This window comes from Vibrio sp. B1FLJ16, from assembly GCF_905175385.1.
Taxonomy (GTDB): Bacteria; Pseudomonadota; Gammaproteobacteria; order Enterobacterales; family Vibrionaceae; genus Vibrio.
On sequence record NZ_HG992750.1, the window covers coordinates 1,210,804 to 1,326,146 of the forward strand.

The window sequence follows — 115,343 nt, forward strand, 5'->3', positions numbered from 1 at the left end:
CTTTTTGCATCATAGATTCCCTTCTACTTTTATTATCGTTTCATTTCAGAGTCTCGCTTACTTAAGAAGACGACTCCCCTCCACCTGAGTAAACGCTCATAAAGACATACTGAGTATGTTAAAAATTAGATAAAACCCATAATGATGAATAAATATGATATACATAGCCTATCGCTATGGGTGACTATTTAAGGAGAGAGAAGCTCATGCTCAACCCGAAAGACCGCTTACTGCGTAATCTCGACTGGAACTTGCTGTATACGTTTTTGACCATCGTTAACGAAGGCGGTATCAGTGCTGCCGCACGTAAGTTGTCGCTGAGCCAGCCAAGCGTCAGTAATGCGCTGAAGCGACTTGAGGAACACGTAGATAAGCGGCTTATACTGCGCAAGAAAGGCGTGTTTTCTCTGACTCTGCACGGAATGCGGGTCTATGAATATGCCTCTTCTGTAAGTCGTATTATTGGTAACATGGCAGATCAGTTCGTTGATCAAGCGGATAATATTCAGGGTGAGTTAAAGATTGAAATAGCCAGTCACCTCCAGTGCCCCGCATTCGATGCCACATTGACTAACTATCATGCTCTCTATCCCAATGTTATTTTTAACCTCAACACCCACCCTAGCGCTGACATTGTCAGCCACGTGGCGGACGGATTATTACATATAGGACTGAGTAACAAAAAAATCGCCAAAACAGGCATTCGCTGTGATTTTCTGGGCTATGAACAGATGGGCTTTTACTGCGGACGAACTCATCCTTGTTTTGGACGTGACGACCTTACAATCGAAGAGATTAGAGGCCTGCCATACATTTCATTTGAAAGTGATCAGCCAGGAGAAGGGCTAGACGCGATTGCTCACTTTCGTGAACAGCAGCAGTTTTGGGGTAAGCTGGTTGCAGTTTCATCCAATGTCGAGGAAGTCCGCCGCATGATCATGGCTGGTATTGGTTTCGGTGCACTGACCGTAGAAAGCGCCAAGCCGTATGTGGCACAAGGGCTACTCTGGCCTCTTCCTCCGTACGAATCGTTACCAGTAACAGAGATGTACCTTGTAACGCCAGAAACCGTCGCGTTAAATGAGATTGAAGTTCAGTTTGTTCGTTTACTGAAGCAACAAACCCAAGAACTGGTACGCGATAGGCTCAACGAAATTCAAAGTGCTCATCATCAGCCCAGTGCAGATACCTCATCCACTGGCTGACAATATCGCACGGCATTAATAGCTTGTTATAAGTTCAGAAAACAAAAAGCCCTGATTAAGTAATCAGGGCTTTTTGTATTAATTCGCTAGCTTTTTCATCATGCGAGAGAGAACAGATGCTTTCTTCTTCTTCGCTTTACCGTGAAGTGCTTTGTGCATTGCGTCTTTAGCAATCATTTGGCCAATGTAAGCGCCACCAAGTTCGTTAGTCATGACCTTCTCCTGAATTTGTCCATTTCGGCTATGTGGTAATATTACACCACAAAAAGATAAAAACAAGATCTAAATCACATGAAACTGTAATTTTATTTCAGAAAGACAGTCAGGTTACTATCAGACCTATCTTTTTGGTTGCTGATACGTTTTACCAGCTGCAACGTAAGTATCTTTCTGCTTGATTTCAAAGAAAGTTTCAAAGAACCAAGCTGCAAACTTGATAAGGTTATCACCTTCATTCATTACATGTTCAACGTATTCTTGTTCTTCACCTGACTCGTCTTCTTGAACAGTAATGTGGTAAATACGTTTTTCACCATCTACTTCTGCAAGGCCAAACTGTCCCGTCAGTGATTGCGCGGCTTGTGCTACTTCCTCTTCTTCACAAGCTTTAAGTAACTCAAGAGCCTTAGGCATGTTCTCTTGCTGGATAATTTCTTTTAACAGCGTTTCAAATTCGTTTTGTTGCATTCTTTCACCTAACGATATTAATACCAATCGTAGTCAGTAACTGAGACTGGAATAAGACAGATAGTCGATTCGACTCGTTTTGCTGCGCATTTTAGGAAGGCACCACTCCCCTTGCAAGCGAATCCAACGATAAACTGAATCTCCGGAGCCAAGTTAGCTCCGTTTCTTAAATGGCAGAGATGAAATGAAGGTGACTAACCAGGCATCAACGAAAACTAAAAAGGCCAGGCAATGCCTGGCCTTTGTTATTCTCAATTTCACACTAAGTGATTGCTTGATTAAAGAACAGTTTGCTCTTTATCCTTCAATAGCTTATCCATTGCATCACGGTTAGCTATGAACGTTGGCATCTCTTTCTTAGGTACAGAGCTCGCCATCGGAATGTTTGCACGCATTGCGTTAACCGGACGCCCATATTCAATCAACTCGTAATGAAGGTGCGGCCCTGTTACACGACCTGTTTTACCTGACAAACCAATACGCTGACCACGAGATACTTTTTGACCTTTCTTAACCAGGATCTTGCTAAGGTGTAAGTATCGCGTCTTGTATTTGCTACCGTGCTCAACCACCACGTAATTACCTGCATATGGGTGTTTACGCGTCATAATGACAGTCCCGTCACCTGTAGAAACGATTGGTGTTCCAATTGGCGTCGCAAAGTCTGTACCATTGTGAGGCGAAACACGCCCTGTAACCGGGTGAAGTCGACGCGGATTAAAGTTAGAGCTAATACGCCACTTAGTACTCACCGGATTACGCTGGAATGCGCGTTGCAGACTTTCACCTTTGGCACTGTAGAACTGACCATCAGTATGCAGGTATGCAGTGATTTCGCGACCACGATTAAATATTTTAATCGCTTCAATTTCGTTCTTACCTGTCGAGATGCCATTGATAGTTTGTGCACGTCGTACGACTTCGAATTTATCACCTGCACGCAGATCACGGCTAAAGTTCAGCTGTTCTTTAAGCAGAGTCACGACCTGACTGATTTCTGCAGACGTTAAACCAAGACGACTCGCTGACGATGAAAAGCTACCCTGGATGACACCGACTAAAGGCTCCTGACGCCAATCACCCGGAATAGAAATATCAGTAAAGTCATACCCGCCGTCTGCGTTCAGTTCATAAACCACTTTATCTGCGATAGAAAACTGCAGTTCCATCTTCTGCAGTTCACCTGCCATATCATCACGCCAGAAGCGCAGTGTGTTACCCGGCTTTAATGTATCCAGCGCTAGGTAGTTCAAATCCGTTTCCATTACTTTCATGAGAGAACTGTAACCGAAACCGAGTTGGCTAAATATGGTGCTAAGATTATCACCAGCTTGAATTTGATATTCAAAATTTGGCGGAGTGACTACTTCTGCAGTTGTCACTTTCGCATCAAGAATTCTTTCTACTACCTGAGATTCCGGCAGATTTAACGCAATGGTTTTCGTTAGTGGTGACTCGTTAAACGACTGAGAAACACCAATAGCGACTAAAACAGGCAAGGAGTACAACAGTAGCGCTCTACGACCTGTCAGATTCGACAAACGTCTTGTAGTTTCATTTGTAGACACGGGAATTACTATCTCCTTTTAATCAAGGGCCATAGCTTAATGCATTCCTGAATAGAAAATCACTACGAAATTTCGAGATCTCGCTCAGAATTCACCCATTTAAAAATGCCATTATCTCTATTGCATATGTAAGAAATGCCCTACACGCGTAAGCATTGCATTATGCAATTGATTTGGCGTGTCAGCCATAGACTGGTTAACACCATGTATTAGATAAGAAATCTCAATATTTGTATCATCTCGCCACTGTAATTGGTTAAGTTCTACACGATCACCAATAAAAACACTGTCCAGTAGTATCACTCTGCTGGGAACCGCATCAAATTTGAACAGACCAACATAATAAAATGATCCTGTGCCCTGCGTAGTCACGATCATTGGAGCGACAATCCAATACTCTTGGTTAATCTCGCGCTGCGCAATGAACTTTGTAGGCAGTAAAATCTTACCTTTGGTCGCACCCGCATCGTAATTACCGACCAAATAACCAAGCTCTTTATCCCATTCATCCAGAAAACTTACTGCGTTTTGCTCTGGCACTTGAATGGTCCAGGGGTTAGAAGACTGAATATTCAAAACCTGTGCAACAATAGAATCAGACTGCACTTCACTGCGAGGAAATTTGGCCATTATTTCATCATCGGAGAGGCTGAACCGGTAAATACCGGCAACAATCACGACCACTAACAGTACGACAGGGATTAGGAGGATAAGTGGAATAGGCAAAATCCGATTACGGGCCATGAAGACTTCCTTGTTATTATGTTCTCTATATTGCGCACGGAGTATATCCCCAAATAACCGTTATCCCAAATAACCTCAAGATACTGGACTCAGTCAAAATGACTTAAGTTTAGAGACAGGCCAATGTTCGAAGCCCCGCAGATATCTGCTATAGGGTATAGCAAGTAGAAATGTCCTAAACTGATTTTTGGGAAATTGAAAAGAAATGACGATGCCGAAGACAAACATAATCCATTCATGCGAATGTGCTTGCGGTTTGGTGCAACTTCGCTGTAAAAGTGAGCCAATACGTACATCCATTTGCCACTGCTTCGAATGTCAAAAACGAACTGGCAGTGTGTTTGGTGTACAAGCACGCTTTATCAAACAAGATGTCATCTTAGATGGTGACGTGGTCAGCTACACAAGAATCAGTGATGACGGAAATGAAGTCAGATACGAATTCTGCCCTGCCTGTGGGACGACCATGCGTTTAGCACTGGCTGCTGCACCTGAAATCATAGTGATACCAATCGGACTATTTGGTGACAAAGAGTTTCACAATCCTACCGTTTCAGTTTACGAGGAAAGAAAGCATGGCTGGGTGAGTTTCGAATGCACTATGGAGCATATTAATTAATTTCTATATTTTTATTTGGCTCATAATGACGTATCAAAAAAATTGTACTGGTCGTCAAATGTATTTCGACTCTAATATCTAGAACCACATACCGGAGATATAAGATAACTACACGACTTATTTGGCTTTTCTTTGAGAATGATCAACCCAGTTTTATAGTAAAGGGTTTCGTATATCTGTCTGGGCGCTATAATCTGCTGCTGAAATTAATTGAGGTTTTATTGTGATTTCCAGACTTCCTCGCTGGGTGGAGTATGGCGCATTTCTACTGGCTCTTCTCGCTGGTTGCGTCAATGCCGTCGGTCTTCTCGGCTTTCAACACCAGGCAATATCACACATTTCCGGAACCGTAACTCAGCTAGGGAACAGCTTACTAACGGGTGTCGATAATTCGATTCACCTGCTTTTGATCGTATTCAGCTTTTTGATTGGCGCTGCGTTCAGCGGTTTCTTTATTGAAAGCAGTGCACTGAAGCTTGGACGCCGCTACGGTGTCGCACTCTGTATTGAAGGTAGCTTACTTCTGTTGAGTCTGGGCTTTTTGGTACAGGGTAATGTCTACGGACAATATCTGGCTTCGGCGGCTTGTGGTCTACAGAACGCCATGATCACGACATTCAGCGGCGCTGTAATAAGAACAACCCACATGACCGGCATCATCACCGATCTCGGAATTATGATTGGCGAAAGCTTAAGAGGCCGTCAGTTTGACCGACGTAAGGCCAAGCTATTTTTATTTATCTTTTGCGGCTTTTTGTTAGGCGGTGTCGGAGGTACGGCACTCTTTACTGTGTACGGGCTGCACACGTTAATATTCCCGGCACTGCTAGCCTTTGGTACTGCTTTTATTTATTGGATATACCTGTTCAAAATTAACCAGAAATAAACATACTAAACAAAAAGTTATAATAACAACTCTAATATTAACCAGCATAACGAAGGCTAAGCAAGGTATCACCCGTCTTCGGTGAATACATTGCTTAGCTCTTTTTTTCATCAATCTAGGTGAATAAAAGTTCTCTTCCGGCTTTATGTACAACGTGCTTTCCGGATAACAACCTACCATAGGTAAGTGATATACCCCTACTCTATGAGAGTGTAATGTTGAAAAAACCACCAATCATCACGAGATGTAAGTCACACTTTTTTGAGTTTTTACTATTCTAATCACACTGCTTCCCATATTTGTCTTCATAGTTTTCATTTAATGATACAATTCTCTAACACGAGCAACATATTCGTATACAGAATTACTTTATTCGGACCATTTGCCGACAAATAGACTGAATATTTAAATGTATTTAATGAATAGTATTGCAACGGATGTAGTTTGCGGGTAATCTCGCAATCTGCGATTAAATACGGATGTTTAGTGAATATTTATGTCATGAAATATGACGTATATTGACTAGTAGTAACACGAGACAACTATGCACAATAATACTAATGCTACCGAAGCACCTAAAGGCAACTTCTGGATGTTCTTGATTCCATCCCTGATTGGCCTTTTGCTTTTCATGGCGCCTATCTCATACGATGGCGACCTTACTATTCCGGTTGCGGTAATGGCTAAAGTCATTCCTGCGGTATTGGGCGACGCACTCATTGCCATTATTACCGGTATCATCGCTTTCATGGCTGTCGCTTCTGTTCTTTGCAAAATTTTTAAGCCTGCTGCGATCCTTCGAAATGGTTTCCTTAACGGTCTGTTCAATCCTTCTCCGCTATGGTTGATCGTTCGCCTGATCGGCGCAGCTGCGGTTGTAATGACTTTCTTCGAGATTGGTCCAAAAGCAATATGGGAAGAGAACACAGGTGGCCTGGTTTTAACAGGGCTACTTCCGACACTATTTGCAGTTTTCATCTTTGCTGGCCTACTGCTTCCACTATTACTTAACTTTGGTCTGTTAGAGCTGTTTGGTGCACTTCTAAGTAAAGTTATGCGCCCAGTATTCAATCTACCAGGACGTAGTGCGATTGACTGTATGGCATCTTGGTTAGGTGACGGCAGCGTTGGTATCCTTCTGACCAGCAAGCAGTACGAAAACAAGTTTTATACCCAGCGTGAAGCGGCTGTCGTTGGTACTACCTTCTCAGCAGTATCGATTACTTTTAGTCTAGTGGTTATCGCTCAGGTTCAGCTTGAACACCTGTTCCTACCGTTTTACGGCACTATCTGTCTTGCTGGTGTTGTTGCTGCAGTAATTATTCCTCGCTTACCACCACTAAGCCTGAAGAAAGACCGCTTTATTGATGGCAGCAAACCTGAAAAAGATGCAGATGCAGTACCAGAAGGTCATACTACCTTCTCATGGGGTATGGATTTAGCACTGAAACGCGCATCAGAAGTGACTTCGTTCCAGTCAGTATTCAAAGAAGGCGTTCACAACGCGATTGATATGGTATTCGGCGTACTGCCTGTCGTTATGGGTCTGGGTACTGTTGCTCTGGTAATTGCAGAATACACACCAGTATTTGAAATTCTGGGTCAGCCGTTTATTCCATACCTAGAACTACTGCAAATTCCTGAGGCTGTAGCAGCGTCTAAAACGATTGTAGTGGGCTTTGCGGACATGTTCATCCCGGCAATTCTGGCGGCGTCAATCGACAATGAAATGACTCGATTTGTAGTTGCAGCAATGTCAGTAACACAGCTTATCTACATGTCTGAAGTTGGTGCACTTCTACTTGGTAGTAAAATTCCGGTAAACATCGTAGAACTGTTTGTTATCTTCATTCTGCGTACGCTTATCACACTACCAGTGATTGCAGGTGTAGCACACCTCATCTTCTGATAGCAGATCGATTACAAAGGCTCCGCAACTGCGGAGCCTTTTTGTTTTCCGTCTTAATCCCTCTTCGATTTTCTTTAAAATAGCCGGCTCTATTGGCAGCAACTAACAGACTTAGATCTCCAATTTCTACTCATCAGACCTGCATAGAAATCACCAGCTTTAAAAATCATCTCTTGCTAACTAACTAATATAAAAGCATTAAAACTCCACCCTACTTCTTTCCCTAAATCAGGACATCACTAGACGATATTTTTATTCAAAAAAAGAGCATGCTTCACTTCAAGATTTAACCCGAGTTGCCGATAAAAATACAAACCAAAAGCAAACGGTTTCTTTTCCCATAATTTACCCAAGACATAAGAGGTAAAACGGAGTGAAGCCAAAGGAAGACTCAGAGGAGAATTCATGAAATTCAGGCATAAAGTTGTAACCGCTTCTTCAATCTTGCTGCTCATCACCGTGTCACTACTATCTATTAATCAGGTATTGACGATTCGTTCCCAAACTAAAGCGCATATTGAAACCAGCGTCCAGGAACTCTTAAGCAGTGTAAGAAACACCCTTCAAGCAGAAATGAATGCGAAGAAGGACCTCGCTCGTGCGACAACTCAGGTCATTGAGCTTAATTCTAACGACCAAGACTATGTACGAGATATCGTTGAAACCCCAACCCTTAAATCCAGTTACATTGCAATTGGTCTGGGATATGAAAGCAACGGTATTGTTATCGAGAATGACGATGGATGGGAACCTGACGCAAGTTACGATCCTCGTCAGCGTCCTTGGTATATCGATGCCAAAAACAAAGGTGATCTGGTCGTGACCGCACCATATGTTGATGCTTCATCTAAAAAGGTGATCATCTCTGTCGGAACCCCAGTTAAAACGAATGGTAAGTTCCAGGCAGCTATGTTTTACGACTTAGAACTGACTGCTTTGTCTGAGTTGGTTAACCAGGTAAACCTGTTTGATGCTGGTTACCTGTTTCTTGTATCCTCTGACGGAACAACGATTGCTCACCCTGATAGTAGTTTCCATGGCGAGAATCTAAGCCAATACCTCCCACAAATCGCTCTAGAGAGTTCGACTCAGGAATTCGAACTTGATAACAAGCCATATATGGCGAGCCTGACACATATTCCGGGTGAAGACTGGTATCTGGGTGCAGTGATCGACGAAAACGTCGCCTACGCAGAAGTCGCTCAATTACGTAACAGCGCAATCATCTATTCTATCATTGCGGTTATTGCGTCAATCATTGCTCTGACTCTGCTGATTCGCACGTTGATGCGTCCGCTGGATACACTCAACAACGCAATTAAGGATGTTGCATCCGGAAAAGGCGATCTTACGCGCCGCCTGGAGACTAACACCGATCCTGAGTTTTCTGAGCTAGCGAAAAATTTCAATACGTTCATTGAAAACCTGCAACATCAGATAATTGAATCGAAAAGTATTTCTGACCAAATCCTTAACGGCACACAAATGACTGCGAAGGGAGCAGAAGACTCAGCCAGCGCCACACAAACGCAGCTACAGGAACTGGAGCAGTTAGCGACAGCGATGCATGAGATGTCGGTGACGGCCACAGAAGTAGCGAATAACGCCCAAGGCGCAGCTAGTGCTGCAAAAGAGGCTGATCAAGCAACAGTTGAAGGATCATCGGTAGTAAGCGAATCAACTCAGACCATTAACCTTCTTTCAGACAGTATTGATCTTGCTGTCGAAGAAGTTCAGGTTCTTGAGTCAGCAACTGCGAACATCGAAACGATCCTTAAAGTGATTAATGACATCGCAGACCAAACTAACCTGCTTGCACTTAACGCTGCGATAGAAGCCGCTCGAGCGGGTGAATCTGGCCGTGGTTTCGCTGTCGTTGCTGATGAAGTACGTACGCTGGCTCAACGTACTCAAGAGTCAACCACAGAGATTCGCAGCATGATTGAACAGCTCCAGTCAGGTGCTGCATCCGTAGCCAATGCTATGCATCAAAGTAAAGGTAATGCCGTAGAAGCGGTAGAGAAAGCCGAGTTTGCTAATAATGCCCTTCAGCGCATCCGTGACGCAATCCAGCGTATCTCAGACATGAACTTACAGATTGCATCTGCGGCAGAAGAACAAAGCCTGGTTGCAGAAGAAATTAACAGTAACACGGTCAACATTAAAGACCTGTCTACTCAGGTTGCTGACTCTGCAAATATGACTAACGAGGCTATGCAAGTTCAGCAGGGACATGTCAGCAAGCAAGACGAGATACTCAATCGTTTTACCGTCTAAAGCTATCCGATAAAAACGAATAACAGCGAGCCTAGCTCGCTGTTTTTATTTCTGCTAAAGGTTATAACGCCTTAATCAGTAGAATGCATCTGACTATAGCTTTAAGTCGACGTGAACATAGCGGTCGTTAGAACGACGATAAAAGTGGTCATCAACTTTTAAATAGATCAAATTACCAATTTGGACAAACACGCTATTACTCGGAACCCGATCACGGTAGTAGTAGTGATGCCTCGGAGGTCTTGATTCCACCACTATTACTTCCCGATGTTTATGCTTGTGTTTGTGTTTACGCTTGTGGTGATGCGCATACTCTTCGTCATAATGCTGATGATGATCGCGTTTGTGGCCGTGCTTGTGTTTTGGATGAGCCGCCACGTCGGCACTAAACACACCTAACGACAGCATAACGCCAGCCATGGCATAGGATAATTGTTTTGGCACAACAGTTCCTCTTGTCGAAATTATCATCTACATCATAGGAAGTGCATGCCGAGCTCTTGTCAGTCCATTGCTAAGGATTTTCACCAAACCGTCAAACTTTCTTTTCTATATCAGTGATATGTCAGAGAGATAGCGCACGAGCGTGATTTCAGTTCCAATGCGGTAAGACCAATAAAAAAGCCGCACAGGATCAACCTGCGCGGCTCTCTGACAAACTAAATTTACTTTATACCGCTTGAGCTACCAGCAAGAAGCAGCCAAACAGAAACATCATGCTGATTCCGACTACACCGCCACCAGCCTCATAGATAGTGTTATCTTCAACAGGTACACGGCGCACTTTCATCGTCATCGATAGCGGAACAAATACCGCAAGGAACACCAGAATAATTCCTGCATAGCTAAGAATCGCTAAGAAGTGCTCCGGAGCAAATACCGCCCCTAATAAAGGCAATACAAACGTAGTCACGAATACCACTGGCTTGCTCGCTTGAAGTAAATCTGCGTTTTGATCGTACAATGCCATCGCTACGCCCAAGAAAGACGTCAACAATGCAAGGCCGGTAAACATTGACAGAATAAACTCAAGGCCAGAGTACTTCTGCCCTAGAACTGTAATCAGCTCGGTAACGTTTGAGTACTGCACTAGCTCATGTGGAGGTAAGTTCCCCACCACCGCCAGTAGCCACAACAGGTAACAAACAAGAGGAATGGTTGAACCGACAATGATCATATTACGCAGCTGAGTTTTCGTCGCTTCTTTGTTATACGTTACCAAAGAAGGAATCACCACCATAAAACCAAAGCTCGTAAACAGAACAGAACTGGTCTTAATCAGAGCCACTTTGTCGTTACTTACGACTTCATCCAAGCCTTCAAAGGTTACGCTTGGCATAAGGGCAAAAAGAGTGAAAACAAGCGCAATGATCATACCAATGAACAAAACACGATTTAGCTTATCAACAACGCCAGTACCGGCTGAAACAATGATGCCAACCAAAAGAGTAAAACCAACCTGGCTTGATACAGTTGAAGCTGGAATCCCGACGGATGCAGTCACCTTTTGAACGAGGTCGCCAGCGCCGATAATGTAAGCCATAAGAAGACAAACAAGCAGAGCATAAAGCAAGCCATTCGTGACTAACTGGCCACCTTTACCAAGCGTTTCGCGGGCAATGGCGTTCATGCTAACGCCTCCACCGACTTTACAGCTTGCTTCAAGAAGAAGCAGTGCCGCGTAAGTGGTTCCGGCCCAGATGAACAGCATAAGAAGAGTGCCCCACAGGAGGCCAAATTGAGCGAGCACCATAGGTATAGCAAGCATACCGGCGCCAAGAGCAGTACCTGCAACGATCAGGGAGCTGCCGACAAGTTTTAGATTCACGGTTAATACCTCTAAATTCAATCCGTTTTTGTTTCGCCTGCTGCACTCAGTCCAAAGTGCAAACAACAAAAAGCCCCCTACTTGCCGAATTTCAGACGCAAAGAGCCGAAATTTGGCAATACAATGCATTGAACAAAAGAGAACTAACTCTAATGGCCATAAGCATTTAGGAGATCCTTTCTGGACGATATTTTGATCGATGGGATGTCATAATTTTGGGTTCGAAGCAAAATCATCCATCGTACTCATCAATCACCCATCCGTAGCCCGAATAGGTTTGGTTCGACGAGATTGTAAGGCATAACTAGGAGGATTGAAAAGTAAAAGCTAAGGTTTGTAGCCATATATTTTAGGAAATTAACAATGCTTCTACAGATGTGTTGCTAATTTCACCAGAGACACGACGTTACACTGAATTACAAAGTTGAATAATTATTGTACAACCCCAAGCAGGTGTACAGATTACTTTACAACTTATAAGAAGGCGTTAGATTCCAATGGCGTAGCCTAGTTCGAACAATATCGTTATTATTCGCTGCGTACCGACATTATTCGGTTCACATACCTCTAAGCATTGAATTACGGTTCGAAAATTTGGTAATTCAGTGTCGAAATGCTGGGTGTGGTTCCCCAGCATTTATATTCTTTCCTTTTTATAGCTTCACTTTACAAACGATAGTGTTTTTGTCAGCTGGTATCATATTGATGCTTAGTACATCTTATCCAATGCTTCTATTATGAATGTCAGTGCTGAAATGCCTTCATCAGCAATTTCTTTTTCAACAACACTCATGTTTTCATAGAGCTTCATTAGTTCTTCTTCACCTATCGAATCACGGTGCAGGTACAGCTCTTTGTAATTCATCAACCGAAGTTGAGACTCGCGGGTCAAAGCCGCTGTGCTTTGTATTGAATGACGCTGCTTATCAACGATTTCACTTATTAGCCTGTCTAAAATGCGTTGCAATTTGCGAATAGATTTCTCACTCGCTATTGCATAATGCGACTGATCATTTTCCATATTATTTATAACCAACTGAAAGTATTTTTATTTATTTTTTAGGGTCGCCATTCTTAACCCTATTTGGACAAAGGGTAAAGTGCATCTGGTTAAACTGGTCCATTTCTTGCCCTATTTAGGTCAAAACAGTCCAGTCTGGAGGGACTATGCATATCGATCCTATTATCGAAGCGTTGATTAAAAGACGAAAAGAGCATGGTTTATCCCGTGAGCAAGTCGCCCAGATGGCGGGTATGAGCGTTAAAACTTATCAGAGAATCGAGCGAGGTGAATCAGACCTCAAGCTTTCACAATACCGCGCTATTTTGAGATCACTTAACTTAACTGACCTTGATATTTCTCTGGATATCAGAGATGTGGAGTACGTGACTGAAAACGACCTAGCGACTATTGCCAGAGTGCTATCACCAGAGGCACAAGCCTTACTCGTCCGCCTTTTATCACTGGTACTTGAAGAACGTAAAAACACTTCCTAAGTATGATGCCCTGTTATAATTAGTGATGTGTGAGTACACCTGTTCTCCAATACGTAACGGAGGCGTTTCATGAAAACTGGCTCAACCATCAGATGGGTTATTGCAACCCTAGTATTTTCTCTTACAAGCGTGGTTACAGTAACGGCGAAACCACATCACGAGCCTGCTGTCCGTCCGATAATTCAGCCCGGTAATAGTCACCATACCAGGCCTGTTACCAGACCCAACAGACCTCAACAACGGCCACCAACCCAACATCGTCCGCCTGGTTATCACCGGCCACCTAGTCACAGACCACCAAGTTATCACCGCCCTCCTCCGGTTGTTGTGCGTCCGCCACACCATCATACGACTTATATCAGCGTGAGTAGCGGATATCGGTACCCACCGTATCGCGGTCATTACTACTTCTACCACCGGGACTTAGTCGATATCGCCACATTCGCTATTTTCGCAGGGATAACATACGCGATTATTAACGATGCCTACTACCAGAAAAGCGGAGACCGCTATGTGTATGTGCAAAACCCGCCAGCGGGTAACTACACCATCATAGACAGCAATAATATTGCGCTAACGTCGTCGGGTACGACGAGTTCAACAAGTTCGAATCCTGCCTTAACCAGCCCCTATGCAAAAGGAGAAATTGTCGACACTCTCCCAAGCAGTAAGAAAACCGTGGTCGTTAACGGGCAAACTTACTTCCAGTACCAGAACACCTGGTTTTTACCATTAAGAGATCAGCATAAATATGTGGTTGTCGAACCACCTCTCTAGGTTAACCTAGAAATCACGAGATTTAACCTTGGTCATATTTTCCAAATTGTGCTCGTGTTAGCATCTGAACTCAAAAATACATAAGGTTACCAACATGGCATCAGACTACTACGGAACCAGTGCCAGTTACGCACGCAAAGAAGCCGGTTATCGAGAGAAAGCGCTCAAACTCTATCCCTGGGTATGCGGAAGGTGTGCCCGTGAGTTTGTATACTCAAATCTGCGTGAATTAACGGTTCACCACAAAGATCATGACCACACCAATAATCCGGAAGATGGCAGTAACTGGGAGTTATTATGTCTTTATTGCCACGATAACGAACACAGTAAGTACCTGGAACATGAGCGCTACGGGAGTGAGATAAAACCCGGAGAAGATGAGCATCAAGGCGCAACCTATAACCCATTTGCTGATTTAGCAAAAATGATGAAGAAGTGATTCGAAACGATCAGAGATTTTCTCCGCGCTTGATGAATCTGACCAGGGTCTGTTGACCCTAATCTCAATGCACTTTAGCTAACCTGTGGGGTAATGATTACCCCTTTGTTACTTTGCGCGTCTATCACAATAATCTTCATTATCGGATTACCGCAGTATGGGATTAGCACCTGACGTTCAGCCTGGTCATTGACGTTCACTTGGCTGATTAATGTTCCTATTAACTGGTCATCAGAGGTAACTAGAATATCGCCGCTGACTGGCTTGCCCTGATACTGCAAAGTAAAGGTCGTTCTTTCTAAGGCAGTAAAGCTCCCGTCAATTAACTCAAAATCAAACCCACCACTTGAACAACGTTTACTGCGAATTTCACACTCAAACAGTGTTGGATCTACAGCGGCATCTGCAAACTCCATTTTCTTGTCAAGATTGAGGATGTCGGGTAACCAGTACCCGAGCCCAAACAGAACAATAAAAGCAATAATCTTTTTAATCATGCTAAACCACGAAACGACTACTGACAGAATTCAGCTCTTTAATTGCCTCAGAAAGTTCACTAACCGAATTCTTCTGACTCTCAGATTGCTGAGCGATAACACCAGAAGATGCATTAACGCCGGACATGGTATCGGTAATCTGATTTAACGCACCAGACTGCTCATCAACAGAGGTTGAGACCAGGTACATCTGATCGTTTACCTGTGAAATATTGGTCGAGATTTGCTGTGTCATGTCCATGATCTCGCTGACTGAGCCAACGACATTATCTGACTGCTCAATCACACTGGAAATATTTTTAGTCGACAACTTAATGTTCTGATCCAACGCTGAGAGCGACTTGTTAATCTCCTCTACACAGGTATGAGTGCGTGTCGCCAGGTGGCGTACTTCATCAGCCACAACAGCAAAACCGCGCCCCGCTTCGCCAGCACGGGCAGCTTCTATAGAGGCATTAAGCGCTAGAAGGTTTGTTTGCTCTGAGATTCCCGTGATGGTTTGCAGTATCTGATGAATGTTTTCTGTATCTTTAGATACGTCTTCTACATTCTCCCTAGTGTTACTCACCGTATTTTTCAGGGACTCAAGAACCATTTGGCAACTTGATGATTTTTCTAACGCATTATTGGTCAGGTCACTGGCATATTGCGTATTCTCACTACAAGTTTGTGCTGTCGTCGACATAATGCTGAATGAGCTACTGAGCTGCTCTATCGCTGTTGCAACCATCTCGGCATTCGCTGCATTTTGCGACACCTCTTGGTCAACAGCCGAAACATTAGTAACTAAGTTTTGGGCAACATGCTCTAATCCACTTATCGCTTGTTTTTGTACCGTTACCATATGGCGCAACTGAGTTATTAAGCTGTTGAATCGGATGTAAAACTCATCCCCAGTTTTTAGCTCAATGTTTAAATCCAGCTTATCTTCCTGAACCAACTGCTCAACCGACTTGGTGACGTATTCCATTTTACGTGTACTGTTCGCTTGTGTAAGCGAGCCATAAATAGAGACGCTCGCCTGGAAAATCGCATACAAGCAGTGTTGAATAACCATCGAGAAACTTGAACCCGGCGGATACGCATAAACTGGCAAACCAGACGTTTGCAAAAAGTAAAACGCGACATGATGAATAGCCGCAGCAATCAGAGTGTGCAGCACCATTACCCAGTCGTTATACAAAGTCATCAGACCAAGTAAGATAAATACTTCAAAGTGCATCATCTCATCGCCGTATGCCTGATGAATATGTAAAGCCACAAAGCCATACATTAGATAAGGTATTACCGAACGAAAAGGCTGAGAATTAAGAACAGAAACAGCGGCGAGCAGTATCAAGGCAACAATGAAATCAGCCGTCGAAAATCCGTATTTTATAAAATACACAAATGTTAAAGCAGCTAAGGGACCTGCTATCAGGTAAGTTTTTTGTTTAAAAGTAAGCATGCGTCCAAAATTCATTTTTGCTACCTCTTCATAATCTATCTGTTAAGACTATGGTTTGTTTTTATAATGCATGAGCAGATTGCGATATCCAGATATCGGCAAGACCACAATAAACTTAAGTGTTTATTTGGCAAAAACCGAGACAGATTCCCTATACATGAAATGCCCGGCAACTCTTGTCTAACTGGTGTGTACCAAATAGAATGAATCGCAATTCGACGATTAACTATAAAGACCAAACCATGAGCGATAAGTGCGACACTAACGGCCAGGTTTCTTTTGAGACCAATCAACAGCAGCTGGAAACTGAAAAGATGTTAGCGGCACAAGCAAAAGCCTTGTCGCACCCTGCGCGTTTACGCATTCTACATATCCTTCATACGCTGGACACCATGGGTGGATGCCTGAACAGTGACTTGGTGTCTGAGCTTGGTCTTGCTCAATCCACCGTTTCGGAACACCTGCGTATTCTCAAACAAGCTGGATTCATCACTGCGGAGCCAAATCCGCCCAAGGTTTGTTACCGGATTCAACGTGAGACATTAGATAACTTCAACAAGGAGTTTTCTGATCTTTTCAAATAACTGTCCTTGTGGGTTGACTGGAAGTATCAACGCAATAATCACAACAAACGCCTTTCTTACACAAAACGCGTTTTTATTGGCTTTCATACTCTTTTCTTACGTAATTCATTTATGCTAGTCCGGCAGAGCTCACAAAAGACAAGGAAAATGAGATGGAATTAGATATTTACGTAGTTGACGCATTTACAGATATACAGTTTAAAGGCAACTCAGCCGCTGTCGTTCCCCTTACTGAGTGGCTTGCGCCAGAGCTCATGCAAAACATCGCCACAGAGAACAATCTGTCTGAGACTGCATTTATTAAGCAAGTCGGCCAGAATCAATACGAGATTCGCTGGTTCTCACCACTAACTGAAATCGACTTTTGTGGTCACGCGACACTGGCTTCATCCAAGGTTCTTTTCGAGTAACTCAATGTGAAAGGCAGTATCGAATTCCATACTTTGAAAGTCGGTAAACTGACCGTGGTAAAGAATTCAGAAGGTAAGATAGAAATGACCTTCCCTGCCAGACCACCTAAGCCCGTTACAGAAGTCCCAAGAGCACTGATTGAAGGACTGAACTGTAAAGTCGATCGCGTACTAATAAGCCCGCAAGCTTACTTTGTTGTGTTAGACAGCCAACAAGCGGTGCTGGAAGTTGAATACCGTTCTGAACAGCTTAAACAACTTGCGCCTTACGATGTTGTCGTCACAGCACAAGGTTCTGAGTACGATTTTTTCTCGCGTTACTTCTGGCCTGCCAATGGTGGTGATGAAGATCCTGTTACAGGCTCTATTCATGCAGGGCTTGCGCCATTTTGGGCGGAAGAGCTTGGTAAAGACTCACTTATCGCATACCAGGCTTCAGCGCGCGGTGGCATTTTACACTGTGACGTAAACGAAGATAGCGTTAAAGTTTCCGGAGATGGTGTACTGTATATGAAAGGGAAAATTTTCGTCTAATACACAACCTCGCTACCCGATTCAAAGCTGAGCCCAGCGCAGTTGGGCTTTCCAACCTTAGCGGTCATCTCCAAAACACCCCAAGATGCAACGACCGGCGAAAATGCCCGATCACGCTCTAAGTCTTTCTATCTAAAAAGAAGTGTTTAGCTATAACATGCTAAGCTGTATTGGAACTTTGCCGCAAGTGTGAGGTTACTTAGACAACCATCTTTAAGGACGCGCTGCATTATGAAGCGAATCATATTTGGTACCTTAATCATTACCCTTTTGACTGCATGTTCAAAAGACAATGCTCATCAGGCACTCGGCACACTTGAGCGTGACCGCGTCACGTTTACAGCAACATCCAATGAGATTATTCGTGCCCTGCCCGTCAAAGAAGGCAACCAGGTTAAGGAAGGCGAGGTTCTCGTACAGCTCGATACCAAGAACCAGCAAGCGATACTAGCCCATGCGGTAGCGGAACAAGCAAAAGCTGACGCTTATCTGTTAAAACTGACCAATGGTGAAAGACCAGAAGACATCGCAGCTGCATCAGCAAGAGTCGCTAGAGCCCAGGCACAGCTTACCGAAGCTCAGAAGAACTACCAACGAAAAGCTGAATTAGTACGTAAAAAACTAATCAGCCAATCAGAGAAAGATTCCGCACTTGCGGCAAGAGACTCGGCTAGAGCCGAGTTAGATTCCGCCCAAGAAGAGTTCAGTAAACTTACAGCCGGATCTCGACCGGAAGATATCGAACAAGCCAAAGCCGAACTGATGGCGGCAAAGGCTGATGTTGCTTTACAGGAGCAAAAGCTGGCAGAACTCACCATCACAGCGACCCGTGAAGGTACTTTAGATAACCTGCCTTATAACTTAGGCGAGCGCGTACCAGTTAACGGTGTGGTTGCCGTGATACAGGCGAGCCGCGTACCCTATGCGCGCGTTTACGTCCCGGCAAATTACCGTATTAACTTTGTTCCGGGAACCTCTGTCACTGTTAACGTCGATGGTTTAGATGCTCCTTTGCAAGGCACTGTTCGCTGGGTCGCCAGCGAGCCGTCTTTTACTCCTTATTTTGCACTTACCGAAGAAGAGCGCTCTCGACTGATGTATCTGGCAGAAGTCGACTTACCTGATTCTGCAAAATCCCTGCCCTCCGGCGTTCCCGCTCAGGTTGATTTGGTGGAGTAGCCCGATGACAGAGTACGCGATTCAGGCGCAGAATGTGGTCAAAAAGTTTGGTAACTTTACCGCCATCAATGACATTACCTTAAACGTACCTAAAGGCTCTATCTATGGCTTTTTAGGCCCCAATGGTTGCGGTAAATCCACCACTATTCGCGTACTGACTGGCCTGCTAAGTCCCACTGAAGGCAGTGTGGATGTACTTGGATTAGAGATCCCGAAACAATCCGAGTTGCTTCGGCTCAAGATAGGCTACATGACGCAAAAGTTCTCCTTATACGACGACCTCTCGGTACAGGAAAACCTCGAATTCATCGGGCAGATTTTCGGTTTGGGCAGCAAACTACTCCACTCGCGGATCGAAGAACAGTTAAAAACCTACGGTTTGGATCAGCTACGCAAACAACGTGTCAGTGGTATGAGCGGAGGTCAAAAACAGCGCCTGTCTCTGGCAGCCGCAACCATGCATAAACCTGAGCTTCTGTTTCTTGATGAACCAACGTCCGCCGTCGATCCGGAGAACCGCCGTGAATTCTGGGAGCAACTGTTTGACTTGTGCGATCAAGGCACAACGATATTGGTTACTACACATTACATGGATGAAGCAGAGCGCTGCCATCGCCTGGCCATTATGGAGTCGGGTGAAATCCGCGCCGATGGCGAACCTGAACAGCTGATGGAAAACATGGGCGTAAACATTGTCGAAGTCAAAGCCGACAAGTTACGTGAGTTAAAGGAAAAGCTCATTCAGCGTGAGGAAGTTCGTTCCGCAGCTCAACTCGGTATTCGCTTGCGCATCCTCATCCACCAGCACATTAAACATCCCATCGATTGGCTGAAACAGGAGTTTCCGGAATTGCAGAATGCCGAAATGAACTTCGCCCGCCCGAGTCTGGAAGATGTATTTGTCAGCGTGACAGGAAAAGGCCGCCAATGATGAAACCAATCGCCCGAATGAAAGCCGTAATGATGAAAGAGTTTCGTCAGCTTTCCCGTGACCGTATTACCTTCGGAATGGTGGTGATGATTCCGCTGATTCAGTTATTACTGTTCGGGTTCGCTATCAACACTGACATTCGTAATATTCCGGTCGGTGTTGTTGATCAAAGTGGCAGCACTGCAGGCCGCATCATCACTCAGTCTGTTAAAGTCACACAAGTTGTTGATATAAAGGAAACATACGCCACCGCACAGGAAGCCGAGCAAGCAATTCAGGATGGGTTAGTCCGGGCTGTATTGATTTTACCCAAAGACCTTACCCAACGAATGATGCAAGGGCGTGAACTGGGTCAATGGATTGTAGACGGTTCCGATACCATGATCAGCTCCGCCATATTATCGCTGCAAACCATGCCTCTGACCGACTTTGATTTCGAAATAAAGCCACAAGTAACCAAAACCTTTGAAGTCGCGCTGTACTACAACCCAAGCCGCCGTTCAGCCGTCAATATTGTACCCGGTTTACTCGGCGTGATTCTTACCATGACGATGATCCTGTTTACCAGTGCGGCCATTGTTCGCGAGAGGGAGCGTGGCAATTTGGAGCTTTTGATCACAACACCAATCCATTCTATTGAACTGATGATCGCCAAAATCGTCCCTTATATTTTCGTCGGATTGATTCAAGTCTTTATCATTTTAGGATTAGGACACTGGATTTTTGGCGTACCAATTAACGGCGCTATCAGCCATATACTATTTGGTACGTTACTGTTTATTGCTGCTAGTTTAACCTTAGGGTTGGTCATTTCCACCATTGCCAAAACACAGCTTCAGGCGATGCAGATGACGGTCTTTATCCTTCTTCCTTCGATTTTGCTATCAGGGTTTATGTTCCCTTACGAAGGTATGCCTGTCGCCGCACAATGGATATCAGAAGCACTGCCTGCTACCCATTTTATGCGGATGATTCGTGGCATTGTACTGCGTGGTGCAGACTTGTTCGACCTGTGGAGGGATACGCTATGGTTAATTGCATTTACAGTATTCGGGCTGCTGGTCGCTTCACTGAGATTTAAGAAATCCCTTGATTAGCAAGAACATTTCATTCTGTCAGAGACGCATGTTCGCAGGATGAGCCCTTTGGACTGCATTGAATTCATAGGGATAAATTTAATCCGTTGGGCGACATCCGCCAGCTAATAATACTCCCCCATCGAACAGTCTTTTATGTCGTAAATATTGTAGTTGCTTACCGAGTTAATCTTAAAATCAAACACCACTTCTTTACAGACCATTCCCTGCTTGTCGGTGTAAGTGATAAAACCTTCACTGTACGCTCGCTTCTCATCAGATGACCTCACATGGGCAACGAGTTCAAGATAGCCGCTGCGTGAATCTACCCGATTCATGACCTCAAATGCGTCCAGCCACTCTTCACGGTTGGCCATCTGGAGTAACATTGACTCCGCTTGAGTTTCCAGTTGAATAGGATATGCGTAGAAACGGTTGTAACCAAAATAGGCGCACATCAATAGTAAAACTAATCCAAATGAGGTTGTTCTCGTCATACAATTGCCTCTTGTAATTATTAAAATTCAGCGTTGTAACTTGAGTATAGAAGTTAGGCAAAGTTTAGGTTAAAGAACTAACCTGAATAACAGAGAATCGTCAGGAACAGTCAACTCTCTGACAATCTAGTCAAAAATGTTTAGAGGTTGTTTAAACTTTGTACTTTTTTACTACTACGTGATCGCCTTAGCAGCTAACGGAACGATATTTCAAAGCCAACGCCATGTACAAACTGCGGCGAAAATCAGCTCAAACACTCGACACCAAACTAACGAAATCGATGCAGATAACAAAAGAGCGAGAATCAAAACCAGATCCCCGCCCTTGCTAAAATCAGACCAACCAAATAATTAAATATTATGAGTGCGCTCGGCCGCCTTTTCTGTTTCAGTAGCAAGCTCAGACACTTCAACTTTCACCGCTGCCACCTTAAACTCAGGAATCTTCGCATGAGGATCCGTTGCTGTCGTTGTTAATCGGTTGACTGGCGATTCAACAAAGTGGAACGGAATAAACACCACTCCTTTTTGCATGCGCTTAGTAACAAAAGCATCGATTTCAATACAGCCACGCCGTGTCGATATTTTAAGGCGTTGACCATTAGTGATTTTTAGTTCCTCTGCATCTTCCACGCTGATCATTGCCCTTGGCCCTGCAAGATTATCCAGTCCTTTGGTTTTACGCGTCATGGTACCGGTATGGAACTGTTCCAAGACACGACCTGTCGTCAGTACCAACGGGTATTCTTCATCAGGCAATTCAGCCGCGTAGCGGAACGGAATGCCCACCATCTGCCCTTTTCCACGAGTAAACTGGGTCTGGTGCATAATACGCGTGCCGTTCGGGTTATTTTTATTACTTGGCCACTGAACACCGTTCGGCGTAATCGTATCCCAGCGCAATCCGGCATACTGCGGGGTGACGCGTGCTATCTCATTGGTGATTTCCGATACACAGCGGTAATTCCAATCACTGCCCATTGCATTAGCGAGCTCCTGGATAATCCACCAGTCTTCTTTTGCCTCTCCCGGAGCAGAGACAACAGCATTCACGCGCTGGACCCGACGCTCAGTGTTGGTGAAGTGTCCGGATTTCTCAGCAAACGAGCAGGAAGGCAGCACTACATCAGCATACTGCGCAGTCTCGGTAAGGAAAATATCCTGTACCACTAAGAAGTCCAGATATTCCAAGCCGTTAATAACATGTGCCTGGTTTGGGTCACTCAATACTGGGTTCTCACCCATAATGTACATACCGCGAATTTCACGCTTGCACGCCGAATCAATCATTTCGGTTAGAGTTAACCCGGGCTCAGCAGGTAAGTCTGACGCATTCCACTCTATGGAGAATTTCTGACGAACCATCGGGTTATAGACTTTTTGGTAGCCCGGATAACAGTTTGGCAGAGCACCCATGTCACATGATCCCTGAACATTCGACTGACCACGCAGAGGATTAATACCGCCGCCTTCGATACCAATATTGCCGCACAGCAACTGAAGATTCGCAATCGAACGCACGTTGTCATGACCGGTGGTATGTTGTGTGATCCCCATGGAGTAATAAACAGCGGTACGTTTTGCCGTCCCTATCATCCGGGCCATCGCGAAGATATCATCGGCTTTCACGCCGGTTACCAGTTCAACTTTGTCTAAATGGTAAGCTGGTGACATCACCTCTTGCAGCAAGGTATCGAATCCATCAACACGCTCTTCAACGTATTCCTGATCGTACCATCCGTTTTTAATGATCTGCTGCATCACGCCGTTAAGCAGCATCACATCCGTACCCGGCCGGTGTGCAAGATAGAGCTCAGCATGATCTACCATATCAACACGTTTAGGGTCTGCCACCACCAGACGCGCGCCGTGATGACGAATCGCCTGTTTGATGTGTGAAGCAATAATAGGGTGCGCTGACGTGGTATCAGAACCAATGATAAAAATCACATCTGAGTGTTTGATACTCGGAATATCATTGGTCATCGCCCCGCTGCCTAACGACGCTTCTAACCCGGTAACGGTGGATGCATGGCATAATCGCGCACAGTGATCGACATTATTTGTACCGAGTTCACGACGAATAAACTTCTGGAACGCGTAGTTATCTTCATTGGTGGTTTTTGCTGACGATAAGCCAGCCAGTGCATTGCCGCCAAAGCCTTGCTTAATAGACGAAAGCTTTGATGCCACCAGTTGAATCGCTTCATCCCAACTGGCGGGTTGTAACCACCCGTCTTTTCGGATCAGTGGTGTCGTCAGACGCTCGTCACTGCTTATGAAATCAAAGCCAAAGCGGCCTTTTACGCACAGCATGCCCTGGTTAACTGGCGAATCAGCCCCCTTAACGTAGCGGACTTTGTTCTCTGCTTGGTCAACAAACATGGTTAACTTACAGCCAACGCCACAGTAGGTACAGATGGTATCCACTGCTTTCAAATCCTCAGTCCGACCTTGAGAGCGATCCCGGCTATCAACCATCGCACCAGTTGGGCATGCCTGAACACACGCGCCACATTGCACGCATTTCGAGTCTCCCATAAGAATGGAGCCGCCGCACTTATCCCCTTTTTCATCGAAACGGAATCGCGGCCGATCGTCCGGTCTTAACGCAGGGCGACCGTTTGTATCTGAAACAAAACTCAATACACCGTGAACCGCTTGTTCGCGACATGCCTGTATACACTGACCGCAACTGATACATCGGTTCGCATCAAACTCAATAAATTCCGAACTGCGGTCCACCTGGTATTTATGACGATGATCTTTGGCGCGTAAATCAAGCCAATGATGGTGTTCCAGAACATCACTGACATTTACCTTAAGTGAGCCATCAAACTTTTGTTCCGCCCGATACTCAGTTGAGTAATCGCGCAGAGCACAATCGGTACTTGCCTGACAGCCACATTCCAGGCAACGCGCCGCTTCTTTCATCGCCTCTTCATTATCAAAGCCAAGTTCTACTTCAGCAAAACTCTGCTCGCGCTGTTCTGGCGTCAACTCTGGCATGATTGAGCGGGCAACTTTTTGAATGTTCTCAAAATGTAGCGGGTCAACCTGCGCCAGTTTCTGTTCTTTGCGCGAGTTAAAAGCAGGCTTAGGCATATCAGCCATATCACCGTTAAGGAACAGATCGATCGCCTTTGCGGCTACTCGCCCGTCACCGACTGCTTCTACCGCTGTTGCCGGGCCGCGACGAAAGTCACCAATACTGAAGATATTACCCGTACCAGTATGCATGGTTTGAGCATCAGATTCTGAGGTATTCCAGCGCGTGATTGGTATCTCTAAATCATCATTTTCTAAGAAACTCAAATCAGGTTTCTGTGAAACCGCCGCTATAACGGTATCAAACGCTTCAGTAAAGAACTCACCTGTTGGTTTCGGACTGCGACGCCCTGATGAATCCGCAGCACCAAGTGCCATCCGCTCTAACCGAATCGCACTGACACGTCCGCTTTCATCGGCAATATTCTCAGCAGGATTGGTCAGGAAATGGAACTTAACGCCTTCGTGTTCAGCTTCAACAATTTCATAATCTTCAGCTGGCATTTCCTCGCGGGTGCGGCGGTAAATCAAGGTAGTATCAGCGCCAGCACGACGAGCGGTACGGGCACAGTCGATAGCCGTATTACCACCACCGATAACCGCGACTTTTTTACCTGTTACATACTGCTGCTCAGTAACGTAATCCTTCAGATAATCTACTCCCAGATAACAGCCGTCTAATTCGCTGCCCGGGTAGGCCATCTCAACCGCTTTCGATGCACCGACCGCCAGACAGACTGCGTCATACTCTTCACTCAATTGAGATAGCGTGAAATCCACTCCAAGCTCTTGATTGGTCTTTACCTGCATGCCGTTGCGGCTCATCAGCTCGATCTCTTTATCCAGAATATCTTTTGGTAAGCGATACTCAGGGATACCGTAGCGCAACCATCCACCTGCTTTCGGCATCGACTCGAACACCGTAACGTCATAACCTTCATTGGATAAGTAGTAACCCGCGGTTAAGCCTCCTGGCCCACCTCCAACAATAGCAATGGTCCGGTTTTTGGCTGGTTTCTTCTCCGGAACATAAGCATCATAAGCGGCTAAATCCACATCGGCGGCATGACGCTTCAACTGACGAATCGCGATCGGCTCATCCACTAAGGAGCGGCGGCATTCACTTTCACAGAATGCCGGACACACTCGCCCAATCGACAACGGCATTGGTAATGTACGTTTGATCACCTCAATCGCTTTCTGATGATCGTTTTGCGAAATGTGATAAAGGTAAGACTGAATATCGACACCTGCCGGACATGCCGTTTTGCACGGGGCTTCACAGTCAGCGTAATGATCCATCATAATTCGGTTCAGGGCTTTTCTGCGGTGTTCACTAAGTGATTCTGACTGCGTGACCACATTTAAGCCGCGATAGACTTCCAACTCACACGCGCGCTTTGTACCGCCGCTTTCTACCTCGACGACACATAAATCACACGGAATTTTTTCACTATTTTTATTCATTCCGCAAAGTGAAGGGATCTCTACCCCACACACTTTTGCTGCTTCAAGAAGAGTGAGTCCTTCCTCTACGATGCGATATTTCCCGTCGATGACAATCTCAATCATATGCTACCCGAGGCGAGTGAATAAACCTTACATATAACAAGGATAAGACTTGGGGGAATAAGTTCTTGTGACTAATTACTCACTAAATACATATTTATCGATAAATATTAACTATTGACCTTACCCTAAGGGTAACCTTTACTATTCAAAGGTTATTTTAATTCATGTACTCATTGCTTCAGGAAACAGTATGCGTCTCAAACCATTGCATACAATATGGCTAACGTTAATGACAACGCTGATACTGTTAGTATCTGGCGTGGTTAACAGTGCGCCATTGATGAGCCTGAAAATGATGCAAAGTAACGCAGCTGTTTCTTCGGATACGGTAGCAAACACCAATGAGCATTGTGGTTCCCACAATATGGAAATGAGCATGTCTCTGCCCTCAACATCTTCAGAGATGGATTGCTCAGACGGTTCAGGTGGTATGGTTCATAACTGCTGTACCACCGCCTGTTCATTTGTTTTTGTTCCCCTGCCCGTTCCAGCCGACCAACCTCACCCACTAGCTAATCGTGCCAGCATCAGTTTAGAAACAACTGATCCCGTGGTACAAATTAGTCACAGCCTCTATCGGCCTCCCATCGCTTAATCCATTCAGAGCATTCGACCCTGCTTTCTGTTCTAGACGCTACTGAACTGAGCAGGTTGTTTAATTGCGCCTGACTTTTACGCTACTTGTTTAACTGCGTCCTACTTGCGCGCACGCTGTTTACTTTTGTATGAACAAGCAAACCAAATGAGGCGTTTATAAGTCCGGCATCGACCAAAGCTCGTACCGATACGCAACAACCTGTGTTTCCGTACAAGCAAATCTGGTCTCAATTTGGATGAAAACGATGGAACTCAACCTAAATCACTTAGTGACCGCGATGTGTTTACTAACACTGGCTGCCGTACCTGCGTTCAATGTCATGGCCAACGTGCCGTCAACGGTTTCAGCAAATCAGGCTGTAACGCAGTCGACACAGGAACTGGCCAACCTAATCAGCCTTGCACTAAGCAACGATGGAAGCCGCAGGCAGTTCTATGGGCAATCTGAAGCCATGCGCGAAACGGGCGTCGCAAACGCAACCCTCATGGACCCGAAATTAAAAGTCGGAGTTGGTGGCCTGCCCGTCGACAGCTTTAAGTTCGACGAAGACCCGATGACCAACATCTCCGTCGGCCTGATGCAGCAGTTCGAGCGCGGCTCAACCCTTGAGCTTCAACAAAAAAAAAGCCAATCAACAAGCTGATGGCTTGTCTTTACAGGTACACGCCCGAGAGCTGGATGTGGCCAACAGCATCACTCAGCTCTGGCTAGAGCTTGGCTACCAGCAAAAAGCCGAACATATCATGCTGGAAAATCGTCGATTGATGAAGGAGATGGAAAACTTCATCCAGACAAATTATTCCATCGGTAAAAGCGAAGCCCAGGATCTGCTTAACGCGCAGCTTCAAGTCAGTAAGCTGGATGAGAAGCTACAAGCCAACTCCCAAATGCAGCGACGTTTAACTGCCCAGCTTTCCGAATGGCTCGGTTCAGACTGGCTTATCAGCACGTCACAGCAAGATCGTTCGCGACTTTCAGCCAGTAACCAACTTAAATGGGATTTACTGAATCAGAAACTCTCTACCGGCACAGACACGACTAAACACTATCAACAGCTGAACGAGCATCCGATGGTGAAAATGGCAGACGTCAGTATTTCTACCAATGAAACCCAGGTAGAAATTGCCGAGCAGGCTTACATACCTCAGTTTGGGGTAGAAGTGGCTTATGCCTACCGTCAGTCAGACAACATGAGAGGAGAACCCGCTTCAGATTTAGTTAGCGCGTATTTAACGATGGACATCCCTCTGTTCACCGGCAACCGCCAGGATAAAAACCTCGCTGCCGCTCAATACCAGGTTGGCGCAGCACGTTCACAGAAAGATACGTTACTCACCCAAATGAATGCCAAAGTGAACACACTCCTAGTTGACAGAGCCAACCTAACTCAACGCCTGGAGCGTTATCAATCCACTCTGCTTCCTCAGGTAAATGCCCGCATTCGCGCAGTAGAGCGTGGTTATCAGAACAATACCGCGCAGTTTAACGACGTGATCATGGCCAGTACTGATGAACTGGCTTTACGGCTTGAGCAGCAGCGCCTCATCACTGATTTAAATATCGTCAGCAGCAACTTAGCCGCATTACTCGGCGGCTTTGAGTATCAGGTATCAGCACCGGAATTAAGGAAGTAAATAATGAACTCGAGTTCTATCAAAATCGCAACTATCGCTTTACTGGTGGGTGGTGCTTTAGGGTTTTGCATCAGCCACTTTAATTCCGGAATGAGTCACGAACTGAATGCGGCTGAAAGCAGCGCTTCGAACAGTTCAAACGATCCGCTCTACTGGGTCGCGCCAATGGACCCGAACTACAAACGAGACAAACCGGGTAAATCGCCGATGGGGATGGACTTGATCCCCGTATACGCTGAAGACCTCGCAGGCGAAGCCGACAAACCAGGTACGGTCAAAATCGATCCTTCTGTAGAGAACAATCTCGGGGTAAAAACCGCGCAAGTGTCATTAGAGAAGTTATCTCCGCGTATTGAAACGGTCGGTTATATCGCCTTCGATGAAAGTCAGTTATGGCAAACCAACGTGCGAGTTGCAGGCTGGGTGGAAAAACTTCACATCAATGCTGTGGGTGAAAAAGTCCAAAAAGGCAATGTCCTGTTTACACTCTACTCACCAGAACTGGTGAAAGCACAGGAAGAACTGCTCAATGCGTATCGTACGGGCCGGAGCGGTTTAGTTAAAGGGGCAACCGAGCGATTGGTCACGCTCGGTGTGGATCGTTCTCAAATCGATGCTATCAAGAAACGCGGTAAAGCATCCCAAACCATCGAGATTAAAGCACCGGAAGACGGAATCATCGCCAGCTTAAATGTGCGCGAAGGCGGTTATTTATCACCAGCGCAAGCCGTTATCAGTGCCGGTCCGTTAGAAAATGTCTGGGTAGATGCTGAAGTTTTTGAGCGTCAGGCACACTGGATGAAAGCTGACAGCGACGCGACGATGACATTAGACGCCATTCCGGGTAAATCGTGGCAAGGTAACGTGGATTACGTCTATCCGATTCTTGATCCTAAAACCCGGACTCTGCGCGTTCGTCTCAAATTTCCTAACCCGAACGGCGAGCTTAAGCCGAACATGTTTGCCAACATCACACTGCAACCCGTGAGTGAAACCGCCGTGCTGACCATTCCGAGAGCCTCCGTTATCCGATCAGGTGGTATGACCCGCGTTGTATTGGCTGAAGGTGATGGAAAGTACCGCTCAACCCGAATTGAAGTGGGACGCGAAGCCGATGACAGAACAGAAGTCTTAGAAGGCCTCAGCCAGGGCGACCGAATCGTCACCTCCGCTCACTTCATGCTGGATTCAGAATCCAGCCAGACGGCCGATCTCTCCCGAATCTCTGCACCGCAAGAGCCAACAGCGGTCACCGCCTGGGCGAAGGGTGAAATTACTGATGTGATGAAAGACCATCGTATGCTGACCATAAACCACCAGCCCGTACCAGAATGGGACTGGCCGGGAATGGTGATGAATTTTACCTTCGCTGATGGTGTTGAACTGGGCGATTTACAAAAAGGTCAAATGATCGAATTCGAAATGAAAAAAACCGAATCTGGTCAGTACGAAATTATTGATGACAAAGCAGATGGCAGCGTCGTTGCTTCAGACATGTGGTTAACCGGTGACGTCAGTATGCTGATGGCAGATTTTGGCATGATCACACTAAACCACATGCCAGTTGCCGAGTGGAATTGGGATGCAGGGGAAATGAACTTTACGGTGGGTGACGAAGTCAATCTGTCTGGTTTTACAGAGGGGCAGAAAGTTCGGTTTCTGATCGAAAAGCAAGGCTCTGACTACCTTCTAAAACAACTAGAAGCGGCTGAGGACTAACTATGATTGGAGCAATTATTCGTTGGTCAATCAATAACCGTTTCATGGTATTGATAGCCACATTAGTCATCGTAGTGTCCGGATTATACAGCGTTAAAAATACCCCTGTGGATGCGATTCCTGACCTGTCTGACGTACAGGTAATCATCAAAACCAGCTATCCGGGTCAGGCACCGCAAGTGGTTGAGGATCAGGTAACCTATCCCTTAACGACAGCAATGCTGGCCGTTCCCGGAGCTGAAACGGTACGCGGTTACTCATTCTTCGGAGACTCGTACGTTTATATCATTTTCAACGATGATACTGACATGTACTGGGCAAGATCGCGGGTTTTGGAATACCTGAGTCAGGTTGCGCCCAAATTACCACCAAGTGCAAAACCGACCTTAGGTCCAGATGCAACGGGTGTGGGCTGGGTTTACAGTTACGTATTGCAAGACAAAACAGGTCAACACGATCTCGCAGAACTTCGCAGCTATCAGGATTGGTTCCTAAAGTATGAGCTGCAAACTGTCGATGGTGTATCTGAGGTAGCGACGGTTGGCGGCATGGTGAAGCAATACCAGATCCAGATCGATCCGGCTAAGTTACGTGCCTACAACCTCACTTTACAGCAAGTGAACATGGCTATTCAGAACGGCAACCAAGAAACGGGCGCATCCGTGGTGGAAGTTGCCGAAGCGGAACACATGGTTCGTACTACGGGTTACTTAACCAGTATCGAAGACATTGAATCACTGCCGCTGAAAGTCACCGACAAAGGCACACCTTTGTTGTTGGGTGACATTGCCGACATCAACCTAGGGCCACAAATGCGTCGTGGTATCTCTGAGCTCAATGGCGAAGGAGAAGCCGTCGGTGGCGTGATCGTGATGCGATTCGGTGAGAACGCAAGTGAAGTGATCAGCAACGTCAAAGATAAGCTCAACGACCTGAAACGGAGTCTCCCTGATGGTGTAGAAATCGTTCCGACGTACGACCGCTCAACATTGATTGATGCCGCGGTTGAAAACCTCTGGAAGAAACTGGCGGAGGAGTTCATTGTCGTAGCCATCGTGTGTGCGTTGTTCTTGTTCCACATTCGTTCTTCTTTAGTGATCGCGCTCAGTTTGCCTGTTGGTATCTTAGCGGCGTTTATTGTTATGCATTGGCAAGGTATTAACGCCAACATCATGTCACTGGGCGGGATTGCCATTGCCATCGGGGCAATGGTGGACGGCGCGATTGTGATGATAGAAAACGTCCATAAGCATATTGAACGTACCCCACTTACTGACAAAAACCGCTGGCAGGTGATAGGAAAAGCCGCTGAAGAAGTTGGTGCGCCCCTGTTCTTCTCACTGCTGATAATCACCCTGAGCTTTGTTCCGGTATTCGCGCTGGAAGGCCAGGAAGGCAAGATGTTCTCTCCTCTCGCCTTCACCAAAACCTACGCGATGGCATCAGCAGCAGCACTGGCTATTACTCTCGTGCCTGTTCTGATGGGTTACTTCATTCGGGGCAAAGTACTCCCTGAACACAAAAACCCGGTTAACCGTGGCCTAGTCGCACTTTATCGCCCGCTGTTAAATATGAGCTTAAACTATCCAAAGACGATGATCGTATTGGCTATAGCTCTATTGGCATCCGCTTATTACCCTACCAGTAAGCTTGGTAGCGAGTTCATCCCACCACTGGATGAAGGTGATTTAATGTACATGCCGACCACCTATCCCGGCATTTCGATTGGTAAAGCTCGCGAGTTGCTTCAGCAAACCAACAAACTGATTAAAACCGTACCGGAAGTAAAAAGCGTATGGGGCAAGATTGGTCGTGCAGAAACCGCAACGGACCCGGCACCGCTGACGATGATCGAAACTGTTATTCAGTTCAAACCTCGTGATGAGTGGCGTGAGGGTGTCACTACCGAGTCGTTACGTAAAGAGTTTGATAATTTAGTGCAGTTCCCGGGGCTGACCAATGCCTGGGTAATGCCAATTAAGACACGTATCGACATGCTGGCGACCGGGATCAAAACGCCTATCGGGATAAAGATCGCAGGCCCCGATCTCAAAGAGATCGAAAAGATTGGTGCTCAACTGGAGCCTATTCTTAACAACGTCACTGGTACCTCATCGGTTTATGCTGAGCGCGTTGCTGGCGGTCGCTACGTCACCATCGATATCAGACGTCGCGCGGCAGCCCGATACGGACTGAGCATTAAAGATGTTCAGCAGGTCGTTTCCACAGCGGTAGGCGGTATGAATGTCGGGGAAACTATTGAAGGTCTGGAACGCTATCCAATAAATGTTCGTTACCCACAAGACTACCGTGACTCTGTCATGAAACTTCAGAACTTACCGCTGGTGACTCCAAATGGTGCTCGTATCGCCCTCGCTGATGTCGCAGACATCCGCTATGAAGACGGCCCGCCGATGATCAAAACCGAAAATGCACGTCCTAATGGCTGTGTGTTTGTCGATATTGAGGGACGCGACCTTGGCTCCTACGTGGTCGAAGCACAACAAGCTGTCGCAGAACAACTGGTTATGCCCGCAGGCTACTCGCTGGCCTGGTCTGGTCAGTACGAATATATGGAGCGGGCGAAAGAGCGATTAAGCGTTGTCGTACCAATCACCATTGCAATCATAATGTTGCTGCTCTACTTCAGTTTCCGCCGTATAGGTGAAGTACTGATCATCATGTTGACTTTACCGCTAGCAATGGTCGGCGGCCTGTGGCTTATGCATTATCTCGGCTACAACTTCTCCATCGCCGTAGGTGTTGGATTTATTGCCCTTGCAGGTGTGGCCGTGGAGATTGGAGTCATCATGCTTGTCTACCTCAACCAGGCGTGGCACCACAAAAAGATTGATGCAGAAGAAAAGCAGCAGCCGCTACATCCTAAAGACCTGACGAATGCGATACGTGAGGGTGCAGGCTTAAGGGTACGTCCGGTCATGATGACCGTGCTGACCGTTATCATTGGTTTGATTCCAATCATGTATGGCGAAGGAACCGGCTCCGAAGTGATGCAGCGCATCGCCGCTCCCATGATTGGCGGCATGGCCTCAGCCCTGTTACTGACTTTGCTGGTACTGCCAGCCATCTTCAAGCTGTGGAAACAGCGCGAACTCAAACTCACTCAAAGATCAGAGAAGTAAACAATACGCGCCGAGGCATCAATAGCCATGGCGCTCCCTAATTGACTGAATAGGAAATGAACATGAAAAAGACACTTATCACTCTCGCTCTAACAATGGCTACTGGTAACGTATTCGCTCAGATGGATCACTCCACTATGAACCATGACGACATGGACCATAGCCAGATGAATCAAAACTCCACGGTAATGGATCACTCAAACATGGATCACTCTAATATGAGTGGCATGGTGGCGACTTCGGCAGTAGGTATGCCAGCAAAAGGGGCGAAACCAGATAAAGTCGTGCACGTACTACTGAGCGACGACATGAAAATCACCTTCAAAAAAGAGGTGAAGATCGAACCAAATGATGTTGTCCAGTTTGTGATTATGAACACGGGAAAAATTAATCACGAATTTACGATAGGCTCGGTAGAAGAGCAGCTTGCTCACCGTGAAATGATGAAAAATATGTCAGGCAGCCATATGCATGATTCAGATAACTCTGTCACAGTCGAGCCGGGTAAAGCGAAGCAAATGCTTTGGCATTTCCACGGTGACAACAATGTAGAGTTTGCTTGTAATATTCCGGGTCACGCGGAAGCAGGTATGGTGAAAAAACTAAAACTGTAACCCTCGCCAAAAATCGCTTTATCAATGTAAAAAGGAGCGGGTTTCCGCTCCTTTTCTATTTTCTGGATACCGTTTGAAGGAACTGTCATCGCATCACAAACAGTTCTTCATGATAACGGTGCTCAGTATCAAATCGATACGCTGCAAGTTGCTGTTTTAATGCATCCGAGAAGGCTTCCGGCCCGCAAAAATACAGTTCATAATCAGCCAAATCACCGCACTGTTTAACAATGCGTTGTGCATTCAGTCTTGGGGAAACCTGAGTATCAATCACCCTTAATTGAACATCAGCCATATGAGCAACATGCCACAGCTCATCGACTAATTGACTGTCTAACCCTCGGGCACAATAGAACAAGTAGACTGGTTGATGCGATTGTCTCTCTTTTAACGAAGCGAGTATCGCGAAGAAAGCCGCAATCCCTACCCCACCTGCAACCCAGATCTGAGGTTTAGTCACATCAAACTCTAATCGCCCATAAGGGCCCTCTAACGTGACTTTATCACCTGGCTTTATTCTGTTGTATAAACCTGTCGTAAAATCACCAAGCTCTTTAATCAAGAAGCGTAACTCAGGTTCACCGTTCGCTGACGCAATGGTAAATGGATGTGGGTCTTCACCGCCAAAACGTACATAAGCGAACTGTCCGGCTTTGTGTCCTCTCCAGGATTCTGTCGGTGTGACCACCAACTCCATCACACGGGCCTGCGGGAAAAACCGCGTTGATTTTACCGTCGTGCTGTGACGATTTGCCCGCCCAACAAAACCCAGCAGACTATAAATAGCTGCAGCTGAACCCAGTAACGCGAAGGCTATAGATACGTAGTAAATCGGTTCACCCCAGTATGCTCGCTTGATGAGCAGCACGGAATGAACGGCAATCATCAGATAGATGGCGGCCATCAATCGGTGAGACAATTTAAATGGTTTATATTTCACCGCTGTCCAAAGAGAGATCGCAACTAAAACCAATAACAAGTAGAAGCCCCACTCACCTAGGCTTAGCCCGACATCTCGTAAATCCGCTATCCAAACTTCCCACCCTACTAAGTTATGCCCAGCAGGTCCTGCTCCAGAATGTTTCACGGGTTTGTCTAACACACCTGACTCTACGAGCCATTTAGGGACTTGGTAAAGTAACCAGTGAACTACGCCTAAACTCACAGCGGAAATACCTAACCACTTATGCACCCGGTACGCTTTATCCATACCGTTTACCCATTGTTCAATCAACGGCAAACGTAATGCCAGCACCATGGCCACAGACATTAAAGCAAGGGATATCACACCCGAATACTGAATGAGCGCTGAGCGCCATTGGAAGAATTGCGTCGATGACAGTAGCTGCGGTTCGCTCATAAACCACATGACAGATACGACAGCAATAATAAACCATACAGAATTTCGTACCGTTTTCATGATCACCACTCCTACACTGACGACAATTCTATTTTAGTGCACACCACGTAAAGCAACGTCAATAATGGTAAAGCAGAGTAAACAAGTGCGTTGATAGGAATAACAGAAAATCGACACGGATTTAACAGTCCACAGGGCCCTCCGTCGGTATAGTTTCAGCTCAATTCTTCGCAGTGCGGAGCAGAATGAAAAGAACAAAAGATGAACACTCATGAAAAAGCTATTTTTTTTGATTGCGCTTATGGTCTGCTCGCCTTTAAGTCTCGCAAACAAGTTACATGAAGACATTTCTCTTCTTGAGCAGGAAATTGATGGTCGTATCGGGATTTCTATCTGGAATACACACTCAGACAGACACTGGAATTATCGCGGAGATGAGCGCTTTCCTTTAGTCGGCACCTTTAAGACGTTAGCCTGCGCCACTATGCTGTATAAAATGGAGGCAGGCACTCTAAAAAGAAACGCCACGGCGGCAGTTGAAGAACACAAAATAGTAGGCTGGTCGCCAATTATGGATCAGATGACAGGGCAAGATGTTCGGATTGAACACGCTTGTGAAGCAGCCATGCTGATGAATGACAACACTGCGGCGAATCTGGTGTTACAGCAAATCGGCGGCCCGAAGTCCGTGACGCTTTTCCTTCGCACCCTTGGAGATAATTCAACACGGTTGGATAGCCTGGAACCGAAAGTACATGACGCGCTACCAGGGGAAAACATCGATACCACTACCCCCAACGCAATAGTAAAAACGTTAGAAACTTTGATAGATGGTGATGCACTGTCTTATGAGTCTCGTGTGCAGCTCAAAATTTGGATGCAGGACAACTCAGTATCGGATTCACTGATGCGGTCGCTGTTACCCTCAGATTGGTCGATTGCCGATCGTACAGGTTCGGGAGAAAATGGATCGCTTGGTTATAATGCCGTTATCTGGAAAGAAAACCGGGAGCCAATTTATCTCAGCATCTACATCACCGACACCGAATTGTCTCTACAAGCTACAGAACAGCTCGCCGCGCATATCTGCCAGCTTATTTTATACCGGTACAGAAAACTCCAATAACAAAAAGGTAGCGCTCAAAACGCTACCTTTTCCGTGCCTAAAGCTGTAGTAACTTATACTCGACACCACACAAACTACTTCTGGATACAAACGAATTAGCTGTATGACTCTCATTCTTTTCTAGCTAATTAGAAAAGTCTTCGAACCTTAAATATTTGTTATGCGTACCCTGCCACACGCACTAAACGGAGGTTTTCGCTAGCTGTTGGAACTTCGAAATACTGGGTTACATGGTAAAATACAGCTTCTGTATCAAACTTAGCTCTTTCTGGTTGCTCAACTCGACGCTTAGCGATATTAGATAAACATTGCTCATCTGTTAAGTCTAAAAACCAAAGCTCATGTTCACTGTTAACTTCGAGACACAGTGATGTAAACCAAGTTCTTTGTCTTACGGTATTAGCTGGGAAATCCATGACAACGTTAACACCTGCATTAAGTAAGTTTTGAACATGGCTTTTAACGAAAGGCTTAATGAGGTTTGAGTATTTAATGTAATCGTCAAACGTTTGAATTTTCGTAGGATAATGAGCAGACAGCCAATCATCTTCTGAAATTAGGACAGCATTATTATCAGCAGCTACAATCCTAGATTTAGTGGATTTACCTGCTCCCATCTTGCCACAGAAGAAGAACAGTTTTCCCTGATTTTTCATGCTTCCTCCATTTACGTATATGCCCATGAATTAACGTGTTTATGTGCGATTTTATCGACATCATCTAATGTTGCTTTTCTAACACTAAACTTCAAGATTTCCTTATCTGCCTAACTCTGCATTATGAGTATGATTTAAATGGTCCGAGATCTATGCCTTCGATGTCACAAACAGCCTTAACCGTTGGATTTGCATAAAGCCGATTCAGATATGCAGCCAGATGGTTGAAAGTAAGCGGTGACTTCTCTATTGGTAATGACCATTCCGCTAACATAAACAGGAAGTAATCGCATGCAGTTAGCGTATCACCAAGCAAGTATTCATTGTGCTCAAGCTGGTCGTTGATAATGGATAGTGCATCCGCAATTCTGTCATCTTGTGCCGCTACAACATTTGGAATAGCTGCTTCATCATTGGTATGGCGATGAGGATAATAGCGAACCATCAGTTCTGCTTGCAGCGTGTTATTCAGAAACGCTAGCCATTGATAAAATAAAGGTCGTTTAGGGTTACCTATAGATGGCATTAAATCTGATTCTGGGTGCAATTCGCAGATATGCATGCAGATAGCTGGACTTTCGAAAATTGGTTGTTCGTTGACAACTAATGTTGGAATTCGACCAGCAGGGTTGAGCTTAAGATAATCCGCCGATTTCTGAGAGTTTGACTCTTTATCAACTAACAATAATTCATAATCAGCATTCAAGTGATGAAGCAAAAAATGAGGAGCCAGGCTCGCATTGTTTGGATAGTAGTAAAGCTTGAACAAAATGGACTCCTTGTCTCGAAAATTGCGGATACTCATAACGATCTACAAAGGTCAGCAACGCAATACCGCCGTCGCCACATACCACCTTAAACACTTAAAACAACGTATGGTGAAAATGCCACACGTTGCGAATCCCTCTTGAATTTATGTGTTATGAGGAATTTTTTAGCGACAGTTTTTCTTTGTATTTTTTGTACTCTCTACTTGTGAAACACCAGTCCCAACCAGCATAAAATACAGCTCCAAATAACGTCATTAAATAAACTCGATACGACACAATTGGGGATAAATCCAGATAAAAATCGTTTTGGACAAATGCACCGCCTAATATAAATGGAATACAAAACCCTAAACCGTGTCCTAAAAAGTGTCTGAAAAAGCCTTTCTTTTGAGTCTTTAGCCACTCAACTTGTCTTTTCCTTTCCATCAGTCTTCCATAGTCCCTTAAATGACTCGCAACGATAAGGCGTTAGCCAAAAACCGTTTCTTCTCCTACGACTATGATGCAACCTTTTGTTTCTCGGTTCAATTAACAATCAATAGATTAGCGAAAAGTAAGAGATGTTGGATTGCAAAATGACGCATAGTATTAGAAAAGCTGACTGCTGACTCCTTCGGATAAATTTTGGTCAGGAAAACGTATATTCACAGATTTTGAATGAGTTTCAACTCTATATAAGTAAAGGGGCATTTTTAAGTTAGTGCATATTTTGCAACAATTGTGATCAACAAGTGATTCTGTCGTACCTAAAGCGTCAACGACCACTGTTTCTTGCAGTGGTCGTTTTGCACCGAATAATCAATTATGCTTCAAACATCCAGCGAAATTGAGGCATATAATCCAGGTTTTCTTTTACTGTTTCTCTCAATGCTTCATCCAGTACAGTTCCGGTATTAACGATAGGATTCAATATCAGGCCACGTTTAGCCGCAACAAGGTTACCTGTGACTGCTGCTTCAACAGTCAGTGACTCAAACTCTTTCATTAGCTGAATAAGTCGCAAAGTATCACTTGGGAATGGTGCAACATTAAGCGGTAGTGGACCATTTTTAGTGATCAAGGAGCTGACTTCGACAGCACAATCATCAGGTAACTCACTTATCGTACCGTTGTTGCGCGTATTGACATGCATGATAGTACGCTTGTCGTTATAGATGGATGCCATGAGTTCACAAGCCGCTTCTGAATAATACTGACCGCCTCGTTTTTCCAACTCTTTAGGCTTTTCTGCCAAATCTGGATTTTTATATATATCAAATAGACGTTTTTCCATCTCTTTAACGACCTCACCACGAGTCCCTTCACTATCAGCTTCGTGCTGCTCCTGCTGCATGATATCGTCACTGGTGTAGTAATAACGCAGGTAAGCGCAAGGAATCATACCCATATTTTGGAGCAGATCCTTTGGCCACTTAAATGGAGGAATATTTGCAGGAACTAAAGGATCGTTACCACTGAGAATTTCATTCATTACGTGACCCAGTTTGTCCTGCCCTTCGTGCAGGATCTTACGCGCCCAAATGAGGTGGTTTAATCCGGCAACTTGCATGATGAAATCGTCTTCCTTCGCGTTCAGCATTTGTGCTACGCCTTTTTGCATGATGACAGGGACATTGCACAAGCCAACCGCTTTGACTTTGGTATGTTTAAGAACCGCTTCAGTCACCATGCCCGATGGGTTGGTAAAATTCAGTAACCAGGCGTCTGGGCACAGCTCTTCCATATCTCGGCAAATCTCCAGCGTAATAGGGATTGTGCGACACGCATTAGCAAAACCACCAAGTCCGTTGGTTTCCTGGCCAATCATGCCATATTTAAGTGATATACGTTCATCCCTAATACGACCTTCGAGACAACCTGCTCGGAACTGAGAACAGACAAAATCAGCATTTTTCAGCGCAGGACGGCGGTCGAGCGTTACATGAACCTTAATATCCAAGCCTTCCTTTTTGATCATACGGCGAGCTAAGCCAGCAATGATATCTACCTTTTCCCGACCATCTTCAATGTCGACTAACCACAGTTCACCTATCGGCAATTCATTTTTATGTTTTAATAAGCCTTCAATTAACTCGGGTGTGTAACTAGAGCCGCCACCGATCACAGTGATTTTTAGTTGTTTGTCCATTTCTATTTCCTCGTCTGAATAAGCTGTGCTAATTTCACGCTAATACATAAGGGTTAACAAACTAAATAATCGCCCACATGCATTAGCCAAAATAATACATAGGCTGAATATGGAACATAAAGAACACCTGCTTGCTCACCTTTATACCTTTAGTGTGGTAGCAAAGTTTCTGAGCTTTACTCTGGCAGCAGAGGAGTTGTGCTTAACACAAGGGGCAGTCAGTCAGCGAATCAAAAAGCTGGAAGAAGATCTGGGATTCAAGCTATTTGTGCGACTCACTCGTAAGTTAGAAATGACAGACGAAGGGAAACGTATTCTGGCAACATTGACCTATTCGCTTGATAACTTATTTGCGGAGATTGAAGATATTCGCTTCAACGAACTTCGTGGGGAGCTATATTTGGGCGCAGCCCCAACGTTCGCTCATGCATGGTTAGTTCCCCGTTTAGCGGATTTTCAGGCTATGTACCCCCATCTTGACGTCAAGATCCGGGTCAAAGCCAGCAAGTTAGACTTTCAAAATCAGCCGGTTGACCTCGCTATATATTATGGTGACAACACGCATGCTGATTTCTATCATTATCGTCTTTTTGACGAATATCTTATTCCTGTTTGTACGCCAGAATATGCACGCGAGCTAAACTTACTTAACGATGATAGTCGGTTGCATGAAGCCTGTTTTCTTCACTGTACTGAGTCGTTAGAGTTTTTATCGCCATTAGCAGAATGGCAACACTGGTTAACACAGTCGGGACGAGATTCTAGTATCTTGCAACGTAAATATGTGTTCAACCATGCAGAGCTAACCATGGTTGCGGCAAGACAATCGATGGGTATCGCAATGGGCCGCTACCATTTGGTCAAACCCTATCTGAGCTCCGGAGAACTGATTGCTCCATTCAAACGTGTGCCTTCAGGGTTTGGCTATGACTTGATATGCCCCAAAGGGCATGAAGTCCGCCCGAGGTTTAGTGCTTTTTCGCAATGGCTCAAAGAAAAAGTGGCCACTATGGATGATTGATTTCCCGACTTCAGGTCGATTCGTCTGATGGTGCATTTTTCTCCTAAGGGGACATTTCAGGTATAACATCACGTAATGAATACCTTAATTTCGTTTAAGCGCATATCTCTGCAATAAAACTATGGCAAACCACGGTTCAGTGAATTAATAAATCAAATAAGCGTAACTTCGAAAGGAGAAACTATGAGCCTGCGATGATTTGGCTGACATGAATTAAGCAATATCAAAAGGGGGACGATATGAGTCCCCCATCGATTATTTTCTTAGCTTTTCAAGCTCTACAGATTACATAAGTAATAAGGCTATAAAGAACACTATAGTTACAATTTTCCATGATTCACTCAGGCAGAATAGAGTCTTGCTACGGGTCAGAAAAGTATTCCAAATGATCGCATCATGATTGTTGGCTCATGCAAACGTCAACTCGCTTTGGGGGTACTTCGACACTACAAAGTGCCTCGGATTACGGTTTTAGAGATGAGAGTATAGGATTTGGCAGCTTACTAAATTTGACTGCCTGAAAAGACAAATTTTTGAAACCTTATACACTTTCTAATTGATATCGCATTATATGACTCTCTTCTGCGTCAGAATAGAAAGTGTTTAAGTACTTGCCACCACACTTTTCTATAACCTTTTTAGAACCAATATTGTTTATATCGCAAGAGATAAAAGCGCTTTCTTTAACAACATTTCTCAAAACCCACTGTAGCATAGCCGTTGCAATACCTTTGCCTCTAGCCTGCGGTAAGGTTTCGTATCCTATATGGCCAATGACATTGTTTATGTACTCATTGAAACCGCGACGGATTCTAATAGCACCAAGTATTTTTCCTGAATCAACACAAAAATACATCGATATGGGAGGCCAACCTTCTGGCAATCCAATTCCTTCAGCGTATCCAATTCGCTTTTTTAAATAAGCAGCACTGTCATGGTTTGCACCATCATATAATTCAAGTCCATCTTGTACGCACTTTTCAGCATAATCTCGAAACGCATCAAGATGACTGAGGTTAGCTTTTTCAATTTCCATATAAACCCAAGTACATAACACTACATTAAGGTATTACTATCACTTATATAGACTATTCGTAAAGCAAAGTGTGTGAATAGAAACTAAATAGACACCGGGTCAGCTTACACTTCGTATCATTACTAAAATTTGAGTACAGTTGGACTCTTACCTGTAGATGCCAAGCGGTCTAATCACACCATGGGGCTCTTCTGCTTTGGTAATACCAGAAATGAAGGTTTTGGACTGAACCGATTTAAAGACTCAATCTACAGCTTACCTTTAGGATAACTATTTAGTTTTACAAAATGTAGAACGGCACAGCTTGATGAAGTTATGAAAATTGTTAAACAAACATTAAGTAATTTGTTTATTTTTGTAATTTAAATGTTATCTTTTTATTCGATTGCTTGTAAATTTTATACTCAAAAATCTAGAGTAAGAGGAATTATGGATAACGATACTCCGAAGATACCATTCACCATGGCGATTCTGCCGATCATTCTCATGGATCACTCTCATGCTCGGATCCATGATACAGATTAGAGAGTGCCTCTAAAAAATAATAAGCTGATTATGACAGAACTACATGCAACAGCGACACTCAAGGACTCCGCCTTCAAAACCCTGGCGGATTCCTTTGCCACCTTTTATAGCAATACCATCGCTATTGACCAACAGCACCGCATCACATGGATAAGTAAGGGCTACCGTCAGTTTCTGGGGCTGAGCCATAACCCTGTAGGTGAGCCGATCACTCGTTATATTCACAATAGTTTTCTACCCAGAGTCTCCGACAGTGGAGAACCGGTGCTGCTGGAACTGTTATGGGTCAAACAACAGTGGACACTGGTGAGCGTGATTCCTCTGCAATCGGATCAGGGAGAGGTGATCGGAGCCTTTGGTTTTGTTGCTTTGGAGCAACGTAAAGGTTTTCACTCCCTAGCCAACCGCGTCAATCAACTGCAGCAACAACTGGACAATGTCACCCAAGAGTTAAACCAGGCACGACAAAATAAATACCGCTTATCTCAGATTACGGGCCGCAGCGAACAACTGCAGATGGTCAAACATCAGATCCGACAAGCGGCACGATTTGATATCTCTGTTCTACTGGCCGGCGAAACGGGCACCGGCAAGGAGCTGTTTGCCCACGCCCTGCATGAACTCTCAGCCCGGTCCCATAACGCCTTTGTCTCACTCAATGTCGCCGCAATTCCCAATAACCTGATCGAAGCAGAGTTCTTTGGTGTCGCCCCCGGAGCCTATACTGGCGCATCCAGCAAGGGGCGCAAAGGTAAACTGGAGCTGGCTGATGGCGGCACCCTGTTTCTTGATGAGATTGGCGATATGCCACTGGAGCTGCAAAGTAAACTGCTGCGCGCCTTGCAGGAGAAAGAGTTTGAACCATTGGGCTCCAATAAGGTAAAAAAAGTCAATATACGCATCGTTGCTGCCACCAGTCGTAATCTGCCAGAAATGGTGGAAAACGGCGAGTTTCGCGCAGACCTTTACTACCGCCTTAATGCCATGCCGATCCATCTGCCCCCTCTCAGGCAGCGTCAGGCAGACATTGACCTGATTGCAGAACGCCTGCTGGATGAGCTCTGTATCAGACTGCATCTGCCGGTTAAGTACCTAGCACCGGATGCCATTAACTTACTGTGTCAGCACTCTTGGCCGGGCAATGTACGGGAACTGCAAAACCTGCTGGAACGAGCGGTGATTATGGCAGAGGAACGCACCGAGATTGATTTCCAACTGATTCAGTCACTGTTAATTCCAACAACACAGTTTCAACAGCCTGCACAGACTCAACCAATATCACCGATAATAGATCCGGCCACGGGATTGCCTATATACACTCTCTCATCAACTAACCGGCTTTCCCCCACTCTGCCCCGGGCCAATACTCCACCACAACCACTGCATGAACAGGTTGCCCGAGCAGAGCGTGAGGCTATTGAAAACGCCCTTGCTTACACTCAAGGGCATAAGGTACAAACTGCTAAGCTGCTGGGCATATCCCGTGCAAGTTTGTATGAAAAGATACGTAAGCTGGATATTCAGTACACAAAGGAGTCATGAACACCAAACACCTCATTAGCACTCATACCCAATCAATCGTAACCTATTGACATAAAAAAGCCCCGACCAGCACGCGTGAACTGATCGGGGTAGCAGAGAATAGAAATGTTTTTAGGGAAGCGGCTTAATGAGGAATCACCAGCGTATTATCCTGCCAGCTGACAGCATCATCACCCGGCATAACCAGCACTTCAGCAAACATGTCATCAGTAATCTGCTCTTCACCGCTTTCCTGCATCGACGTCGTGCGAACCACCTGACTCGGAGCCAGCGCCTCGCCTGTGCTCAGATGAGCAAACATCTGATTCAGCGCCTGTTCAAAGTAAGGATGAATATAGGCATAACGGTGCTGCATATTAGGTGGTGTGGCATAGAAGCCCAGATTCGGGGCTAACAAATAGGCAAACATCTCAAGGTGATGGCCGTTTTCGATTTCCCAGTACACTACATCATCACGACCATCTACCTGACGATTACGGGCGTAATAGGCGCGACCACCATGATTTGGTGCAACCACCTGATCGGCACGACCATGCATAATTATGGCTGGTTTACCCTGTAGATCACCACTCATTATCGCTTCCTGAATACCCGCCTGAACCCGATCAAAATCTCCGTTGCCCTTGTAAGTATCCAGAATACCCAACTCAGTTAGCTTGGCCTTTCCGTAGTGGGACATCGCAAAGAAACACAGATCTGCATCCAGATTTTTATCCGCTGTGGAGTTAAACGCCGTCGCCCCATAAGGATCATACGCATTTATATTGACCGGTTGAATCCAGCGGCTACCACCAGCGATCATATTCTGTCCCAGGAAGCGCAGCGCCTTATCTTCATCACTCAGTACCTCAAACTGTTTCGTCCCACCGTTATAGCTGGCGAAGCTGATACCACACAGCTGGTCTGAGATACTGTAACGACCGTAGGAGTTACCATAAGTATTGGTGATTTCAGAAAACATATTGCTAAACGCTGGAATACCCAGGTTCTGCTCCGGCAGGAAGCCCGCGGTCGTGTTCATCAGATCCTGTGCTTCCTGAGCCAGTACCTGCAAATCATTAGAAGAGGACGTTAACAGCCCTAATTCCTGCAGGCGGGTGCAACGTTCAGGAGACTTAGCTGAGTTAACCAGATCTGCACTGTCGTTTTCGGTCAGGTTATTAGCACAGGGCTGATACACCGCACCAAAGGCATGCATATCGTATAAACTCCAGCCTACCGATTCGGGCCCCCAACTGCGCTCCCCCTGAGTAATGGTAAAATCATGCTGATTCATCGCCGTACTCGGCTCAACAGCAACTACGCCATCAATCAGCCCTTGGGTATCCTGCTCTGCAGCCATCAGTACAGAACGCCCGCCATTGGACCAACTGGCTGCAATCACTGTGGTATTATCAGGATTAAAAGCCAGATCAGGATAAGCCTGGTGTAAGGCATAGAAAGCAAACTCAATAGATTGCAGGGTATTCAAGCCCCAGTCTTTACCAGGGTTCTGCTGGGAGTGAGCGTGTTTGGTTGTTGCTGTACGCGGATCAGCAGCATCCGCAAAGCCTTCTGCAAACTCAGCGGTAAATGCAGAAGAGGAGCCTGCGCTGATGGCATCAACAACCTTTCCATCCAGATTAATCACCTGCTGACTGCCAATAAAGTGTACGCCATCACCGGTGCCTTTATCAGTATAGGCTACGGCACAACCCCGTTTTAACGCCGCATCACCTGCCGTACCTGCCGCCCCATAAACACCACGGGAACCGGATGATGGCCCGGCAATAATACAAGGGCTTTCGGTAGAGAAACTACTCGGAACCTGCACCACCAGTTTGACATTGGTTTTACCAGAGCCATCATCCACAATGGCTTGATATTCCGTACCTGACACCTGGCCGGTAAACGCCGAGACGGTATGAGAACTGATCCCTTCTGTAACTAAAGGCCCCCAATGAATACCCCAGCCACCGGGCGTGACTGGGTCCAACATACCGTTATAGTTGGTTCCTAACTGATAGCGACGGATCTGTTCCGGGCTAGAACCTATATCCACCGCTTCCGGTGCTACAGCACCAGTATTGCTATTCAGAGCCGCACCTGTTAGCAAATCATCACTTATGCCATCTACCTGAATAACATCAACCGAACCAGAAAGATAACTGGGTAGTGCGCTGTAATCCGTCGTGTCTTCTGTGCTGTCGGAAGAACCTAAGCAACCCGATAGCACCAGTGAACTGGCAGCCGTTAAAAGAAGCGTCCTTTGCATATCAACCTCGTCTTGTTGTTTTTCTAAGTTGTTCAAAATGGATAAAGATCAAACCAATACAACGTAGCTCAACCTAATCCAAGATATATGCCAAACACTTAACCAGCTGATAAACAATGATTTATAATCACCAACGCTCACTAGCATCCAGAAAACTGGACATAAGAGTGTCTAAAAAACCGGACGCTATCCTGAATTTAAGACAGTGAGAGAAAGACCTATAAAACGATATACATGAATAACCGTTCCCAAAAAAGTGAACTTATGAAATGCTTGCATTAAAACTCAGACACATGAGGTTTGTAAAAGCGGATTCTGTTGCCCAACAATAAATCAATAAAGACGAAGGAATATTAGCTTGAAAAACGGCGAACAATTTTGGAAAGGAGCAGAAATGTTTCAGCCAGATCTTGATGAAACGAAGGTGGGCATAAATGAGTCAGTGATTTTGTTAAATTAGCGAAATACGGATTAGGTTATGTATGGTGAACCTCCAAGTATGTGGCCAAAACCTTTTTGGCCACTACAATGAAGTGCTTTCAAGACAATGTAAATCACCTATAAACTGGTCTGCATTATTGTAACAACTCAGTCATCCAATCCTTGAATCGGGCTCATTGTGTGATAAACGGATTTCACACCACCAGTAATGGACAGCGCGTTCAAATTATCAATGAAGAAACGGCTGGTCATTGTATGCTTACCTCCATTGATGAAGATCTCGATCACTGACTTATCGACATAAACTTCGATGGTTTGCTTGGTGCTCAACCTCGGTGCTTTTCTCATAGAGCCAAACTCTTCCGCGTAGAGTTGAGACATCTTACTGCGGTCAAGCATGAACTCCATTTTTGTCGCACTGAACACAATGTTATCACCCGCAGCATTGGCAAGCGTTAACTCAAACTCGTCCGTTTCTATTTCAAGCTGAACCATAAAGCTGGTTGTATCCAGTTCAAGAACGCTCTCAACCGCGACAGCTTCGCCTTGCAACGCTTTCAATTCAGGTAAAGCCGACTGTACCAGATAGCCATCTTGGATATGAAGCTCACGTGGTAGCGACAACATGCCTGCCCACTGATGCTCGTTAGATGGTGTATCAATCTCAGGCAGACCAATCCAAGCAATCATAATACGGCGGCCTGTATCATCTAAATAAGTCTGTGGTGCATAGAAATCGAAGCCGTAATCTGGCTGCGCGATGTCTTGGTGGTTTTCCAGTTCTACCGAATCTAGATTTAGGCGGTCACCAACAATATAAGCCACAGAATAGATGTTTTTGAAATCGTATGGGTTTTTGCTCGATACACCTTGTGGAGAAAACAGCATCACCGACTGATTATCTATTTCAAAGAAATCTGGGCATTCCCACATGTAGCCAAGGTTGTTGTAACGAGTTTGAATTGGGCCTTTGTGTTGCCAATTAATCAGGTCACGGCTGCGATACAACGCCATTGAGCCTGTCTCTTGAGGCGTTTGAGCCCCCACAACCATCAGGTAATCATCACCCTGCTTCCACACTTTTGGGTCGCGGAAATGTTCAGTGTAGTGATCGTTTTCGATAACAACGCCGTGCTTTTCTATTTTACCGTCGGCAGACATCTTGGCAAAACATTGAGTTGACACTCGCAACCAATGTTCATCACGCTTGTTACCAGTAAAGAACAACAATGCATTATCGTTTTCAACCAATGCACCACCAGAGTATACGCCGTGAGAGTCGTAATCTTGGTCTGGGTGCAGACCAATGCCGTGGTCTTGGAAATGAATGAAGTCCTTGGTAGAAAGGTGGTACCAGTACTTCATACCATGAACTGGACCAACTGGCGTCCATTGGTAAAATATGTGGTGTTCACCATTAAAGAAACACAGGCCATTCGGGTCATTGAGCAGACCAAACTTGGGCGCAATATGGTAGCTCGGATATCCAGCGTCTTGTTTGCGAAGCTTTACCATCGCATCAATGCTTTCTTGAGAAATCTCTTCTATACGACGATATCTTTGCCCTACTGTCCAGTTCGAGTTCAAACTCATACATTCTCCTCTACGGCATTCGTAATTGAAGAGTCTTTTTGAATAAACTGAGTTAGAGCTTCTTGCGTTGGAAGTGCAGTCATCGCGCCTTTTTGCGTTGTCGCCAATGCACCACACCCATTCGCCCACTGGATTGCAGAATCAACGACCCGTTGATTGTTCCACTCTTCATGTTGAGAAAGCTTTGCAAGCAAACCGCCAACAAAAGCATCGCCTGCGCCAGTGGTATCCACTGGAGTCACTGAGCGACCGGAAATCAACACACCTTGGTTTTCAAATACTCGCCAAACACCTTTCGCGCCCTGTGTAACCAGAACAAGCGTGTTGTTAAGATCTGCAATATGAGCCAAACCTTGTTCCATCGAAGTTGAATCGGTTAAGAAATCCAGCTCTTCTTCTGAGAATTTAACCACATCAGCCAGCTCAACTGCTTGCATGACCACAGATTTGATTTCAGATGGGTTTTTCCACACTTCATCGCGAAGGTTTGGATCGAAGCTGATGTAACCGCCCGTGGCTTTCATGCGTCGGATGGCTTCAAAGGTACTGCTTCTGCTTGGTTCATTAGCCAAAGAGATTGAGCAGACGTGTAGCCACTCGTTTTTCTTAAATTCGGGAATGTCTTCAACAGACATAAACTGATCGGCACTTGGTTTAACCATAAACGTAAAGCTGCGCTCGCCTTGGTCATCAAGATCAACCACCACTGTTGATGTGCGTTGTTCAGGGTCCTTTACCAAATGTTCGGTATTCACACCTTCCTTTTGCAGAGTCACTTCCATAAAAGTGCCAAACGGGTCGTTACCCACTCGGCCGAAAAATGCACTTTTACCTAAAAGGCGAGAAATCGCTACCGCGACATTGGCGGGAGCACCGCCCGGACATTTCAATAATGTCGCGTCAGTCTCCGGAATGAGGTCGACGACTGCGTCTCCAGTTACCCAAACTTGATTCATCTTTCTTACCTTAAAACTGAAAATCATGACAACCGAATACAATGTGACACCTCACGCTGTCATGTAAAAATATAAAAAGGCTAGCTAAGCCAAATCACCTAGCTAGCACCCCAAAGCTCAGGAAATGAAGTGAAAAAGGGGGGGGCTTCACTTCTAGGGAGAAACGTTAAGCTGTTGCTTTAATGTTTTGCTTACTGTGCTCACGCAGACCTAAAACAACGGTAAGTGCAAAAGCAGTGACGAACGCGATAACCATACCTACCACGTAGTAGCCAATTTTTTCTGGCGATATTGAGATGATGCCAGGAATACCCGCGGCACCCAGTGCTTGTGCTTTCACATTGAGCATAGTGATAAATGCGCTTGAAACTGCAGCTGCACAAACCGCTGCAATAAATGGGTAACGAAGCTTCAAGTTCACACCGAACATTGCAGGTTCAGTAATACCAAGCAGACCTGTTACACCAGAAGGAATCGCAATGCTCTTCATTTTTGTATCACGAGTCATGAAACCAACCGCCAGTGCCGCTGCGCCCTGTGACACGTTAGACATCGCCGCTATAGGGAAGATAAACGTACCGCCAGTTGTTGCGATATCCGCAAGCAACTGAGTTTCAATTGCGATAAAGCTATGATGCATACCGGTGATAACGAACGGCGCATAAATCAAACCAAATACCGCACCACCAATGAAGCCCGCGCTGTTGTATAACCAGTTAAGGCCGTCACCCAGCAGGAAGCCGATATCACGTGTAAATGGACCCACAACCGTGAATGTCAGTAGGCCAGTCACGAAAATAGCCAGTAGCGGCGTTAGCAAGTTATCCAGAACCGAAGGCACCACTTTACGTAGTCCAAGTTCAACTTTCGCTAGAATAAACGCAGAAACAAGAACTGGCAGTACTGAACCTTGATAGCCCACTTTCTCGATTTCGAAACCTAAAATGTTCCAAACTGGTATGCTGCCCGATACCGATGCGCCACCGAAGCCCCAGCCGTTAAGTAGGTCTGGGTGAACCATCAACATACCTAAAGCTGCGCCAAGGTATGGGTTACCACCAAACTTTTTACTCGCTGAAAATGCTAATAAAATAGGTAAGTACACAAAAGGGGCATTAGCAAATGTATTGATCATGTTTGCTAAGTCGGTCAACCCCGGGTTAGCGTCAATTAAAGATTTGCCATCAATGAACAAGCCTTGAGCCGTCAATAGGTTATAGATACCCATCAACAGACCACCAGCAACAATCGCAGGAATGATTGGAACAAAAATATCAGACAGACCTTTCACCGCGCGTTGCAGGATATTCTGGTTGTCAGCACCCGCAGACGCCACATCGTTGGTCGACATTTCCTTCATTTCCGTCAGCTTAGCGAGTTCAGCATAAACTTGGTTAACGATGCCTGAACCAAAGATGATCTGATATTGACCTGCCACTTTAAACTGGCCTTTAACACCTTCTAGGTTATCAATCGCCTGTTCATCAATTTTATCTTGGTCTGCAACAGCAAGACGCAGACGAGTCGCACAATGTGCGAGTGCGGTGATATTACTTTTACCACCTAATAGAGAAAGCAGCTCTTTTGCTATTTTTGGATAATTCATTACATACCCCATTGGATTATCATTTGAGCCTTTGAATTTTTGGGAACGTTTGCAAAACAAATTTTGCCTAGAAATAGCAAATGATCAAAGATAACTGCTCAATACTGTGAGAATGATCTTCAAATTATCTCCCTAGGATAAGAAGACAGGGTTAAAATCTCCTAATAGCAGGCAAATTTGATGCTCTGTTTGCAAACAATCCCAAAACTAAAAATACAAATGGATAATGAATAATGGCTAGTCTTCATGATGTCGCTCGTCTCGCTGGAGTTTCCAAGTCGACGGTCTCAAGAGTAATCAACGATGAGTATGGCGTAAAAGACGCGACCAAAGTAAAGGTGCGTAAAGCGGTTGAAGAGTGTGGCTATCTCCCAAACCAAGTCGCTAAAGACTTAAAGTCTCAGAAAACCAACCTAGTTGGCGTGATTGTTCCTAGGGTTTCTTCCCACGCCACCTCTCAAGGTGTCGATGGTTTAACCGCAGTCTTAGAGCAAGCGGGCAAGCATGTTTTATTAGCGAGCACACACCAAACACACCACAAAGAACTTGAATACATTCAGATATTTAACCAGAAACGCGTTGAAGGTATCATCCTGTACGCAACCCACCTCGACAACAAATTAGTCAAAGCCATTCAAAGCTCTGCAGTGCCAGTAGTATTGGTTGGTCAAGACGGTTCAATGTTTAACATCCCAAGTATTGTGCACGACGACACTCGCGTAGGGTTTGAAGCGGGCAACCGTCTCATCGCGAAAGGTTGTAAGCATATGGGATTCATCGGTGTGCAAGGCGATGATATCGCGGTTGATAAGATGAGATCGGAAGGCTTCGCTCAATCGCTTCAATTCAACGACCTCACACTGCAATTTCACGCCCGTGGCGACTTCACCATAGAGTCGGGTTACAAGTTGACTAAACAGTCTCTAAAGGAGCACACCAAGCTCGACGGCCTGTTCTGCGCAACTGACCGTATCGCAATCGGTGCGATCAAAGCCATTCAGGAAGCAGGCCTCGTTCCAGGAAAGGATGTCTTGGTACTCGGTGTGGGTGACGATGAGCTCGCTTCAGTATGCACACCAACGCTTTCTACGTTTAACTATGCGTTTGATAAAGCGGGAGAAAATGGAGCCAAGCTGCTGCTCGACCGTATTGAGAAAAAAGGCTTTGAAATGAGTAAGATGGTGTTGACCTTCACGACTATTGACCGAGAGTCTTGCTAGCGATTGATTTCAGAGATCAAGTTACCCCAAGATAAAAAATGCCAACCTCCGAATTGAAACGATAAGGTTGGCATTTGATGATGCGACTATCACATCATGAGTAACACTCTCTACCTAAACGATATATCAGGCAATTAGAACCAAGTTTCCATCTGCAGTGCAAACAGAACTTCAGCGCCCTCTCCCATCGTTGCTGCATCTGCCTCCGTGCTGATCGAGTAACCATTCAGGTCTTCACTCCAATCCACATAGCTCACAGCGAAACGCAGCTCTGGTCGGTCAAAGAAGCCAGTACTGGTTGAAAGCTTGAGTGTTGGTGCAACTGTCGCTTTGTAGAAACCGCCGTTCGCTTGCTCTGTCGAGTTGTCCAAATCCATGTATTGCAATGAACCTTCATAAACCATCTCAAAGTTCTCAGTGAACTCTTGAGCCAATCGAACGTTTAAAGAAGCCCATGTGAACTCGTCATTCTTCTTAAGACGGTCTTGGCTATGCTCTGCCATTAATGCAGGTGCCAAACGCCAGTTGTCGCCAATGCGAGTCACACCGTAGCTAAACAGACGAACGGCTTTTGCGTCATCCAGTAGATCACCATTGGAACCGATGCCTTTTAGCTCTGCACCTAGGCCGCTACCCACTAACATACCCGCTTTAGAGAAACCTTCGCTCAAACCAAAGAAGTTGTCTCCATGGTACGCAAACATTGCGTGTACACCGTTTTCAGCTGCGCCATTTAGGCGGTTATCGTTGTCTGCTGAGGTCATGCCGCTTAACATCACTTGCCATTGACCAATACGGTTATTCATGGTTGCAATGTAGTTTTCTACTTCTGTTGATGAGCTATCAATCTCACCAAAATCTCGGCCATAAATAGAGAAATTCGCTTTCCAGTTGTCGCTCATCTGAACGTCGTAAACGCCCGCACCAGTGCCTGATAAGAAGACAATATCCGAATCGAAAAAGTGGATATCAAAATTGTCGCGATCGAATCGTTTACCCGCCCAAAACGTTGCTTCAGAAAACGCTTCAGATTCAGAGAACATGCTCAGACGGCTCAGTTCTGAATACACTTGTCTTACATTCAACTGACTTTCGCTGGCAGTCCACTCGTTATTTGTCTCAGTACTGTCGGCTAACATAATACGAAACAATGCACTAGAACCATCATCCGCAAAGCGCTTATGAATCAAGTTCGCTTCAACGTAATGATCATCTTCCACACCAAGTCGTCCAATTGGTGCACCAATCGCACCCGCCGCTGTCATATAAGGGCCTGTGCCTGTCGCGCCGTTTAGGTCGTCGTTGATCAATAACCCAGAGCGTGCATAGCCATGAAACTCAAACGAAGAAGCCTTTTCATTGGCTTCGATAGAAATCTGCTCCGTTTGTGCAACTCTTTGCTCTAATTCATTAATACGTTGCTCTAATGCAGCAACGTCTTCACTTGCTAATACCGATGTAGTGATTAGCCCCATTGTTACAGCAACCGCTAAAGTGTGTAGTTTCATTCTTATGTTCTCACGTTAATTGTTTTGGGTTTTTGCAAACGTTCCCAATGCAATTCGTAAGCGCATTTAGGCTTATACTTTTGATGTACAAGCTCTATATCGGAGAAGAAATAGAAATCAGTCGTGTTGATTGCTTCACTTTTTGTATCTGGGTGGATGATAGATCGATACTTTAGGGAACGTTACCGACAATGCATAATTCTGATAACTTTGTCACAAGTGAAATTGATTAATGAGCTAAAAATAGTGTCTCGCGCACATTGAAGGCTTTAGTGCAGTGTTTCAAGCTGAACCAGAACACCTTTGGACATTCTTGCGTTACCGATTTAGCTAAATTGACTATGCTTGGATTAGCCTAAGTATTGAAAAGTCGCTTAAATCGACGTTCACTTGTTGCTGAGGACGTGAACACTAGCTTTGGGCTCAGACATTATAGCTAGCCACAATAACGTCAATTCGTTTTTGATGCTGCGTGCTGCTCAATCATGAATGCGATCACTTCTTCGTCTAAACAAGATTTGGTGACATATTGGCGTTGCTTACCTAGATGAAGAATGAACCCTAAATCGGTTTGTTCAAGTTGGTCGATTTCACTCCAAGCGATGCAGCGGTCGATTTTACCGCTTTTGTAGTTCACACCGTTCGTATTAATTTGAAGCACTACTTTGTTGCCACGGCTTGAGCTAATGCTTTGTCGCCATAGCCACCAAGTTCGTTTGAAGTAAACACTGAACGCTTCAATAACACTCAATACAATAAAGAACCAACCGACATAACCGTTAGGTAGCAACTCAAACTCTAAAAGAACCACACCAAAAACAAGAAAGAACATCCCTTTCAAATACGATTGTGGGAACTTAGCCGGCTTGCTAGTTTGATCGTAACACTCGGCAAAGAAAGGCTTGTCGAGCATGTATTCTGTAGTGAAATCGAAATCTTTGGACATGTATGGTTACTTTAAGGTTTCTGTGAATGAGTATTTCATGTTGCGTTCTTGCAACACAAGCATTGTATCGCTTCTCGGGGCTTATCTTTAGCAATTTTGATTCTGTTTTGTAAATCAATAATACCGATAGACTCAATAAGAACCATTGCTACGCAGAGGATGGGGGAAGTAAATTAGAGTTACGCACGTACTTGTTGAGTGTAAGGTTTATTTATTTCTATTAAGCGCCTGTTTCAGCGCCTAATAAAGCAACATAATTTTCTATTTTAGAGGATCGTTGTCTGGCAATGCATTGTGAATCCAAAGTGCCAGTCTATGTTTGATGTTTGCGCCGTCGAGCTTGCTGTCAGGTAGTGGCGTGATCTGTTTGGCATCGACCAAGAATAAGTAAATCGCTTTTACTCTTACAGGTTGTGGTGACTGAGGGAGTTCAAAACCTTGCAGCTTTGCCATCTTCCCACCGATCTCAAGTGCCTTCTTAACCAGTTTGTCTTCATTTTGAAGCTTGGATTTTTGTGACATTGATAGAATCCTCTTCTTAGGGTCAACTAAGAATACCTTAAGTGTCTCCAATGGCGTGTTAGTAAGCTCTCATATTGATAAGTTTAGGCTACAACATTCAGTAAGTGCTTAAAAAGCACACTGAACAATAATTTAGGAGCGCAAGTTACTGATATGGTTGATCGTGACGGAAGCAATGAGCAAATGTACAGTGATAGCGAAAGTTTAATTTAGTATATCCTTCAGCCCGGCAGTACCCGGGCTGATTACTTCTTACAGGTTACCCCACCATTTTTTCTGGGGCTAATACTTCATCAAGCTGTTGCTTGGTCAGTAACTTCTTCTCCAATACCAGGTCATAAACGCTACTCCCCTGTTCAAGTGCCTGTTTGGCAATGCTGGTACAAACTTCGTAGCCAAGGTATGGATTAAGCGCTGTTATAACACCTATAGAATTTCTGATATTGGCCGCGCACACATCTTCGTTTGCTGTAATCCCTTTAATGCAGCGCTCTCCGAGACTACTCATCCCATTTTTCAGGATCTCAACAGACTCAAATAAACTCTCGACCATTACCGGCTCCATAACATTGAGTTCAAGCTGCCCCGCTTCAGCTGCCAAGGTAATAGTAAGATCGTTTCCAATCACTTTATAAGCAATCTGGTTGACGACTTCTGGGATAACCGGGTTTACTTTACCAGGCATAATAGAAGACCCAGGCTGCATCGCTGGTAGGTTGATTTCGTTAAAACCTGCTCGGGGTCCAGATGAAAGTAATCGAAGGTCATTACAAATCTTCGATAGCTTAACCGCGAGTTGTTTCAATGCTGAAGAATACATAACTAAAGAGCCTGTATCATGAGTGGCCTCGATTAGGTCCTCAGCCAGAACAATCTCTCTGCCCGTAATATCGCAAAGGTGAGGTATCACCTTGTCACGATAAGCGGCCTCAGCGTTAAGTCCGGTACCAATCGCAGTACCGCCTAAGTTGACGGTTAAAAATGGTTTGCTACACGTTTTTAAACGCTCGACCTCATTGCGCAGACTGGTGGCAAAAGCCTGAAAGCTCTGTCCTAAGGTCATGGGAACCGCGTCCTGTAACTGAGTCCGCCCCATTTTCAGCACACCTGAGAATTCAGCCGCTTTATCATCGATATATTGAATCAATGAACAAACCTCTTTTAGCAAAGCATCGTTCGCATCCAGTAATGCAATTTTAATCGCTGTTGGGTATGCGTCATTTGTCGACTGAGAGCAGTTTACATGGTTATTAGGACTACAGTACTGATACTCACCTCGTCGATGCCCCAATATTTCAAGCGCACGGTTTGCGATAACCTCGTTAGCGTTCATGTTAGTGGATGTGCCAGCTCCACCCTGTATCATGTCGACAATAAAGTGGTTATGCAGCATTCCCATATCAATTTCTTCACACGCTTGTCTTATTGCCTGCGCTACACCGTCCGGTATCAGTCCCAGCTCATAATTTGCTAACGCAGCCGCTTTTTTCACTTTGGCTAAACCACGAATAAAACTAGGGTAAAAATTGAGAGTAATGCCGCTAATATCAAAGTTCTCAAGTGCTCTTAGTGTCTGGATGCCGTAATACGCTGTATCAGGTATTTCTTTATATCCGAGCAGGTCGTGTTCGGTACGTTGACCCGCTGTACGATAAAGTTGAGCGATATTCTCGTAACGACTGTTGGCATGCTGCATACGACGTATGATAAGCCCTGAAATGGTCGAATATATCTTGGTTGCCAGTTCACCATGAGCTTTAAATAGAGAGAGTAACTCTCCATTATCAAACTTGTACAGCAGGCTGTCACAAATCGCTCTCGCAGTGACATCTTGTTTATGCTCAGGAGCAATCAGAATAGTCTCGCCGATAAATTCATGCTGAGAAAAAACAGTAACACTCTGCTCACTACCACTTCGGTCATCAAATATCTGAATACTCCCTGAGGCGATAACAAATAATGTGTCAGCGTCATCCTCACGATAAAACACGATCTCACCTGACTTGCACTGCTGAGGTTGTGCACACTCGGCGAATAGGCGTAAGGCAGACTCGGGAATATCCTGGAAAAGTTCAACACGACGAAGGCAATCAATAATGGTGTTTGTGTTCATTTATATTCATTCCTAACTGGAGATAAATTATCAGAGACTTAATTTGCCACCAATCAATCAGCATAAAATGTACCAAACAAACCGAGCGAGCCATATCAACTACTTGTAATATCAAATTAAACAGTTAGGTATATTGCTGTACAACAATGGTGCGAACATTAACCGCCAATGATTCATTCTAGTGCTTGAATAACGTCAGCTAAGGATAACTTAACCCAGTAAGGTAATATTTCTATCGTGTTATATGACTAACGGAACGAACAACAAACCGTTAAGCACGCAATAAAATTGGGTATCTCCGAATGGTCTCATGTGGTGAAACCGGTGAAAAAACGCAAAAAAAAGCCGAAAGAGCTAAACTACTAGCTCTTTCGGCAACCTTACGCGCTACCTGTTCCGTACCTTAAGCTACTCAGGCAATTTGCACAGTAAGCAGATTTTATTACGCTTTCTTAAGATCTTTAGTCGGGTATGTCAGTGCCATTCCGTCAACTTTTACGTGTACGTAGAAACCACCACCGCTCACACCTGTAACAATCATTTCGCCTAAATCAATACCTTTAGTCGCTACTACTACGTCGTCAATTGAAAACATCTTAATTTCCTTGTTTATGTATATTCAAACACTATGTTATGCGTGGTATTTAAGATGACTTTAACCATATTTCCTAATCAGCTTTTTTATCGTCAGGATTAAACTTTACCATCAATAATTACAACAATTTACAGCCTCGTCACCCGATTGCTTAAAGCCAGAAAAACAGACAAAAAATAAATAAGAAATCTACGTCAGATAGGTTAAGATTCCGAAAATAAGCAGCGGAACATCCTCTGCTCTCTATGGAGAAACTTTATGAAAAAAGGCCTTAAAATGCGTGCTCTGGAACGCTCTGATCTGCGTTTTATCCACGAGCTAAATAACAACCGCAATATCATGGCCTACTGGTTTGAAGAGCCTTACGAATCTTATGATGAACTTGAGGAGCTTTACCGAAAACACATTCACGATGATGCTGAAAGACGCTTTGTGGTTGAAGACGAGGATGGCATTGTGATTGGCCTAGTTGAGCTCATCGAAATCAACTACATTCACCGCAGTGCTGAGTTTCAGATTATCATCGCTCCGGAGCATCAAGGGCATGGTTATGCGACGGATATGATCAACCGTGCTTTGGATTATTCGTTCTCGATTCTCAATCTGCGCAAAATCTATTTATTGGTTGCAGTAGATAACGAAATCGCTATCCACTTATATAAAAAATGTGGCTTTATCGAAGAAGGCCATTTGATCGAAGAGTACTTCATAAATGGTGGTTATCGAGACGTTAAACGCATGTATATCCTGAAGCATCAGTATCAAAAATCGATGGAAGAAAAGAAATAGTTATACCCAAGTAACCTCTAGGTGCTCGGTTCAGCGAGAGTGACTTGGCTACTAGACGAGGCAACGATTTGATGGTCTGTTCGTATGCTATCAATAAAAAACGCAGCTCAATCGCTGCGTTTTTTAATATTTGACCTGAACTCATATTAATTAATCAAATTGATACTGATACGATGCAACCACACGTTTATCGGCTTCATCTAGGTAAGTATTATTATTCATCAAGAATGTCATGACGTTAAAAGAGTGATTCTTGTTTACCGCATAACCTAAACCGACTCCGCCAAAGGCACCTTTGTAGTTTTCACCGTCACTATTTTTTGAGCCGTACGACCCCGCCGCAAAACTGATTAGCGTCAGCTCTTGATTAAGTGATTTCAGGGCGAAAGCTCCCACATAACCACTGCTCCCTGATGACGTCATCATATCAAAACCATTCTCTGGGCTTGGGGTTCCGACAAAGTCCGGATTAGTACACTTACTGCCGACTTCACCATCGCAAGCCGGAGCCTCTCCGTCGTTATAGGTATAACCAGCCATCGGGAATATCTGGAAACCCAGAGGTTCAATACCAAAATAGCTCAATGGCATAAACGTACCGACACTATAGTTGGTTTGATTTGCGCCGTTTGTGTACTCATTTTTACCGAAGTTGAAGTTTACAATCCCGACAGGGAATAACCATGAGCCACCAATACGCCATTCACTCGCATCATCATTGATGCGTGCATTTAACTTACGAGCCTGATCAAATGCAATAGAGCCGGAGAACGACAGATTCGGATCATCGAAATCGTAGTTATTGGCGTATGAAACACCAACTTTAGAGATAACTTTTGTCGGGTCATCGGCCAACTTATTTTTATTCTCTTTTACACGGCCATCCGCAGCGTTAGCCATGGTGCTAACCAGCAATGCTGCACACACCAAAGCGACTTTATTCTTCATGTAATACTCCTATGAGTTATTGGTTTTTCCAGCTGTAACCAACACTTAGGAAATAGAGCGCCGGATCATCAAAACCTGCCACTTTAGTACCCGCTAATGTGGTTTCGGAGGAATCAATCAGTACAGCTTCAAACGCTACGCTTACTGTTCTCTTTTCATCCAATTTGTAATCTACGCCAGTACCTAGTCGATATGCGTCACCAGTCGGTACGGTAATATCAGCATCAGACTGATCTTCATACATACTACTGTCGTAAGCGAAACCAGCGTTCCACGTTACTTTGTCATTCACCTGATATTGAGTACCAAAGGCAACCTGATAGGTATCTTGAGTATCTACATTCAAGGTCGTCTGGTAAGCACTCCAGTCTTGCCAGTTTACGTTACCCATCCACGCAAGTTTGTCGTTTACTTTGCTATAGATACTGAATACTACTTGCTGGGGAGCAACTGAATTGGAGCCTTCAAATTCAAACTCGCTTTCGCTGGAATATGACAAACCAAAACGAGTTCCTGCATCTAATTCGTATAACACACCGAACTGCCCGTTCACTTGTACATCCGTATCCTCGCTTTCAAATGACAGGCTTTGGTTGGCTGTACTTGCGTTCGCCTCAACTTTATAGATGCCATATTGAATACCAAGTCCCGCACCAACAGACCATTGATCATTGATACGATATGACGCACTAGGCTGAACGGTTAACGCTTGAGTCACTGCGGTAGGAATATCCAATTTCGCAACGTCATTATCCACTAACCCGTCGTAACCCAAACCAAGTCCGTAGTCTCCGAATACGCCGACACCCAATGTCCATTTATCATCAAGTTGCTGGCTGTAAAATGCAGAACCGATAGGCACAAAGCCAATCACATTACCTGCATCACCGGACAATGTATCCAGTGTCGCATCACCGTAAAGACTGGTCAGGCTACCAGAAAATGACTGCCCAGAGACGTTTGCCAGACCAGCCGGATTGGCAGCCATAACAGACGCATCATGTGCACGTGCGGCCATCCCCGCAGACGCCAACCCGATATCCGTTGTAGTCGTCTCATATATGTACAAACCACCTGCTTGAACCGCCGCGCATGTCATTAAAGAAGTCGCTACAACGATTTTTGGAATATTTTTCATAATAAAGCCCGCTACTTATAAAACCCACACTGCATTTCCGGCGATACCTGTGTAAAAAGCACCACCAATCACATAAAGCATAGGTTAGTTATAAAGTTAAGAGAGTAGAAAACCATACAACGCCATTGTTATCGTTGGTTTTGCGTTGACAGATTATTTAACGTTATTTTGATCAACAAAAAGAGCGCTAGCTGATCCCCTTCGCCCCAGATGTTTTTTGTTCACATTTAGAAAAGTAGATAGTCACGTTATTAAGTAGGAAAATAACTTAAATAAATACAGCGAGCGTAGTAACTGGTTATTTTAATTGAAATATACAACCTAGTTATTAGCTCGCCGTCAAAGCAAATCAGAACTGGTAATTCACTTCAATTCGATGATCGCCGTCACCGAAATTAACGTGTTCATTCCAGTTCGCAAAATAACGAACATTCGTTCTAGGATTGATTTGATAAGATAAGGCAAACTCATGAGCTAAGATATTGTCCTCACCAGCATAGTATTCTGATTTGTAGTCACCTGAACCCGACAATGTATGCATGTACATAGGGTTGTAGTTAATCCAGACTTTATCTGTTACGTCTACTTTTGCGTACATACCAACTAAGGCGAACGTACCCGGAATTTCATACCCTTTATCATCGCCACTATAATCGTTCGCTACAGTGACACCTGCCCCTGCTAACGGGAAAACTTGTACTACGCCAAGTTTTGGTAGTGCCTTCAGAAAACTGTAGGATGCATCCAGCTTGTCATTCTCTACGTCATAGTTCAGGTCTAGCTGTCGGCCTAAACCTTTAGCCAGTTCTGCCTGAAAGTTACGAAAACGAAATGAGTCAATACTGTCATCAACACCGCCATATAAAGCCTCATCGTTATCCCGGATACCAAATAAATCACCGCCTATCCCTTTCATTTCTATAACATTCATTGCCATAGTGCCCGGCTTACTCGATTGGTAGCTTTGACCTATTTTGATATTCACGCCTTTATCGGTAATACCAACCCCAGCCTGCGTATATACAGCAAGCGGATCAGACATATCTTGTAATTCTTCGTCACTGGTTGCGTTTGCTTGAGCAATTGATAAGAGTTGAAGAATGGCTGCTATGGCAATCGTTGGTTTCGCTAACTTCATAAAAGGTATCCAATTTAATGACGATCAATTTTAACGGGCCTATTAGTCGCTCAAATAAAAACAAACAAAACACATATAATAAATAACTATAAAACTGACGAGACATAATAAGCGCCAAATACAATATAGACTTAATAAATCAGATTCAATAAATACGCCTTATGCATTGTATAAATCAAACTTTGGCTACAAATATTAATAAAATACGAGTGTTAAATTTTATAAAATACAAACGTTAAACTAATTAATATTTAATTTTCAAAATCAAATATTATACAAGGAATAGAACAGACGTAATTTACTGAAAATAAACCTTTTGTTTGCGCAGGATGTTCTCAATCATGTTTTAAAGGAGAATAAGCCAATGACAAACAAAAACAATATTTCAACATTAACGTAATGTTTTACTGACTTTTTGTAGGCTTAACGTAAAAATAAAAACGTGCATCTTAAAAATGAGATGCATAAAATTGACAATAGTACTTAGCTTTCAACCCAATGAAAAATCATACTCCGCTCTCAGTTATTGCAATGCTAAGGCCCACACCCGACATAGAAGACTTTCATTTCACAGCTCTAAATTTGACGAAATTTGTTTAACCCTTTGATCAATTTCGAGATCTTGTCGGCACAAATTTTCTGCTACTCATACTATGCTTATTATGAATATGATCCACTTAAGGGCGTGGCTATGAAATACAAACATATCCTTGTCGCACTAGAGCTTTCTGACGAGAGCACAGTGCTGATCGATAGAGCAGTAGAGATGGCAAACTATCTCGACTCCGAAATATCTTTCATTCATGTAGATGGTACACATGGTGAAATCTATCGCGAGCTCGTTGATATAAAAGAAAATCCGGACCAAAGGCCACTCAATGAGCACTCAATGGAGTGTCTAAAGACATTCAGTGACTACATCGACCAGCCACTCAAGCACTTTTTTGTCGGTACTGGCGATTTGGCTGACAAGCTTGAAAAAACGATTAAAGAAGAAGAAGTCGATTTGCTGATTTGCGGCCACCACCAGGACTTGTGGAGTAAACTCATCTCCTATTCAAGGCACCTGATAAATAAATCTCCGGTAGATATTCTGGTTGTGCCAATCCACGACTAGAACTAGAACTGATAAACCCCAATAACCTAGATACACAAACGCAAGCCAGTAGTTTCCCCGCTACTGGCTTTTTAGCATCTGCTCCCGACCGCTTCGTTTAATCATAGGCTAAACTCTCTTAATGACTAGTTTAGCACTGGAATACAAACTAACTGATTTATAAGCAATAAAGACTCTTGAACCTCTGCCGGATAGGCTTCTAGCAAGGACTCCCATGACTAACAAAAAAGTATTGATTCTCTTTGCTCACCCTTCTCAACATCGGTCAGAAGTGAATGCACCTTTGTTCAAAGAAGCTCAGAAAATAAAAGGCGTCACCTGCGTTGACCTCTATGGTGAATATCCCCGCTTCAATATCAATATAGACCGTGAGCAGCAACGCTTACGCGAACACGATGTCGTGATATTTCAGTTTCCACTCTATTGGTATTCCACTCCATCTATTTTAAAAGAGTGGCAGGATCTCGTACTCGAATATGGATTTGCATATGGCACGGAGGGTACTGAGTTACAAGGTAAGACCATGCTTTGCGTTCTCTCTGCCGGAGGCAAAGAGGAAGCCTATAAAGCCGAAGGCTATAACCACTTTACGATTCGTGAGCTTCTCGCCCCCATTGAGCAAATGTCGGCTTTGACGGGCATGAACTACGTCGCTCCTTTGGCAATGTTTGGCTCGCGAACCGCGGCTGAAGAAGACCGAATACCCCGGCATATAGAGCGCTACAAAAAACTATTAACCGCGCTAGTGGAAGATAGATTAGATATCAACGCTGCATCTTCGCTTGTTAAGTTAAACAGCGCTCTCACAGATATCATTAAGGAAGCATCATGACAGGAATATTTTTGCAGGCCTTTGTTTATCTTGTCGCGGCCGTGATTGCGGTACCTTTAGCCAAACGCTTCGGTCTTGGATCTGTGCTGGGCTATCTCATCGCTGGTGTCGTCATTGGCCCTCTTATCGGCTTAGTTGGCGAAGAGACAACGACCATCCAACACTTTGCTGAGTTTGGTGTGGTCATGATGTTATTTCTGGTCGGATTGGAGCTGGAACCCAAAATGCTCTGGGCAATGCGTAATCGCTTGATCGGGCTGGGTGGCCTTCAGATTGTCGGGACGACTTTTGCCATCATGGGGATAGCTTTGTACCTCGCTCAGCCATGGACCATTGCATTAGCTATTGGTTTGATTTTCGCTCTTTCATCTACCGCAATTGTCCTTCAGACCTTCGCCGAGAAAGGGTTAACTCGGACTGAAGGCGGTCAGAACGCTTTTTCTGTTCTTCTGTTTCAAGACATTGCCGTGATCCCGATGCTGGCTTTCATCCCGTTACTGGCCTTACCGGAGTTAGTAAACCAAGCACAACAAGCCGCAGAGACAGCAGCAGAGCATCACGAAGAACTCAGCCTAGTTGCCAACTTACCAGGATGGGCCTATGGGCTTGTGATTACTGCGTCTATCGCACTGGTAGTGGTTGGAGGCCATTACCTGAGCCGTCCGTTACTACGCTATGTAGCCAGCTCTGGCCTTCGCGAAATCTTTACCGCTACCGCGCTGATGTTAGTTATCGGGATTGCGGCATTGATGAGCCTGGTAGGACTTTCACCTGCCCTTGGAACCTTCCTTGCAGGGGTCGTATTAGCCAACAGCGAGTTCCGCCACGAGTTAGAATCAAATATCGAGCCATTTAAAGGATTGCTGTTAGGTCTGTTCTTCATTACCGTCGGTGCCGGAATAAACTTCTCAGTGCTGCTTGGTGAATTTGGACTGATTCTGGCGCTTACTCTGGGCGTAATGGCAGTTAAAGCCGTGGTGCTGTTTGTTCTCGCGCTTATCTTCCGTATCAGGCGCAGTAATCGTTGGTTATTTACTCTGAGCTTGGCTCAAGCCGGTGAGTTCGGTTTCGTACTCCTCAGTTTCTCAGTGCAAAATCACGTTATTCCCCCTGAGTTATCACAAACTCTTTCTCTGGTTGTTGCTATCTCAATGTTCCTTACGCCGGGGCTATTTATCCTGTTTGACAAGGTTATATTGCCGCGTTTTGAGAGCCAGTCCAATGAACGTGAAAGTGACACTATTGACGAAAAAGGTACCGTAATCATCGCAGGTATCGGCCGTTTCGGTCAGATTGTAAATCGCCTGTTGGTATCCAATGGTGTAAACACTGTTGTATTGGATCACCAGGCTAACCAAGTCGACACCTTACGTCAGATAGGCACAAGAGCTTACTTTGGTGACGCTACGCGACCTGACATGCTGCATACAGCTGGCATCGAAGAGGCCGCTGCGCTTGTTGTCGCCATTGACAACCGCGAAGCCAGTGTCGAACTGGTCAAGTACGTCAAACACACTTACCCTAAAATCAAAGTTCTCGCTCGTGCCTTTGACCGCGGTCACGGCTATCTTCTTCGGCAAGCCGGTGCTGACGTAATTGAGTCAGAAACCTATCACTCAGCACTAGAGATGGGTGGACACACTATGAACGCACTGGGTATCCATCCGTTTTTTGTTGAGCGGCAAAAAGCGACCTACAAACGTGTTGAGGAGCGTAAGTCTGAGATGCTTTATAAAGCATGGGAAGACGACTCGGAAGGAGAGCGATTTGATAACAACTATCGCCTTCTGTTTATACAACTAGAAGAAAAAATGTCGGAAGAGATGCGTAAAGATCGCCATGATAAGTTATCTCGTTCCGAACGCGGTTGGACTCCGCCACCGAAAGATTATGCAGAAACCTTCGATGGTGAGAACGTTCACGATCTCCACTTACCAAAAGAAGATAGCAATTAATGATAAAAAACCTCCCTGAAACAGGGAGGTTTTGAATCTTAGGATACACCGCTACACGCATAGTACGGAACAAAGTTACATGAGATCATTCATTAAGGTCTCATACTCTTCATTCGCTTCCTCTACTAAATGAGAAAGCTCCATAGCATCGGTCATCGCGAGTTTGAAATACCATTTATCCGCATTTTCTTTACCACAAACGCGGGCTTCATTCCCCCGACTTTCGAAAGACAAATCGTCAAACTCTGTCGAGTGACACTCTTGAAGTTCGACGATCTCGACATTCAATTTACCGACAGGGTTTACTTCGATATGAGCGTGTAAATCCGGGCGTCTTGATAAACAATAGTCTCGATGAACAACAATCATAGCCGCCTCCTTGGTTTGCCGATTCTCACAGTAAGTTTAGACGAGCAGTTGTAAACACAAAGTAAAACGTTAGTTATGATTGATCTACCTCATCAGTTCGTTCAACTCTTTTTCTTTAGAAACAAATCGGCATGAAACTCTCCCGCAACCCAACCCCAAATAGGTTTAGGTTGAGCCTAAATCAAAGTGTCTACTCTTTTGAAAATTACGGTGATTAATGAATAAATCTCACACTTCTCAATGCTTCCCCGAAATGCACAATATTTCTCCGAAATGCAAAGAGTCATGGCCGTTAAAACTCTAAAGTCATTAAGAACTTGATTTCTCACTAGGTTCGTTAGGTAAGAAACCTCAAATAACAATAAGGAAACCCTATGTCTGACTTTAAAACGCTGCCAAAACTCGTCACCGTAGCTGTCACATTAGCTCTCGCTGGTACCGCCACAGCTGGCAAACATCACGAACAACAAAATCATGATCGTGGTAATCACCACAAACTACAGCTTCAAGACAGTGATATTAAGTACACTAAGAAAGCAGAATCCATGCTTAAAAAAACTTAGCCTCAGTGAAAAACTGGATATTCTGTCAGGTCCCGGAATGGACTTAACCACCTATCAGGGCCAGGACGCGATTAATTTAGATTCTGACAAAGACGTAAGCGGTGTCGCTGGCTATATCAATGGCGTTAAAAATAAAAAATTAGATATTCCGGCGGTAAAACTGGCAGACGGCCCTGCCGGTTTAAGGATTCAACCGTTACGTGATGGGGACAACAATACGTACTACGCAACAGCCTGGCCTATTGGTTCTTTACTGGCTTCAACATGGGATACCAAGCTGGTTCAAAAAGTTGGTCAGGCCGAAGGTAATGAAGTCAAAGAGTATGGCGTCGACTTTTTGTTAGGCCCGGGGATGAACATTCAGCGTAACCCGCTTCTGGGTCGTAACTTTGAGTACTATTCTGAAGACCCGGTTTTATCAGGAAAAATCGCGGCAGCAATGGTAAACGGACTTCAATCCAATCAGATAGGTGCCACACTCAAACACTTTGCTGCGAACAACGCAGAAACAAACCGCTTTTTCAGCAATACCGTGGCTGACCCTAGAACTCTACGCGAAATTTACCTGAGAGGCTTTCAGATTGCGGTAGAAGATGCGCAGCCATGGGCAATCATGAGCTCGTATAATCTCATCAATGGTACCTACGCGAACCAACGTAAAGACCTTATGACTGATATTTTAAGAGGCGAATGGGGCTTCAAAGGTCTGGCAATGTCCGACTGGTTTGCAGGCAACGTCTCTGGCTTACGAAGTGACTTCACTGGAATTGTAGAGGGCGGACGAGATGTCGAGTCAGCAGCCAAACAAGTCAGTGCGGGTAATGATTTAATCGAGCCGGGTGGCGTCAAAACGGACCTTCTCAATTCTTATGAAAATGGCACGCTGACAATCGAAGAGATTGATAAAAGCGTTGTTGCCATTCTTGCTCAAGTGCAGAAAACGCCTTCATACAATAACTACAACTACTCTGATGCTCCGGATCTCGATGCACACGCTGAGTTGGCAAGACAAGCAGCGGCAGAAGGTATGATCTTACTTAAGAATACAGGGTCCGCTCTTCCACTCTCACAAGGAAGTAAAGTAGCTTCATTTGGTACCACTCAGATTAATACCCTTAAAGGAGGCACAGGCAGTGGTGATGTGAATGCCGCCTACATTGTCCAGATTGCTTCTGCACTGGATGAAAAATTCGTACTCAATAAAGATTTAACCAGTTATTACAGTGAATACTTCGAAGCGAACAAGCAAACAACCAGTTCGCTTCTCGGGGGCTATGAGTTCTGTTTAGAACCAACGGTAGATGAAAGCCTGCAAGCGCGCGTAGATGAGTCTGCAGAGAGTGACGATGCCGCCGTCATCACTATTGGTCGACAGGCTGGTGAAGGTGGTGACCGAAGTGCAGAACAAGGTGATTATCGTCTGACAGATGAAGAGCTGGAAATTATTGATTCGGTTTCAACGGCTTTCCATGCTAAAGGAAAAACCGTCACAGTCGTACTCAATGTGAACGGTCTTGTTGATACATCAGAATGGTCAGAGAAAGTAGATTCGATTGTTCTGGCCTACATGGGCGGACAAGAAACCGGCAACGCGATCGCCGACATTCTGGTTGGGGATGTAAACCCAAGTGGTAAACTGGCACAAACAATGCCTAAAGCATACGAAGATGTACCTTCTTCAGAAACATTCCCAGGCGAAGATACCGATGATGACGGTCTACCAGATACCGTCAAATACAATGAAGGTATCTACGTTGGCTACCGCTACTACTCTTCGTTCGATAAGGCTCCGGCGTATCCGTTTGGTTACGGCCTTTCCTACACGAACTTCGAGTACAGCAATCCAACGATTGTCTCTAATACGCTGACCAAAAAAAGGCGGATCTGCTTCAATAACCATCAAAGCTACAATAACCAACACCGGTAATGTTGAAGGTAAAGATGCTACTCAGATTTATGTGGCCGCACCAGAAGTGAAACTGAAAAAACCGACCATCGAGCTTAAAGCATTCAATAAAACAGCGCTGCTAAAAGCAGGTCAGTCAGAAACACTGAGTTTCGATATCCCTGCTAACATCCTTGCGAGCTTTGATACCGACAGCAATCAGTGGATTGTCGAACCCGGCGCTTACACCGTTTATGTAGCTCCGTCTTCAGATGTGTTTGGTGATTTCACAGGTAGCGCTGCACCATCAGTACAATTTACGGTTAACAAAGAGATTGTCGTTAGTAAAACGATCAAGAATGCGTTGTCATTAGAAGACGGCATAACGGAGGAGGAAATTATTACAATTAAAGAATAATCCTCTTAAACCAAATAAAAGCCCGAACTTTTCGGGCTTTTTAATTTTTACCTATCCCATTAAATAAAATCCCACCTATCACGCGTTAGAATCTGATCTCGATTCATATTTAATCAATTAGGCAAATACATTTTTGGCAATAGATCACTAATTCATTTCTTTATTAAGGCAAAAAAGATAACAGATACTATGTTGTTGGTTGAGCTTTGTTCATTTATAAAGCAAATAAAAGGACGAATAATGAATGGAAACGTTTCTAATGTACTCACCTCTGCCATGTTGGAGCATTTATCGACATTGGGAAGGAACACAGACGAGCTCATAAAGAAATGTGGTATAAACAAGCATGTCCTAAGTAAGAAGTACGGAAGAATATCATCTTCCTCACATTACGCTCTTCTTGAAGAGTTTATGCCTTACCAGAAATTATTCTTCAAAGATTCAGGGTTAGATGGCATGTACTCTATGTTTCCTGAACTGTTCAGCTTATGCATCAATGAATCTTCGGCTAAATCTGCCATAGAAAGCTTTATAGAAAATCGCGCTTTAATCGGAACTTGTGATCAATGTGAAGTACAGATAAATAACGACACAATGAAGATAACGTATAAGGATACAGGCCCAAACAAAATGATTTCCAGTGCATTATCAAATTTTGTCTTCATTCAGGAAATCATTCATCAATATATTCCTAACGGTAAATACTCAGTTTCTTTAACTCATACAAACTATGTTCCGCATCATGCCGTCAATGAAAAGCTAAATACCAAATGTTTATTTGGCCAGAGTGAAAACTACTTAATCGTTAAATCTTCTACACTTACCGAGAGAAACAACCTATTCAATGAGAATCTCTATAAACTTCAGAAAAACAATTTAAACAAGATCAAAAAAGAATTAAGTAATAACAAGTTTTCTCATATCGTTGAAGATATGGTGATTTTATTTGTATCAGACAATGAGTTTTTTTGTGACCAAAAAACCTTAGAAAAAGTCTGTAAAAAGTTAAGAATGAGTCGCTGGACACTAAACAAAAAGTTAGGTGAAGAGAACAAACGTTTTACCGATATTTTTAATAAAGTTAGGTTAGATAAAGCCGTTAAACTCCTTACTGAAACCAACAAAAGTATGAACGAGATCAGCGAACTGACCCGATTCTCCTCACAATCTGTATTTTCGCGTTTTTTCCGCACGCATACCAACATGTCACCGAACCAATACCGCAAGCAAGCTCAGCAGGTTTAAACGAACGCACTCACCTCATCGAGGATTGGGCGTTCTTGGCGTATTAAAACCCAAGTTTCGCTTAAGCGAGCTTGTTTAACGCCGGATACAACGTCAAACAAAATCAAACGAGAGAGCTGATACACAACAGATAAGCCGTGTATTCAGCTCAATGGTTCAATCTATGCCCTTTAGATTGCAGGTACCAACAACATGGAAGATTTGGCTGGCACTTTTGTTTCCATACCAGAACCAATCTTGCTGCCAGAAACCATATCCAGCCAATCACCCTCTGTTGCAAGAGAGAGCGACTGTGGGCGGGTCGATTTATTGAGCACCAAGATACCTTTATCACCACGCTGTAAGACCAGCATGTCATCGTTACCTTCGATAACACTCATTGGTTCGCCATGTACTAGGTTATGGAACTTAATCATGGTCGCCATGCGTGGATCACACCAGGCGTTTTGCCACCTTGGTTTTCCGTCACGCCCCTTGATACCACTCGTATCTAAGTCGGTATATATCAATGGAACGCCACCATCACGGCCCAAAATGTACGCGTAGGCCAGCCATTCAGCTTCTTCATCCATAATCAGTTCAAGGAACACGTCATTATTTGGGATATCGTGAGTCACGGCAAAGGTGATCGCTCGTCCCGGTGATAACGCCTCACCAAAGCAATAAGGGTCTATCAGTGTAATTTAAAACTGTCCCGTTTCGAAAACGCTTTAAAAATGGTAGAAAACAGCGGGAAGTCATACGCGCCTAAGCGTGTTTCTTGTAAATAGGGCTCAAGAAAAATCTGATACTCTTCTACCGTTGCCCCGCCATCCGTAATGATCTCTCCAAAGATATGGACATCTTGGGTAATATCTTCAGTCCAGACGAGTTTAAGATGCTCAAGCGTCATATGCTTGGCAGCATCAATCCGAAATCCCTTTACGCCTATTTCTTTTAACGCTTTTAGATACGAGCGTTGCTGCTCCACAACATGATCGCAGACCCGTAGCGTAGGTAACCCTGGATCGGTTGGACCGCCGGTAATACGGCCGTTTTGAACTTGCCACTTGTCTTTCCAGTTTTTAATACCAAATGCTTCAGTAAAATCTTCTTCGGTAAAAAGAGGTTCAGATAAGTCACCAAATAACTTCAGTGCCTGGTATTTCTCTGCATTCTTCTGGTATTCGTCAAGAACTTCCTGGCGTGGGTATTGTAGGTCTGAGCGCATATGCGCTTCGTTCGCCATATGGTTAAATACGACATCTGCGTAAACAAGAACGCCAAAACGGCCCAGCTCCTGCACCATATGGATAAAATCTTGAGTGTCACCGAGGGCATTGTCGATAACACGGTAATCTTGAGGTTGATAACGCTGCCACCAACGTTCATCGTTGGCACTTTTCATTGGTGGAGAGACCAGTACAGAACCATAACCTAACTCATGGATCTCTTTTGCACGTCGGGCAATGTCAGCATACTTCCAATCAAAAGCATGCAAAATTACATTCGCACCTGCCGATTGCATTTCATGTAAGCCACTCATGTTTTTCTCCTACTAACTTCCGCCCACATGTTGCTGCTAGTTTTATTTTCGAATCGTTGTGAGCGGATTCAATAGTAAAAATTATAAGTGCAATTGCTAAGACCCCCTCACCCTTTGAGGTTTTACTCAAGGATGAAAATCAAGGCGTACTTCCTACTCCTTCCACAATGAGACTGGTTTATTGCACCAGACTTCGAGGGTTACCCCACAGTAATAAAGCTATAAAAAGTCATTAAACAACTGTTTTATCAATTAAATATGGAAACGGTGTATAAAAAACACTCATACGCCCTTTCAAAGAAAATCGAGACGCAAAAGAGAATTACTCCGATTGAGATAACAAAAAATTCACACAAGAATAATTTGCGATAGATCACATTTGGGGAGAAGAAAAACGATCATAAAAAACGATAATCCCTGAACGAATGATGAGATCGCGCACATTTGCCACCACTCCCTCAGTGTTTCTGAGGGAGTGGCAGGTTACCGGGTTAGAGTGCTAACTTTAATATCTCTGCTGCATCTTCCGGGGTGATATCTTTGTGCTCGCCCATTGTCAGCATCCCATGTTGAATAAGCTTATCTTTTACTGCCGGGATATCTTTTTCACTCAAACCGTATGCAGATAGCCTGGTTTGGGTACCCATTAGATTGAAGAACTCTTCCGTCTTTTGAATGGCCACATCAACTTTCTCTTCATCTGTGCCAGACGTGATATTGAAAACACGCTCTGCAAATTGCAGCAGTTTGCCGCGCTTGTGCTCTTTTTTGTATTTCCACATTGCAGGAAGAACAATTGCAAGGGTCTGCGCATGGTCTAGCCCGTACAGCGCGGTTAACTCATGGCCGATAGCATGAGTAGACCAGTCGGTAGGCACCCCACACTTTAGTGTGCCGTTGAGTGCGATGGTCGCCGTCCACATCAGGTTTGCACGCACTTCATAGTCATTCGGTGTTTCAAGAGCGAGCGGACCATCTTCTAATATGTTCAATAATAAACTTTCTGCAAACCGGTCTGAAACTTTTGCATTAACAGGGTAAGTTAGGTACTGCTCCATAATGTGTACGAAGCTGTCTACAGCACCATTAGCAATCTGTCGTGCAGGTAAAGAATACGTAGTTTCCGGGTCTAAGACTGAGAAAGCAGGGCGAACATGTTCAGAGCCGAATGACATCTTGTCCTGTGTCTCTGCTCGGGTGATAACACCGTTTCGGTTCATTTCAGATCCGGTCGCTGGCAGCGTCAGCACACATCCTAGTGTAAGTGCTTGTTCTATACAGCCACCTCCGGTCTCGATGATGTCCCAGTAATCACCTTCATAACACGCTGCGGCGGCGATGAACTTGCTGCCATCAATAACCGAGCCACCACCAACGGCAAGAATCACGTCGACCTGCTCTTCCTTGGCAACTTTAACGGCTTTCACCAACGTCTCGTAATGCGGGTTAGGCTCTATACCACCGAATTCAAATACAGTGTGTCCTTCTAGAGCTGTCATGACCTGCTCATATACGCCGTTGTTCTTAATACTGCCACCACCGTAAGTAAGCAAGACTCTCTTGCTCGGTTGGATCTCTTCCTTAATGGTCGAGATTTGGCCTTTACCAAAGTTAATTTTGGTTGGATTAAAATAGGTGAAATTGTCCATGTTACTTCCCAGGAGTCGAAAAAATGTTCAGCGCGTACTGATAGAATGCTAATCCGCAACGATACAGACATCGTAAGTCAAGATCTACCATCATTGATTTCGATGATAGCAACGTCTTTTCAATCAGTTGAGATATGGTACAGTCGCGGAACATGTACAGAACGTTAATGGAGTAATAATGCAGTATGATGTGATTGTTGTCGGTGCTGGATCGATGGGAATGTCCACTGGCTATTTCTTAGCTAAACAGGGGAAAAAAGTACTTCTTCTTGATGCGTTTGATCCACCACACTCACACGCGAGCCATCATGGTGAGACACGTATTATTCGCCACGCCTACGGAGAAGGCGAAGAGTACGTACCACTGGCATTAAGAGCTCAGGAGCTATGGGGTGAGCTGGAGAAATCATCAGGGAAGCCACTGTTTCTGAAAACTGGCGTTCTCAACATTGGTGAAGAAAAATCCCCATTTATCTCCATGCTAATTACCAGTGCAAAGAAGCACCAGCTCCCACTAGAAATTTTAAGTGCAGAAGACGCGAACCAACGTTTTGAAGGGCTTAACCTGCCGCCAGAATATATTGGTTGTTTTGAATCGACATCCGGTGTTCTGAGAGTTGAAGATTGTATTCAGGCATATCGTGATCTTGCATTAAATGAAGGCGCGACCCTACTGACTCATCACAAAGTGTCTGACATTACACTTAACGATGATTCAGTTACGGTGACCGCCAACGGCAACGCATTCCAGGCGAAAAAGTTAGTCGTCTCTGTCGGGGCATGGTCGAATGATTTAATGGATATGCTGGATCTGACACTTCCAATCACTCCGGTACGCAAAACATTTGCCTGGTATAGCGCACCAGAAACGCTTTACGGACAAGGTACGTTCCCTGCCTTTTCATTTGATACGCCAGACGGAATTTACTATGGATTTCCGAGCATTGACGGCGCGGGGTTAAAGATTGGCCGCCATGATCTAGGTGAAGTTCAAGATCCGAACGAGGCGATCAGCCCTTTCGAGGAGCAAACCGATGCAACCGATCTTCAGCAAATACTTGATAAACATATGCCAAGAGTGGAATCGCTGAAGTTCGGTAAGACCTGTATGTATACCCGAACACCCGATGAAAACTTTATAATTGATAATCACCCAAGTAATACTAACGTGATTATTGCCTCGGGATTTTCAGGGCATGGATTTAAGTTTGCCAGCGTGATTGGTGAAGTAGTTGCGGATATGGCTCTGGAAAAAACGCCTGAATTCAACTTGTCTCTGTTTGCGATTGATCGCTTCAACTAATAACGAACTGCCAAAACACAGTGTGAGCTCTTAATCTAAACTAATACGATTGAGTAACCTCCAAAGGCTGTTCATTACAGCCTTTGGATTCATCATCAGGAAACAAGCCAGGACTGAACTTTGTCCGCTTGCGGGACACCACCGGCATGCACGACTTCGTCATCCATCACTACAGCGGGAGTCGTCATTATACCATAGTTCATAATGGCTTCCATATCAGTCACTTTTTCAACCTGCACTTCAACCCCTTGCTCTGCCGCGATTTTCTCAATCAGGTTCGCCGTATTAACACAGTTCGCGCAACCAGAACCCAACACTTTAAACACTTTCATCTTCGCCTCCTAAAATTGCCACAGTGGTAAATTAAATATCCATCCCATCAACGTAAATGCAAACAGTAGTAGCCCGAATAACATGCCCAGAAGCCTCCACTGCATCACTTGTTTCAGCATGACAAACTCTGGGATACTTGCCGCGACCGTACTCATACAAAACGCTAATGTAGTACCGATTGGCAGCCCATTTTGCAGCAGGCTTTCCATCACGGGTATTACGCCAGTGGCATTCGAATAGAGTGGTATACCAAGCAGAACAGAAGCAGGAACCGACCACCACTGCCCTGCTCCTAAGTAGGTTTGTATCCAACCATCAGGCACGAAACCGTGTAAACCCGCACCGATACCGACCCCGATAAACACCCATTTCCAAACGCGTCCGACGATCTCCTGCATTTCCTGCTTCGCAAACACATGACGCTCAGACATTGTTATCCCGGAGCTCTCGCTATCGGTTTGAGAAACGTTGCTGGGCTGAAAATTCTTGCCCTTATTCATTGCCTTGGCCGCCAGTGGCTGTAACCAGCGTTGGGCACCGATAACATCAAGTAACCAACCACTCAAAATGCCAATTAGCATTCCGACCACGACGTACATGACCGTAAACTTCCATCCAAGTAGGCTGAATAGGAGCAACACGGCAATTTCGTTGATTAACGGAGAAGTAATAAGAAACGCCATCGTAATGCCTATCGGGATACCTGCGGAGGTGAACCCCAGAAATATTGGGATACTAGAACAGGAACAAAACGGAGTGATGGCACCAAAAAAACTGCCGGCAAGATAGCCGAACAGCCGTCGTTTACCCGCTAAATAATGCCGTACTTTCTCAACATTTAACGACGCTCTAAACAGCGCTATCACATAAATCATGACCACCAGTAACACCATGATTTTGCTTACATCTTCAATAAAGAAGTGAATCGCATCCGCCAGCTTGGTACCCGGCTGTAAAGAAAACAGTTGGTAAGTCATCCAGTCAGCGAGAGAGGTAAAAATCTCAAACATGTTGGCTCCTTACACTTATATTGTTGACCTGCCAGCTCATCCGTTATCGCTTACCCATTAGCTAAGTAAATCGATAGCTTTTTGCACAATGCAGAATCACATTCTGAACAATAAGTTCTTTTACTCTAATTTTAGCTTATATCTGTGTTTCGCTTATATTAAGAGCGCGTATTTCACTGCCTTTTATTTAGCAGAATCCACAGGCCTGATCCTTGGCTATAGTTAAGGTATAACGCTCAAGGAGTCGTGAAATGAATAATGAAATAAAAGATAAAAGTAATTGGGCTATAGGTGGCGGAACATTACTTGGTTTAGGTGTGGGAATGATCTTTATCCAGCACTCCGCGCTTGCTTTTGTCGGCTCTCTTATTGCAGGAATCGGCATCGGATTAATTATTGCCGCCATTTTAGGCCACCAAAAGTGAGCGCGGTTTGCGAACCACATACTGCGCGGAAAATAAATGTAGGAGCTCGTCGCTAAGCTTCCACGTAAGTTTTTCGAACTCGCTTGGTCAATTTGATGACGAGCTCATAGGGAATGGTACCTATGTATTTTGCAACGTTTTCAATAGGCAGGTTATCCCCCCAAAACTCAACCTTGTCTCCAACGGTGTCTAATGCGTCAGGGCCTAGATCCACCGTAACCATATCCATAGAAACACGGCCAGAAATCGGTACAATGCGCCCGTTGATGTAAACCGGTGTGCCTTCTGGTGCATTTCTCGGATACCCGTCCCCGTACCCCATTGCAACAACGCCGATGTAAGTGTCACGATTTGATCGCCAGCTTTCACCATAACCGACAGGTTGATTCGCCTTATGTTCACGAATGGCAATCAGTCTAGAGTTCAGCGCCATTGCGGAGCGCAAGCCATGCTGCTTACCCGTTTCATTTTCATTAGGGCTGATTCCATAAAGAGAAATACCTGCTCTCATATAATCTAAGTGAGAGTCATTCCAGTATAAAATCCCAGCTGAGTTCGCCAGGGTCTTAGGCCCGGGAAAGCCGGAGGTCTGTGACAAAAACAACTCTATCTGATGCTGTGTTTTGGAAGAAGACATATTGTCAGCACAGCTAAAATGGCTCATGAATCCGACAGGCCCGGCGAGTTTATTGGTCGCTTCGATCTGTCGGACGTAATCGGTAATCTCAGCGGGATGAATTCCCAACCGGTGCATTCCTGTATCAAGTTTGAGCCAGACCGTAACTGGCTGAACGATATCCGCTTGCTTAAGATCCTCCAACTGCTCTTTACAATGAATCGCAGTGTGGAAACCTTCACGAGCTGCCGTTTCGAGGTCGTCAATACAGAAACAGCCCTCAAGGAGCAGTATCGGTTGTTTTATGCCTTCGCTTCTCAGTTCCAGCGCTTCTTCGATACGAGAAACAGCAAACATATCTGCTTGCTTAAGTGTTTGAGCGGTTTTTACTGCATTATGCCCGTAAGCGTCACCTTTAATAACAGCAACAACCGATTTGTTGGCACACTTTTCCTTAAGTAAATTGTAGTTATCGCTCAATGCTTTTAGATTGATAACGGCTTCAGCAGTGATCATTCACTCGTCCCTAGTAATATACCAATCAAAGCAGGTATCTAATCACTCTTGCTGGTTATCATCGCTGATAGCTAGGTTTCAGATGTTATTATCAGACTCTCTCATAACAACATCTTCGTCTTTCTAAGCAATATCCCTTCGCGAAGACCTGACTATTTACATATCCCGATTGGTTTGTGTTCATCCATGACAGCTCAACCAACGCTTTTCTAGTTGTGCGTTGTAAATAACCTAAAATTCACCTCAGCAATATACAGACCATCTCCTCTTTAATTATCAAGCCAGTGCATATAATTGGAAATTTCTAATTTTACAGTTAAATAGACTAACTAAAAATGCATCCCATAAGTTCTAAATCGCCGCATTCAAACCTGCATTATATTTCATAAAATATAACAATCACAGAATAAAATAAAATTAAAGGATCTGAATTTTTGTAGCCTAAAACTCATACCAGCTAGACACTACCTATCTAACCTGTACATAAATTAGCACTTTATGCACCAACAATGAACATTTAGATTCATTTTGGTGCATAAAATATAAAAATTCAGAAAGAACAGAGAGCTTTAACTACTGCCATAAGCAACAAAGCTTGAATTAAGTCACATAATAGAATCATCTATTAATCCACTTACAGCTGGTATAAACAACCAATGTAATCACACTACCCAATTTTATAGATAAGACGTGGAATTCACTGCGTCATAAAACAATCTGTTGTTAATTCACATATCAGCTTCAAATAAAGTCTGATCGAAAAGTTGAAAACAGAATATTATGAAAAAATGACACGCTGAATACATATTCACAACAATGGCTACAATTGAATAAATATTGCATGAAAGTAACTTTCATTGCTTATACTTTAAATATTCTGCCATATTTATTGATGTTGCTGTCACGAATTTTGCACTGTAGTTTGTATTTAGTAGCAAAATTAATAGCTACTTCATCAACGGATTTACAACATGGAGTGAACATAAGATGGAACTAAAACAACCTTACCTATTATTTTTGGGTGACGCTGCCGACGCTTTAGCAGCAAAAGTAGCTCAGGGGATCAAAACCTGGCGTCCTGAGTACTGTGTTGGCCAGTTGCGCCTGGAAGGCTGTAATGCTGATGTAGGTCTTGAAGACCTTAATGTTGCCCAAGCGGTTGAAGCTGGAGCTAAAACGTTAGTTATTGGCGTGGCTAACCGTGGTGGTGTGATTTCTAAAGAGTGGATTTCAGTGCTGGTAGAAGCACTCGAAGCTGGCATGGACATCGCTGCTGGATTGCACAACAAACTCAATGACATTCCAGAGTTGGTTGAATGTGCAGAGAAAAACGGTTGCAGCCTGTTTGATGTGCGTTACCCGACACAGGTTTATCCGGTGGGTAACGGTAAGAAGCGTTCTGGTAAGCGTCTGCTTACTGTCGGTACAGATTGTTCGGTAGGTAAAATGTACACCTCTCTGGCAATTGAAAAAGAGATGAAAGAACGTGGCATTAACGCTGATTTCCGTGCAACGGGTCAAACCGGAATTCTTATTACCGGTGACGGTGTCAGTGCAGACTGCGTTGTCGCGGATTTCATCGCCGGAGCAATCGAGACCATCGCTCCAGACAATGATCCACAACACTGGGATGTGATCGAAGGTCAGGGCTCGTTATTCCACGCTTCTTTTGCTGGCGTAACCACGGGACTAATCCATGGCTCACAAGCTGACGCTTTAGTTTTGTGTCATGAACCAACAAGATTACATATGCGTGGTCTGCCAGAATATCCGTTACCAGGCATCAAAACGTGTATGGAAGCCAATATTGCTACCGCCAAGTTAACTAACCCTCATGTGCAATTTGTCGGCGTGTCGATCAATACTTCAGGCATGGCAGAACGCGAAGCACTGGAATACATGGATAAAGTTGAATCTGAAGTCGGCTTACCTGTTGTCGACCCATTCCGTCAGGGTGTTGCTCGTATTGTAGAAAAACTAGCGGAGCTGTAATGAAGGTAACTCTGTATACAAAAAGTTGGCCTATTCTTGGTAGTTTTACTATCTCTCGCGGTAGTAAAACCCACGCTGAAACCATCATTGTAGAAATCGAACACCAAGGCATCAAAGGGCGCGGAGAATGCGTCCCTTATGCCCGATACGGCGAGTCTATTCAAAATGTCCTGGCTCAGATCGAAGGGATTATTCCAGAAATTGAAGCAGGACTAAGCCGTGATGATTTACAGCCATTGTTACCGTCAGGCGCAGCCCGCAACGCGGTTGACTGTGCCATGTGGGATTTGGAGTGCAAGCAAGACAAGCAATCTATCTGGGAGAAGGTTGATACAGTCGGTGGAGAGCTAACCACCGCATATACCCTCTCACTTGATACACCAGAAAACATGGAAAAAAAGGCGATAGAGCATTCTCACCGACCACTGCTTAAGCTGAAGTTAGGCGGTCCCGACGATCTGGAACGTGTTCAGGCGGTACGCCGCGGTGCACCGAATTCGGTAATCATTGTTGATGCAAACGAGGCCTGGACGATAGAAGCCTATCAACAGCTCATTCCTGAACTGCAAAAACTTGATGTTTCGATGATCGAGCAACCATTCCATGCAGACGAAGATTACATGCTTGATGGTCTTGAACGTCCGATTGCGATTTGTGCCGACGAGTCTTGCCATGACTGCATGAGCCTAGAAAAGGTGATTGGTCGCTACGACATGATCAATATTAAGCTGGATAAAACTGGCGGTCTGACTGAGGCACTGGCCCTTAAAGAACAGGCAGAAGCAGCGGGGTTACGAATCATGGTCGGCTGTATGGTGGCCTCTTCATTAAGTATGGCTCCCGCATTTGTTGTCGCCCAAGGTGCAGAAGTCGTCGATTTAGACGGCCCGTTACTGCTGAGCAAAGATATCGAGCACGGCTTTGAATTTGAAAATAATTCTATGCTGCCTTTCCGCAGTGAACTGTGGGGGTAAGGAGAAAATAATGGAACGAATTGTATATCTCAACGGAGAGTATATTGCTGAAAGTGAAGCAAAGATCTCAGTATTTGATAGAGGGTTTCTTTTCGCAGATGCTGTCTACGAAGTGACAGCAGTGTTAGATGGAAAGTTGATTGACCATGAAGGCCACCTCGCCCGCTTAGAGCGTTCGTCTAAAGAGCTGGGTATAAAAATGCCGGTAACAGGCGAGCAGTTGATGGATATTCAACGACAGTTGATTGAAAAAAATAGCTTAGTAGAAGGCGGTATCTACCTACAGTTAACCCGTGGTAGTGAAGGTGATCGCGAGTTCTCTTATGGCGAGGATATTGAACCCACACTGGTGCTGTTTACCCAATCTCGCAGCTTAATTGATAATCCAAAGGTTCAGACCGGGATCAAAGTGATTTCGTTTGATGACATTCGCTGGCGACGTCGTGACATTAAAACGACCAGTTTGTTGCCTGCATGCTTGGCAAAACAAGCGGCATACGCTGCTGGTGCGGAAGATGTGTGGCTCATTGAAGACGGCTATGTGACAGAAGGCGGTTCAAGTAACGCTTATATTGTCACCCAGGATGATGTGTTAGTCACCCGCCCTCTCAGCAATGATATTTTGCACGGCATTACACGTGCATCACTAATGACTCTCGCTAAAGACATGAACTTAACCATCGAAGAGCGTTTCTTCACTATAGAAGAGGCTTATCAGGCAAAAGAGGCATTTATCAGCTCTGCGACAACTTTTGTCTGGCCGGTAGTAGCGATTGACGACAAGCCAATTGGTAACGGGAAGCCTGGTGAAATATCGTTAAAACTGCGCGATATTTACATTGAAACTTCAAAAGAGTTAGCGGTGTAATCGCACTATACAACCAAACCACTTTAACCATTGTGGCCAGTTATTTACTACGATCAGTATAATCGGCCACAGTGCTTCTTCGAATTTACCCGACTAATCATAGAATTAGTGCGCTAAAGCCGGATACGTAAAGACAAGCAAATGCACAAAGTTGAAAAGAAAGTGTACTAAGACCGCACACCATAAACGTCCGGTGACATGGAAAACTAATCCATACCCCAGCCCCGCAAGTGTCGCGAATACAACTAATAGCCAGCCACCAGCAATATGAGCAAATCCAAACAAGATACTCGCGACGGCCAGACCAATCTTCCAACTAAAACGTCGACTCAGTGATTGTTGTATAACGCCCCTAAACAACGCCTCTTCTGCCACACAGGTGATCATCAAGTTATTGATTGCAAATAACCACCACCAACTTGGCAGACTCAACTCTACGTTCAGTGCACCAAGAAAACTCGCAACTGGTAATAACGCAAGCAATGGTACAACAATGGAAAGAACACGTTTAAAGTCGACCTGTTTAGCCTCTCCCAATAAGTTCGGGTACGCGAAAAGAAGCGCAAAAAAAGCGAGCGGTTTATCCAGATTCAAATACATCGAAATTGGAAGACTTTGGGGACCCGATACCACCTTATCGAGCACTTTCAGATTGTTAAACCCCGGCATGAGATGGAGAAACAGCATAGCGCACCAAATCAGCACAACGCCCCAACCGAACAAATAAAGTGGTTTTCCTTGTGGCTTGCCAGCAAGTGTAGGCAGTTGATATGCGGTAGCAAGAACAACTAGAGAGGTAATAAGCGCAACAGGCTCAATTCGGTTAACGACAAGCGCGCTCACTAACGTCACGCCGAGCAAAAAGAGCATCACTTTATTGTGTCGGGTAAACGCCGCCGCTATCGCGAGCAAAAGTGGTAGCCATATCCATATTGTGGCTTCAAGAAGCATTAAGAGATCCCTATACGAAGTTGCTTCAGTGAGTTGTGATTGAATTGTATAGGAAAAATAGCTAAGAATCAGAATGAAAAAAGCCTCAACGAAGAGGCTTTAAAATCAGTTAGCGATGCAATTGGTGTTAAGCTGAGTACTCCGGGTAGTCAGTTAAGCCTTTTTCATTACCACCAAACAGGGTTGCCGGATCATGCACTGCTAGTGGGTAACCATTTTGAATACGACTCGGTAGATCAGGGTTCGAAACAAATGGACGCCCAAAGCCGATCATATCCGCTACACCTGCATCTAGTGCACTTGCTGCTTTTTCGCTGTCATAACGACCCGCGTAAATAATCACGCCTTGGTATGCATCACGTACGGCACGCTTAAACTCTGCTGGCGTGTCAGGTGCATCATCCCAGTCTACTTCCGCAATGTGCATGTAAACCACATTCAGTTTATTAAGTAATGCTGCTGCAGCGGTGTACGTTTCAACCGGCGTTTTGTCTACGGTGCCGTTTAATGAAGTAAACGGGGCCAGACGAACACCGACGCGATCAGCACCGATAGCATCTGTCATGGCTTCAACTACTTCGCCCAGAAAACGTAAACGGTTTTCAATGCTGCCACCGTATTCGTCAGTTCGGTTATTCGCTTCTGAGTCAATAAACTGGTTTACCAGGTAACCGTTAGCGGCATGTAGCTCGATACCATCGAAACCCGCTTCAATCGCATTAAGTGCAGCCTGGCGATATTCAGCAACGACTTGCTTGATATCTTCTTTGGTCATTTCACGCGGCTCAACGACATCTACAAAACCTGGTTCGTCACTGCCATTGTCGATAAACACTTTTACGTTTTCCGCTTTAAGCGCCGAAGATGAAATTGGTTGATTGCCGCCGATGTTATCAGGGTGTGTAACGCGGCCAACGTGCCAAAGCTGAGCGAAGATTGCACCACCTTTTTCATGAACAGCATCTGTAACCAGTTTCCAACCGTCAACTTGCTCTTGGCTGTAAATGCCCGGAGTCCAGGCATAGCCTTGACCCATAGGAGAAATCTGTGTGCCTTCCGCAACAATTAAACCCGCACTCGCACGTTGTGCGTAGTACTCTGCCATCATCTCATTCGCCACGTTGCCAGGCTGACTCGCACGAGAGCGCGTCATCGGCGGCATAACAATACGGTTAGCAAGAGTTAGCTCACCAAGTTGAATGGTTTGAAACATTAAATCTTTCATATCAGTACCTCTAATACCAACCGCAGCAAGTAAGTGTTTGAAAATGGCCTGGGCGGCAAATTGAATGTGGGTACACAATAGAGTGCATTACGCCTAAATAAAAATTATCATATATTATTATTTTGATAACTTTAAATTATAATCACTGGTTGTTATTCATGCTTAATCCTATTTGGCTCAAAACTTTTAAAACCCTGATCGATATTGGCCACTTCACCAAAACGGCCGAGGTGCTTCATATGACTCAGCCGGGGGTAAGTCAGCACGTTAATAAGTTAGAAGCAGCTTGTGGCTACCCCTTAATAAAGAGATTTAACAAGACGTTTGAACTCACGACGTACGGGCGAAAGGTTTACGACTACGCTGTGAAGCACTTTGAAGAAGAGTCTGACCTGCTGCAAAGTTTGGGACATGACGAACCTTTTCGTGGCCGCTGTACTATTGGCTGTTCCGGCACTTTTGCTTGGTTGATTTATCCGGAACTACTCTCATTGCAGTCCGCGAACCCCGGCTTATCCATTGAGTTAGAAGCCACACCAAACCACCGTATTCTGGAACAAATTCAGAAAGGGTCATTAGATATCGGGCTCGTCACCAAAAAGCCTAACGAGAAGTATTTTTCGAGCCGAGTTGTAGGCTCAGAGTTTCTTGCACTTGTCGTTCCCTCTTCCGCTGACTTAAGTTTACCGTTAGATACATTACTAAAAGACTTAGGGGTCGTTCGTCACCCGGATTTAGACCACTATTTCCATACCTACGTAAGCCAATCTAACAATGAATATCTTAAGCAATTGGATTTAGGAAAAATCTCAGTACAAAGTTATATAAACCAAGTCCATCAGATATTAGTTCCTGTGGCTAAAGGGATCGGATTTACTGTCGTCCCTAAATTGTGTGTTGACCTCTTTCCATCCCGAGAGCATCTAAAAATCCTAGATGTTGATTCAAACATCAAAGAGCCAGTCTATTTGGTGAGTAAGCTCAATTTACCTCTTGCTCGGCGCTATGAGCAGATAATTCAGGTGATTGAACGTTCACTAGAGCCAGAATGACCCGACAAAGTTTCAGTGTCAGTTCTGTGAATAAAAATAGAGCCAGTGTCGATAACACTGGCTCATAAAGGCTAGCTTGTCAGGTTATAACGTGGTGATGACGTCATCTAACGCCAGACGTGCTTTTGGCAAACCATGGTTGTAGTCTTCTTCATCCATATGGTAACCAATCGCCAGAGCGACCTCACACACATGCCCATCTAGTTCCTCTTTGAACTCTTTACCAATCAGAGCGGAATCGACACCTTCCATCGGTGTTGAATCAATGCCAAGTCGTGCAAGCGTATGTAGTAAGTTACCAAGAGCGATGTACACTTGAGCTTTCGTCCAATTACCGTTGTAACCGGCTTCGTCTGTATTTGCTTCCGCAAAAGCATAAGCGCCCATAAATCGGTCGTACATTTCTGCGGGTAGGTGCCCCGAAGTCACTTCCGCATCGACACGCTTCGCAAACTTTTCTTTAGTAAACTTAGGGTCGTGTGCCAGAAGGATCGTGTGTGACGCTTCTTTGGCATGAGGCTGGTTGAACTGGTGCATATTCGCGAACGTATTATGAAAACGCTGCTTCGCTTCATCACTCTCTAGTACGATAAATTTCCAAGGCTGAGAGTTAATTGATGATGCTGATAAACGAATCGCCTCTTTTATGATTGTCATATCTTCTTGAGAGATGCGCTTCTCTGCATCATATTTTTTTGCAGTGTAGCGACGATTCAGATCTGTGATTACTTGATGAGACATTTTCATATCCTATTTAAATACAATCATATAGAAGCAACTCTTTGTGTTTTATCCAGGAGCTCTTCGCCAGTGACGCCAATATTACCGTCATACTAAAAATTTGATAATACCTACTGGCTTTAAATCACTTTATAGATTTTATTGAAAATAGATTTACACTCCTCTCCTTACAAAGAAGCAAGATTAAGCAGCTGGCTTTCAATTTTCGCAAGAAAGTGTTTTCTATTTCCTCGGTGTAGTCGCCAAAATTGGCACTTTCTATAATTGATCGCATGACCAACGAAAAACTCACAAGAGTCCTGTTTATGCAAAAAGTTATTCTTATCACTGGCTCAACGGATGGCATTGGCTTAGAGACCGCTAAGTTATTGTTAGAAAAAGGACACCACGTCATTATTCATGGCCGCAATGACGTCAAAGTACAGAGTGTTGAAAAAGAACTATCAGAGTTAGGAACTGGAAAAGTAGAAAGTATTGTTGCGGATCTCTCCACTCTCAGTAACGTCAACAAGATGGTTGTAGAGGTGGCAGAGCGGTTTGGCAAATTGGACGTACTCATCAACAATGCGGGAATATTCTCTACGCCAAACACACGGACTGGTGAAGGGCTAGATGTGCGCTTCATGGTTAACACGATAGCACCTTATGTACTCACTAAATCACTGCTGCCGCTATTTGACCGTACTGGCCGTATTGTCAACTTGTCCTCGGCTGCACAATCAACGGTCGACTTAGTCGCACTTGCAGGAGAGAAGGCTCTCTCAGATGGGGAAGCCTACGCTCAAAGTAAGCTTGCGCTAACAATGTGGTCTCGACTTGTAGGCTTGGATCAGAAAAATGTCGGCGCCATGATCGTTTCAGTAAACCCTAAGTCATTTCTTGGCAGTAAAATGGTTCAGGAGGCGTATGGCGTTAAGGGTGGAAGCCTTCGTCTTGGCGCGGATATTTTAGTGAGAGCAGCCCTGTCAGAGGAGTTTTCTCAAGCACATGGCGCATACTACGATAACGATATTGAGGCGTTTTCGATGCCGCATCAAGATGCCCTTAACGATAAAAAATCAGAGCAAGTGATTAATAAAATTGAAGAGATCATCTCTGAACTTTCACCAAGACTATCTAACTAACCTCTGATTTAGATTTTGAAACGCCTCCCACCGATGGAGGCGTTTTATTGTTTGTTATCCGAGATCGATTTTGTCTCCCAATAAATAGGATGACCAAAATGTTCGGCGAAGTAATCGATAAATGCCCTGACCTTCAGAGCAATTAAACGTGAACTTGGATACACCGCCCAGATACTTGCATCCATCGCCAACGGATAATCCGGCAAGATTTCAACCAGCTCACCCCGTTGAAGCTGCTGATAAACACTCCATATTGAGTTAATAGAGATGCCAAGCCCGTCAATCGTCGCATCACGCATCGCGTCACCATTATCCGTTCTGAAGCGACCACTAGTACGAATACTCAAAACGCTATCGGATGTTTTGAATACCCAGTTATCCATCCCCATTAAAATGATGCATTCATGGTTCGCTAAATCTTGCGGATGTTTAGGTGTACCAAATTTTTCCAGGTACTCTGGTGAGGCAACAACAATTCTCCGGTCAGGTGCTAACTTTCTCGCGACAAGAGTAGAATCTTTAAGTTCAGCAACACGAATCGCAACGTCAAATCCCCCTTCTACCATGTCTATAATCGAATCAGAAAACCGAAAATCTACGGTAAGGTCTGGGTAATGCTGCATAAACCCTTTCAAAGCAGGGATTAAGTGCATGCGCCCAAATGACGCTGGCGCAGTCACGCGTAATGTTCCGGTTGGGTTGCCATGGCCAACACCTACCGCGCTTCGCGCTGCTTCTACAGACGCTAATACTTCCTCCGCGTAGGGTAAAAACGCCTGGCCTTCTTCAGTAAGAGAGACTTTACGTGTGGTTCGATGAACCAAACGAACACCTAAACCTTCTTCAAGCTTATTAATGTGAGCGCTTGCTACTGCTGGAGACATTCCCAATTCATGCCCCGCCATGCTGATACTCTGGCTGGATGCCAGACGGACGAACAGCTTCAGGTGTTCAATATTCATCGTAATTTACCTGCTGATTCAGTGTGAGTCTCATCAGCTCACACCAACATTGTATGACATTGTTATTGTCTGCTTGGTTATTGGATAGTTGGTTATTGGAATACTTGCATCCAATGATGATCGACTTTTGTATGGTGGCATAACCAAATAGTTTGCTCGCAGCTATAAGGACAGCCAGACACATTGATTACCTCCAGCTCGTGCTCTTTGGCGACATAATCGGGCAGATAAGCGAGCAAAGGCTGATGCTTTACTAATGCCGTGAGCGTGGAAATGGTATCGACTCTCGCGGCAATGCGGCGATTAAAAGCTTCGTCATGCCAGCCATCTAAGCTTCTGTGCGCGGCCATGCTCCCGTAAATAGGTCTGGATGGAATGACAAAAGCATACTCCAGTAATTCGTCTATGGGGATTACGTCGTGCTTGTTCTCAAACAACGGATGGTGCTTACTCGCCACGGTTACAAAGCTTGCTCGACTCAGCGGACTTGCATTGATATCCCGCTCTTCTGGAAGCTGGTTACTCAGGCTCGACACCAGCGCAATATCAACTTCGTACTTGTGAAGCAAAGAGAGGTCTTGAGAAGTTTTGGTTTCAATCGTTGCATCGTGCTGCTTGTCTAATAAACGTTGAATCAGGCTGGGAACAAAGTAGCCCAATATGGCTTCCGAACCACTCACACGAAGATGAGGGCGACGTGGTTTGCCTAACTCCCGTTCGATCTTGTCGTTGATTGTGACCAGTTCAATCGCTCTCTGAAACAGCATCTCTCCTGCGGGAGTGAGCGACCAGTTACCACCTTGTCGGGCAAACAGTTGCTGCTGGTAGTGAGCCTCAATTCGTTTAATGACTTTGGACACAGTCCCGGGTTGCAAATCTAATCGATTCGCCGCCTCTCTTAAACTGGGTGCTTTTGCCACTTCGATAAAAATCGCTAAGTCGTTTAGCCGCATTATCAGACAATCCTACGTTTCCATTTTGGAAACACATAGTGAATTAATGTTTCTTAATTTTATCATCGGTTAACCTTAAAATAGAACCACTTTAAAAATTACCCAGAATCCAGAATGACTCGCTTTACTCCACTACACGTTAACTCTCACACGCTAAAAAATAGAATCGTTGTTCCGCCAATGGCATCGCAAACTGCTGACACGAACGGACTCGCGACAGAAAACACCATTAACCACTATCAAAATCTGTCGCGTTCTGGCGCAGGTCTGGTCATGGTTGAATACAGTTTCGTTCATCCGACAGGAAGAAGCGAAACAAACCAGCTTGGTGCGCACAGTGACAACTGCATTCCCGGTATGACAGCAATTGCCAATGTCATTCATAACGCAGGATCAAAAGCTGGTTTTCAGCTCACTCACTGCGGTGGCAAAGCCCAGTTAGATGTGTGTCCGGATTTAATGGCTCCGTCAGGTATTACTGTTCCTGCCTATGACAGAACGCTACCTGAACCAAAAGCGATGTCGCTTCAAGATATGGAATTGTGGGCAGAATCTTTTGTTAAAGCCGCTGTGCGAGTGGACAAAGCGGGATTCGATTTCGTAGAACTGCACTGCGCCCACGGCTACGGATTGAATCAGGTTCTTTCCCCGATAACTAACCAGCGTGGTGATCATTACGGCGGTTCGTTAGTCAACAGAACGAGGCTTATCGTTGAAATTGTCACAGAGATTAAAAGTAAAACTGCTCTTGGCATCATGGTTCGTATTCCGGGACAAGATCTTTACCCTGAAGGCCTGACCCAACAAGATATGCTCAAAGTATGCCAACTTCTTATTGAAGCTGGTGTTGACATTATTGACGTTTCATCTGGTATTGGTGGCTGGAACCGCCCGAAAGATCGCCGAGGTGAAGGTTATCTGGTTTCTGAGTCCGAATATCTAAAGAAAGCCGATCTTAGCGTGCCAATCATTGGCGTTGGCGGTATCGAGTCCATTGAGTACATCGAGCAATCCCTTGAACAACAACGTTTTGATCTTGCGGCAATTGGTCGTGCAATACTAAAAGATCCATCAAATTTTGCTGAGAACATCATGTGCAGTGAGGCTCCTGCCTACTCTTAAAGTCAGCGACCTTAACGTTGCTTCTTACTTCAGCTAGTATCCCAAGTTCAGCTGAATGTAAGAAGCATCTTCATAATCAAGCTACAGCTCTGCAATTCGGGTGGCTCGTGTTGGCGGCTCAATTGGCATCCCGGGTCTTTGTGTTACCGATGATCCGGGTGCAAAAGAGGAGGCAGCTAAGGAAGGAACCTCAGCATGCGCTTTGGCTTAGGCTGATCGAAATCTCACTCGTTCCATATCGGCCAATACCCTGCAATGAAATATCATCGAGGTCTGATGCAATCCATTCTTTTCGACAAAGTGAAAATCGCCGATGCTGTCAACGTCCAGATGATTTCACTCGATTAAGCACCGCAAGGTTATACTGAGTTTGATGGTGGTACCGCGAAGAAATTTGTGATTGATCCACGTGGAGAGTTCAGTTCTTAATATAAGTACGAATCGACATTCAAATAAAACCATCAATTTTAGGGGAACGATTATTAATTTAACCGAGATTCAACGATAATAACTGCAACCGTTGAGGTGAGATTGATCCTCCTAGCGCGGACTGAACTTCATCCCGACTTTTTATATTTATCTATTTATCTATTTATCTATTTATCTATTTATCTTTAAGTCATTTCAATATCAACTAAAAAAAAATCAATCATAAACATTAAGAAATTATAAATACAACTCTATTTCCAGATTTTAAAACAAATAATTAATTGTCACGTTAAATTAAATATTGATAATATCTTCCTATTGAACGTAAAGTCATCATTCAGGGAAGCTCATGGATCTTGCAAGTAGATTGGAACTGTTACTCGAAGTTTCAAAACAAGGCTCATTCGCGCACGCTGCGGACGCGCGCGGTATAGATCGTTCGGTATTATCCAAACAGATAAGAAAACTGGAAGAATCACTTGGTGTCAGACTGCTTAACCGCTCAACGCGTTCACTGTCTCTCACTCCCGCAGGCGAAGAAATAGTAAAACAGGCGCAGCAAGTAAGAGATGCCTTAGATAAAACCCGTCAACTGGCAGATACGTTTAGCGATACACCGAAAGGGAATCTTAGAATTTCATGTACTTCACTTTTTGGACGTAATTACCTTAAACAATGTATCGTTACTTTTCTCAAAAAATACCCACAAGTCAGCGTCGAAATCGTACTTGACGATAGAAAAGTTGATCTCATCGGAGAGCGTTTTGATGTCGTTTTCAGAGTTGGGGATCCTGTAGACTCTAACCTAGTAGCTAAAAAGCTTGCAAACCATCAGCTCCTTTTACTCGCTTCAAAAGAGTTCGTTGCTGAGTATGGATACCCTGAAACGCCTGAAGATCTAGCGACATTACCAGCGGTAATTTATTCCAATGGTTCATACCAGATGAACAAAGTTCAGCTGTCGTCGATTAAAGATGGAGAGGAACATACTGTTACCATCACGGCTAAAGGACGCTATCATGTCAACGAAGTAGAGTTGCTAATGGACGGCGCTCAGTCAGGTTTAGGTTATGCCATTGTAGGTCAATTAATGCTTACCAAACATATGGATGAAATGCAGTTAATAAGGCTACTGCCTGATTACAAGATCTCTTATTCGGGTGGCCTTTATGCATTGTACCCGCATCGAAACCAGCCACCTCTGGTTAAGCTATTCATTGAAACAGTACAAAATACGATTGGTAACCCACCTATCTGGGAAAGCTATATGACGTAAATTAAAGGACAACACTTATATACAAATAATACTAAATTTACGTCTATATCATGGAAATTTCTAATTTGTAATATTGGGGACAAGGAGCACGTCCCCAATTTATTCTTGGTAGTCATTAAGGCATGTATTTTCTTTTAAAAAACACATACTTTAGTCATGCAGTCTCATTGCGTTAAAGTGGTAGTCGACATTTAAAACTGCTTGATATTGAACATTATCACGAGCATAAGCCACTTCGTTAATTACCACATTACTACCATCAATACTGATATTTTTAACATTAGTATACATTGATAATCCAAGTTTATTTCTTAGGTCTGATTCTGATAAGCCTTTTAGCGAATCTGACAAATCAAACCCTGCATTTAATGCTTGATCTTTGCTTTGATAGGTACCTACTTCCATATTTAATTCTTCATTAACTGTAATATTTGAAGCGAATACTGAAGAAGCCATAAGAATACCAGTTGTTAGTAGAAGTAACTTTTTCATTTTAAAACCCTTTTATTGTGTTAAGTAGTATAGATAAATATCTATCGCGTTTTGTTGGGTTTATTATTAATCTCTGATGCAGGAAGATAAAGATAGGTTTCAGAATTTCACTATGGGCAAAATGGCACGAATAGACTCAACAGACTTGTAACCGTAGCAAGTGATATACAAAAAAGCGCTCAACCAATCAGTTAGGTTGAGCGCTCACCAAAAAAGGAGTTACTTCACTTTTACGATTTCAGGCATTTGGTACTTTCCGCTCTGAATCTCTTCACCCGGTCCGTACAAACGCAGAATCGTGTAAAACGGTTTGTTCGGGATTGGCAGGAAGTTAGCGTCGCCTTCTTTGCCCTTAGTATCCGCACTCATAGTTATGGTGTAGTAACCGTCAGCATCAGGCGTTAATGTGCGGTCACCACGGCTGTGGCGATTCATTTCGTTATGAGCCATCAGACGGTCATCACTGCCATAAATAGTTACTGACCAGAACTCAGAGACGTTTGGCGCTTTAAAACGCATCACGTAATCGCCTTTGCTACCATCTAATTTTACGCCTTGTGCATCGAAGTCAGTTTTACGGTAAGCCGCTTCTACTGGTGGAAGCCCCCACTGACCAAGGTAAGTACCCTCAGCAAACAGATCTCGCGCACCATCACTTAACGTATCACGGGTACCAAGTAGTACACGTGCATCTGTCATTTCAGGCGCGAGCTCCTGCAAGTGCTCCATCGCCGCTTTTTCACCCATTTTTGCCAGTTCTAGCTGCTTATCAGTGAAGTCATATTTGCAAGCTTCAATACCGATTGACTTATATTGTTCAACCCACATTTTGTCTGCTTCAGCCATACTGCCATCACAAAGAGCAAAGTTTACACGCTCAAGCCATGATGTATGTTCAATATCCGGGTAGCTGCGCTCAACAGGTTTAGGTCCGTTTTCACCTAAATATTCAGATAACGTGCGAAGCGTCCATTGATCCATGTAGTTCAGTGCGACTTTTTCGTCTTGTTTACCAACGGCCATAATACGACCCATCAATTTGACCAGGTTACTATCTACGCGGATAACTTCATCCACAGATTCTGGTACCTCCCCCTGCCAAGACTGAGAAGCAAACATGAACTGGCCACCTTCGGTACCGCGAGTACGCGAACCGAACATAGCGTTAGTATAGTGCCCCAGGTCCATGGTATGTAGGATCCAGTAACGACCTTCATCCATATCAGGAACGCTTACAATTACCGGCTCTGCCGCAACATCCAGCCAACCCATTACGTGCAGGGTATCGTTGTTAATCGTTACGTGATCTGTATACGTATCATCCGCGATATGGCGAATGTTCTGGAAACGGTTTAACGGGTAGTCTTTTTCTACAACCGTGCGATGAAAGAATTTATACGCCTCATCAATTGAGTAAGCATAAATGTAGGCATTCTTTGCCAGCTCTTGTTCACTCTGTGTAAGAGCTGCGGTGCTGGTACCCGCAAAAGCACTTGCACTCAGTAAACTAACACCTAATGCAGCGGTAAGGGTTTTAATAGACGTTTTCATACAGAACCTGCTTGATATTGAATTCGTTGAAAACAATATACTGAGGCTGTAGCCATATTAAAAATAACCTAACAACATTCAAATCATATCAAATTTGATATACTAAATTTATTTCAGACCAGTCTTGTAACTTATGATTAATTTTGATTACAACTTATTGAAAATACTTGCAGTATTACTTGAAACACAAAGCACCACAGTAACTGCAGATAAACTGGCCACCAGCCAGCCTGCAATAAGCCGCTCGCTCAAAAAACTCAGAGAGTTATTAGCTGACGATATACTCGTGCGTAACGGTGGGCAGATGACACTGACTCCTAAAGCGGAGCGCATTAAAAGCCAGCTACCAGAGATTATTGACTCAATCAGCGCACTGGTCGAGACCACTGTAGATTTCGATCCAGCTAGCTTCAGACAAGATGTCAACATAGCGATGAACAGCTCTATTGGCCAGTGGTTTGCGGCACCTCTGGCTCAAATGTTGTCGGAGAAAGCACCGCTATTGAATCTGACGATTGAAGACTGGACGGAGACAACGGCAAGCAAGATAGACAGCGGCGATATACAGTTTGGGATCAACTACTTCCCGATGGATCTGCCTAAGCACTTTGTACAGAGAAAAGGCGGGAAAGATCATTTTGGTATCGTCTGCCGTGCAAACCACCCTCTCGCAAACAAGACAATGAAACTTGATGATTTCACTCAGTATCCTTTTGCAGTGCACATCATCAAAGACTGGAATGAAAGAGAGCAACACATTTCAAGACTACTTAAGCCCTTTGATATCATGCCGCGAATACAACTGCGCACGACTCACCTTAGTGTGATTCTAGACGCAATAGAAAAACGAGATCTACTGTTCCCCTGCTCAAAACACTTGATTGAACAACTCGGTAACCGCTACGCAAACATTAATATGGATAACGATATGCCAACATTGGAAGGTCATTTTGGCTACGTCTATGGTGTGAAGTGGAGAAATGCTCCATTGACAAAGTGGCTGGAAGACACAATCAATCAGCTGATGCTGTCACTTGGAATTCAACTTCGGTAATTAACCTTCTTACTCATAAGCATTGTGTTGTGTCCGCACACAGCACTCAGCATTTGATTTTTCAGGAATTAAGCCTAACTCTTATTTATAATCGAATTAATAACATTGAAGATTTAATTCACGTTTATCACTTTTCAGAACGTCACTACCTGCTGGATAAATAAAGTAAGCGTAAGGCACGCTTTAAAACAAATGTTAGACAGGGTACCTATGAAACCAAGGAAGAAGCTTTTATCCATCTCTCCGGAAATTAAATATACTGCGCTAGCAGTGTTCATCGCGCTATTCTTTATCGCTGTGAATATCTGGTTCCGGCCAATCTTACCCATTGATGAAACCCGCTATGTATCAGTGGCTTGGGAGATGTGGTTCAACAATAGCTGGTTGGTACCCCATATAAACGGATTGCCGTACGAACACAAACCGCCGTTTATGTTCTGGCTGTTCAGTGCAGTGTGGTCATTGTTTGGTACTTCCGATACAGTAACACGGCTCATCGTACCTGGCTTTTGTCTGCTTAATCTCTATCTGGTAGGAAAACTGGCTGAAAAAATTTACCCTGAATCACCACAAGCGAAGTGGTTATCTCCCCTCGTTCTGATCAGTTTTCTGGGTTGGTTCCTGTACTCAGGCATGATCATGTTTGATCTAATACTTGCAGTATTTGTTCAGCTTGCGATGCTGAGTTTTTGGCGATATACCGAAACAAACCAGATGATATGGTCTTATCTCAGTGGGGTCTTTCTCGGACTGGGTATTCTCACTAAAGGGCCGGTGGTATTTGTCTATTTTATTCCATTTTTGTTGTTAGCCCGACTTTGGCACCCATCCCCCGCTTCTATCAACAAAGCATTTTTAATAGCGGCTCTCAAAACAATAGGAATCTCTATTGGGATTATTCTTCTCTGGGCCGTCCCAGCGGCAATATCCGGAGGAGAGGAATATGCTAAGGCCATTTTCTGGGGGCAATCTGCAGGTAGGATGCAGGACTCTTTCGCGCACGCGCGGCCTTTTTACTGGTATATCATGCTGTTGCCGGCATTACTGTTTCCCTGGTTATTCCTTATCAGTTTCTGGCGTGGTCGTCCCTGGGTTTGGGTAGGTCGAAGAGATACCTTCTGCTTTTCCCTGTTTGTATTTGTAGTTGGGATATTCAGCTGTTTCAGCGGGAAGCAAATTCACTATTTGTTGCCAGCCTTTCCTTTCGCCGCGGTTTGGGTAGCCAAAAGACTGAATACCGAAGAACTTAAATCAGAACCTGTCGTAATTGCATTATTGGTTCTGATAACCATCGCGATTTTTTCATCGCCAGTCTGGATAGAAAAAGCATTTCGCAGTGCTGAAATTACACGGGGCAACCTCCTTTGGGGGCTGTTACCCGCGTTGCTGCTTTTTCTTCTTATGTGGAAGAAAGCACCCGCGGTTGACCGCCTTGCGCTTAACATCGGTGCACTGATGCTCAGCTTCTCGGCTTTAATGGCAAGTTTGTCTCCCATATTACATAACGTCTATGATGTAACAGAGATAGGTCGTCAGATTCATCAGTTGCAAGCGCAAGGGCACACTGTTTCGTACATCGGTAAATATCACAATACCTTTGGTTTTGCAGGCAAACTCGAAAAGCCGCTGAACTTAGTTCCGGCGTCCAGGCAAGAGCGCAATGCCTTTCTGAACACAGAACCTGGCTATACGATCTGGATTCTACGTAACAAGACACAAGCACTAGCAACCAACGCTATCTACATGACACCTTATCGTGGCCGATGGCTATTCATCATAGATAACCAAGTGCTGGCTAAAGTGCTTCAGGATAGCGAGGAGACCAAAGTCTCAGAATCGTCATAGCAACTTTGCGGTTCAAAAGTACAAAAAAGTTGAAGTGATAGTCGGTATTAGCTGACGTAAACCTCAACTAAACTTCCCCAAAACAGTACGTGAATCGACCACAAAACAATGCTCCTGAGAGGCAGCATATGTACGGCTAACTGAGGATATGCCTTTAAGTCTTGTACAGAAAAATACATCTGTGGCTGCATGTCCCAGCTTGTAGCCAAACTTATTCCATATTTAACGTGGGGGTGATTGAGCAGGTATTGTGCGTAGGACGAGTAAATGGTCCATAGTCCAAGCATACCAAACAGTTCAATCAAACCTATTAACTCTAAACTAAATGGCAATAAGGTAGGGCCACCTAGTAATAAAAGAACAACAAAAATCCATTTTTTACTTTTCATATTCCATTTTTCTAAACTAAATATCTGAGATATAAATGCAAACTTCTCTCTCTGCTCCTTGCATACGATTAGTGCGGTTTTCCAAATAGTTAACACCAAGTTTTTGAATAACAGACTTGGATCGTTCATTACCGACCAAATGCATAACTTGCAATTTGATCAATCCAAACTCCTGTTTACTAAAAGTGATAAGGGCTTGTGACGCTTCCGTGGCATAACCATGCCCCCAATAAGCTACACCCAACCAATAACCTAACGTTCCAGTGCCTTCCTCAAGCTTGGGGAAACTCACCGCACCTATCACCTCAAGGCTTTCTTTCAACGTAATAGCGTAGACAATACCTTTACCGCTGGTAAAAAGCTGCTCATGAATTTTAATCCAGGACTCCGCATCAGAGAGCGCATAAGGGTGCGGCATGTTTGCCGTCATGTCCGATATGACTTTATCTCCGGCCAGAGCTGAAACTCTTGCAGCATCAGACAACACAAATGGTCTGAGCAACAACCTGTCTGTTTCTATGTTCTTTTGCATATTTCCCTCTATGACGTCGCGATTTAAATGCAGTAATGATTCACGGAAGTCGGCGCTACCAACATACTTTCGATTTTCTTGATGGCATCAGAGAATAATTTATAGCAGTCACGCTCCATAGGGTTGCCAAGCTTGTGCCAGAAAAAACTGAAGGTTAGCCCACCATCGTCTTGTGTGAAGAAATCCCACCGCTCAGGCAACACTTCAATAACGTCACAGCGTACAAAGTGCCACAGTTGATCTTGGTAACCACTTTCCCAGCAACACATATATTCAGTACCTGATACTTGTGAAATGCCAGACTCCTCTTTTAGTTCTCGCAATACCGCGCTCTCTACAGATTCGTCGTCTTCTTCAAGAGTCCCCTTTACAATTTGCACGCCAGCTAAAGGATGCTGAAACAACAGTAGTTCTATCTCGTCACTTTGGTTACGCAAGACCACGGGACAAACTTTCACTTCCCTGTTTATTACCCTTGCATCCATCACTGATTCGAAGGTTTCTGTACGTGATCACTTTTTGCGGTCAGAAAGGCTAAATAGATAAGACCTAATGGTGGAATTAATGCTAATAGAAATCCAATTAGCGTAGAGATAATTGGGGTGCTGGTTTTTCTCCTACCCAAGTAGTAACTCAAAATTATGCTTGCAACTAAATAGACTGATAATATTTGTAAAACGAATGTAGCGTTTAGATTCATAGCAACCTCCTTTTGCATAGAACACTTTTCAAGTAACGATAAGTACTTGTAATGGAAGATAATGCAGCTTCTAAATCCAATATGCAACTAAGAACAACTCACAACCCGTTCCCTCGCCATATTCGACAGATTTATACTTTTACCCACTTGAGTTACCTTCCACTCTATAACCTTTCGGAATACCCTTTCACGATATTGGAATTGGCAGAAAACTTAATAATCTCTGTATATTGTATTTAACAACTTATCAACACTGATAATTATGTTTAAACACCAAAAAACGCAGTGAACCTTATCAATCTGAGATGGAACTTACTGGTTGATAATCAAACTTGTCATATAACGATGAAACGGAGATCAGGGATGAAAAAGCTAATTTTTGCTTTAACGGCAGTAGCAGCTTTAAATACAGGGAGCGTATCCGCAAAACAGTGGGAAAACGTACGTATTGGCGTTGAAGGTGCCTACCCTCCTTACAGCTGGGTTACTCCTGAAGGAAAGCTGACTGGATTTGATATCGATATTGCCAACGCGCTATGTGAAGAGATGCAGGTTAAGTGCACCTTAGTTGCTCAAGATTGGGATGGTATGATCCCTGCTCTAATGACGCGTAAATTTGATGCTATTGTGGCGTCTATGTCGATCACCGAAGAGCGTAAACAAAAAGTCGATTTTACCGACAAATATTACCAGGTAGCGTCACGATTTGTTGCAAAGAAAGGCGATGATTTCCAGTTCAGTCCTAAAGGGCTAGACGGCAAAAAGATCGGCGTACAACGTGCGAGCACCCATGATAAATACGTCACTGCTAACTACTCGGGTGTCGACATCAAACGCTACGGCTCGCAAGACGAAGCCTTTATGGATCTTAAATCGGGTCGTGTGGATTTAGTAATCAACAATATTCCGGCAGTGAAGAAAGGACTTCTCGAAAAAGAAGGCGGAGAAAACTACACGTTTGTTGGTCCTCAAATCACAGATCGAGAGTGGTTTGGAGAAGGTGTTGGAATTGCGATACGCAAGAACTCTCCTGAACTACGTCAGAAGTTCAATCAGGCTATTCAAACTATACGCGAGAATGGTAAATACGAAGAGATTCAAAACAAGTATTTCGATTTCGACATTTATGGTGGTTAACCACCCACTAAGGCTGTTCAACAATAGCTGCAAGAGCAACTAGCTTGCAGCTTTTTAGACAAGTCATCCATCCCTCATCCTCTTTATCACGACGGTGTTTTTATGTTTTACCTTCAACGTGCTCTGCTCACAAACAATACTCCTAGAGAACATCAATCATGAAAGAGTGTGAGGTTGCGATTGTTGGCGGTGGTATGGTTGGCTCAGCTCTGGGTTACGGGCTGGCAAAGCTTGGCGTTGATACTGTCATACTCGATCAGGGAGACAATGCGCTAAGAGCAGCCCGCGGTAACTTTGGGTTGTTGTGGGTGCAGGGTAAAGGCGCTGATTTTAAGCCCTATTCCGATTGGACATTATTATCTGCGTATCTATGGCCAAGTTTTGCAAAAGAGATAACTTCACTCACTGGCATTGATATTCAGTTTGAGCAAAAAGGCGGTATTCATTTTTGTCTTGATGAGGATGAGCTGAACGAGTACGCGATTGAATTGGAGCAACAAGCTGCAATAAGTGATGGCAAGTTCAAATACCAGATGCTCAATGCTGAAGAACTCAAAAAGTTAGAGCCCAATATTGGTTCTACGATACCCGGCGGTTGTTACTCCCCCAATGACGGCCATGTAAATCCATTACTCCTGTTACGAGCAATGCATGCCGGATTTATCGCTTATGGGGGAAGTTACCGCCCCAACCATAGTGTTCAGAGTATCTCAAAAACCTCTGATGGATTTTTCCTGCAAACGGAGCAAGGTGAGTTACGTGCCAGAAAAGTGGTTTTAGCCGCTGGGTTAGACAACAAACGTTTAGCGCCGATGTTAAAACTAAACCAGCCACTCCATCCACAGCGTGGCCAAATACTCATTACTGAGCGTCTGCCGCAACTACTGAATTACCCTTCGATCTACCTTCGTCAAACTCATGAGGGCACGATTCAGATCGGCGACTCTTGTGAAGATGCAGACTTGGATGACAGCAATACCGCTATGGTGATGGCTCAGTTATCTAAACGGGCAATACGGGTTCTTCCTGCATTACAACATCGCCGTATAGTGAGAGGTTGGGGAGCGCTTCGAGTACTTAGCCCAGACGGATATCCTATTTATGAACAATCAAACGAGTGCGGTTCACACGCTTTTGCATTCAGTTGCCATAGCGGCGTGACTTTAGCTGCCGCACACGCCCTTAAACTGGCTCCCATGATTGTCAGCGGTAAATTAGATGACTCTGTCTCTCCTTTTTCACCACTACGTTTTAAGGGTTAACTCATGTTTAAAGACGTCAGTCAGCAAGACAACCACAAGATGGTGAGTATCTCGGTTAATGACACAGTACTCCAAGTCCCTGACAGCTATTCAGTCGCAGCCGCTCTTTTAGCCAATGGCTATCGCGCGAATCGACGTTCTGGTGTGTCAGGAGAGCGACGGGGTTCCTACTGCCTAATGGGTGTTTGCTTCGAATGTTTAGTGGAAATAAACGGCCAACCTAACCAGCAAGGCTGCATGACACAAGTCGTAGATGGAATGTCGATTCGCTTTCAACCTCAATATGGTGAAGTGCCACTCACTCAATCGGTGGAACAGGAACAATCTCGATGCAAGTAGATTTAGCTATTATTGGAGCTGGCCCGGCAGGAATGGCGGCGGCTATCGAAGCACAAACCCTTGGGCTTAAAACCGTTCTGTTAGATGAACAAACAATGGTTGGAGGTCAGATCTACCGAAACATCGAACGTCCTCAATTACAGAACCAAGCAATTCTGGGAACTGATTATTATCAAGGATCCGAGCTCGCTAAAAGATTCAAAGCAGCAGACTGCCTGCATATCTCCGGAGCTATGGTTTGGCAGATAGAGCCTGACGGAGCAATATTTTATTCCTGCAATGGTGTGTCGAAAACGCTGCGAGCTCGCCACATTTTAATCGCCAATGGCGCGCAGGAGCGCCCGGTACCTATCCCTGGTTGGACGCTACCAGGAGTGATGACGGCAGGCTCTGCTCAAGTACTACTGAAAACATCAGGCATGGCAGCCGAGAATGCGGTATTTGCCGGTAGCGGGCCGTTGCTCTACCTAATCACATGGCAATATCTACAAGCCGGAATTAAGGTTAAAGCACTGCTCGATACCACGCCAAGAACCAACTACATCAAAGCCCTTAAGAAGATTGGACATGCACTGCAAGGTACTCATTACGTACTCAAAGGGCTTAAGATGATCCACGAGATCAAGGCTGCTGGTATTCCTGTAATAAAAAACGTCAAAGACATCGAGGCACTTGGCTGTAAGACCAACGGCTTGGAAGAAGTCCGGTATCGTTCCAACGGCAACCAAAGCACTATCAAGGCAGATCATTTGTTTTTGCATCAGGGGGTGATTCCCAACATCAATTTAGCGATGGCAAGTCAATGTAAACACGAATGGAACTCGCAGCAGCTTTGCTGGCAGCCGAAGGTAGATCGCTGGGGACAAAGCTCCCAGGCTATTATCAGTATCGCCGGTGACAATAACAATATAGGTGGAGCAACAGCCGCGCAGCTCAGAGGCAGTATTGCAGCCCAACACATCGCTCACTTACTGGATAAACAGAGCGAAGCCCAAAGAGATCAGAATACGTTTCAATACAGACATCAATTAAAGCGTGAGCTCGCCTTTCGGCCATTTATAGATATCCTTTATCAGCCCGCAGAACAATTCCGTACGCCCCAGCGTGATGACGTCACTGTTTGCCGCTGTGAGGAAGTCAAACTTGGAGATATTCGTAAAGCCGCAGAGCAAGGCTGTATGGGACCAAACCAACTTAAAAGCTTTACTCGCTGCGGTATGGGGGCATGTCAAGGACGTCAGTGTGGTATCACGGTCTCTGAAGTGATGTCCAAGCTAACCAATCAACCAATTGACACCACGGGTTATTATCGTGTCCGAGCTCCGATTAAACCCCTGAGTTTAGGTGAGTTGGCCACACTGGCTCCTGATGAAAGTCGCCAAGCCAATAAGCATTAATCGGTGTATGTACTGATAACCCATCAAGCAGCAAACGTTAGGCGTAGTTGCTCATAGACAAATAGCGGTGTCACTCACTTTGACCGGAAGAGATATCGCTGCGCTCCAAAATAATCCCCTCTTCACTCGCCATAGCAAAAAATGAATCAACAAACAGCTTCACGGAATGAGGAACTGGTCTTAACGACGGAAACAATATACTAAATTGAAAAGGGATCGTGGGCTTAAAGGGTTTAATACACACATCATGATTCATCTTACGTGCTTGGTTAGCAGTAAAAGGATCCACAATAGCAGCACCTACGCCTTCCGAGACCAAAGCAGCGGTTGAGCTGGCAAATGATACCTCCAGTAAATCGTTCCGTTTCACGTTGGCTTTTAAAAACGCGGAATCAACCAGTTGTTGGGTACTGTCGGTTTCGCTGCGGATAAAAGGCACAGAGATAAGGTCTTTTGGCTCTAAATGAGATTTACTACAAAGTGGACTTTCAGGAGGTAAAATACACAGACATGCACACTTCACTTGAATATGACTGACGCCAGAACTGATCTCATCCACCGCAGCAAAGCCCACATCACAAGATTGAATCTCTGTGCGACGCAAAACCTCTTCAGAGCGATATGCTTTTAACGATCCCTTCAACTCCGGGACGTTTTTAATGTATTGGCCCAATAGTTTTGGTAAATAGCTATGCGCCAGCAGCGGAAAGGCAGCAATATGAAGGCTTCCCCAATGTCGAGTGCGGATATCACGAGCGCTATCTTCCAATGTATCAAGTGCATTAAATGCTTTTGATACTTCAAAATAGAACGCGCTTCCCTGAGCAGTAGGAATTAACCGACCTTTGATCCTTTCAAAAAGCTTGAATCCAATTCTATGCTCCAAAGCTGCGATTAATTTGCTTACAGCGGGTTGTGTCAGATGCAAGCTATTAGATGCGGCAGTCACGGTTCCCAACTCGTAAACGGCTTTGAAAGCGTGGAGTTGCTGAAATTTCATTCAAGTTATCCTTTACGGCCTATCTACAGATTTTTCCTTATCGAGTAGCGATACAGCATATCGACTATAAGTTTTTAATCAATATGAAGTAATTAGAAACGAGGAACGGGAAGGTTACGACGGTTTTCTTTAGTTCAAATTGCTTGAAAAAGGTCGAACAAATTGGAGAAATCAGTTCCATACTTATAAAAAATAGATTCTTCGGAGAGAACATGTCGCTGCCTGCTCACATTGACTCATTGTCGATCTACCTCGTTCTTCTGATCATATTCGTACTGATCTGTGCAATTTTTGAATTCGGTTACCGGGCCGCAAGGCAACTCTCCGATGAGACTTTTCACCAGTCGATTGGCCCCATGGCGACTGGCTTAGCGAGTCTGCTCGCTTTTATATTAGCGATCACGTTCAGCATGGCGGCGGTAAAATCCGCTGACCGCAAACAGATAGTCTTAACCGAATCCAATATTATTGGTACCACCGTGCTGAGAACATCGCTACTCCCTGAACCTTACCGAAGCAAAAGCCGTGAATTATTGCGTGAGTACGTATCACTGCGCATCGTTAAAAACACTTCAGACAACCAGGACTATATATACCAAGCCATCAAACGCAGCGAACAAATACAAGTTGCTCTGTGGCAGCAAGCGGTAGCGGCACATGAAACCACGCCACCAGCACTAATACTGCTCTACATCAACTCACTCAATGATCTAATTGATATTCACTCAGAGCGTGTCAACAAAGGTATGCGCGGCCGAATACCCGCGAGTATATGGATTACTTTAGGGATACTGACATTCCTAACTATTTCATTAAATGGCGTTCAGGTGGGAGCACAGCATCAAGGCAGAGCGATGATAGCCGCAATTCCGTTCGCTCTGGCCTTTTCTTTGGTGCTGACATTAATTGTGGAACTAGACAGACCTAACCGCAGTATCATCATGATTAGCCAACAACCGCTGATCGATCTGGAAAACAGTCTTGGTAGCCTTATTCAGCCGATGGAAGTAGATACACTGCCAGCCAAGAAAGAATAGTGCTGGCAATAGTATTGATAGATAAGAAAATGGCTGGAATAATATCGTTAAAGATAATATCCAGCCTTCAAAAACAGTTAAGCGAGCCGCTAGTCATCAAACATTAAGTTCACCGCGATTGAAACTAATACCAAACCAAGAATAGGCAGTAGCACCCCCTGAGGTGCGCGCTCTATATAAGGCAGGTTTTCTGCAATTAGTAAGCCCCACTCTGGTTCTGGCGGTTTCACGCCAAGGCCAATAAAACTTAGTGAAGTTAAACTTAAAGTGATCACAGGCAATCGAAGTAGCGCGTGCCTTATTAACGGCGGAAGCACATAAGGTAGCAAGTAATAACGTAATACCCGCCACTGTTTGGTGCCCCAGGTCGGCGCTAAATGTGTGTATGGCTGTGCTTTGGCTTCCATCAGCAAGCTTGAACAGTGGGCCGCTAAAGGAGCCCAAGAAACTAATACGATAGCAATCAGCGCACTGTCCGGATGCATCCCTGTCAAACCCGCGACGAGCAAGCCAGCAACAATGTATGGTATGCCTTTTGTTATCTCGATAAGCCCTTGGCTAAAGCGAGTAGCAAACCCGAGCTGCAATCCAATCACAAAGCAGAGAAATGTCGCCAATAAACCCATCTTCAGGGTCGACAACATTCCTCCTCCGACTCTCGCTAATAAATCACGACCTACCGCATCAGCACCAAATGGTGCAGCAAAGCTTGGTGGTGCTAAACGGCTAAACTGGATCAGGTATGGGTCACGTAGCAAAGCCCAGCCAACACAGCCCGCTAATAAAACAAAAATCGCACCGCTCACCGCACGCTTGATTTTATTCTGCGTAAAACGAAACGTACTGTGGCTGCTGATAAGCTTACCGCTGGAAACGCTATGACCGAGTAACCAGCGTTGGAGCAAAATACTTGCGCTGCTGATCAGGATAGAAAAGACCAGGAGTACTAATAACCCAGCCTGTAACACAGGTAAATCTTGTGACTTAGCCGCACCTAAGATCAAACGGCCAATGCCTGGGATCGAGAAGACTTGTTCGACAGCAACAGCGCCGCCAGTCAAGCCAATCACAATCATCGCGATTTGCGGAATAAGATTACTCAGCGCTCGCCACAGAGCAAAACGCAAAATTTGGAGTTTACTCACATTGGCAGAAAGCCAGGTGATGACCCAAGGTTCATTCAATACCCGTTTTAAGCTGTCACTGAGTAGACGACTAAACAACCCACTTGCAGGCAGAGCCAGAGCCAAACTCGGTAACCAGAGATTTTGTAACCCTTGCCAACCAAAAGGTGGAAACCAACCTAACCAGATCGAAAACACCAAGATCAGCAGCGCGGCGACTACGTATTCCGGTAAAGAAACCAGTACCGAACTCAAGCTATTGTGGTTATTGTCGAGGCGATTTTTCTGCCAACGATTGACGGTATAGAACACACTAACGGTGCATAACACAAAGGTCATACCGAGCGCGCTCATCATCAACAGTAATGAGGTCTTAGCGGTGTGCTGAATACTTTGCATAACGGGCGAACCATCCACCCAAGAGATGCCAAAATCTCCCTGCAACGCTAATCTAAGCCAGTCCCACAAACGTTCATAGACACTGCGATCCAGTTGCAAATCATCACGAATGGATTGCAGTGCTTCCGCAGTCAATAGCTGATTTGCACCAGCACGGGCGCGTAAAATCGCCTGAGCAGGATCGATGCCAGCAATATCCGGCATCAGTCCAACCAAAATGACCACCACACTAAGTGCTATGATACGTGATAACCAAGGCATACATGCGTTCAAACTCGAACGCATGTAAACAGGAAGTACCATCTGATTAGTCTACTTGAGTAAACTGGTCAACTAGGCGACGCTCTCGCGGATCGCGATGCGCACCTTTCACTTTCGCACTCTCGCCTTGAATCACACGTTCATGCAGAAGCGGAATCGCAGCAAATTGCTCAAGAATTTTGTTCTCTACATCAATGATCGCTTTCTGACGTAATTCACCTAGCGGTTGGCGATCAGCATGTTTTAACGCCGCATCCACTTCTTCAGAACAGAAAAGACCAAGGTTGAATGAGCCTTTACAACCATAATCACTTTGCATATACGCTACTGGGTCACCAGAGTCCAGAACGGTTGCACGCGATAGCAAGAATGCGTCAAACTTGCCTGATAGTGCATCGTTTTCAATTTGCGCATATTCACGGATATCCAAATTAACCACGAACCCTGCTGCTTCTAACTGCTGCTTAAGCAGTACCGCAACTTCTGGAAGTTCAGCACGATCAGTGAATGTACCGATAGTGATCTTTTCTCCATTGGCTTTAAAATCACCAACCAATTCAGCACGAGGGTATTCTTGACGAACAGGCTCAGCCCACGCCAGCGCTGGACCTAATAAGCCTTTGGCTAAATCGGCATGATTCTCATACACCGTTTTCACAATTTGCTCACGGTCAACCGCTTGTGTTGCTGCTTTGCGCAATTCAATCTTACTAAATACGTCTGACTTATTGTTCAGGTAAAGCGTATTGGTACGAGGCATCGCCACTTCGTGTAGTTGAGACTGATCCATGGTTGCAATTTGCGATACAGGCACAGCTTCCACTACGTCAGCTTCGCCAGTACGAAGTGCTGCAGCGCGGGCAAAACCATCTGGCACGTATTGCGCAAAGATGCGGTCAATTTTCGCTTTTTCGCCCCAGTAGCCATCAAAACGTTCTAGCTTAGCGCTGCTTGTACCGTTGATCTCAGTCAGCGCAAACGGACCTGTTCCCGCATTGGTTGGTATTACTCGACCGTTTTCTTGGTATGCTGCACCCGACAAAATCGCTAGCTGCGGGCTAGATAAACGACTTGGCAGCAGTGGATCATTAAATGTGGTTTTGATTTCCACGGTGAAATCATCCAATGCACTCACTTGCCATTCAATACCGTCCAAGATGCGTGGCTTAGGTGCTGCTTTCAACGCTTTTTGTAATGAATTAACCACAGCTTTGGCATCTAAAGCAGAACCATCATGGAACTTAACGCCTTGACGAATTTTGAACTGCCAAAGGTTATCTTCAACTTGGTTCCACTCTGTTGCCAGCATTGGCTCGGCAACCGACTTATCACTGAGGTTCACTAGTGTTTCTGCAGTACTCCAGCGAGAAAGCTTAAACGCATCATCTGATAACGGTGACAGTCCGCTTCTCGGCGGTTGTAACATCGCAATTCTGATTTCAGACGCTTGCTTTGCTGCTGCGTTTTCTACTTTTGATTGAGTTTCGCCAGAATCAAAACAACCTGTCAGTAAAGAGCCTAAAACTAGCGTCAATGCCAATTTAGGAGTATTAAGATGCATAGGATACTTCTCCGATAGTACTATTAAATTTATTGCTGCGGTGCTGAGCACTGAGCAGCGCTTTAGTTACAAAATGTGTTGGATTACTTACCAAGCTTTGCGATTCGCTGTGTTCAACCACACGGCCTTTATCTAAAACAAGAATGTCATCGCACAATGCCTGCGCTGCGCCTAAGTCATGAGTGACCAGAATAAGACGCATGTGGCGGGATTTTTGAAGCTCAGTAAACAAGTCAATAATTTGCTGGCGGCTAACTGGGTCAAGGCTACTTGTCGGCTCATCGGCGACAAGAATACATGGCTCGACAATCAGCGCTCTCGCTATCGCCACACGCTGCGCTTGACCGACAGACAACTGCTGTGGATTGCGATCCAAAAGCGATAGGTCTAAACCGACATCTTGCAGCACTTTTTCTACTTTTTCGTTCTGCCCCTGACAGCCATCGATATTGTTCAATGCCTCAGTGAGGATCTGCCGAACCGTGTAATAAGGATTTAAGCTCGATTGCGGCTCTTGCGGGATCAATTGAATGTGTTTACACAATTCATGACGCTGTTTCGCTGAGCTTTTTGAAAGCGGATAACCACAAACGTACACCTCACCTACACTCGGCTGTCTGAGTCCAAATAGCAGCTCAATCAAGGTTGATTTGCCCGCCCCTGATGGACCAACGATGGCAATGTTGTTGGTTTCAATTACCAAATCTAATTGGTCTAGCGCTTTAAACGGTTTACCACCCAACCAACGCGGTTTGGAATAATACTGCACCGTCACTTGATCAAAACGCACTTGGGCAGACGTAGGTTGATGTTGCTTATTCAAAATAGGCTCCAAAGACCGGATTAAGGAAGTAACTTCGCCAATTGTTGGCAGAAAAGATGTTGGCTTTGGGAAATGGCATGCCATGGTTCGCCATAAGCGACCACGCTGTTGTCAGCAATCACCAGAATTTTATCGCACGCCAGAGCGGCAGAGAGATCATGTGTGATCAGCAGACCGCTGATGTCACGTTGTTTGACGCTAGTATGGAACAGCTCAAGAATTTCAGCTTCGGTGATTGGGTCGAGTGCACTGGTTGGCTCATCAGCGATGATGAGATTCGCACTACCAAGTAAAGCAATAGCGATACAAATTCTCTGACGCTGGCCACCAGATAACTGACTCGGATACAATTTAAGTATCGAAACGGGTTCAGCAAACCCTAACTGAGCGAGTAGAGACAATACAGTCTCTCGATTTGCTGAACTTAAACGAGTTTTGTTGCCAGTTAGAGCTAAGCATAACTGTTGCCCTACCGATGCCAAAGGATTCAACGCTTTTAACGCATCTTGAAAAATAACGGCTGGACGTTGTAATGCCGAGCGTTGCAGCATAGAAAGCTCACTAACTTCAACTGTGTTTAGATCGATGTTACCTTCAGCAGAAATGTCGGATGGCAGAAACCCAGCGACCGCTTTCGACAGCATCGACTTACCAATGCCCGACGGCCCCATAATTGCAATAACTTCGCCTTGGCAGAGATCGAAAGAGATATCACTGAAAAACGTACGCTTAGAATCAGCGAGACTAAGTTTATTGACTGAAAGAATTGGTTGAGGCATCTCGATAACAACGTTTTAATGTAATAATATAACATAACAATGCTATCACGAGAGTCTAACGAAGGGAACCTCACCTCATAAGCATTTTTGTTTAACTTGGCCAATATATGGCACCAAGAAGGCAAAACGCCCAATATAGAAAAGTGCAAAGGCTAGCCATAGCCCATGATTACCCCACATTTGCACAGAGATAAACTGAACGACCAAGAAGATCACCAAGGTGAGAATACTTGAGTTGCGTACTGGTCGTGTCGTCCCCGTTCCGGTAAAGATCCCATAGAATGTCAGACCGTATCCTGCCACTAACGGGAAAACCAATAGCCAAGGACTCATTTCTAAGTAGAGTTCAATCAGCTCAGGTAGCGTAGTAAACAGCATCACTATCTGCTGTTTAAACAACAGTGTGATCAACGTTAGTACGATCACGAACGCCGTCGTCCACTGAGTATTTAGCTTGATAACACTGTCGAGCAGAGTTGGATTCTTTTGCCCTACCGCTTTACCAGCAAAAACACTCGATGCATTCGCCACACCGTCAAACATGTAACTGACGATAAAGGTCACTTGCATCAAGATCGCATTAGTTGCTAACACATCTGAGCCAAGTTGGGAGCCAACGCGTGCCATCATGTTGAAGAACACCAGAATACAAATGGTACGCAGTAACAAATCCATATTTGAAGAGACAATTACTTTAAGATCTTTACGTGACATTTTTGCCGTACGGACATGGTCAAATAGCGAGAATTGGCAGGTTTTAACAACCAAAACAGCCCCAATTACGAAGGTGGTAATTTGCGCGATCAGAGTGGCAATTGCGACACCCGTAATCCCCATATCGAAATAGACAACAAACAGAACATCAAGCACGATATTGAGCACATTACCGAACACCTGAGTGAAAAAGGTCGCTTTGGCTTTCGCTTGCCCCATTAGCCAGCCGATGATGGTGTAGTTAAGCAGAACAAATGGCGCACCAAAGATCATAATGTCAAAGTAGGCCTTGGCGTTTTGTCCAACGATGGCATCTGGCTCAATGATCCACTCCGCCCCTCGCCAGATCAGTGACTGAAAAACAACAAAGACTAAGCCTACACAAAGTGCAAGAACAAACGGACGAAACAAACTACTCGCCTGCTCTGCATGATCATTCTTACCCAAAGCAATGGCACTCTGCCCCGTTGTACTGACGCGGAAAAAGCCAAACAGCCAGTACAAGGTATTCATAATTACCGTGCCGATCGCTACGCCACCAATAAGCTCTGCGACGCCTAACTGACCAATAACCGCTGTGTCTACCGCGCCCAATAATGGCTGCGTTACGGTTGATACAATGAAAGGAAAAGCAATCTTAAAGTAATCTTTGTGCGTCAGGTTCATTTGTTATTCTTAAAGCGCGCTGAATTTTGAGCCCGCTATAATAATCAAATGGCGTGACAGTGCAAGTTAAATGAAGATAAGAATCATTAACATCTTTGTAAGAAGTTTGTGAACTGAATAGCCACTTAGGGAAGAACACCGTTTAATGATTTTGAGATTTATCCTTTACGATTCATTCCCGTTCACCACGAGGCTCACTCTTTTAACAGAATCAGAACAACAGACTCGTAGGAGGCTGGCTGTAAGCAACGAACCTCATACTAGACATGGGTATCGCGCTATATATTCCAATACATCATCGCTACCGTCCTGAGCTAATTAATAGAGCCTTACACATTAGGGAAAATAAAGAAATAGAAACCACCATAAAAGAATATAAACATTAAAAATGTAGTTAAACCTGCAAAGAAGTTTGCCTTACTATCGTAATAACTAATCCAACCTCCGGCAAAAAATATCTCTTTCGTAGCGAATGCATAAATTACGTTTAGCAACGAAACTAGAAAAGCAATAAAAAACAATATTTCCATATTTGGCCCCTATCGAACTAATTTTTTATTTATACCGATGCGTATTAAAAGTACGAGATAAAAAATCGGTCGAACCTCAAAACTACGGCCAAGTATTCAATTCAGAATCCAGAAAATAACAATTTTATCATTGAATAAATCGCAGCCAGAGGGATTACTTTATATGACTAGCTAGTCTTTCGACCTTATCAAGCCAGTGTTTTCTTTTTTGGATAGATGAACCTAATATCGGTCCCAAGTATGTTGAAGAACGGTTCTTAATGCCCGAAAAGTCTAATATGGACACTTTTAGCTGCTTATAAATAGCATTCCCTTGTAAGTACTTATACATGAATGGTGGGGTGTCTAATGTAATAATAAGTTCTGAACTACGCCCGGATAATAACTTCTCCGGAAAAGCTTTACCTTCAGAGTATTTAAAAGCGAAGCCAGGTAGAAACACTCTATCAATCAGGCCTTTAAATTTTGCCGGTAAGGTTCCCCACCAGACAGGAGAGATTATTACTATATGTTCTGACCAGAGAACTAACTCTTGGAATAGCACTAAATCTGGCTCTAATTCAGCAACGCTGTCATACCCCTGCTCTAAACTAATTTCGAAGTTCATCTGACCAATATTGACTTGTTTAACTTCATGCTCTGAAGACGCAGAAATAGCATAGCTGTCCGCCAGAGATTTACAGAAACTTGTACTTTTCGGGTTTGCGTTTATAACCAGTACTTTTTTCATTTGAGAGATATCCGTGATGAAGAAAAATACAGTTTAAGGTCTCACCTATAGGTCAGAGTCAAGTCCTCGGATACACAGATCTATAGATTCTCGGTACTGCTGAATTCGCTCTTTTTGTCTTTCTAACTGTTTGATCTGAAGTTCAACGTCTCTCTGTTTTTCAATCAAAATGTCCATGACTGTCTGCCAGTCAAAATCCTCCTGACCACTTTTTAAGCCCGCAATCTCAGAAAGCTGGATTCCCAGCGTCTGAGCCTCTTTAATCATCTTAATCAATCTAATGTGCGCTTCAGTATACACACGATACTTTCCTGATCGGGTAACGCTAAACAACCCTAAAGATTCGTATAATCTGATAGCTCTTTGCGTTGCTCCGGATAGTTCAGATGCCTCTTTTATAAACACTCCAATCTCCAACCATTGATGGTGTAATACGAGATGAAAATTATGTCCCCACCTGGCCCTATAGTCTTTTCAGCACTTTATCAGGATGCTGTTTCGTTAACCTTAAGGCTTTATCGCTTTCCTCTAAACAAATACAGACGTTGATCGGTAACCTTACGTACATTCTTCCTTATCATAAACAAAAAAAGAAGCGACCAAGGTCGCTTCTTTTCATTTCGATTGCTTACGTGCGATCAACTTAACCGGAACAATCTTCCTGAGGCGCTTGGTAAGCTAGCGAGCCCGCCAGTTTCATTGCTTCGACGCCTTTTTCAAATGACATCATTGGTGTGATATGAAAATGACGTAATCCGCCACCAGCCATTGCTGCCATCGAGAAGGCTTTAATATGGACTTGGTCTGGCATTTCGATCACCGCGATTGAATCGTATTCGCCAAACGAGATCCAACTGCCGATGAACTTACCGCCCATCTTTTCTACGATTGGGATCATGCTGCTTAAACGATTCTCTGGATTTTTTACCAACCCCGCCATCGCTTCTGCGGTAAAAGCGACCTGAACTAAATATGTTTCTAGTGCCATGGCTTATCTCTCTATTTCAGGTTTAGTTCGAAAGTACCTGACATGCTGTTACTTATGGTACAAATGGATTTCGCATCTTTCAGCAGCTTTTGTGCGACTTCTAAGTCCGGATGAACATCACGGCTAAGCGAAATTTCGTAGCGAGCAAAATGCGCAGGAAGCTCAGTACCTTTATGGCCCGTCACTTCAAACTGAAATGGCTGGATGTCAATCTTTTTACGCTTAGCGACCATCTGTAGTGACAACACCATACATGACGCAATCGAGTAGAGTAATGTCATGGCCGGGCTATCCAACGATGGAGTAGCGGTAAACTCACTATCCGTAGAAGCAAAGACCAAAGTGCCTTCATCATCTGCTTTGGCGAATACAGGGCCGTAGCTGGCTGGTTTGACTTTGATTGTCATACAAATCCTCTAAAAAATGGCATTAGGTAAAATAAGAACCACACTCGGTACTAAGGTAATGATGCCGATAGCCAATAACAAAATGCCCCAGTAAGGGATAGTTGCTATCGCGGTTCGCCCCAAGCTGATTTCACCTTTGGTAATCGCAGTTAATACAGAAAGGTTGAGACCAACGGGCGGTGTAACCTGCCCTATTTCGATCAGGATAGTGATCATCACACCAACCCAGATAGGGTCGAATCCCAGCCCGGTCAGCAACGGGAAAACGATAGGCAGCGTCATCACCATCAAAGACAAGCCGTCAAAAACGCAACCGAACAGTACGTAAATCAAAACGATCAGTAGGAAGATACCGTACTTACCCAGACCGCTGTCAATAGCGGCTTCAAGAATCGCCTGCGGCACGCCTAGAATACTGACCGATTGCGATAAAATGGCTGCACCAAGGACAATAAAGCCGATCGAAGCGAACATAAGCGCACTGCGGTACACAGATTCCATCAGCCCTTTTGCCGTTAGATCGCCCCAGATAAAGGAGATCACAATCGCAACCGCGACTCCAACACCAGCGGCTTCTGTCGGTGTCGCTATACCAAACATGATGCTGCCCATAATAGCAAGTATTAGCAACAGAATCGGCCACACACGAAGCATGCCATGTAAAATAAAGCCTAAGCTATAAGCCGTATTGTCTCGCGGAGCAATCGACGGGTTCTTCATGCTGCGCAACAAGATATACAGCATAAACAAAGCACTCACCATCACACCAGGAACAATGCCTGCGGCGAAAAGTCGTCCGATAGAGGTTTCCGTCAGCGCGCCGAAAATCAGCAATGACAGGCTTGGAGGAATCAATAACCCCAAAGTTCCGGCTCCCGCCAAACTACCAACAATGGCTTCTTTGTTATAACCACGCTTGCTTAATTCAGGATACGCGACAGATCCGATTGCAGCCGCGGTAGACAAACTTGAGCCACTTACCGCGCCAAACAAAGTACAAACAGCAACGTTCGAATGCAGTAAGCCGCCGGGTACCCGGGCAAAAATCGGAGTAAACGCCGCATAAGCACGCTCACTGATACCGCTTCTTAATAAAATCTCACCAAGCAAGATAAACATTGGCACCGCACTGAGCGTAAAAGAATTGAAGATACCCCAAATGGTATCCACAGCCAGATACGCCGAACCGTAGTTAAAGAAATGAAGCAGAATGAGACCGGTAAAACCAAGCGCTGCACCCAGTGCAATACCACTGCTTGCGCTGGCCACTAATACAGAGACGAGGGTCGTCCAAAACATCTTAACGTTCCTCTAATTTTATCAAGCCGAGTAGTTTTGCGAAATAGATGCAGCAGCAGAGCCCCATCGACACGGGAACAACTGACATTAACGGGTACAACAGAATTCGCGCGTTTCAGATTTAAGTTCACGTTTAATCGCAAACTCCATCCAGGGAATGGCTTCCCAAAAAATCCAGCCACAGAAACCCAAGCCTACCAGAAGACCGAGCACAGAGATTGCTTTAGCCAGAAACGGAGTTCGGGATTTTAGGGAATCCAGCAGCAACGTCACGCGAATATGCTGTCCAGTAAGCGTAGCCATCGGCAATGCCAAAAACAGACTCGCGCTCATCAGCAAGCCGACCAATTCTTCCGCGAAAAACAATGGCGCATCAAAGAACTTACGCAATACCACACTCATAACAATAACTGCGAGAATCGCGACCAACGAGAGTGCAGACAAAACGGCAAGAAAAAGGGCTAAACGTCTAAGCCCTTTATCAATTAATAAAGACACTAAATTCATACTGATATTAGCAACTATCGACCCAGTGCTTTCAGCACACGCTCACGATATTCTGGCGCTTTCCCACCTGCTTCTTCAGCAAGTTCGCCCCATACTTCTGTGATCGCAGCAGTAAATTCCTGACGGTCTTTATCAGAGAAATCGTCCAGCCAGGTCACTCCGCCTTCAGTCAGTTTTGCGCGTGCATCAAGTTCTTTCTGGTGATCGTCTTCGTATGAATTAGTACGCTGCCAGACTGCATCACCCGCTTCGGTAAGTGCTTGCTTATGATCTTTGGACAGTGAATCCCACTTTCTTTGCGACATCCCAAGAATATATGGGCCTGATGACATCGGATATAAGTACGCTGCGTATTTTGATACTTCCTGAAGGGAAACGGTGTGTGCATAAAGTGCAGGATATACCGCGCAATCCACTACACCAGTTTTCATCGCAACATACATCTCTTCCTGAGGAATGATTTGCGCTGAAATGCCAAGACGACCAAAGGTATCTACCTGATCTTTAGCCCATACACGTAACTTCTTACCACGCAGGTCA

At 44.6% G+C, this 115,343-nt stretch carries 102 protein-coding genes and 4 pseudogenes (2 of these 106 only partly in view); 46 read left to right on the forward strand and 60 right to left on the reverse strand.

Annotation, left to right across the window (positions count from 1 at the left end; all coding sequences use genetic code 11):
* On the reverse strand, positions 1 to 10 hold the beginning of the coding sequence (locus tag KHN79_RS19365; protein WP_182009075.1) for a transporter substrate-binding domain-containing protein. Its footprint begins 770 nt before the window's first position; the window shows 10 of its 780 coding nt (coding positions 1-10); it begins with the start codon at positions 8 to 10; its stop codon lies off the left edge, out of view.
* 196 nt (positions 11 to 206) lie between these two features.
* On the opposite strand from KHN79_RS19365, the gene KHN79_RS19370 reads away from it, so the two are divergent.
* Complete coding sequence (locus KHN79_RS19370) at positions 207 to 1,205, forward strand: LysR family transcriptional regulator (RefSeq protein ID WP_182009074.1); 999 nt, start codon at positions 207 to 209, stop codon at positions 1,203 to 1,205.
* A gap of 78 nt (positions 1,206 to 1,283) precedes the next feature.
* Here the strand turns inward: KHN79_RS19370 and KHN79_RS21780 are convergent, their stop codons facing one another.
* The 4 genes from KHN79_RS21780 to KHN79_RS19385 form a co-directional block, all read right to left on the reverse strand.
* Positions 1,284 to 1,418, reverse strand: coding sequence for a hypothetical protein (locus KHN79_RS21780; protein ID WP_259344852.1), 135 nt, complete (start codon positions 1,416 to 1,418; stop codon positions 1,284 to 1,286).
* Positions 1,419 to 1,544: 126 nt separating this feature from the next.
* Entirely contained in the window at positions 1,545 to 1,892 is a 348-nt protein-coding gene (locus KHN79_RS19375; RefSeq protein ID WP_182009073.1) for a hypothetical protein, read from the reverse strand.
* A 278-nt stretch (positions 1,893 to 2,170) separates the two neighbouring features.
* On the reverse strand, positions 2,171 to 3,460 hold the full coding sequence (locus tag KHN79_RS19380; RefSeq protein WP_182009072.1) for a peptidoglycan DD-metalloendopeptidase family protein: 1,290 nt from the start codon (positions 3,458 to 3,460) through the stop codon (positions 2,171 to 2,173).
* Between the two features lie 117 nt (positions 3,461 to 3,577).
* Complete coding sequence (locus KHN79_RS19385) at positions 3,578 to 4,204, reverse strand: hypothetical protein (protein WP_182009071.1); 627 nt, start codon at positions 4,202 to 4,204, stop codon at positions 3,578 to 3,580.
* Positions 4,205 to 4,415: 211 nt separating this feature from the next.
* On the opposite strand from KHN79_RS19385, the gene KHN79_RS19390 reads away from it, so the two are divergent.
* The 4 genes from KHN79_RS19390 to KHN79_RS19405 all read left to right on the forward strand — a co-directional run bounded on the left by KHN79_RS19390 (position 4,416) and on the right by KHN79_RS19405 (position 9,895).
* Entirely contained in the window at positions 4,416 to 4,823 is a 408-nt protein-coding gene (locus KHN79_RS19390; protein WP_182009070.1) for a GFA family protein, read from the forward strand.
* Between the two features lie 223 nt (positions 4,824 to 5,046).
* Positions 5,047 to 5,709 carry a YoaK family protein gene (locus KHN79_RS19395; RefSeq protein WP_182009069.1) on the forward strand — a complete coding sequence of 221 codons (663 nt, stop codon included), beginning with the start codon at positions 5,047 to 5,049 and terminating at the stop codon, positions 5,707 to 5,709.
* A gap of 544 nt (positions 5,710 to 6,253) precedes the next feature.
* Positions 6,254 to 7,618, forward strand: coding sequence for a YjiH family protein (locus KHN79_RS19400; protein WP_182009068.1), 1,365 nt, complete (start codon positions 6,254 to 6,256; stop codon positions 7,616 to 7,618).
* A 405-nt stretch (positions 7,619 to 8,023) separates the two neighbouring features.
* On the forward strand, positions 8,024 to 9,895 hold the full coding sequence (locus KHN79_RS19405; protein WP_182009067.1) for a methyl-accepting chemotaxis protein: 1,872 nt from the start codon (positions 8,024 to 8,026) through the stop codon (positions 9,893 to 9,895).
* Between the two features lie 93 nt (positions 9,896 to 9,988).
* Here the strand turns inward: KHN79_RS19405 and KHN79_RS19410 are convergent, their stop codons facing one another.
* The 3 genes from KHN79_RS19410 to KHN79_RS19420 all read right to left on the reverse strand — a co-directional run bounded on the left by KHN79_RS19410 (position 9,989) and on the right by KHN79_RS19420 (position 12,744).
* Entirely contained in the window at positions 9,989 to 10,339 is a 351-nt protein-coding gene (locus tag KHN79_RS19410; RefSeq protein ID WP_182009066.1) for a hypothetical protein, read from the reverse strand.
* A 226-nt stretch (positions 10,340 to 10,565) separates the two neighbouring features.
* Positions 10,566 to 11,723: an aromatic amino acid transport family protein gene (locus tag KHN79_RS19415; protein ID WP_182009065.1), complete on the reverse strand. Its 1,158-nt coding sequence runs from the start codon at positions 11,721 to 11,723 to the stop codon at positions 10,566 to 10,568.
* A gap of 709 nt (positions 11,724 to 12,432) precedes the next feature.
* Positions 12,433 to 12,744 carry a hypothetical protein gene (locus KHN79_RS19420; protein ID WP_182009064.1) on the reverse strand — a complete coding sequence of 104 codons (312 nt, stop codon included), beginning with the start codon at positions 12,742 to 12,744 and terminating at the stop codon, positions 12,433 to 12,435.
* A 146-nt stretch (positions 12,745 to 12,890) separates the two neighbouring features.
* Here KHN79_RS19420 and KHN79_RS19425 point away from each other — a divergent pair, with 146 nt between their 5' ends.
* The 3 genes from KHN79_RS19425 (at position 12,891) to KHN79_RS19435 (ending at position 14,436) form a co-directional block, all read left to right on the forward strand.
* Positions 12,891 to 13,220, forward strand: a complete 330-nt coding sequence (locus tag KHN79_RS19425) for a helix-turn-helix transcriptional regulator (protein ID WP_182009063.1) — start codon at positions 12,891 to 12,893, stop codon at positions 13,218 to 13,220.
* 69 nt (positions 13,221 to 13,289) lie between these two features.
* Positions 13,290 to 13,997 (forward strand): hypothetical protein, encoded by a 708-nt coding sequence (locus tag KHN79_RS19430; RefSeq protein WP_182009062.1) that lies wholly within the window; start codon positions 13,290 to 13,292, stop codon positions 13,995 to 13,997.
* A gap of 94 nt (positions 13,998 to 14,091) precedes the next feature.
* On the forward strand, positions 14,092 to 14,436 hold the full coding sequence (locus tag KHN79_RS19435) for a YajD family HNH nuclease (RefSeq protein WP_182009061.1): 345 nt from the start codon (positions 14,092 to 14,094) through the stop codon (positions 14,434 to 14,436).
* Positions 14,437 to 14,510: 74 nt separating this feature from the next.
* Here the strand turns inward: KHN79_RS19435 and KHN79_RS19440 are convergent, their stop codons facing one another.
* Both KHN79_RS19440 and KHN79_RS19445 read right to left on the reverse strand, forming a co-directional pair.
* A complete protein-coding gene (locus KHN79_RS19440; protein WP_182009060.1) occupies positions 14,511 to 14,933 on the reverse strand; it encodes a hypothetical protein in 423 nt (140 codons plus the stop codon).
* A gap of 1 nt (position 14,934) precedes the next feature.
* Complete coding sequence (locus KHN79_RS19445; protein ID WP_182009059.1) at positions 14,935 to 16,395, reverse strand: methyl-accepting chemotaxis protein; 1,461 nt, start codon at positions 16,393 to 16,395, stop codon at positions 14,935 to 14,937.
* Between the two features lie 227 nt (positions 16,396 to 16,622).
* On the opposite strand from KHN79_RS19445, the gene KHN79_RS19450 reads away from it, so the two are divergent.
* The 5 genes and pseudogenes from KHN79_RS19450 to KHN79_RS19470 all read left to right on the forward strand — a co-directional run bounded on the left by KHN79_RS19450 (position 16,623) and on the right by KHN79_RS19470 (position 21,115).
* The gene (locus KHN79_RS19450; protein WP_182009058.1) at positions 16,623 to 16,964 is read left to right on the forward strand and encodes a winged helix-turn-helix domain-containing protein; all 342 of its coding nucleotides are present in this window, start codon (positions 16,623 to 16,625) and stop codon (positions 16,962 to 16,964) included.
* 152 nt (positions 16,965 to 17,116) lie between these two features.
* Positions 17,117 to 17,908: pseudogene (locus KHN79_RS19455) on the forward strand (PhzF family phenazine biosynthesis protein).
* Between the two features lie 231 nt (positions 17,909 to 18,139).
* Positions 18,140 to 19,087, forward strand: coding sequence for an HlyD family efflux transporter periplasmic adaptor subunit (locus KHN79_RS19460; RefSeq protein ID WP_182009057.1), 948 nt, complete (start codon positions 18,140 to 18,142; stop codon positions 19,085 to 19,087).
* A 4-nt stretch (positions 19,088 to 19,091) separates the two neighbouring features.
* On the forward strand, positions 19,092 to 20,018 hold the full coding sequence (locus KHN79_RS19465) for an ABC transporter ATP-binding protein (protein WP_182009056.1): 927 nt from the start codon (positions 19,092 to 19,094) through the stop codon (positions 20,016 to 20,018).
* Positions 20,018 to 21,115 carry an ABC transporter permease gene (locus KHN79_RS19470; RefSeq protein ID WP_182009401.1) on the forward strand — a complete coding sequence of 366 codons (1,098 nt, stop codon included), beginning with the start codon at positions 20,018 to 20,020 and terminating at the stop codon, positions 21,113 to 21,115. The genes KHN79_RS19465 and KHN79_RS19470 overlap by 1 nt, the downstream gene beginning before the upstream one ends.
* Before the next feature lie 104 nt (positions 21,116 to 21,219).
* Here KHN79_RS19470 and KHN79_RS19475 read toward each other — a convergent pair whose 3' ends face one another.
* Positions 21,220 to 21,591 (reverse strand): hypothetical protein, encoded by a 372-nt coding sequence (locus KHN79_RS19475; protein WP_182009055.1) that lies wholly within the window; start codon positions 21,589 to 21,591, stop codon positions 21,220 to 21,222.
* A 351-nt stretch (positions 21,592 to 21,942) separates the two neighbouring features.
* On the reverse strand, positions 21,943 to 26,211 hold the full coding sequence (fdhF, locus tag KHN79_RS19480; RefSeq protein ID WP_182009054.1) for a formate dehydrogenase subunit alpha: 4,269 nt from the start codon (positions 26,209 to 26,211) through the stop codon (positions 21,943 to 21,945).
* 190 nt (positions 26,212 to 26,401) lie between these two features.
* On the opposite strand from fdhF, the gene KHN79_RS19485 reads away from it, so the two are divergent.
* From KHN79_RS19485 to KHN79_RS19505, 5 genes and pseudogenes are all read left to right on the forward strand, one after another.
* On the forward strand, positions 26,402 to 26,806 hold the full coding sequence (locus tag KHN79_RS19485) for a hypothetical protein (RefSeq protein ID WP_182009053.1): 405 nt from the start codon (positions 26,402 to 26,404) through the stop codon (positions 26,804 to 26,806).
* Positions 26,807 to 27,053: 247 nt separating this feature from the next.
* Positions 27,054 to 28,443 (forward strand): annotated as a pseudogene (locus KHN79_RS19490) (TolC family protein).
* A 3-nt stretch (positions 28,444 to 28,446) separates the two neighbouring features.
* Positions 28,447 to 30,162, forward strand: coding sequence for an efflux RND transporter periplasmic adaptor subunit (locus KHN79_RS19495; protein WP_182009052.1), 1,716 nt, complete (start codon positions 28,447 to 28,449; stop codon positions 30,160 to 30,162).
* Between the two features lie 2 nt (positions 30,163 to 30,164).
* Entirely contained in the window at positions 30,165 to 33,305 is a 3,141-nt protein-coding gene (locus tag KHN79_RS19500; protein WP_182009051.1) for an efflux RND transporter permease subunit, read from the forward strand.
* Between the two features lie 62 nt (positions 33,306 to 33,367).
* Positions 33,368 to 33,919 (forward strand): cupredoxin family protein, encoded by a 552-nt coding sequence (locus KHN79_RS19505; protein WP_182009050.1) that lies wholly within the window; start codon positions 33,368 to 33,370, stop codon positions 33,917 to 33,919.
* Positions 33,920 to 34,004: 85 nt separating this feature from the next.
* On the opposite strand, the gene KHN79_RS19510 is transcribed toward KHN79_RS19505, so the two are convergent.
* Positions 34,005 to 35,339 carry a ferric reductase-like transmembrane domain-containing protein gene (locus KHN79_RS19510; RefSeq protein WP_182009049.1) on the reverse strand — a complete coding sequence of 445 codons (1,335 nt, stop codon included), beginning with the start codon at positions 35,337 to 35,339 and terminating at the stop codon, positions 34,005 to 34,007.
* 211 nt (positions 35,340 to 35,550) lie between these two features.
* Here KHN79_RS19510 and bla point away from each other — a divergent pair, with 211 nt between their 5' ends.
* Positions 35,551 to 36,405 carry a class A beta-lactamase gene (gene bla / locus KHN79_RS19515; protein ID WP_182009048.1) on the forward strand — a complete coding sequence of 285 codons (855 nt, stop codon included), beginning with the start codon at positions 35,551 to 35,553 and terminating at the stop codon, positions 36,403 to 36,405.
* A gap of 158 nt (positions 36,406 to 36,563) precedes the next feature.
* Here bla and KHN79_RS19520 read toward each other — a convergent pair whose 3' ends face one another.
* From KHN79_RS19520 to KHN79_RS19535, 4 genes are all read right to left on the reverse strand, one after another.
* Positions 36,564 to 37,061: an ATP-binding protein gene (locus tag KHN79_RS19520; protein WP_182009047.1), complete on the reverse strand. Its 498-nt coding sequence runs from the start codon at positions 37,059 to 37,061 to the stop codon at positions 36,564 to 36,566.
* A 121-nt stretch (positions 37,062 to 37,182) separates the two neighbouring features.
* Entirely contained in the window at positions 37,183 to 37,830 is a 648-nt protein-coding gene (locus tag KHN79_RS19525; protein ID WP_182009046.1) for a glutathione S-transferase, read from the reverse strand.
* Between the two features lie 151 nt (positions 37,831 to 37,981).
* Positions 37,982 to 38,257, reverse strand: coding sequence for a hypothetical protein (locus tag KHN79_RS19530; protein WP_182009045.1), 276 nt, complete (start codon positions 38,255 to 38,257; stop codon positions 37,982 to 37,984).
* Positions 38,258 to 38,633: 376 nt separating this feature from the next.
* Positions 38,634 to 39,959 carry a 6-phospho-beta-glucosidase gene (locus KHN79_RS19535; RefSeq protein ID WP_182009044.1) on the reverse strand — a complete coding sequence of 442 codons (1,326 nt, stop codon included), beginning with the start codon at positions 39,957 to 39,959 and terminating at the stop codon, positions 38,634 to 38,636.
* Positions 39,960 to 40,068: 109 nt separating this feature from the next.
* Between KHN79_RS19535 and KHN79_RS19540 the strand changes: the two genes are divergently transcribed.
* Complete coding sequence (locus KHN79_RS19540) at positions 40,069 to 40,980, forward strand: LysR substrate-binding domain-containing protein (protein ID WP_182009043.1); 912 nt, start codon at positions 40,069 to 40,071, stop codon at positions 40,978 to 40,980.
* 541 nt (positions 40,981 to 41,521) lie between these two features.
* On the opposite strand, the gene KHN79_RS19545 is transcribed toward KHN79_RS19540, so the two are convergent.
* Complete coding sequence (locus tag KHN79_RS19545) at positions 41,522 to 42,016, reverse strand: GNAT family N-acetyltransferase (RefSeq protein ID WP_182009042.1); 495 nt, start codon at positions 42,014 to 42,016, stop codon at positions 41,522 to 41,524.
* Between the two features lie 555 nt (positions 42,017 to 42,571).
* Here KHN79_RS19545 and KHN79_RS19550 point away from each other — a divergent pair.
* Complete coding sequence (locus KHN79_RS19550) at positions 42,572 to 44,083, forward strand: sigma 54-interacting transcriptional regulator (protein WP_244812694.1); 1,512 nt, start codon at positions 42,572 to 42,574, stop codon at positions 44,081 to 44,083.
* 124 nt (positions 44,084 to 44,207) lie between these two features.
* Here the strand turns inward: KHN79_RS19550 and KHN79_RS19555 are convergent, their stop codons facing one another.
* The 4 genes from KHN79_RS19555 to KHN79_RS19570 form a co-directional block, all read right to left on the reverse strand.
* Positions 44,208 to 46,337 carry a D-(-)-3-hydroxybutyrate oligomer hydrolase gene (locus tag KHN79_RS19555; RefSeq protein ID WP_244812696.1) on the reverse strand — a complete coding sequence of 710 codons (2,130 nt, stop codon included), beginning with the start codon at positions 46,335 to 46,337 and terminating at the stop codon, positions 44,208 to 44,210.
* A gap of 588 nt (positions 46,338 to 46,925) precedes the next feature.
* Positions 46,926 to 48,371: a sucrose-6-phosphate hydrolase gene (locus KHN79_RS19560; RefSeq protein WP_182009040.1), complete on the reverse strand. Its 1,446-nt coding sequence runs from the start codon at positions 48,369 to 48,371 to the stop codon at positions 46,926 to 46,928.
* Positions 48,368 to 49,327 (reverse strand): aminoimidazole riboside kinase, encoded by a 960-nt coding sequence (locus tag KHN79_RS19565; RefSeq protein WP_182009039.1) that lies wholly within the window; start codon positions 49,325 to 49,327, stop codon positions 48,368 to 48,370. The genes KHN79_RS19560 and KHN79_RS19565 overlap by 4 nt, the downstream gene beginning before the upstream one ends.
* Positions 49,328 to 49,493: 166 nt before the next feature.
* Positions 49,494 to 50,933, reverse strand: coding sequence for a sucrose-specific PTS transporter subunit IIBC (locus KHN79_RS19570; protein WP_182009038.1), 1,440 nt, complete (start codon positions 50,931 to 50,933; stop codon positions 49,494 to 49,496).
* Positions 50,934 to 51,166: 233 nt separating this feature from the next.
* On the opposite strand from KHN79_RS19570, the gene KHN79_RS19575 reads away from it, so the two are divergent.
* Positions 51,167 to 52,153 (forward strand): LacI family DNA-binding transcriptional regulator, encoded by a 987-nt coding sequence (locus KHN79_RS19575; RefSeq protein WP_182009037.1) that lies wholly within the window; start codon positions 51,167 to 51,169, stop codon positions 52,151 to 52,153.
* 134 nt (positions 52,154 to 52,287) lie between these two features.
* On the opposite strand, the gene KHN79_RS19580 is transcribed toward KHN79_RS19575, so the two are convergent.
* From KHN79_RS19580 to KHN79_RS19600, 6 genes and pseudogenes are all read right to left on the reverse strand, one after another.
* Positions 52,288 to 53,661: a carbohydrate porin gene (locus tag KHN79_RS19580; protein ID WP_182009036.1), complete on the reverse strand. Its 1,374-nt coding sequence runs from the start codon at positions 53,659 to 53,661 to the stop codon at positions 52,288 to 52,290.
* A 451-nt stretch (positions 53,662 to 54,112) separates the two neighbouring features.
* A complete protein-coding gene (locus KHN79_RS19585; RefSeq protein ID WP_182009035.1) occupies positions 54,113 to 54,607 on the reverse strand; it encodes a YcxB family protein in 495 nt (164 codons plus the stop codon).
* 261 nt (positions 54,608 to 54,868) lie between these two features.
* On the reverse strand, positions 54,869 to 55,129 hold the full coding sequence (locus tag KHN79_RS19590) for a DUF5062 family protein (protein ID WP_182009034.1): 261 nt from the start codon (positions 55,127 to 55,129) through the stop codon (positions 54,869 to 54,871).
* A 259-nt stretch (positions 55,130 to 55,388) separates the two neighbouring features.
* Positions 55,389 to 56,825: an aspartate ammonia-lyase gene (aspA, locus tag KHN79_RS19595; RefSeq protein ID WP_244812795.1), complete on the reverse strand. Its 1,437-nt coding sequence runs from the start codon at positions 56,823 to 56,825 to the stop codon at positions 55,389 to 55,391.
* Positions 56,826 to 56,891: 66 nt separating this feature from the next.
* Positions 56,892 to 57,242 (reverse strand): annotated as a pseudogene (locus KHN79_RS21685) (cyclic nucleotide-binding domain-containing protein); the annotation flags it as partial.
* 442 nt (positions 57,243 to 57,684) lie between these two features.
* A complete protein-coding gene (locus tag KHN79_RS19600; RefSeq protein WP_182009032.1) occupies positions 57,685 to 57,837 on the reverse strand; it encodes a hypothetical protein in 153 nt (50 codons plus the stop codon).
* Between the two features lie 258 nt (positions 57,838 to 58,095).
* Between KHN79_RS19600 and speG the strand changes: the two genes are divergently transcribed.
* The gene (speG, locus tag KHN79_RS19605) at positions 58,096 to 58,626 is read left to right on the forward strand and encodes a spermidine N1-acetyltransferase (protein ID WP_182009031.1); all 531 of its coding nucleotides are present in this window, start codon (positions 58,096 to 58,098) and stop codon (positions 58,624 to 58,626) included.
* Between the two features lie 150 nt (positions 58,627 to 58,776).
* Here speG and KHN79_RS19610 read toward each other — a convergent pair whose 3' ends face one another.
* The 3 genes from KHN79_RS19610 to KHN79_RS19620 form a co-directional block, all read right to left on the reverse strand.
* Positions 58,777 to 59,574, reverse strand: a complete 798-nt coding sequence (locus KHN79_RS19610; RefSeq protein WP_182009030.1) for a hypothetical protein — start codon at positions 59,572 to 59,574, stop codon at positions 58,777 to 58,779.
* 16 nt (positions 59,575 to 59,590) lie between these two features.
* Positions 59,591 to 60,712: an outer membrane protein transport protein gene (locus KHN79_RS19615; RefSeq protein ID WP_182009029.1), complete on the reverse strand. Its 1,122-nt coding sequence runs from the start codon at positions 60,710 to 60,712 to the stop codon at positions 59,591 to 59,593.
* 349 nt (positions 60,713 to 61,061) lie between these two features.
* Positions 61,062 to 61,850 carry a hypothetical protein gene (locus KHN79_RS19620; RefSeq protein ID WP_182009028.1) on the reverse strand — a complete coding sequence of 263 codons (789 nt, stop codon included), beginning with the start codon at positions 61,848 to 61,850 and terminating at the stop codon, positions 61,062 to 61,064.
* Between the two features lie 691 nt (positions 61,851 to 62,541).
* Between KHN79_RS19620 and KHN79_RS19625 the strand changes: the two genes are divergently transcribed.
* The 3 genes from KHN79_RS19625 to KHN79_RS19635 all read left to right on the forward strand — a co-directional run bounded on the left by KHN79_RS19625 (position 62,542) and on the right by KHN79_RS19635 (position 65,754).
* The gene (locus KHN79_RS19625) at positions 62,542 to 62,967 is read left to right on the forward strand and encodes a universal stress protein (RefSeq protein ID WP_182009027.1); all 426 of its coding nucleotides are present in this window, start codon (positions 62,542 to 62,544) and stop codon (positions 62,965 to 62,967) included.
* A 214-nt stretch (positions 62,968 to 63,181) separates the two neighbouring features.
* Positions 63,182 to 63,799: an NAD(P)H-dependent oxidoreductase gene (locus KHN79_RS19630; protein ID WP_182009026.1), complete on the forward strand. Its 618-nt coding sequence runs from the start codon at positions 63,182 to 63,184 to the stop codon at positions 63,797 to 63,799.
* Positions 63,796 to 65,754: a monovalent cation:proton antiporter-2 (CPA2) family protein gene (locus KHN79_RS19635; protein WP_182009025.1), complete on the forward strand. Its 1,959-nt coding sequence runs from the start codon at positions 63,796 to 63,798 to the stop codon at positions 65,752 to 65,754. The genes KHN79_RS19630 and KHN79_RS19635 overlap by 4 nt, the downstream gene beginning before the upstream one ends.
* A gap of 75 nt (positions 65,755 to 65,829) precedes the next feature.
* Here the strand turns inward: KHN79_RS19635 and KHN79_RS19640 are convergent, their stop codons facing one another.
* Positions 65,830 to 66,123, reverse strand: a complete 294-nt coding sequence (locus KHN79_RS19640) for a hypothetical protein (RefSeq protein WP_182009024.1) — start codon at positions 66,121 to 66,123, stop codon at positions 65,830 to 65,832.
* Positions 66,124 to 66,497: 374 nt separating this feature from the next.
* Here KHN79_RS19640 and KHN79_RS21690 point away from each other — a divergent pair, with 374 nt between their 5' ends.
* From KHN79_RS21690 to KHN79_RS19650, 4 genes are all read left to right on the forward strand, one after another.
* Positions 66,498 to 66,686, forward strand: coding sequence for a hypothetical protein (locus KHN79_RS21690; RefSeq protein WP_244812698.1), 189 nt, complete (start codon positions 66,498 to 66,500; stop codon positions 66,684 to 66,686).
* A 37-nt stretch (positions 66,687 to 66,723) separates the two neighbouring features.
* Positions 66,724 to 68,613, forward strand: coding sequence for a glycoside hydrolase family 3 protein (locus tag KHN79_RS19645; protein ID WP_244812700.1), 1,890 nt, complete (start codon positions 66,724 to 66,726; stop codon positions 68,611 to 68,613).
* Between the two features lie 31 nt (positions 68,614 to 68,644).
* The gene (locus tag KHN79_RS21695; RefSeq protein WP_244812702.1) at positions 68,645 to 68,989 is read left to right on the forward strand and encodes a fibronectin type III-like domain-contianing protein; all 345 of its coding nucleotides are present in this window, start codon (positions 68,645 to 68,647) and stop codon (positions 68,987 to 68,989) included.
* Between the two features lie 240 nt (positions 68,990 to 69,229).
* On the forward strand, positions 69,230 to 70,234 hold the full coding sequence (locus KHN79_RS19650; RefSeq protein WP_182009023.1) for a helix-turn-helix transcriptional regulator: 1,005 nt from the start codon (positions 69,230 to 69,232) through the stop codon (positions 70,232 to 70,234).
* Between the two features lie 170 nt (positions 70,235 to 70,404).
* Here KHN79_RS19650 and KHN79_RS19655 read toward each other — a convergent pair.
* Positions 70,405 to 71,759, reverse strand: a pseudogene (locus KHN79_RS19655) (alpha-amylase family protein).
* A gap of 491 nt (positions 71,760 to 72,250) precedes the next feature.
* Positions 72,251 to 73,408 carry an iron-containing alcohol dehydrogenase gene (locus KHN79_RS19660; protein ID WP_182009021.1) on the reverse strand — a complete coding sequence of 386 codons (1,158 nt, stop codon included), beginning with the start codon at positions 73,406 to 73,408 and terminating at the stop codon, positions 72,251 to 72,253.
* Positions 73,409 to 73,586: 178 nt separating this feature from the next.
* On the opposite strand from KHN79_RS19660, the gene solA reads away from it, so the two are divergent.
* Positions 73,587 to 74,711 carry an N-methyl-L-tryptophan oxidase gene (solA, locus tag KHN79_RS19665; RefSeq protein ID WP_182009020.1) on the forward strand — a complete coding sequence of 375 codons (1,125 nt, stop codon included), beginning with the start codon at positions 73,587 to 73,589 and terminating at the stop codon, positions 74,709 to 74,711.
* A 95-nt stretch (positions 74,712 to 74,806) separates the two neighbouring features.
* Here solA and KHN79_RS19670 read toward each other — a convergent pair whose 3' ends face one another.
* Both KHN79_RS19670 and KHN79_RS19675 read right to left on the reverse strand, forming a co-directional pair.
* Positions 74,807 to 75,043 (reverse strand): thioredoxin family protein, encoded by a 237-nt coding sequence (locus tag KHN79_RS19670; RefSeq protein ID WP_182009019.1) that lies wholly within the window; start codon positions 75,041 to 75,043, stop codon positions 74,807 to 74,809.
* 9 nt (positions 75,044 to 75,052) lie between these two features.
* Entirely contained in the window at positions 75,053 to 76,054 is a 1,002-nt protein-coding gene (locus tag KHN79_RS19675) for a permease (RefSeq protein ID WP_182009018.1), read from the reverse strand.
* A 251-nt stretch (positions 76,055 to 76,305) separates the two neighbouring features.
* Between KHN79_RS19675 and KHN79_RS19680 the strand changes: the two genes are divergently transcribed.
* On the forward strand, positions 76,306 to 76,479 hold the full coding sequence (locus tag KHN79_RS19680; protein WP_182009017.1) for a hypothetical protein: 174 nt from the start codon (positions 76,306 to 76,308) through the stop codon (positions 76,477 to 76,479).
* 52 nt (positions 76,480 to 76,531) lie between these two features.
* Here KHN79_RS19680 and alr read toward each other — a convergent pair whose 3' ends face one another.
* On the reverse strand, positions 76,532 to 77,611 hold the full coding sequence (alr, locus tag KHN79_RS19685; RefSeq protein WP_182009016.1) for an alanine racemase: 1,080 nt from the start codon (positions 77,609 to 77,611) through the stop codon (positions 76,532 to 76,534).
* 987 nt (positions 77,612 to 78,598) lie between these two features.
* Between alr and dgcN the strand changes: the two genes are divergently transcribed.
* From dgcN to KHN79_RS19700, 3 genes are read left to right on the forward strand one after another with little or no spacing between them, the layout of a single operon-like run.
* On the forward strand, positions 78,599 to 79,603 hold the full coding sequence (gene dgcN, locus KHN79_RS19690) for an N-acetyltransferase DgcN (protein WP_182009015.1): 1,005 nt from the start codon (positions 78,599 to 78,601) through the stop codon (positions 79,601 to 79,603).
* Positions 79,603 to 80,577 carry an N-acetyl-D-Glu racemase DgcA gene (gene dgcA / locus KHN79_RS19695; RefSeq protein ID WP_182009014.1) on the forward strand — a complete coding sequence of 325 codons (975 nt, stop codon included), beginning with the start codon at positions 79,603 to 79,605 and terminating at the stop codon, positions 80,575 to 80,577. The genes dgcN and dgcA overlap by 1 nt, the downstream gene beginning before the upstream one ends.
* A 10-nt stretch (positions 80,578 to 80,587) precedes the next feature.
* Positions 80,588 to 81,445: a D-amino-acid transaminase gene (locus KHN79_RS19700; protein WP_182009013.1), complete on the forward strand. Its 858-nt coding sequence runs from the start codon at positions 80,588 to 80,590 to the stop codon at positions 81,443 to 81,445.
* Positions 81,446 to 81,550: 105 nt separating this feature from the next.
* Here KHN79_RS19700 and KHN79_RS19705 read toward each other — a convergent pair whose 3' ends face one another.
* Positions 81,551 to 82,396, reverse strand: coding sequence for a CPBP family intramembrane glutamic endopeptidase (locus KHN79_RS19705; RefSeq protein WP_182009012.1), 846 nt, complete (start codon positions 82,394 to 82,396; stop codon positions 81,551 to 81,553).
* Between the two features lie 127 nt (positions 82,397 to 82,523).
* The gene (locus KHN79_RS19710) at positions 82,524 to 83,621 is read right to left on the reverse strand and encodes an alkene reductase (protein ID WP_182009011.1); all 1,098 of its coding nucleotides are present in this window, start codon (positions 83,619 to 83,621) and stop codon (positions 82,524 to 82,526) included.
* A 158-nt stretch (positions 83,622 to 83,779) separates the two neighbouring features.
* Between KHN79_RS19710 and KHN79_RS19715 the strand changes: the two genes are divergently transcribed.
* Entirely contained in the window at positions 83,780 to 84,673 is an 894-nt protein-coding gene (locus KHN79_RS19715) for a LysR family transcriptional regulator (RefSeq protein ID WP_182009010.1), read from the forward strand.
* An 84-nt stretch (positions 84,674 to 84,757) separates the two neighbouring features.
* On the opposite strand, the gene KHN79_RS19720 is transcribed toward KHN79_RS19715, so the two are convergent.
* A complete protein-coding gene (locus KHN79_RS19720) occupies positions 84,758 to 85,414 on the reverse strand; it encodes an NAD(P)H-dependent oxidoreductase (protein WP_182009009.1) in 657 nt (218 codons plus the stop codon).
* Positions 85,415 to 85,719: 305 nt separating this feature from the next.
* Between KHN79_RS19720 and KHN79_RS19725 the strand changes: the two genes are divergently transcribed.
* Positions 85,720 to 86,538, forward strand: coding sequence for an SDR family NAD(P)-dependent oxidoreductase (locus KHN79_RS19725; protein ID WP_182009008.1), 819 nt, complete (start codon positions 85,720 to 85,722; stop codon positions 86,536 to 86,538).
* A gap of 44 nt (positions 86,539 to 86,582) precedes the next feature.
* Here the strand turns inward: KHN79_RS19725 and KHN79_RS19730 are convergent, their stop codons facing one another.
* The gene (locus tag KHN79_RS19730; protein ID WP_182009007.1) at positions 86,583 to 87,500 is read right to left on the reverse strand and encodes a LysR family transcriptional regulator; all 918 of its coding nucleotides are present in this window, start codon (positions 87,498 to 87,500) and stop codon (positions 86,583 to 86,585) included.
* A 92-nt stretch (positions 87,501 to 87,592) separates the two neighbouring features.
* Positions 87,593 to 88,453, reverse strand: coding sequence for a LysR family transcriptional regulator (locus KHN79_RS19735; RefSeq protein WP_182009006.1), 861 nt, complete (start codon positions 88,451 to 88,453; stop codon positions 87,593 to 87,595).
* 114 nt (positions 88,454 to 88,567) lie between these two features.
* On the opposite strand from KHN79_RS19735, the gene KHN79_RS19740 reads away from it, so the two are divergent.
* Both KHN79_RS19740 and KHN79_RS19745 read left to right on the forward strand, forming a co-directional pair.
* The gene (locus KHN79_RS19740) at positions 88,568 to 89,575 is read left to right on the forward strand and encodes an NADH:flavin oxidoreductase (protein ID WP_182009005.1); all 1,008 of its coding nucleotides are present in this window, start codon (positions 88,568 to 88,570) and stop codon (positions 89,573 to 89,575) included.
* A gap of 778 nt (positions 89,576 to 90,353) precedes the next feature.
* Positions 90,354 to 91,280 carry a LysR family transcriptional regulator gene (locus tag KHN79_RS19745; protein WP_182009004.1) on the forward strand — a complete coding sequence of 309 codons (927 nt, stop codon included), beginning with the start codon at positions 90,354 to 90,356 and terminating at the stop codon, positions 91,278 to 91,280.
* Positions 91,281 to 91,430: 150 nt separating this feature from the next.
* On the opposite strand, the gene KHN79_RS19750 is transcribed toward KHN79_RS19745, so the two are convergent.
* Together KHN79_RS19750 and KHN79_RS19755 are read right to left on the reverse strand one after the other, a co-directional pair.
* The gene (locus tag KHN79_RS19750; protein WP_182009003.1) at positions 91,431 to 91,772 is read right to left on the reverse strand and encodes a DUF3316 domain-containing protein; all 342 of its coding nucleotides are present in this window, start codon (positions 91,770 to 91,772) and stop codon (positions 91,431 to 91,433) included.
* 219 nt (positions 91,773 to 91,991) lie between these two features.
* Positions 91,992 to 93,323 carry a DUF1254 domain-containing protein gene (locus tag KHN79_RS19755; RefSeq protein WP_182009002.1) on the reverse strand — a complete coding sequence of 444 codons (1,332 nt, stop codon included), beginning with the start codon at positions 93,321 to 93,323 and terminating at the stop codon, positions 91,992 to 91,994.
* A 133-nt stretch (positions 93,324 to 93,456) separates the two neighbouring features.
* Between KHN79_RS19755 and KHN79_RS19760 the strand changes: the two genes are divergently transcribed.
* On the forward strand, positions 93,457 to 94,377 hold the full coding sequence (locus KHN79_RS19760) for a LysR family transcriptional regulator (protein ID WP_182009001.1): 921 nt from the start codon (positions 93,457 to 93,459) through the stop codon (positions 94,375 to 94,377).
* A 210-nt stretch (positions 94,378 to 94,587) separates the two neighbouring features.
* A complete protein-coding gene (locus KHN79_RS19765; RefSeq protein ID WP_182009000.1) occupies positions 94,588 to 96,222 on the forward strand; it encodes a glycosyltransferase family 39 protein in 1,635 nt (544 codons plus the stop codon).
* 47 nt (positions 96,223 to 96,269) lie between these two features.
* Here KHN79_RS19765 and KHN79_RS19770 read toward each other — a convergent pair whose 3' ends face one another.
* From KHN79_RS19770 to KHN79_RS19780, 3 genes are read right to left on the reverse strand one after another with little or no spacing between them, the layout of a single operon-like run.
* Entirely contained in the window at positions 96,270 to 96,611 is a 342-nt protein-coding gene (locus KHN79_RS19770) for a hypothetical protein (RefSeq protein WP_182008999.1), read from the reverse strand.
* Positions 96,612 to 96,627: 16 nt separating this feature from the next.
* Complete coding sequence (locus tag KHN79_RS19775; protein WP_182008998.1) at positions 96,628 to 97,143, reverse strand: GNAT family N-acetyltransferase; 516 nt, start codon at positions 97,141 to 97,143, stop codon at positions 96,628 to 96,630.
* A gap of 23 nt (positions 97,144 to 97,166) precedes the next feature.
* Complete coding sequence (locus KHN79_RS19780) at positions 97,167 to 97,628, reverse strand: NUDIX domain-containing protein (RefSeq protein WP_182008997.1); 462 nt, start codon at positions 97,626 to 97,628, stop codon at positions 97,167 to 97,169.
* Positions 97,629 to 98,206: 578 nt separating this feature from the next.
* Between KHN79_RS19780 and KHN79_RS19785 the strand changes: the two genes are divergently transcribed.
* The 4 genes from KHN79_RS19785 to KHN79_RS19800 all read left to right on the forward strand — a co-directional run bounded on the left by KHN79_RS19785 (position 98,207) and on the right by KHN79_RS19800 (position 101,978).
* A complete protein-coding gene (locus KHN79_RS19785) occupies positions 98,207 to 98,980 on the forward strand; it encodes an ABC transporter substrate-binding protein (RefSeq protein WP_182008996.1) in 774 nt (257 codons plus the stop codon).
* 158 nt (positions 98,981 to 99,138) lie between these two features.
* Positions 99,139 to 100,242, forward strand: a complete 1,104-nt coding sequence (locus tag KHN79_RS19790) for an FAD-dependent oxidoreductase (protein ID WP_182008995.1) — start codon at positions 99,139 to 99,141, stop codon at positions 100,240 to 100,242.
* Between the two features lie 3 nt (positions 100,243 to 100,245).
* On the forward strand, positions 100,246 to 100,581 hold the full coding sequence (locus KHN79_RS19795) for a (2Fe-2S)-binding protein (protein ID WP_182008994.1): 336 nt from the start codon (positions 100,246 to 100,248) through the stop codon (positions 100,579 to 100,581).
* Positions 100,572 to 101,978: an NAD(P)/FAD-dependent oxidoreductase gene (locus KHN79_RS19800; protein WP_211907281.1), complete on the forward strand. Its 1,407-nt coding sequence runs from the start codon at positions 100,572 to 100,574 to the stop codon at positions 101,976 to 101,978. The genes KHN79_RS19795 and KHN79_RS19800 overlap by 10 nt, the downstream gene beginning before the upstream one ends.
* Before the next feature lie 70 nt (positions 101,979 to 102,048).
* On the opposite strand, the gene KHN79_RS19805 is transcribed toward KHN79_RS19800, so the two are convergent.
* Positions 102,049 to 102,978 carry a LysR substrate-binding domain-containing protein gene (locus KHN79_RS19805; protein WP_182008993.1) on the reverse strand — a complete coding sequence of 310 codons (930 nt, stop codon included), beginning with the start codon at positions 102,976 to 102,978 and terminating at the stop codon, positions 102,049 to 102,051.
* A gap of 212 nt (positions 102,979 to 103,190) precedes the next feature.
* On the opposite strand from KHN79_RS19805, the gene KHN79_RS19810 reads away from it, so the two are divergent.
* Complete coding sequence (locus tag KHN79_RS19810; protein WP_182008992.1) at positions 103,191 to 104,015, forward strand: hypothetical protein; 825 nt, start codon at positions 103,191 to 103,193, stop codon at positions 104,013 to 104,015.
* A gap of 89 nt (positions 104,016 to 104,104) precedes the next feature.
* Here the strand turns inward: KHN79_RS19810 and KHN79_RS19815 are convergent, their stop codons facing one another.
* From KHN79_RS19815 to dctP, 12 genes are all read right to left on the reverse strand, one after another.
* Entirely contained in the window at positions 104,105 to 105,841 is a 1,737-nt protein-coding gene (locus tag KHN79_RS19815) for an ABC transporter permease subunit (protein WP_182008991.1), read from the reverse strand.
* A gap of 4 nt (positions 105,842 to 105,845) precedes the next feature.
* Positions 105,846 to 107,360 (reverse strand): ABC transporter substrate-binding protein, encoded by a 1,515-nt coding sequence (locus tag KHN79_RS19820; protein ID WP_182008990.1) that lies wholly within the window; start codon positions 107,358 to 107,360, stop codon positions 105,846 to 105,848.
* Positions 107,350 to 108,183, reverse strand: a complete 834-nt coding sequence (locus KHN79_RS19825; RefSeq protein ID WP_244812705.1) for a dipeptide/oligopeptide/nickel ABC transporter ATP-binding protein — start codon at positions 108,181 to 108,183, stop codon at positions 107,350 to 107,352. Before KHN79_RS19825 ends, KHN79_RS19820 begins: the two co-directional genes overlap by 11 nt.
* A 20-nt stretch (positions 108,184 to 108,203) precedes the next feature.
* The gene (locus tag KHN79_RS19830; protein WP_182008988.1) at positions 108,204 to 108,962 is read right to left on the reverse strand and encodes an ATP-binding cassette domain-containing protein; all 759 of its coding nucleotides are present in this window, start codon (positions 108,960 to 108,962) and stop codon (positions 108,204 to 108,206) included.
* A 75-nt stretch (positions 108,963 to 109,037) separates the two neighbouring features.
* Positions 109,038 to 110,342, reverse strand: a complete 1,305-nt coding sequence (locus tag KHN79_RS19835) for an MATE family efflux transporter (protein WP_182008987.1) — start codon at positions 110,340 to 110,342, stop codon at positions 109,038 to 109,040.
* A gap of 684 nt (positions 110,343 to 111,026) precedes the next feature.
* Entirely contained in the window at positions 111,027 to 111,602 is a 576-nt protein-coding gene (locus KHN79_RS19840; RefSeq protein WP_182008986.1) for an NAD(P)H-dependent oxidoreductase, read from the reverse strand.
* 45 nt (positions 111,603 to 111,647) lie between these two features.
* Positions 111,648 to 112,007 carry a MerR family transcriptional regulator gene (locus KHN79_RS19845; RefSeq protein ID WP_244812707.1) on the reverse strand — a complete coding sequence of 120 codons (360 nt, stop codon included), beginning with the start codon at positions 112,005 to 112,007 and terminating at the stop codon, positions 111,648 to 111,650.
* Positions 112,008 to 112,245: 238 nt separating this feature from the next.
* On the reverse strand, positions 112,246 to 112,590 hold the full coding sequence (locus tag KHN79_RS19850) for a GYD domain-containing protein (RefSeq protein WP_182008984.1): 345 nt from the start codon (positions 112,588 to 112,590) through the stop codon (positions 112,246 to 112,248).
* A gap of 11 nt (positions 112,591 to 112,601) precedes the next feature.
* Positions 112,602 to 112,997 carry an OsmC family protein gene (locus KHN79_RS19855; RefSeq protein ID WP_182008983.1) on the reverse strand — a complete coding sequence of 132 codons (396 nt, stop codon included), beginning with the start codon at positions 112,995 to 112,997 and terminating at the stop codon, positions 112,602 to 112,604.
* Between the two features lie 9 nt (positions 112,998 to 113,006).
* Positions 113,007 to 114,296, reverse strand: coding sequence for a TRAP transporter large permease subunit (locus KHN79_RS19860; RefSeq protein WP_182008982.1), 1,290 nt, complete (start codon positions 114,294 to 114,296; stop codon positions 113,007 to 113,009).
* 87 nt (positions 114,297 to 114,383) lie between these two features.
* Positions 114,384 to 114,794, reverse strand: coding sequence for a TRAP transporter small permease (locus KHN79_RS19865; protein ID WP_211907282.1), 411 nt, complete (start codon positions 114,792 to 114,794; stop codon positions 114,384 to 114,386).
* A 23-nt stretch (positions 114,795 to 114,817) separates the two neighbouring features.
* Positions 114,818 to 115,343 carry the 3' portion of a TRAP transporter substrate-binding protein DctP gene (gene dctP / locus KHN79_RS19870; protein WP_211907283.1) on the reverse strand. Its footprint extends 485 nt past the window's final position, so 526 of the gene's 1,011 nt are visible here — the last part of the coding sequence; its start codon lies off the right edge, out of view — the gene reads right to left on this strand; its stop codon occupies positions 114,818 to 114,820.

Coding starts and splice junctions, on each gene's coding strand:
- dgcA (WP_182009014.1), top strand. CDS start 79,603: ATGAAGGTAACTCTGTATACAAAAAGTTGGCCTATTCTTGGTAGTTTT.
- KHN79_RS19555 (WP_244812696.1), bottom strand. CDS start 46,337: ATGCAAAGGACGCTTCTTTTAACGGCTGCCAGTTCACTGGTGCTATCG.
- KHN79_RS21690 (WP_244812698.1), top strand. CDS start 66,498: ATGTCTGACTTTAAAACGCTGCCAAAACTCGTCACCGTAGCTGTCACA.
- KHN79_RS19645 (WP_244812700.1), top strand. CDS start 66,724: ATGGACTTAACCACCTATCAGGGCCAGGACGCGATTAATTTAGATTCT.
- KHN79_RS19855 (WP_182008983.1), bottom strand. CDS start 112,997: ATGACAATCAAAGTCAAACCAGCCAGCTACGGCCCTGTATTCGCCAAA.
- KHN79_RS19850 (WP_182008984.1), bottom strand. CDS start 112,590: ATGGCACTAGAAACATATTTAGTTCAGGTCGCTTTTACCGCAGAAGCG.
- KHN79_RS19465 (WP_182009056.1), top strand. CDS start 19,092: ATGACAGAGTACGCGATTCAGGCGCAGAATGTGGTCAAAAAGTTTGGT.
- KHN79_RS19520 (WP_182009047.1), bottom strand. CDS start 37,061: ATGAAAAATCAGGGAAAACTGTTCTTCTTCTGTGGCAAGATGGGAGCA.
- KHN79_RS19775 (WP_182008998.1), bottom strand. CDS start 97,143: ATGCAAAAGAACATAGAAACAGACAGGTTGTTGCTCAGACCATTTGTG.
- KHN79_RS19810 (WP_182008992.1), top strand. CDS start 103,191: ATGTCGCTGCCTGCTCACATTGACTCATTGTCGATCTACCTCGTTCTT.
- KHN79_RS19535 (WP_182009044.1), bottom strand. CDS start 39,959: ATGGACAAACAACTAAAAATCACTGTGATCGGTGGCGGCTCTAGTTAC.
- KHN79_RS19840 (WP_182008986.1), bottom strand. CDS start 111,602: ATGAAAAAAGTACTGGTTATAAACGCAAACCCGAAAAGTACAAGTTTC.
- KHN79_RS19725 (WP_182009008.1), top strand. CDS start 85,720: ATGCAAAAAGTTATTCTTATCACTGGCTCAACGGATGGCATTGGCTTA.
- KHN79_RS19570 (WP_182009038.1), bottom strand. CDS start 50,933: ATGAATTATCCAAAAATAGCAAAAGAGCTGCTTTCTCTATTAGGTGGT.
- KHN79_RS19620 (WP_182009028.1), bottom strand. CDS start 61,850: ATGAAGTTAGCGAAACCAACGATTGCCATAGCAGCCATTCTTCAACTC.
- KHN79_RS19800 (WP_211907281.1), top strand. CDS start 100,572: ATGCAAGTAGATTTAGCTATTATTGGAGCTGGCCCGGCAGGAATGGCG.
- KHN79_RS19590 (WP_182009034.1), bottom strand. CDS start 55,129: ATGTCACAAAAATCCAAGCTTCAAAATGAAGACAAACTGGTTAAGAAG.
- KHN79_RS19565 (WP_182009039.1), bottom strand. CDS start 49,327: ATGAATCAAGTTTGGGTAACTGGAGACGCAGTCGTCGACCTCATTCCG.
- KHN79_RS19485 (WP_182009053.1), top strand. CDS start 26,402: ATGCGTCTCAAACCATTGCATACAATATGGCTAACGTTAATGACAACG.
- KHN79_RS19460 (WP_182009057.1), top strand. CDS start 18,140: ATGAAGCGAATCATATTTGGTACCTTAATCATTACCCTTTTGACTGCA.
- KHN79_RS19530 (WP_182009045.1), bottom strand. CDS start 38,257: ATGGAAAGGAAAAGACAAGTTGAGTGGCTAAAGACTCAAAAGAAAGGC.
- KHN79_RS19630 (WP_182009026.1), top strand. CDS start 63,182: ATGACTAACAAAAAAGTATTGATTCTCTTTGCTCACCCTTCTCAACAT.
- KHN79_RS19650 (WP_182009023.1), top strand. CDS start 69,230: ATGAATGGAAACGTTTCTAATGTACTCACCTCTGCCATGTTGGAGCAT.
- KHN79_RS19770 (WP_182008999.1), bottom strand. CDS start 96,611: ATGAAAAGTAAAAAATGGATTTTTGTTGTTCTTTTATTACTAGGTGGC.
- KHN79_RS19670 (WP_182009019.1), bottom strand. CDS start 75,043: ATGAAAGTGTTTAAAGTGTTGGGTTCTGGTTGCGCGAACTGTGTTAAT.
- KHN79_RS19860 (WP_182008982.1), bottom strand. CDS start 114,296: ATGTTTTGGACGACCCTCGTCTCTGTATTAGTGGCCAGCGCAAGCAGT.
- KHN79_RS19575 (WP_182009037.1), top strand. CDS start 51,167: ATGGCTAGTCTTCATGATGTCGCTCGTCTCGCTGGAGTTTCCAAGTCG.
- KHN79_RS19610 (WP_182009030.1), bottom strand. CDS start 59,574: ATGAAGAATAAAGTCGCTTTGGTGTGTGCAGCATTGCTGGTTAGCACC.
- KHN79_RS19405 (WP_182009067.1), top strand. CDS start 8,024: ATGAAATTCAGGCATAAAGTTGTAACCGCTTCTTCAATCTTGCTGCTC.
- KHN79_RS19425 (WP_182009063.1), top strand. CDS start 12,891: ATGCATATCGATCCTATTATCGAAGCGTTGATTAAAAGACGAAAAGAG.
- KHN79_RS19745 (WP_182009004.1), top strand. CDS start 90,354: ATGGATCTTGCAAGTAGATTGGAACTGTTACTCGAAGTTTCAAAACAA.
- KHN79_RS19430 (WP_182009062.1), top strand. CDS start 13,290: ATGAAAACTGGCTCAACCATCAGATGGGTTATTGCAACCCTAGTATTT.
- KHN79_RS19545 (WP_182009042.1), bottom strand. CDS start 42,016: ATGGAAATTGAAAAAGCTAACCTCAGTCATCTTGATGCGTTTCGAGAT.
- KHN79_RS19510 (WP_182009049.1), bottom strand. CDS start 35,339: ATGAAAACGGTACGAAATTCTGTATGGTTTATTATTGCTGTCGTATCT.
- KHN79_RS19440 (WP_182009060.1), bottom strand. CDS start 14,933: ATGATTAAAAAGATTATTGCTTTTATTGTTCTGTTTGGGCTCGGGTAC.
- KHN79_RS19560 (WP_182009040.1), bottom strand. CDS start 48,371: ATGAGTTTGAACTCGAACTGGACAGTAGGGCAAAGATATCGTCGTATA.
- KHN79_RS19710 (WP_182009011.1), bottom strand. CDS start 83,621: ATGAAAGATTTAATGTTTCAAACCATTCAACTTGGTGAGCTAACTCTT.
- KHN79_RS19600 (WP_182009032.1), bottom strand. CDS start 57,837: ATGTTTTCAATTGACGACGTAGTAGTAGCGACTAAAGGTATTGATTTA.
- KHN79_RS19435 (WP_182009061.1), top strand. CDS start 14,092: ATGGCATCAGACTACTACGGAACCAGTGCCAGTTACGCACGCAAAGAA.
- KHN79_RS19615 (WP_182009029.1), bottom strand. CDS start 60,712: ATGAAAAATATTCCAAAAATCGTTGTAGCGACTTCTTTAATGACATGC.
- KHN79_RS19370 (WP_182009074.1), top strand. CDS start 207: ATGCTCAACCCGAAAGACCGCTTACTGCGTAATCTCGACTGGAACTTG.
- KHN79_RS19765 (WP_182009000.1), top strand. CDS start 94,588: ATGAAACCAAGGAAGAAGCTTTTATCCATCTCTCCGGAAATTAAATAT.
- KHN79_RS19475 (WP_182009055.1), bottom strand. CDS start 21,591: ATGACGAGAACAACCTCATTTGGATTAGTTTTACTATTGATGTGCGCC.
- KHN79_RS19755 (WP_182009002.1), bottom strand. CDS start 93,323: ATGAAAACGTCTATTAAAACCCTTACCGCTGCATTAGGTGTTAGTTTA.
- KHN79_RS19735 (WP_182009006.1), bottom strand. CDS start 88,453: ATGCGGCTAAACGACTTAGCGATTTTTATCGAAGTGGCAAAAGCACCC.
- KHN79_RS19500 (WP_182009051.1), top strand. CDS start 30,165: ATGATTGGAGCAATTATTCGTTGGTCAATCAATAACCGTTTCATGGTA.
- KHN79_RS19795 (WP_182008994.1), top strand. CDS start 100,246: ATGTTTAAAGACGTCAGTCAGCAAGACAACCACAAGATGGTGAGTATC.
- KHN79_RS19720 (WP_182009009.1), bottom strand. CDS start 85,414: ATGTCTCATCAAGTAATCACAGATCTGAATCGTCGCTACACTGCAAAA.
- fdhF (WP_182009054.1), bottom strand. CDS start 26,211: ATGATTGAGATTGTCATCGACGGGAAATATCGCATCGTAGAGGAAGGA.
- alr (WP_182009016.1), bottom strand. CDS start 77,611: ATGATCACTGCTGAAGCCGTTATCAATCTAAAAGCATTGAGCGATAAC.
- KHN79_RS19375 (WP_182009073.1), bottom strand. CDS start 1,892: ATGCAACAAAACGAATTTGAAACGCTGTTAAAAGAAATTATCCAGCAA.
- KHN79_RS19805 (WP_182008993.1), bottom strand. CDS start 102,978: ATGAAATTTCAGCAACTCCACGCTTTCAAAGCCGTTTACGAGTTGGGA.
- KHN79_RS19385 (WP_182009071.1), bottom strand. CDS start 4,204: ATGGCCCGTAATCGGATTTTGCCTATTCCACTTATCCTCCTAATCCCT.
- KHN79_RS19625 (WP_182009027.1), top strand. CDS start 62,542: ATGAAATACAAACATATCCTTGTCGCACTAGAGCTTTCTGACGAGAGC.
- KHN79_RS19550 (WP_244812694.1), top strand. CDS start 42,572: ATGACAGAACTACATGCAACAGCGACACTCAAGGACTCCGCCTTCAAA.
- KHN79_RS19790 (WP_182008995.1), top strand. CDS start 99,139: ATGAAAGAGTGTGAGGTTGCGATTGTTGGCGGTGGTATGGTTGGCTCA.
- KHN79_RS19780 (WP_182008997.1), bottom strand. CDS start 97,628: ATGGATGCAAGGGTAATAAACAGGGAAGTGAAAGTTTGTCCCGTGGTC.
- solA (WP_182009020.1), top strand. CDS start 73,587: ATGCAGTATGATGTGATTGTTGTCGGTGCTGGATCGATGGGAATGTCC.
- KHN79_RS19760 (WP_182009001.1), top strand. CDS start 93,457: ATGATTAATTTTGATTACAACTTATTGAAAATACTTGCAGTATTACTT.
- dgcN (WP_182009015.1), top strand. CDS start 78,599: ATGGAACTAAAACAACCTTACCTATTATTTTTGGGTGACGCTGCCGAC.
- aspA (WP_244812795.1), bottom strand. CDS start 56,825: ATGCAGCATGCCAACAGTCGTTACGAGAATATCGCTCAACTTTATCGT.
- KHN79_RS19450 (WP_182009058.1), top strand. CDS start 16,623: ATGAGCGATAAGTGCGACACTAACGGCCAGGTTTCTTTTGAGACCAAT.
- KHN79_RS21780 (WP_259344852.1), bottom strand. CDS start 1,418: ATGACTAACGAACTTGGTGGCGCTTACATTGGCCAAATGATTGCTAAA.
- KHN79_RS19495 (WP_182009052.1), top strand. CDS start 28,447: ATGAACTCGAGTTCTATCAAAATCGCAACTATCGCTTTACTGGTGGGT.
- speG (WP_182009031.1), top strand. CDS start 58,096: ATGAAAAAAGGCCTTAAAATGCGTGCTCTGGAACGCTCTGATCTGCGT.
- KHN79_RS19705 (WP_182009012.1), bottom strand. CDS start 82,396: ATGCTTCTTGAAGCCACAATATGGATATGGCTACCACTTTTGCTCGCG.
- KHN79_RS19580 (WP_182009036.1), bottom strand. CDS start 53,661: ATGAAACTACACACTTTAGCGGTTGCTGTAACAATGGGGCTAATCACT.
- KHN79_RS19675 (WP_182009018.1), bottom strand. CDS start 76,054: ATGTTTGAGATTTTTACCTCTCTCGCTGACTGGATGACTTACCAACTG.
- KHN79_RS19470 (WP_182009401.1), top strand. CDS start 20,018: ATGAAACCAATCGCCCGAATGAAAGCCGTAATGATGAAAGAGTTTCGT.
- KHN79_RS19635 (WP_182009025.1), top strand. CDS start 63,796: ATGACAGGAATATTTTTGCAGGCCTTTGTTTATCTTGTCGCGGCCGTG.
- bla (WP_182009048.1), top strand. CDS start 35,551: ATGAAAAAGCTATTTTTTTTGATTGCGCTTATGGTCTGCTCGCCTTTA.
- KHN79_RS19390 (WP_182009070.1), top strand. CDS start 4,416: ATGCCGAAGACAAACATAATCCATTCATGCGAATGTGCTTGCGGTTTG.
- KHN79_RS19730 (WP_182009007.1), bottom strand. CDS start 87,500: ATGAATATTGAACACCTGAAGCTGTTCGTCCGTCTGGCATCCAGCCAG.
- KHN79_RS19400 (WP_182009068.1), top strand. CDS start 6,254: ATGCACAATAATACTAATGCTACCGAAGCACCTAAAGGCAACTTCTGG.
- KHN79_RS19740 (WP_182009005.1), top strand. CDS start 88,568: ATGACTCGCTTTACTCCACTACACGTTAACTCTCACACGCTAAAAAAT.
- KHN79_RS19830 (WP_182008988.1), bottom strand. CDS start 108,962: ATGCCTCAACCAATTCTTTCAGTCAATAAACTTAGTCTCGCTGATTCT.
- KHN79_RS19750 (WP_182009003.1), bottom strand. CDS start 91,772: ATGAAAAAGTTACTTCTACTAACAACTGGTATTCTTATGGCTTCTTCA.
- KHN79_RS19420 (WP_182009064.1), bottom strand. CDS start 12,744: ATGGAAAATGATCAGTCGCATTATGCAATAGCGAGTGAGAAATCTATT.
- KHN79_RS19585 (WP_182009035.1), bottom strand. CDS start 54,607: ATGTCCAAAGATTTCGATTTCACTACAGAATACATGCTCGACAAGCCT.
- KHN79_RS19505 (WP_182009050.1), top strand. CDS start 33,368: ATGAAAAAGACACTTATCACTCTCGCTCTAACAATGGCTACTGGTAAC.
- KHN79_RS19785 (WP_182008996.1), top strand. CDS start 98,207: ATGAAAAAGCTAATTTTTGCTTTAACGGCAGTAGCAGCTTTAAATACA.
- KHN79_RS19815 (WP_182008991.1), bottom strand. CDS start 105,841: ATGGTACTTCCTGTTTACATGCGTTCGAGTTTGAACGCATGTATGCCT.
- KHN79_RS19835 (WP_182008987.1), bottom strand. CDS start 110,342: ATGAACCTGACGCACAAAGATTACTTTAAGATTGCTTTTCCTTTCATT.
- KHN79_RS19680 (WP_182009017.1), top strand. CDS start 76,306: ATGAATAATGAAATAAAAGATAAAAGTAATTGGGCTATAGGTGGCGGA.
- KHN79_RS19700 (WP_182009013.1), top strand. CDS start 80,588: ATGGAACGAATTGTATATCTCAACGGAGAGTATATTGCTGAAAGTGAA.
- KHN79_RS19820 (WP_182008990.1), bottom strand. CDS start 107,360: ATGCATCTTAATACTCCTAAATTGGCATTGACGCTAGTTTTAGGCTCT.
- KHN79_RS19445 (WP_182009059.1), bottom strand. CDS start 16,395: ATGAATTTTGGACGCATGCTTACTTTTAAACAAAAAACTTACCTGATA.
- KHN79_RS19715 (WP_182009010.1), top strand. CDS start 83,780: ATGCTTAATCCTATTTGGCTCAAAACTTTTAAAACCCTGATCGATATT.
- KHN79_RS19660 (WP_182009021.1), bottom strand. CDS start 73,408: ATGGACAATTTCACCTATTTTAATCCAACCAAAATTAACTTTGGTAAA.
- KHN79_RS19640 (WP_182009024.1), bottom strand. CDS start 66,123: ATGATTGTTGTTCATCGAGACTATTGTTTATCAAGACGCCCGGATTTA.
- KHN79_RS19540 (WP_182009043.1), top strand. CDS start 40,069: ATGGAACATAAAGAACACCTGCTTGCTCACCTTTATACCTTTAGTGTG.